The 115343-nt window shown below is 38.9% G+C and carries 97 protein-coding genes, 1 tRNA gene, 1 pseudogene and 2 riboswitches; of the genes and pseudogenes, 45 read left to right on the forward strand and 54 right to left on the reverse strand.

Translation table 11 applies throughout. The features are described from left to right. Positions 1-193, forward strand: a 193-nt coding sequence (locus F580_RS26735; RefSeq protein ID WP_040357723.1) for a hypothetical protein, incomplete at its 5' end; no start/stop codon positions are given. Positions 194-567: 374 nt separating this feature from the next. Further along, a complete protein-coding gene (locus tag F580_RS0119130; protein WP_019029363.1) occupies positions 568-1374 on the forward strand; it encodes a DUF481 domain-containing protein in 807 nt (268 codons plus the stop codon). Between the two features lie 419 nt (positions 1375-1793). Here the strand turns inward: F580_RS0119130 and F580_RS0119135 are convergent, their stop codons facing one another. Continuing rightward, positions 1794-3380, reverse strand: coding sequence for an isocitrate lyase (locus F580_RS0119135; RefSeq protein ID WP_019029364.1), 1587 nt, complete (start codon positions 3378-3380; stop codon positions 1794-1796). 342 nt (positions 3381-3722) lie between these two features. Between F580_RS0119135 and F580_RS0119140 the strand changes: the two genes are divergently transcribed. The 8 genes from F580_RS0119140 (at position 3723) to pheA (ending at position 13632) form a co-directional block, all read left to right on the forward strand. Further along, a complete protein-coding gene (locus F580_RS0119140) occupies positions 3723-4670 on the forward strand; it encodes a LysR family transcriptional regulator (protein ID WP_019029365.1) in 948 nt (315 codons plus the stop codon). A gap of 6 nt (positions 4671-4676) precedes the next feature. Beyond that, a complete protein-coding gene (locus F580_RS0119145; protein ID WP_019029366.1) occupies positions 4677-5057 on the forward strand; it encodes a CidA/LrgA family protein in 381 nt (126 codons plus the stop codon). Continuing rightward, positions 5057-5779: an LrgB family protein gene (locus F580_RS0119150; protein ID WP_019029367.1), complete on the forward strand. Its 723-nt coding sequence runs from the start codon at positions 5057-5059 to the stop codon at positions 5777-5779. Before F580_RS0119145 ends, F580_RS0119150 begins: the two co-directional genes overlap by 1 nt. A 346-nt stretch (positions 5780-6125) precedes the next feature. Next, positions 6126-8294, forward strand: a complete 2169-nt coding sequence (locus F580_RS0119155; RefSeq protein WP_019029368.1) for a malate synthase G — start codon at positions 6126-6128, stop codon at positions 8292-8294. A 459-nt stretch (positions 8295-8753) separates the two neighbouring features. Continuing rightward, positions 8754-9200 carry a hypothetical protein gene (locus tag F580_RS0119160; protein WP_019029369.1) on the forward strand — a complete coding sequence of 149 codons (447 nt, stop codon included), beginning with the start codon at positions 8754-8756 and terminating at the stop codon, positions 9198-9200. Between the two features lie 231 nt (positions 9201-9431). Next, complete coding sequence (locus F580_RS0119165) at positions 9432-11870, forward strand: penicillin acylase family protein (RefSeq protein ID WP_019029370.1); 2439 nt, start codon at positions 9432-9434, stop codon at positions 11868-11870. Positions 11871-11959: 89 nt separating this feature from the next. After that, on the forward strand, positions 11960-12346 hold the full coding sequence (locus F580_RS0119170; protein ID WP_019029371.1) for an MAPEG family protein: 387 nt from the start codon (positions 11960-11962) through the stop codon (positions 12344-12346). A 110-nt stretch (positions 12347-12456) separates the two neighbouring features. Continuing rightward, positions 12457-13632, forward strand: a complete 1176-nt coding sequence (gene pheA / locus F580_RS0119175) for a prephenate dehydratase (protein ID WP_019029372.1) — start codon at positions 12457-12459, stop codon at positions 13630-13632. Positions 13633-13725: 93 nt separating this feature from the next. On the opposite strand, the pseudogene F580_RS26990 reads toward pheA, so the two are convergent. Continuing rightward, positions 13726-14241 (reverse strand): annotated as a pseudogene (locus F580_RS26990) (transposase); the annotation flags it as partial. Between the two features lie 295 nt (positions 14242-14536). Between F580_RS26990 and F580_RS25045 the strand changes: the two are divergent. Both F580_RS25045 and F580_RS25050 read left to right on the forward strand, forming a co-directional pair. Continuing rightward, positions 14537-15157, forward strand: a complete 621-nt coding sequence (locus tag F580_RS25045; RefSeq protein WP_019029373.1) for a GspH/FimT family pseudopilin — start codon at positions 14537-14539, stop codon at positions 15155-15157. A gap of 108 nt (positions 15158-15265) precedes the next feature. Next, positions 15266-15862 (forward strand): GspH/FimT family pseudopilin, encoded by a 597-nt coding sequence (locus F580_RS25050; RefSeq protein WP_019029374.1) that lies wholly within the window; start codon positions 15266-15268, stop codon positions 15860-15862. Positions 15863-15921: 59 nt separating this feature from the next. On the opposite strand, the gene F580_RS0119195 is transcribed toward F580_RS25050, so the two are convergent. The 11 genes from F580_RS0119195 to F580_RS0119245 form a co-directional block, all read right to left on the reverse strand. Next, positions 15922-16245 (reverse strand): TapY2 family type IVa secretion system protein, encoded by a 324-nt coding sequence (locus F580_RS0119195; protein ID WP_019029375.1) that lies wholly within the window; start codon positions 16243-16245, stop codon positions 15922-15924. Position 16246: 1 nt separating this feature from the next. Next, complete coding sequence (locus tag F580_RS27160; protein WP_019029376.1) at positions 16247-16651, reverse strand: type IV pilin protein; 405 nt, start codon at positions 16649-16651, stop codon at positions 16247-16249. Between the two features lie 37 nt (positions 16652-16688). Beyond that, the gene (locus F580_RS25055) at positions 16689-20333 is read right to left on the reverse strand and encodes a pilus assembly protein (protein ID WP_019029377.1); all 3645 of its coding nucleotides are present in this window, start codon (positions 20331-20333) and stop codon (positions 16689-16691) included. 71 nt (positions 20334-20404) lie between these two features. Continuing rightward, positions 20405-20929 carry a PilX N-terminal domain-containing pilus assembly protein gene (locus tag F580_RS0119210; RefSeq protein WP_019029378.1) on the reverse strand — a complete coding sequence of 175 codons (525 nt, stop codon included), beginning with the start codon at positions 20927-20929 and terminating at the stop codon, positions 20405-20407. Next, a complete protein-coding gene (locus tag F580_RS0119215) occupies positions 20923-21942 on the reverse strand; it encodes a PilW family protein (protein ID WP_245560653.1) in 1020 nt (339 codons plus the stop codon). Before F580_RS0119215 ends, F580_RS0119210 begins: the two co-directional genes overlap by 7 nt. A 23-nt stretch (positions 21943-21965) precedes the next feature. Then, positions 21966-22547 carry a type IV pilus modification protein PilV gene (pilV, locus tag F580_RS0119220; RefSeq protein ID WP_019029380.1) on the reverse strand — a complete coding sequence of 194 codons (582 nt, stop codon included), beginning with the start codon at positions 22545-22547 and terminating at the stop codon, positions 21966-21968. 531 nt (positions 22548-23078) lie between these two features. Beyond that, positions 23079-24008: a 4-hydroxy-3-methylbut-2-enyl diphosphate reductase gene (ispH, locus tag F580_RS0119225; RefSeq protein ID WP_019029381.1), complete on the reverse strand. Its 930-nt coding sequence runs from the start codon at positions 24006-24008 to the stop codon at positions 23079-23081. A gap of 202 nt (positions 24009-24210) precedes the next feature. Next, positions 24211-25173, reverse strand: a complete 963-nt coding sequence (locus F580_RS0119230; RefSeq protein ID WP_019029382.1) for a PstS family phosphate ABC transporter substrate-binding protein — start codon at positions 25171-25173, stop codon at positions 24211-24213. Positions 25174-25285: 112 nt separating this feature from the next. After that, entirely contained in the window at positions 25286-26602 is a 1317-nt protein-coding gene (phoR, locus tag F580_RS0119235) for a phosphate regulon sensor histidine kinase PhoR (RefSeq protein ID WP_019029383.1), read from the reverse strand. Between the two features lie 43 nt (positions 26603-26645). Continuing rightward, the gene (gene phoB, locus F580_RS0119240) at positions 26646-27341 is read right to left on the reverse strand and encodes a phosphate regulon transcriptional regulator PhoB (RefSeq protein ID WP_019029384.1); all 696 of its coding nucleotides are present in this window, start codon (positions 27339-27341) and stop codon (positions 26646-26648) included. Between the two features lie 214 nt (positions 27342-27555). Next, positions 27556-28506 (reverse strand): porin, encoded by a 951-nt coding sequence (locus tag F580_RS0119245; protein WP_019029385.1) that lies wholly within the window; start codon positions 28504-28506, stop codon positions 27556-27558. A 286-nt stretch (positions 28507-28792) separates the two neighbouring features. Between F580_RS0119245 and F580_RS0119250 the strand changes: the two genes are divergently transcribed. Beyond that, complete coding sequence (locus F580_RS0119250) at positions 28793-30535, forward strand: sensor histidine kinase (RefSeq protein ID WP_019029386.1); 1743 nt, start codon at positions 28793-28795, stop codon at positions 30533-30535. 74 nt (positions 30536-30609) lie between these two features. Beyond that, on the forward strand, positions 30610-31533 hold the full coding sequence (gene rdgC / locus F580_RS0119255) for a recombination-associated protein RdgC (protein ID WP_019029387.1): 924 nt from the start codon (positions 30610-30612) through the stop codon (positions 31531-31533). 89 nt (positions 31534-31622) lie between these two features. On the opposite strand, the gene F580_RS0119260 is transcribed toward rdgC, so the two are convergent. After that, entirely contained in the window at positions 31623-32465 is an 843-nt protein-coding gene (locus F580_RS0119260) for an HDOD domain-containing protein (RefSeq protein ID WP_019029388.1), read from the reverse strand. A gap of 264 nt (positions 32466-32729) precedes the next feature. Between F580_RS0119260 and trhP the strand changes: the two genes are divergently transcribed. Continuing rightward, positions 32730-34121 (forward strand): prephenate-dependent tRNA uridine(34) hydroxylase TrhP, encoded by a 1392-nt coding sequence (gene trhP, locus F580_RS0119265; RefSeq protein ID WP_026301545.1) that lies wholly within the window; start codon positions 32730-32732, stop codon positions 34119-34121. A gap of 40 nt (positions 34122-34161) precedes the next feature. Further along, entirely contained in the window at positions 34162-34401 is a 240-nt protein-coding gene (locus F580_RS0119270) for a YfhL family 4Fe-4S dicluster ferredoxin (protein ID WP_019029390.1), read from the forward strand. Between the two features lie 378 nt (positions 34402-34779). On the opposite strand, the gene cysB is transcribed toward F580_RS0119270, so the two are convergent. Continuing rightward, positions 34780-35754, reverse strand: a complete 975-nt coding sequence (cysB, locus tag F580_RS0119275; protein ID WP_019029391.1) for an HTH-type transcriptional regulator CysB — start codon at positions 35752-35754, stop codon at positions 34780-34782. Positions 35755-36051: 297 nt separating this feature from the next. On the opposite strand from cysB, the gene F580_RS0119280 reads away from it, so the two are divergent. Both F580_RS0119280 and F580_RS0119285 read left to right on the forward strand, forming a co-directional pair. After that, positions 36052-36822, forward strand: a complete 771-nt coding sequence (locus F580_RS0119280) for a hypothetical protein (protein ID WP_019029392.1) — start codon at positions 36052-36054, stop codon at positions 36820-36822. 60 nt (positions 36823-36882) lie between these two features. After that, on the forward strand, positions 36883-37251 hold the full coding sequence (locus tag F580_RS0119285) for a ribosome recycling factor family protein (RefSeq protein WP_019029393.1): 369 nt from the start codon (positions 36883-36885) through the stop codon (positions 37249-37251). Between the two features lie 88 nt (positions 37252-37339). Here F580_RS0119285 and topA read toward each other — a convergent pair whose 3' ends face one another. After that, positions 37340-40045 (reverse strand): type I DNA topoisomerase, encoded by a 2706-nt coding sequence (topA, locus tag F580_RS0119290; RefSeq protein WP_019029394.1) that lies wholly within the window; start codon positions 40043-40045, stop codon positions 37340-37342. A gap of 416 nt (positions 40046-40461) precedes the next feature. Between topA and F580_RS0119295 the strand changes: the two genes are divergently transcribed. Then, positions 40462-41568 carry an arginase family protein gene (locus tag F580_RS0119295; protein WP_019029395.1) on the forward strand — a complete coding sequence of 369 codons (1107 nt, stop codon included), beginning with the start codon at positions 40462-40464 and terminating at the stop codon, positions 41566-41568. 84 nt (positions 41569-41652) lie between these two features. Here F580_RS0119295 and F580_RS0119300 read toward each other — a convergent pair whose 3' ends face one another. Beyond that, the gene (locus tag F580_RS0119300) at positions 41653-44079 is read right to left on the reverse strand and encodes an Ig-like domain-containing protein (protein ID WP_019029396.1); all 2427 of its coding nucleotides are present in this window, start codon (positions 44077-44079) and stop codon (positions 41653-41655) included. 264 nt (positions 44080-44343) lie between these two features. Here F580_RS0119300 and F580_RS0119305 point away from each other — a divergent pair, with 264 nt between their 5' ends. After that, positions 44344-45708 carry a dicarboxylate/amino acid:cation symporter gene (locus F580_RS0119305; protein WP_019029397.1) on the forward strand — a complete coding sequence of 455 codons (1365 nt, stop codon included), beginning with the start codon at positions 44344-44346 and terminating at the stop codon, positions 45706-45708. A 219-nt stretch (positions 45709-45927) separates the two neighbouring features. Here F580_RS0119305 and sohB read toward each other — a convergent pair whose 3' ends face one another. Together sohB and F580_RS0119315 are read right to left on the reverse strand one after the other, a co-directional pair. Beyond that, a complete protein-coding gene (gene sohB, locus F580_RS0119310) occupies positions 45928-46986 on the reverse strand; it encodes a protease SohB (RefSeq protein ID WP_026301546.1) in 1059 nt (352 codons plus the stop codon). A 164-nt stretch (positions 46987-47150) separates the two neighbouring features. Beyond that, positions 47151-49640 carry a VolA/Pla-1 family phospholipase gene (locus F580_RS0119315; protein WP_019029399.1) on the reverse strand — a complete coding sequence of 830 codons (2490 nt, stop codon included), beginning with the start codon at positions 49638-49640 and terminating at the stop codon, positions 47151-47153. Positions 49641-49933: 293 nt separating this feature from the next. Here F580_RS0119315 and F580_RS0119320 point away from each other — a divergent pair, with 293 nt between their 5' ends. Beyond that, positions 49934-50671 (forward strand): YciK family oxidoreductase, encoded by a 738-nt coding sequence (locus F580_RS0119320; protein WP_019029400.1) that lies wholly within the window; start codon positions 49934-49936, stop codon positions 50669-50671. 101 nt (positions 50672-50772) lie between these two features. On the opposite strand, the gene fadD is transcribed toward F580_RS0119320, so the two are convergent. The 9 genes from fadD to murJ form a co-directional block, all read right to left on the reverse strand. Next, a complete protein-coding gene (gene fadD, locus F580_RS0119325) occupies positions 50773-52428 on the reverse strand; it encodes a long-chain-fatty-acid--CoA ligase FadD (RefSeq protein WP_019029401.1) in 1656 nt (551 codons plus the stop codon). Between the two features lie 129 nt (positions 52429-52557). Then, positions 52558-53490: an alpha/beta fold hydrolase gene (locus F580_RS0119330; RefSeq protein ID WP_019029402.1), complete on the reverse strand. Its 933-nt coding sequence runs from the start codon at positions 53488-53490 to the stop codon at positions 52558-52560. 18 nt (positions 53491-53508) lie between these two features. Beyond that, positions 53509-54213 carry a M50 family metallopeptidase gene (locus F580_RS0119335; RefSeq protein ID WP_019029403.1) on the reverse strand — a complete coding sequence of 235 codons (705 nt, stop codon included), beginning with the start codon at positions 54211-54213 and terminating at the stop codon, positions 53509-53511. A gap of 38 nt (positions 54214-54251) precedes the next feature. Then, positions 54252-54971 carry a tRNA (adenosine(37)-N6)-threonylcarbamoyltransferase complex dimerization subunit type 1 TsaB gene (tsaB, locus tag F580_RS0119340; protein ID WP_019029404.1) on the reverse strand — a complete coding sequence of 240 codons (720 nt, stop codon included), beginning with the start codon at positions 54969-54971 and terminating at the stop codon, positions 54252-54254. 192 nt (positions 54972-55163) lie between these two features. Next, on the reverse strand, positions 55164-55607 hold the full coding sequence (gene fkpB, locus F580_RS0119345) for an FKBP-type peptidyl-prolyl cis-trans isomerase (RefSeq protein ID WP_019029405.1): 444 nt from the start codon (positions 55605-55607) through the stop codon (positions 55164-55166). A 2-nt stretch (positions 55608-55609) separates the two neighbouring features. Further along, a complete protein-coding gene (lspA, locus tag F580_RS0119350) occupies positions 55610-56218 on the reverse strand; it encodes a signal peptidase II (protein WP_019029406.1) in 609 nt (202 codons plus the stop codon). Between the two features lie 123 nt (positions 56219-56341). Continuing rightward, the gene (ileS, locus tag F580_RS0119355) at positions 56342-59203 is read right to left on the reverse strand and encodes an isoleucine--tRNA ligase (protein WP_019029407.1); all 2862 of its coding nucleotides are present in this window, start codon (positions 59201-59203) and stop codon (positions 56342-56344) included. A gap of 134 nt (positions 59204-59337) precedes the next feature. Further along, the gene (gene ribF / locus F580_RS0119360; RefSeq protein WP_019029408.1) at positions 59338-60258 is read right to left on the reverse strand and encodes a bifunctional riboflavin kinase/FAD synthetase; all 921 of its coding nucleotides are present in this window, start codon (positions 60256-60258) and stop codon (positions 59338-59340) included. Between the two features lie 176 nt (positions 60259-60434). Then, the gene (gene murJ / locus F580_RS0119365; RefSeq protein ID WP_019029409.1) at positions 60435-62030 is read right to left on the reverse strand and encodes a murein biosynthesis integral membrane protein MurJ; all 1596 of its coding nucleotides are present in this window, start codon (positions 62028-62030) and stop codon (positions 60435-60437) included. 344 nt (positions 62031-62374) lie between these two features. Here murJ and rpsT point away from each other — a divergent pair, with 344 nt between their 5' ends. Together rpsT and F580_RS0119375 are read left to right on the forward strand one after the other, a co-directional pair. Next, complete coding sequence (rpsT, locus tag F580_RS0119370; protein WP_019029410.1) at positions 62375-62635, forward strand: 30S ribosomal protein S20; 261 nt, start codon at positions 62375-62377, stop codon at positions 62633-62635. Positions 62636-62938: 303 nt separating this feature from the next. Continuing rightward, positions 62939-64630: a dipeptidyl-peptidase 3 family protein gene (locus F580_RS0119375; RefSeq protein ID WP_019029411.1), complete on the forward strand. Its 1692-nt coding sequence runs from the start codon at positions 62939-62941 to the stop codon at positions 64628-64630. 390 nt (positions 64631-65020) lie between these two features. Here the strand turns inward: F580_RS0119375 and F580_RS0119380 are convergent, their stop codons facing one another. After that, positions 65021-66817, reverse strand: coding sequence for an acyl-CoA dehydrogenase C-terminal domain-containing protein (locus F580_RS0119380; RefSeq protein ID WP_019029412.1), 1797 nt, complete (start codon positions 66815-66817; stop codon positions 65021-65023). A gap of 191 nt (positions 66818-67008) precedes the next feature. Then, the gene (locus F580_RS0119385) at positions 67009-67479 is read right to left on the reverse strand and encodes a DUF3010 family protein (protein ID WP_019029413.1); all 471 of its coding nucleotides are present in this window, start codon (positions 67477-67479) and stop codon (positions 67009-67011) included. A 140-nt stretch (positions 67480-67619) separates the two neighbouring features. Between F580_RS0119385 and F580_RS0119390 the strand changes: the two genes are divergently transcribed. Both F580_RS0119390 and F580_RS0119395 read left to right on the forward strand, forming a co-directional pair. Next, the gene (locus tag F580_RS0119390) at positions 67620-68360 is read left to right on the forward strand and encodes an SDR family NAD(P)-dependent oxidoreductase (protein WP_026301547.1); all 741 of its coding nucleotides are present in this window, start codon (positions 67620-67622) and stop codon (positions 68358-68360) included. A 60-nt stretch (positions 68361-68420) separates the two neighbouring features. Beyond that, positions 68421-69401, forward strand: coding sequence for an amidohydrolase family protein (locus F580_RS0119395; RefSeq protein WP_019029415.1), 981 nt, complete (start codon positions 68421-68423; stop codon positions 69399-69401). Between the two features lie 47 nt (positions 69402-69448). Here F580_RS0119395 and F580_RS0119400 read toward each other — a convergent pair whose 3' ends face one another. From F580_RS0119400 to F580_RS26470, 3 genes are all read right to left on the reverse strand, one after another. Beyond that, a complete protein-coding gene (locus F580_RS0119400) occupies positions 69449-70624 on the reverse strand; it encodes a mandelate racemase/muconate lactonizing enzyme family protein (RefSeq protein ID WP_019029416.1) in 1176 nt (391 codons plus the stop codon). A 214-nt stretch (positions 70625-70838) separates the two neighbouring features. Next, on the reverse strand, positions 70839-71609 hold the full coding sequence (locus tag F580_RS0119405; protein WP_019029417.1) for a class II aldolase/adducin family protein: 771 nt from the start codon (positions 71607-71609) through the stop codon (positions 70839-70841). A gap of 99 nt (positions 71610-71708) precedes the next feature. Beyond that, a complete protein-coding gene (locus F580_RS26470; protein ID WP_157443185.1) occupies positions 71709-71882 on the reverse strand; it encodes a hypothetical protein in 174 nt (57 codons plus the stop codon). 100 nt (positions 71883-71982) lie between these two features. Here F580_RS26470 and F580_RS0119415 point away from each other — a divergent pair, with 100 nt between their 5' ends. Both F580_RS0119415 and F580_RS0119425 read left to right on the forward strand, forming a co-directional pair. Next, entirely contained in the window at positions 71983-73209 is a 1227-nt protein-coding gene (locus F580_RS0119415) for a threonine/serine exporter family protein (RefSeq protein WP_026301548.1), read from the forward strand. Positions 73210-73753: 544 nt separating this feature from the next. Beyond that, positions 73754-73948: a (2Fe-2S)-binding protein gene (locus F580_RS0119425; RefSeq protein WP_019029421.1), complete on the forward strand. Its 195-nt coding sequence runs from the start codon at positions 73754-73756 to the stop codon at positions 73946-73948. 59 nt (positions 73949-74007) lie between these two features. Here the strand turns inward: F580_RS0119425 and bfr (F580_RS0119430) are convergent, their stop codons facing one another. Together bfr (F580_RS0119430) and bfr (F580_RS0119435) are read right to left on the reverse strand one after the other, a co-directional pair. Next, entirely contained in the window at positions 74008-74475 is a 468-nt protein-coding gene (gene bfr, locus F580_RS0119430; RefSeq protein WP_019029422.1) for a bacterioferritin, read from the reverse strand. Positions 74476-74486: 11 nt separating this feature from the next. Next, the gene (gene bfr, locus F580_RS0119435) at positions 74487-74972 is read right to left on the reverse strand and encodes a bacterioferritin (RefSeq protein WP_019029423.1); all 486 of its coding nucleotides are present in this window, start codon (positions 74970-74972) and stop codon (positions 74487-74489) included. Between the two features lie 262 nt (positions 74973-75234). Continuing rightward, positions 75235-75383: riboswitch (cobalamin riboswitch) on the forward strand. A 79-nt stretch (positions 75384-75462) separates the two neighbouring features. Here bfr (F580_RS0119435) and F580_RS0119440 point away from each other — a divergent pair. The 5 genes from F580_RS0119440 to F580_RS0119460 all read left to right on the forward strand — a co-directional run bounded on the left by F580_RS0119440 (position 75463) and on the right by F580_RS0119460 (position 81008). Further along, on the forward strand, positions 75463-76293 hold the full coding sequence (locus tag F580_RS0119440; protein ID WP_019029424.1) for an ABC transporter ATP-binding protein: 831 nt from the start codon (positions 75463-75465) through the stop codon (positions 76291-76293). Then, entirely contained in the window at positions 76286-77272 is a 987-nt protein-coding gene (locus F580_RS0119445) for a FecCD family ABC transporter permease (protein WP_019029425.1), read from the forward strand. Before F580_RS0119440 ends, F580_RS0119445 begins: the two co-directional genes overlap by 8 nt. 71 nt (positions 77273-77343) lie before the next feature. Beyond that, a complete protein-coding gene (gene cobO / locus F580_RS0119450) occupies positions 77344-77961 on the forward strand; it encodes a cob(I)yrinic acid a,c-diamide adenosyltransferase (RefSeq protein WP_019029426.1) in 618 nt (205 codons plus the stop codon). A 79-nt stretch (positions 77962-78040) separates the two neighbouring features. Then, on the forward strand, positions 78041-78898 hold the full coding sequence (locus F580_RS0119455) for a cobalamin-binding protein (protein ID WP_019029427.1): 858 nt from the start codon (positions 78041-78043) through the stop codon (positions 78896-78898). A gap of 38 nt (positions 78899-78936) precedes the next feature. Beyond that, positions 78937-79082: riboswitch (cobalamin riboswitch) on the forward strand. 36 nt (positions 79083-79118) lie between these two features. Further along, entirely contained in the window at positions 79119-81008 is a 1890-nt protein-coding gene (locus tag F580_RS0119460; RefSeq protein ID WP_019029428.1) for a TonB-dependent receptor domain-containing protein, read from the forward strand. 110 nt (positions 81009-81118) lie between these two features. Here F580_RS0119460 and F580_RS0119465 read toward each other — a convergent pair whose 3' ends face one another. Continuing rightward, the gene (locus F580_RS0119465; protein ID WP_019029429.1) at positions 81119-82450 is read right to left on the reverse strand and encodes a hypothetical protein; all 1332 of its coding nucleotides are present in this window, start codon (positions 82448-82450) and stop codon (positions 81119-81121) included. Between the two features lie 253 nt (positions 82451-82703). On the opposite strand from F580_RS0119465, the gene F580_RS26475 reads away from it, so the two are divergent. From F580_RS26475 to F580_RS0119480, 3 genes are all read left to right on the forward strand, one after another. Next, positions 82704-82871 carry a hypothetical protein gene (locus F580_RS26475; protein WP_019029430.1) on the forward strand — a complete coding sequence of 56 codons (168 nt, stop codon included), beginning with the start codon at positions 82704-82706 and terminating at the stop codon, positions 82869-82871. Between the two features lie 115 nt (positions 82872-82986). Beyond that, positions 82987-83409 carry a hypothetical protein gene (locus F580_RS0119475; protein ID WP_019029431.1) on the forward strand — a complete coding sequence of 141 codons (423 nt, stop codon included), beginning with the start codon at positions 82987-82989 and terminating at the stop codon, positions 83407-83409. Continuing rightward, complete coding sequence (locus F580_RS0119480; RefSeq protein WP_019029432.1) at positions 83406-83615, forward strand: helix-turn-helix transcriptional regulator; 210 nt, start codon at positions 83406-83408, stop codon at positions 83613-83615. The genes F580_RS0119475 and F580_RS0119480 overlap by 4 nt, the downstream gene beginning before the upstream one ends. 86 nt (positions 83616-83701) lie before the next feature. On the opposite strand, the gene F580_RS0119485 is transcribed toward F580_RS0119480, so the two are convergent. Next, positions 83702-85396, reverse strand: a complete 1695-nt coding sequence (locus F580_RS0119485; RefSeq protein WP_019029433.1) for an RluA family pseudouridine synthase — start codon at positions 85394-85396, stop codon at positions 83702-83704. Positions 85397-85615: 219 nt separating this feature from the next. Here F580_RS0119485 and F580_RS0119490 point away from each other — a divergent pair, with 219 nt between their 5' ends. Beyond that, positions 85616-86161: an NUDIX hydrolase gene (locus F580_RS0119490; RefSeq protein WP_026301549.1), complete on the forward strand. Its 546-nt coding sequence runs from the start codon at positions 85616-85618 to the stop codon at positions 86159-86161. A gap of 24 nt (positions 86162-86185) precedes the next feature. Here F580_RS0119490 and F580_RS0119495 read toward each other — a convergent pair whose 3' ends face one another. After that, entirely contained in the window at positions 86186-86875 is a 690-nt protein-coding gene (locus F580_RS0119495) for a glutathione S-transferase (protein WP_019029435.1), read from the reverse strand. Between the two features lie 146 nt (positions 86876-87021). Between F580_RS0119495 and F580_RS0119500 the strand changes: the two genes are divergently transcribed. After that, positions 87022-89367: a peptidase U32 family protein gene (locus tag F580_RS0119500; RefSeq protein ID WP_019029436.1), complete on the forward strand. Its 2346-nt coding sequence runs from the start codon at positions 87022-87024 to the stop codon at positions 89365-89367. 552 nt (positions 89368-89919) lie between these two features. Here the strand turns inward: F580_RS0119500 and F580_RS0119505 are convergent. The 10 genes from F580_RS0119505 to trmJ form a co-directional block, all read right to left on the reverse strand. Then, the gene (locus F580_RS0119505; RefSeq protein ID WP_019029437.1) at positions 89920-91434 is read right to left on the reverse strand and encodes a serine hydrolase domain-containing protein; all 1515 of its coding nucleotides are present in this window, start codon (positions 91432-91434) and stop codon (positions 89920-89922) included. 311 nt (positions 91435-91745) lie between these two features. After that, complete coding sequence (fdx, locus tag F580_RS0119510; RefSeq protein WP_019029438.1) at positions 91746-92084, reverse strand: ISC system 2Fe-2S type ferredoxin; 339 nt, start codon at positions 92082-92084, stop codon at positions 91746-91748. Positions 92085-92172: 88 nt separating this feature from the next. Next, positions 92173-94035, reverse strand: coding sequence for a Fe-S protein assembly chaperone HscA (gene hscA, locus F580_RS0119515; protein WP_019029439.1), 1863 nt, complete (start codon positions 94033-94035; stop codon positions 92173-92175). A gap of 60 nt (positions 94036-94095) precedes the next feature. After that, complete coding sequence (gene hscB, locus F580_RS0119520; RefSeq protein ID WP_019029440.1) at positions 94096-94623, reverse strand: co-chaperone HscB; 528 nt, start codon at positions 94621-94623, stop codon at positions 94096-94098. Positions 94624-94807: 184 nt separating this feature from the next. Further along, the gene (gene iscA, locus F580_RS0119525; RefSeq protein WP_019029441.1) at positions 94808-95131 is read right to left on the reverse strand and encodes an iron-sulfur cluster assembly protein IscA; all 324 of its coding nucleotides are present in this window, start codon (positions 95129-95131) and stop codon (positions 94808-94810) included. 11 nt (positions 95132-95142) lie between these two features. Continuing rightward, the gene (gene iscU / locus F580_RS0119530; RefSeq protein WP_019029442.1) at positions 95143-95526 is read right to left on the reverse strand and encodes a Fe-S cluster assembly scaffold IscU; all 384 of its coding nucleotides are present in this window, start codon (positions 95524-95526) and stop codon (positions 95143-95145) included. Between the two features lie 137 nt (positions 95527-95663). Further along, entirely contained in the window at positions 95664-96878 is a 1215-nt protein-coding gene (locus F580_RS0119535) for an IscS subfamily cysteine desulfurase (protein WP_019029443.1), read from the reverse strand. Between the two features lie 48 nt (positions 96879-96926). Further along, positions 96927-97433 carry a Fe-S cluster assembly transcriptional regulator IscR gene (iscR, locus tag F580_RS0119540; protein WP_019029444.1) on the reverse strand — a complete coding sequence of 169 codons (507 nt, stop codon included), beginning with the start codon at positions 97431-97433 and terminating at the stop codon, positions 96927-96929. Positions 97434-97691: 258 nt separating this feature from the next. Continuing rightward, positions 97692-98501 (reverse strand): serine O-acetyltransferase, encoded by an 810-nt coding sequence (cysE, locus tag F580_RS0119545; RefSeq protein WP_019029445.1) that lies wholly within the window; start codon positions 98499-98501, stop codon positions 97692-97694. A gap of 58 nt (positions 98502-98559) precedes the next feature. Next, complete coding sequence (gene trmJ / locus F580_RS0119550; protein ID WP_019029446.1) at positions 98560-99369, reverse strand: tRNA (cytosine(32)/uridine(32)-2'-O)-methyltransferase TrmJ; 810 nt, start codon at positions 99367-99369, stop codon at positions 98560-98562. Positions 99370-99692: 323 nt separating this feature from the next. Here trmJ and suhB point away from each other — a divergent pair, with 323 nt between their 5' ends. Next, on the forward strand, positions 99693-100496 hold the full coding sequence (gene suhB, locus F580_RS0119555) for an inositol-1-monophosphatase (RefSeq protein WP_019029447.1): 804 nt from the start codon (positions 99693-99695) through the stop codon (positions 100494-100496). Positions 100497-100658: 162 nt separating this feature from the next. Next, complete coding sequence (cobA, locus tag F580_RS0119560; protein ID WP_019029448.1) at positions 100659-101450, forward strand: uroporphyrinogen-III C-methyltransferase; 792 nt, start codon at positions 100659-100661, stop codon at positions 101448-101450. A gap of 120 nt (positions 101451-101570) precedes the next feature. On the opposite strand, the gene F580_RS0119565 is transcribed toward cobA, so the two are convergent. The 6 genes from F580_RS0119565 to queA form a co-directional block, all read right to left on the reverse strand. Further along, positions 101571-102968 carry a DEAD/DEAH box helicase gene (locus F580_RS0119565; RefSeq protein WP_019029449.1) on the reverse strand — a complete coding sequence of 466 codons (1398 nt, stop codon included), beginning with the start codon at positions 102966-102968 and terminating at the stop codon, positions 101571-101573. 274 nt (positions 102969-103242) lie between these two features. Beyond that, positions 103243-104190 (reverse strand): protein translocase subunit SecF, encoded by a 948-nt coding sequence (secF, locus tag F580_RS0119570; protein WP_019029450.1) that lies wholly within the window; start codon positions 104188-104190, stop codon positions 103243-103245. An 18-nt stretch (positions 104191-104208) separates the two neighbouring features. Further along, positions 104209-106056: a protein translocase subunit SecD gene (secD, locus tag F580_RS0119575; RefSeq protein ID WP_026301551.1), complete on the reverse strand. Its 1848-nt coding sequence runs from the start codon at positions 106054-106056 to the stop codon at positions 104209-104211. A 182-nt stretch (positions 106057-106238) separates the two neighbouring features. Beyond that, positions 106239-106574: a preprotein translocase subunit YajC gene (yajC, locus tag F580_RS0119580; RefSeq protein WP_019029452.1), complete on the reverse strand. Its 336-nt coding sequence runs from the start codon at positions 106572-106574 to the stop codon at positions 106239-106241. 212 nt (positions 106575-106786) lie between these two features. Further along, positions 106787-107920: a tRNA guanosine(34) transglycosylase Tgt gene (gene tgt, locus F580_RS0119585; protein WP_026301552.1), complete on the reverse strand. Its 1134-nt coding sequence runs from the start codon at positions 107918-107920 to the stop codon at positions 106787-106789. A gap of 156 nt (positions 107921-108076) precedes the next feature. Then, entirely contained in the window at positions 108077-109159 is a 1083-nt protein-coding gene (queA, locus tag F580_RS0119590) for a tRNA preQ1(34) S-adenosylmethionine ribosyltransferase-isomerase QueA (RefSeq protein ID WP_019029454.1), read from the reverse strand. A gap of 273 nt (positions 109160-109432) precedes the next feature. Here queA and aceK point away from each other — a divergent pair, with 273 nt between their 5' ends. From aceK to prfC, 6 genes are all read left to right on the forward strand, one after another. Continuing rightward, a complete protein-coding gene (gene aceK / locus F580_RS0119595; RefSeq protein WP_019029455.1) occupies positions 109433-111196 on the forward strand; it encodes a bifunctional isocitrate dehydrogenase kinase/phosphatase in 1764 nt (587 codons plus the stop codon). Between the two features lie 174 nt (positions 111197-111370). Further along, positions 111371-111447 (forward strand) — tRNA-Trp (locus F580_RS0119600). A 205-nt stretch (positions 111448-111652) separates the two neighbouring features. Continuing rightward, entirely contained in the window at positions 111653-112033 is a 381-nt protein-coding gene (locus tag F580_RS0119605) for a DNA polymerase III subunit psi (protein ID WP_019029456.1), read from the forward strand. Then, positions 112023-112514, forward strand: a complete 492-nt coding sequence (gene rimI, locus F580_RS0119610; protein ID WP_019029457.1) for a ribosomal protein S18-alanine N-acetyltransferase — start codon at positions 112023-112025, stop codon at positions 112512-112514. Before F580_RS0119605 ends, rimI begins: the two co-directional genes overlap by 11 nt. A gap of 154 nt (positions 112515-112668) precedes the next feature. Continuing rightward, positions 112669-112929, forward strand: a complete 261-nt coding sequence (locus F580_RS0119615; protein ID WP_019029458.1) for a hypothetical protein — start codon at positions 112669-112671, stop codon at positions 112927-112929. A gap of 565 nt (positions 112930-113494) precedes the next feature. Next, positions 113495-115075 carry a peptide chain release factor 3 gene (prfC, locus tag F580_RS0119625; RefSeq protein ID WP_019029460.1) on the forward strand — a complete coding sequence of 527 codons (1581 nt, stop codon included), beginning with the start codon at positions 113495-113497 and terminating at the stop codon, positions 115073-115075. The last annotated feature ends 268 nt before the right edge of the window (positions 115076-115343 follow it).

Genomic DNA, 115343 nt, shown 5'->3' on the forward strand with positions numbered 1-115343 from the left:
CCACTCAGCGAGAATTAAAAGGCTTAGAGGCAAGGCATTGATTGAAGAGAATGGTTATTCAGGAGAATATGCTCCTGCATTCTCTAATAAGCTGCATCCATGCAGCGTCCTTGTCAAAATCAATAACGCAGCATGTAAGCCTTTGCCTTTTATTAGGTACTCGCCCTCTGGGAGCTTGCTCGATGCCCACTAACATCGTTAAATTTATTTGATTTAGAATGACTAAACCGAAACAAATCCCCCTTGTTATTGAACATTGAGCATAGCTCTGAGTTGGGAAGAAATTTAATCAAATTGGTATTAGCCTGCACTGTTATCTAGACGGAACGAGTGCGCATAATTAGCACTAAGGACTTAGCTGCATTATTTACGGGGGAACCTACTACCCTATCTATTGTGCTAATTAGTGCACTATTCACCTCACTAAAACGATGGGCTAAACCGTATTAAATTAATTTGGTTAACAGAGTGTTTACAAGTTGGCGGCATGGCTAAAGTTTGATAAAATTCGGAAAAATTCCCCCCCCTAAATTTCAATTGATTAATAATCATTTATTAAGGATGAACATGAAATCTAAAATAGCGATTGCCGCACTGCTTTTATCACCTTTGTCTGGCCAATATGCCTTAGCTGAAGACGAAGCTGAAGTTGAAGAAAAATCAGCATTAACTGTTTCTGCTGAGCTAGGCTTTTTATACAAAACAGGTAACACCAAAAGTGGTGATATTAAAGTCGGTATAAACTTAAAGCATGAAAAAGACCAATGGTTAAACATGTTAGCTTTTAACGCACTTGCTAAAAAGCTTGAAACAGAAGATGAAAATGGCAAAGACGTATATGAAAGCACTGACAATAAGTGGGACATTTTAGGTCAGTCTAACTACTCACTTGAAGAAGGTGGCAAAAATTATCTTTACGGTAGTGCATTTTATCAACAAAATAAATTCAACAGCTTTGCCTATCAAACATCTGCATCACTTGGTTGGGGTCGTCATTGGATAGACAATGAAACCAGTTCATTTTTTGCTGATATCGGTCCGGGTGTAAAATACGACGTTATTCGTGCAGAGCCAGCAACAGCAACAACAATAGCAACTGAAGAGTACAGTGAAACCGCCGCTATATTGCAAGTACAAGCACTATACACCAATAAGATAAACGACTTTGTTGAGTTCAAGCAATACTTTGTTGCCAAACAAGCCGTTGAGTCTGATAAGAATAGTTATTATCGTTCAGAGACGTCACTTACTACTAAGTTAATTGACTCTTTACAGTTTAAATTCTCTTTCCTTGTAGAGCATGATACTGAAGTAGAAACAGGTTTTGAAAATACTAACACCGAAACCTCAGTGACTTTAGTTTATAGCTTCTAGAAAATAAACAACGTAAAACTTAGTTGCTTCATCTCCAACTTAATAATAAGGCTGTCATTTCTTTTAGAAAACAGCCTTTTTTATTGTCTTTTTTTACTTATAAAAAGCTGAACCGCTGCTCATTACACACAAAAAACCAGTCGTTGAGGCTGGTTTTTTCATTAGTTAACTAGTTAACCTGAACTCTGGATAATGAGTGCTTGATGTTTAATTAAAAACAACAACTTACGATTATTAAGAATAAAATTTACAAGGTTAAGTAACGATATACTCTATCAATGTTTCAATTTATTCGATTATCAAGGCAAAACGTTTATGAATAACGGGTTATTTATTGACGTTTTAACGCTGATAATCAGATAAAGGGGAATATTGAGCAAGTGCTGCTTATCCAGAGTTCAGGTTAGTTAGTAAGGAATCTAGCTAAACTGGTTAGACGTATTGTTCGCGCCGCCAGCTTTAAGTGCATTCTCACCAGCAAAGTATTCTTTGTGATCATCACCCATGTCAGAGCCTGACATGTTTTGGTGTTTAACACAGGCGATACCTTGACGAATTTCTTTACGCTGTACACCTTTAACATAACCCAACATTGCCTCATCACCAAAGTACTCTTTCGCCAAGTTATCAACAGACAATGCTGTGGTATGGTAAGTAGGCAAAGTGATCAAGTGATGGAAGATACCGGCTTCACGTGCAGTATCCGCTTGGAAACTACGAATCTTGTCATCTGCACGTTTAGATAATTCAGTTTCATCATAGTCAACACTCATTAAATCAGCACGAACATAGCGAGAAACATCTTCACCTGCAGCAACCATGGCATCAAAGGCTTGTTGACGGAAGTTCAACGTCCAGTTAAATGATGGGCTGTTGTTGTAAACCAGTTTAGCATTGGGAATTTCTTTACGAACCTCGTTCATCATTGCGGTGATATCAGCAACGTTTGGTGTTGCCGTTTCAATCCATAATAGATCAGCGCCGGCTTTAATGGCTTCGATGCTATCAAAAACACAACGCTCTTCACCCGTACCTTGACGGAACTGGTATAGACCAGAAGGTAAACGCTTAGGACGAACTAGCTTACCGTCACGGTTAAAGCATACGTCGCCTTCAGCCATGTCAGCTACGTCAATTTCTTCTACATCTAAGAAAGAATTATAGATATCACCTTGATCGCCCGGCTCTTTAACTACCGCGATTTCTTTAGTAAGACCTGCACCTTCAGAGTCAGTACGGGAAACGATAATACCGTTATCGATACCTAGTTCTAGGAAGGCATGGCGCAAGGCACGGATCTTAGAATGAAAATCTGCGTGAGGAACCGTTACTTTACCGTCTTGATGGCCACACTGTTTTTCATCGGCAACTTGATTTTCGATTTGCAGCGCACAAGCACCGGCCTCAATCATTTGTTTGGCCATAAGGTAAGTTGCTTCAGCATTACCAAAACCGGCATCGATATCAGCAATAATTGGCACAACGTGAGTCACGTGATTATCAATTTTATATTGAATGGCAGCTTTATCGCCTTCGCTTGCTTTATCTAAGTCGCGGAATAAACCGCCTAGCTCACGTGCATCAGCTTGACGTAGGAAAGTGTACAGCTCGGCAACCAATGAAGCTACCGAGGTCTTTTCGTGCATAGACTGATCAGGAAGTGGACCAAATTCACTGCGCAGTGCAGCAACCATCCAACCAGAAAGGTACAAATAACGACGGTCTGTTTTACCATCAAAATGCTTCTTGATCGAAATCATTTTTTGTTGGCCAACAAAACCATGCCAGCAACCTAAAGATTGAGTGTACTGAGAGCTATCAGCATCATAAGCGTCCATATCGCGACGCATAATGTCGGCAGTGTACTGAGCAATCTCTAAACCGGTTTTGAAGCGATTTTGTGTGCGCATACGGGCAACAGACTCAGGATTAATTGCAGCCCAAGAGCTACCCGCTTTTTCTTTAATAGCTTTAACCGCTTCGATTGCACTTTGATAGTTAGACATATCATTCTCCAAAAGTATTGTTGTAGATTAATGAGTAGTTATAGGTGATCATTAGTATTGGTTGTTTAACTTCCTACTCTGGAGATTCAATCAGAGATCAAACCTCAACATGACTACCAAGAAGTAAGCTTTCATACCGGACTACAAAAACAATAACCCAATACCTAGGTATTTTTAAAATATATAATCACTATTGCCACCATTCACACAATGAATACAACTCCGCATTTATTACCTTGTTTAGCGATTATTTATCACTAAAATTATAAAATTTCATTGAATTACCCCATTATTTAGCTTATATCTATCTGACTTATATTTATTGAAAGAACCATCAACGACATGAATATTTCTAAAATTGATTTAAACTTACTTATTTATTTAGACGTATTATTGCGTGAGAAGAATGTTACCCGGGCAGCAAGCCAGCTTAATATTACCCAACCGGCAATGAGCAATGGCTTAAAACGATTAAGAACTTTATTTAACGACCCTATTTTAGTGCGCACTTCTGACGGCATGGTACCAACAGAACGCGCCCGCACTCTAGGGCCAAGCATTCGAAAAATATTACTTGAGTTAGAAGAAGCGTTGCAAGGCGAAGAAGAGTTTAACGAATTTAATAGCCAGCGGGTCTTTAGGATAATGGCCAGTGACTATGCCGCTTCAACGCTGATCCCTACACTTCTAAGGGCTTTAAATGAAGTAGCACCGAATGTCACCTTAGACATTATGACGCCAAGTGATGTCACCTTTCATGATGTAGAGGCCGGTAAAATTGATATGGCGATTAACCGCTTTGATGAGTTACCGCAATCTTTTCATCAAAAAGCGATATGGCGTGACTCTTTCTCATGTTTATTAAATGCTAATAGCCCATTAGTCAGTCAGTTTAATTTAAACGCTTACTTAGGCGCGAAACACGTTTGGGTTTCCAAAACGGGCTTTGGTGTCGGCGTGGGTATGGATCCCAAAGATGTGCAAAAGCTTGGCTGGGTTGATGAAGCACTGGCTCGCTTAGGCAAGAAGCGCGATATTAAGGTCTTTACCCGTAATTATCATGTTGCCATGCAATTAGCTTACGAAGATAACTTAATTGCCACTTTACCGACAAAAGCCGCGATGTTACATAAAAATGACAGTAACTATACTATTGTAAAACCACCATTTGATATTCCAGAAATAGAGCTTAAGATGATCTGGAGTCCCTTATTACATCACGATGCTAGTCATATTTGGTTTAGAAAATTAGTTATTGCTGCTGCTGTAAAATGCCAGGAAACTATATAAGCCACCATGAAAAACCTTTTCTATACCATTTTTGCCATCAGCATTTGTTTACTACTAGGAAAGCTTGCTAATGCGCTATTAGCAGCTTTACCCGCCAGTTTATATGGCATGATTATTTATGCGTTATTTTTACAGTTAAATTGGTTTAGCGTTGCCAGAGTGACTAAAACTAATCAGTGGTTTATTAAACATATGGGAGTATGCCTGGTACCTGCAGGTATGGGTATCATTGATAATTTCCAGTTAATTCAGCAACACGGCATTTCGCTAGTCGCTATTATTTTTAGCTCAACTTTATTATTACTCACTGTCATTGGTTACTTAAGTGAGCGTTTTTTAACAACGTCTAACAATAATACGGCTAAAACAACGACAGGTTCAAGCTAATGCTAAGTACTTTCATTGCGAACAGCCCAATATGGGCGAGTATTGTTATCACCTTAGTCACCATAACAACGTATCAATTAGCAGCAGCTTGCCAACAGAAATGGCAATCTATTTGGTTAAATCCCATGCTGATCTCTATTTGTGTGTTGGTCCCCCTGCTGCTTATTCTTGAACTTAACTATCAGGAATATAGTCAGACAACTCAGATACTTAACCTTATGTTAGAGCCCGCTATTGTCGCGCTAGGTTTCCCTCTTTACCAACAGCTAAAGCAAATTCGTTTACACTGGCGAGAAATGACTGCTATTTTGGTCTTTGGTATCGTTATCGTTATCTCGGTGAGTTTTATTCTGGCCATGTTATTAATCAAAGCTCCTGACATAGCCATCGCTTTGTCCCTTAAATCAGTTACCACACCTATTGGCATTACCTTAACCGAGCAATTATTTGGTGATAGTTCCATCACAGCGTTTGCTATCTTGATTGCCGGTTTGTTTGGTGCCTTGCTTGGCCCTCAATGGCTGAGTTTTATTGGCGTAAACTCCGCCAAAGCCCAAGGGTTAGCCATTGGTAGTGCTAGCCATGTAATTGGCACCGCAGTCCTGGTCCGCAAGAGCGCTGAACATGGTGCATATAGTTCAGTGGCGCTGATTTTCTCAGCCGTATTAACGGCACTTATTAGCCCTTGGCTCATTCCCTTGTTACAGCAGCTATTTAACTGAAGCAGTTTAAGTCAATGTCACCAGCAAGCATCATTCACAATATGAATGATGCTTATCATAAAGTACAATGATATGAATTCGCTAACAGCGTCCTCTTTAATAAATAATATATAAGTCCTATTTAACAACGTCTTACTAAAATAAAATAACATCTTCAGTTTCACAACTATATTTCAAACCCCAAAAGCACTATTGCCAGCAGTGATAATAAGCCCTAGGATTATCATTAATATTTATTTATAGCATTCGTTTTTCATAAAATGACCGAAATATCGCTAAAATAAACACTTTCACACCCACATTCTTAACGCTTTAAGCAAATTTTTAAAATAAGGTGAAGTAAAAAATGGCAGCGACAGTATTAGTAGAGAACTTAACAGTAAGCCAATGTCTTTTTGATTTTATTGAATATGAAGCATTACCTGGCACCGATATTAGTTCGAGTCATTTTTGGCAGGCGTTTTCTAGCATAATTAATGACTTAGGCCCTGAAAATAAAAATCTTTTATTAAAAAGAGATACGCTGCAAGCCAGTATTGATGATTACCATAGAGGCAACAAGCCTCTTGATTTTTCTCACTATAAAAATTTCTTGAGCGAAATTAATTACCTTGTGCCGCAAGTTGAAGATTTTCATATTAATACGACTAATGTCGATAATGAATTAGCTCTTATGGCTGGCCCTCAGCTTGTTGTGCCAATCATGAATGCACGTTTCGCCTTAAATGCCGTAAACGCACGTTGGGGCAGTTTGTATGATGCGCTTTATGGCAGCGACGTGATAAGCGATGAAGATGGCGCACAGCCAAATAAAGCCTATAACCCGGTACGTGGTAAAAAGGTTATCGCCTTTGCTAAAGATTATTTAGATCAAGCGCTGCCATTGGTATCGGGTAGTCATGAACAGGCCGTTGGTTATCACTTAACTGAACAACAATTGATGGTAAGCCTTGCTGATGGCCAGCAAAGTCCCTTAAAGACGCCGTCAGCTTTTATTGGTTTTACTGGCAGTATCAATAATCCAGAAGCCTTGATGTTCTCCAACAATGGTTTACATCTCAACCTACAGTTTAACGATAACAGCGCTATTGGCCAAGAAGATGCTGCGGGCTTAAGTGACATCATGCTTGAGTCTGCTTTAACCACCATTATGGATTGTGAAGATTCTGTCGCCGCTGTTGATGGCGAAGATAAAGTAGTAGCTTATCGAAATTGGCTAGGTTTGATGACAGGTAAGTTATCTGCAACATTAAATAAAAATGGTAAAACCATCACCCGTACCATGAACAGTGACTTTAGTGTACAGACACTAAATGGTGACACCGTTACCCTCAAAGGCCGGAGTTTAATGTTCATTCGTAATGTAGGCCATTTAATGACAAATAATGCCATTATCGATAGTCAAGGCAACGAGATACCCGAAGGCATACTTGATGCGATGATCACCTCACTAGTTGCCATACATGATTTGAAAGGCAATGGTCAATACAGTAACAGTAGTGAAGGTTCAATTTACATTGTTAAACCAAAAATGCACGGTCCTGAAGAAGTCGCCTTTGCCAACACCTTATTTTCTCGTGTGGAAACCGCGTTATCATTACCGCAAAATACCATAAAAATGGGCATAATGGATGAGGAAAGACGCACCAGTGTTAATTTAAAGAATTGTATTTTTGCGGCTAAAGATCGCGTGGCATTTATCAATACCGGCTTTTTAGACCGAACTGGCGATGAAATTCATACCTCGATGATGGCCGGTGCGATGGCAAGAAAAGCAGATATTAAACTAACACCTTGGATTGGTGCGTATGAAGATAACAATGTTGATGTCGGTCTTGCCTGTGGTTTTAGCAAAAAGGCACAAATTGGCAAAGGCATGTGGCCTATTCCCGATCAAATGTCGAATATGCTAGCAACCAAAATAAACCATGTTGAAGCAGGGGCAAATACTGCTTGGGTTCCCTCACCTACTGCAGCAACACTACATGCTATTCATTATCACCGCGTCAATGTTTTTGATTTACAGAAAAAATTAGCCAAACGTTTGCCAGCTAATATTGACGATATTTTAACGATTCCCTTAGCAGAGAACACTAACTGGACTGACGCTGAAATTAGCCAAGAGCTAGATAATAATTGCCAGGGAATTTTAGGCTATGTGGTACGCTGGATAGATCACGGTGTTGGCTGTTCGAAAGTCCCCGATATCAATAACGTTGGCTTAATGGAAGATAGAGCTACTTTGCGAATTTCTAGTCAACACATTGCCAATTGGTTGTGCCATAACATTTGTACCACTGAGCAAGTGCTGACAAGTTTGAAGAAGATGGCCTCTATTGTTGATAAACAAAATGCCAAAGATGCTAGCTATCAAGCGATGAGTGATGATTTTAGTAACAACATTGCCTTTAAAGCCGCGTCAGCACTTATATTTGAAGGTGTTACCCAAGCCAATGGCTACACCGAGCCATTACTACATCAATATCGTTTAGCAAAGAAGCGTCAATTGAGCTAGTTTCTACGAAAATAAGTGATGCAATGCCATTTCATTGCGGGATCACTTAAAATGAATCAACATAGGCGCTATTGACCATTGAACAATAGCGCCATTTTTTTGCCTTATCTAAACGAAAAACCTTGCTCTAGGCCTCCTCAATTTAGCTATATTAATTGTTACTTATTTAAATAATTTGAAATATTTATTCACTTCACCCGCTCTAATAAAGTAGCTTGTTAAAAAAAAACGCTAGGCGCCCATTTTTAGTACGCTACCCTAAAGCGCCTTTACCATCTACCTTATGAAAGAAGCAGCTTATCTCAACTCACTAGCATATTATTTAAACATCCAGTAAAGTAACACTTGTAACAATTTAGTAAACAAAACGAAAAATAGGATCTGTAAAGCTTTAAACACTGAGTGGCACAGACAGTAAAAAATCAATCAAACACTTACATGGCTGAAAGGATATAGGCAATGAAATCAATTAAATTACTGTTAGTGAGTTTTACTATCACATTTGTCGCATTGATGACCATTTCGCCTGCACTGGCTAAGCCATCCGTTAAAATTCAGTATTTAAATGTAAACCATAGCTTTAGCAAAAGTTTTGCTAGCTACGATATTATCAAGGCTGCGGCAGAGGTACCTCACACCTTATCAACTCAAAACAGTAATAGTTTTTCTTCAGGTTTGATCCTTTCTAGTTCCCGTTTATTAATTGAAGATAGTTCGCAGTTAGCAATCAATGTTGTCAGTCAGTCTAACGAATTTTTTAGCAGCGCCCTGATGTTTAATGACAAATTTAACCAATTTATTTCATTTTTCAGCGCGCCGACTAAAGGCGATACTTCCGGACAGTTAGCGCCTTTAGCTGAAAGGAATATGAAGGAAAAATGTAAAAACTCTGTCGACTATAGTTAGCCGGTCGAGTAAATAACGAGAAGCCCCCCCTCCTATTAGAAAGAACAAATGCGACTTTTAGATTTATTGCCATAAAAGTCTGAAATTTGTAAAATTAATTTTACTCCTAGCTATAGCTAAACTGCCCGCAAATTAAAGCACTAATATAGTTAAAAAACGCAACTATCAATATTCTCCACACCAATTTTGCGTTACTCTGCCCTATCAATTTTATTCAGCTTGCTTATAACGATGAAAAATATAAAAAAAATACTTACCGGTTTTATGCTTATTAGTTTATTAGTATTAGCAACTGCATTAACTTGGCTTTATAGCAAAGTTGATGGTGCTCTGCCCTTACTCGACGGTAAAAAAACAGTTTTTGGTTTAACAAAAACTGTCACTATCGAGCGAGATAAGCAAGGAATAGCCACCATAAAGGCCCAAAACCGAGCAGATGTTTCAGTGGCTTTAGGCTTTATTCATGCGCAAGAACGATTTTTTCAAATGGATTTATTAAGGCGCAATTCGGCCGGTGAGTTAGCAAGTTTGTTTGGCTCTATAGCACTTGATTATGACAAATCTATCCGTAGGCACCGCTTTCGCGATAGAGCCAGAGAAATCGTTGCTCAATTACCTCAACAGCAACTTGAATTAGTTAAAGCTTATACTAGAGGAGTAAACCAAGGATTAAAATATTTAAGATCATCACCTTTTGAATACCTACTGCTGCAACAAGAGCCTGTTCAATGGAGTGAAGAAGACTCAATCCTGACTATTTTTAGTATGTATATAGATCTTCAATACCACGATGGTAAAAGAGAACGAACTCTCGGCTTGATGAAAGCCGTTTTGTCGGGAGATGTTTACGCGTTCTTAAACCCTAAAGGTAGTATTTGGGACGCCGCCATTGATGGTAGTCAATTTACCCAAGCGCCAATGCCATCATCACCTTGGCCCTCGGCATCAAGTTTAAATTTCAACGACAAAAATAATAAGACTATAATGCTGGCGAGTAACAAAGAAGGTAGGTATCAAGGCGACCACCTACCGGGCTCTAACAGTTGGGCAATTTCAGGAGAGTTAAGCGCCACAGGCACTGCGGTAATAGCCAATGATATGCATCTGGGTATTCGTGTCCCTAATACTTGGTTCCGCGCTTCTTTTGAGTATCCCAGGTCAACAGAGGATAGTTCATCATTATCATTAATCCCTGAAAAGATTAAAGTGACAGGGGCCACCTTGCCAGGTACCCCTAATATGGTTATTGGTAGTAATGGGCATATTGCTTGGGGATTTACCAATAGTTACGGTGATTTCAGTGATGTTATTGTCTTAACCAGTAGTGCTGATGGCAGCCAATATTTAACACCTAAAGGCTATGTAGACTTTACTCAGAAAAGACAAGTTATTGCTGTTAAAGGACAAAAAGCACATAAAATCACTTTTAAAGAAACTATATGGGGACCCGTTATTGGTGAAAACCACCTAGGCCAGTTACTCGCTTATAGATGGGTTGCTCATGATAAAGAAGCGATAAATTTAACAGCAACGGAACTAGAACAAGCAACCAACGTAGATCAGGCCTTCAATATTGCTGCTCGCTCAGGTATTCCTTCTCAAAACCTATTAGTTGTCGATAAAACTGGCGATATTGGTTGGACAATTATGGGCCCCATTCCAAAGAAAAATGGCGCTACTGGCAATACACCTCAATCATGGAGTTCCGGCCAAAATAGCTGGCAAGGCTATTTATCTCCTGCGCAATACCCTCGTATTAAAAACCCAGAGAATCAACGACTTTGGACGGCTAACTCTCGTGTTGTTGGCGGTGATATGTTTGAAAAAATTGGTAATGGTGGTTATGCCTTAGGCGCCCGTTCAACGCAGATTAGAGATAATCTAATAAACCATAATAAGTTTGATGAACAAAGCTTACTGGCCATTGGTTTAGATGACGAAGCCAAGTTTTTACAACGTTGGAAAAAATTTATCGTTGCAACGGTATTAAGCGAGCAAGTTATGGCTGAGAATAACGATTTTAAACAAGTGAAAATCTTGTTAGAAAACGCAGAGACTCTCAGAGCAAGCCCTGACTCGGTAAGCTATCGCTTAGTGCGTAACTTTCGCATAAACCTCAGGGACAGTGTATTTTTCGAACTAACAGAAAGCTTAAAAGGTATTGATAAGGCTTTTAATTTCAAGAGTATTCGTCACCAAATCGAAACGCCACTTTGGCAGTTAATTAACGAACAACCTGAAAACTTCCTCATGTTAGGTGAAGATAATTGGCAGCAAACATTTACCAAAGCACTGGCGTTAACAGTTAAAGACATGACCCAAAAGCAAACATTAGCGGATGCCACCTGGGGACAACAAAACAGCTCTGCAATAAAGCATCCGCTTAGTAGTGCACTGCCCTTGTTAAACAACTGGCTTGATATGCCTAGCAAAGCGTTAGCTGGCGATAGTTATATGCCAAGAGTACAGGGGAAAGCCTTTGGCGCTTCAGAGCGTATGGTGGTTTCTCCAGGCCATGAGGACAAAGGTATCTTTCATATGCCAACAAGCCAATCAGGACACCCTTGGAGCCCTTATTACGGTAAAGGACATAGTGATTGGGAAGAAGGTATAGCTTCACCATTTTTACCGGGAAAAACCCTCTACGAGCTTACATTACTAAGTTATTAACTCATGGTATTTAACCCAGTCAATGATCAATATTTGAAATAGCTATTTTTGATACCGCTATTTTATAAAAAATTAAAGGAAGTACACCCATGACCATTTTAATTACCTGTTTATTTATGGCCTTACTTTTACCGTTACTGGCAAAAGCACCTGTAGCCTATGCTATGGCCAAGCAAGGCAGATACAATAACAATCAGCCGAGGGAGCAGCAAAGTAAGCTAACAGGCTTTGGCGGACGAGCACTAGCAGCCCATCAAAATGCTTTCGAGTCTGTCATTCTTTTTGCTCCTGCTGTTATTCTTGCTTTAGCCACGGATAATATTCAGCAAACGGTCGTCATCTTGGCCGTTATACATATTATTGCGCGAGTGCTTTATAATATTTTATATTTATTTGATCTCAGTTCATTAAGATCAATTACATGGGCAATTGCCACTCTATGTAGCTTTAGCATTGTCTTTCAATGTATTCCCTAGCCGCCCTTTAAAAACAAAAAACATCTAAAGAAACAGTTGACACTATTTGGCTAAGGTAGCTAGAGTAACTACTCAAAGTAAACTGTCATCTACAATATTAAGGTAAACAAGTGAGCGAAACGTTAGATTTAAATGAAATACGCAAAGAAATTACGCTTTTAGATCAAGATTTATTAGCCCTGTTTGCTAAACGTCGTGCGTTAACGCTCAATGTGGCAAAGAGTAAGGTACAACAAGTTCGCCCTATAAGAGATCAAAAGCGTGAACAAGCGCTTTTAATACGTTTGATAAAACAGGGTAAGACGCTTGGATTAGATGCCCATTATGTTACTAGCGTCTTTCAAACTATTATTGAGGACTCGATTTTAAATCAACAAGCTTTCTTACAAAGCCTAGCGAACCCTGATATTCAAGTACCGACCGTTAGCGTTGCATTTTTGGGTGATAAAGGCTCTTACAGTTATCTTGCCAGCCATCGCTACTTCTCACGTCGCGCAGAGAAAATCATTGAATGTGGCTGTCAAAGTTTTTATGAGATAATGCAGCAAGTAGAATCTGGACAGGTCGATTACGGCATGCTCCCTATCGAGAATACTAGCTCGGGTAGTATTAACGAAGTATACGACTTATTGCAGCACACTAGCTTATCGATAGTAGGTGAAATTACTCAACCAATAGAGCATTGCTTGTTAACCGCAGTTAATACTAATTTAGCTAATATTAAAACCATTTATGCCCACGGACAACCTTTTGCTCAATGCAGCAACTTCTTAGATAAGCAAAACGGAATTCGTATTGAATATTGTGATAGTACGGCCGATGCCATGGCAAAAGTTGCCGAGCTACAAGACGATACCATCGCCGTAATAGGTAGTGAAGAAGGAGGTCAGCTTTACCAACTTCAAGCGATTGAACAATCAATAGCTAATCAAACTGAAAATCATTCACGCTTTATTTTAGTGGCTCGAAAAGCCGTTGAAGTAGCAGAACAAATACCTGCAAAAACCGCTATAACCTTGGCTACCGGTCAAAAGGCTGGCGCTTTAGTAGAGTGCTTAATAGTACTTAAAGAAAAAGGTATTAATATGTGTAAGCTTGAGTCGCGCCCTATTCAAGGACGTCCTTGGGAAGAGATGTTTTACATTGATGTAGAAGCCAACTTAAAAAGCTTTGCCTTACAAGAAGCGATTAATGAGATTACCCCACATACTAATTTTATTAAAATACTTGGCTGTTACCCAATTGAACATATTAGTCCGACCAGTATTCCCAGTAGCGAGCTTTAAGAGAAAATAAACCCCTAGTGCTTGATATGTTCACTGCCCATAGCGACATATCGCACTAGCGAGCTTGCCAGGAAATCTTATAAATTTTCATGCCTAGACACTTGGTTCAGGACGATTTACAGGCGCGTGAACTATTGCCAATTTTAACAATCGATTAGAAATTTGTTTTTCGATAAATCGACGGGTGAAGCGATGATAGAACTCATCTAAGTATTTTTGTAGATATTTTACCTATACTCTATGAAATGTACCTAGCAAAAATAATTTAAATAGCCGATGGCTATATCTACCCACGACAACCATTCAGCAACCAAATAGCTTGGCGTTACCTTGGTCATAGTTTTGCGTTTTATCAGTAATATCGGTTGCGGATAATGTATCAGAGCATTTTTTTTCACCTGTTTCCAAATGTTTTTTGATAAACGCATTAACGCTAAAGTGACAAATACTATCGACCATTTCTATTGCGATAAAATTTGCTTTTTTCTCTTTGCTTTCACAGGCGATTAACACATTATTTTTCCTGCTGCGCCACGATCTCGTTTACCTTTTTGTCTACCACCAACCAGAGCATAATTTATTCGCTATTGTGCTACTTAGTTGATATAAATATGCTTTGCTTGATAATTATATACAGCACACCATTTATACCCCTTCAAAAGCATAGACTCACTTTTTTAATGTGTCGAAAGTCAGTCTCTACAGCCAATTTGTTAACACCCATTATAAAACTACGGGGGCTTTCGCAAATAGAGTTTTTAACATCCATAAAAAATCAACATAAAAGATAAGCAATACCAACTACTTATGATAAATAGCTAGTCAGCTAAATTAATTTTATCGCATTCTCCATTTTTATTAACTATAACTGTTTATCAGGACAATAAATAAAAATGGATTTTTTATGCTAAATGTCACTAGTAGAAAACTCGAGAGTATACAACACCCTTTCACTAACAACTTCCTCAAACGACAAAAAGGTATCACACTGCTTGAGTTGATGGCTAGCGTAGCCATCACGTCAATATTGACTGTTATGGCTTTACCTAACATGAATGACTTTGTCGTGCAGATGCGTGTTAATAGTGAAATATCTATGTTACAACGTTTACTGCTCGTTGCTCGAAATTCAGCAATTAATAGTGGTGAGCGAGTCATAATATGCCCATTAACATTAAGCGGAAGATGTACCACAGATTGGCATAAAGAACTTAGTGTTTTTATTGATAATAACAATAATAAAACCTTTGATGCAGCTAACAATGAAAGGTTACTGGTAACGAAATCAGCAATTAAAATTGGAGACCAACTGATTTATGGCAAAGGGCGAGTCATGGTTGCCTACCAACCCTCTGGACATTTAACTGGCTTAAGCAATGGTACCTTTCGTTATTGCCCACTAGGTCATGAAGAGAAATCAAGAGGCATTGTTATTGCTCGCTCAGGTCGTTTTTATGCAAGCAGCGATATAGATAATGATTCCAGAGATGAGACTCGCATGAATAAAGAGATAACATGTAATTGATAAATCTTAGCCTAGCTCTGTAAGATCTTTGTATACAACGGTGACTAGCGTGATACTAAGGAAAGTGCTATAAATAGTACTAGAGTAGCATCAATTAGGTCACTCATCATGGAACAAATTAGTAGTCATTCTATAAATGTAAAACTCCCCACAAAAAAACCTAAAGGTTTTACATTAGTAGAACTAATGGTCACTATTGCGATAGCAGGAATTTTAACCATGATTGCCCTGCCCAGCTTCAATGAGTTTTTAGTAAGAATGCGTGTTGATAATGAAATAAGTGAAATGCAAAGGCTATTATTAACCGCTAGAAATATGGCGATAAATACAGGAAAAAACACTACCGTTTGCCCTCTTTCCAGTGGCGCTTGTACAACCAATTGGCAAGGTGAAATAAGTGTCTTTACCAACGACGTTAATACCTTAGTTAATAGTAATAAATTTTCCGGAAATGATGAATTGGTTAAAATAAAAGAAGCAATAAAATCAGGCGATAAACTGCAGTATTCTCAAAAAAGTGTTATTTATACACCCGCTGGGCGGCTACTAACCACCGCTGCTAGTTTTAGCTATTGCCCCAAAAACGAAGCTGATAGAGCTCGAGGTATTATTGTTTCTGTTTCAGGCCGAAGCTATACTAGTTCAGATACTGATAACGACGATAAAGATGAAGACAGAAACGGCAATCAAATAGTTTGCAGCTAAAAGCTTAATTGAATAACTTGAGCTAAAGTTAAATTTTAAGATTAAATCCAGGCTACAAGTTACCGTGCGGTTTCACCATCAACAATTTTGGCTCTGCTGCCAGTAAAGTCAGCTTTTGATAAAATACATTCATAAACTTTGTAAATTTTAACTTTTTGTTTTGAACCAGGCAACATAACTTTGTGACCGGTAATTGAATTTGACAAGTTTGATGCTTTATTTTGAGATACATTCCAAAAACTAACCATTTCTCTACCGCCAACCAACTCAACAAAACATTTAACATCAACTTTTTCATCTTGCTTGGTAGATGTTTTAGCCTCAAGGTCATTGCTAATGATAAACAATATAATTGGCAATAATATTTTAATAAAAGTAGTCATCCTATTTCTCCCAACAAGCTGATGGTGTCTTCACACCTAATTCATTAATTTCTAATTTTTTGCAACCAGTATCATTGACTTGATTATTTTTAGCCACTGCTTTTAAAGTAAAACTAGTTGTGGTTTGGGCATCTACCATAATTCGATAATTCGTTGATGCTGTATATATTTTTACAGAACTACTTCCTAACCCCTTCATATCTGTAGCATAAGAACGACTATCAACGAATACTTGCTCTTGTAAATTAGCAAACCTTATCAATTCCCGTTGTGCTTCAGAGCGATTGGAGCGAAGAACAAAATCTGTATATGAAGGGTAAGCCACTCCCGCTAAAATACCGATAATAGCCACGGTGATAAGTAACTCTACTAAAGTAAAACCATAGCTTTTTTTCTGTTTATTCATGATATATGTTCCATAACATTAAATTTATACCTTTAACTTATTGCTCTTCGGTAACATAAAGGTAAGTACGCATTGTTTTCAAATCAAAGTCTACACCGATAATTTTTCGACCAACAATAAGGTTACCTGTAACTTCGGATTTAGGATTATCAGGATCATCAGGTAATACAATTAAGGTCGGCGAGCCTAAGAACTGCTCACTAATTAGTGCTATTCTATCAGTTCTATTATCAGTGTCCTCCGAAAGCCAATTATACCTTTTAGTCCCTAATGCTAAATCAACTGCATATAACCAGCCTTTACCTATTGGCGGTTTACAATCAACCAAATCAGCTGAAAATTCTGGCGGTGTGAATGAGGTGTAATAAGCAATACCATTAATAACTATAGCCGCTGATGTACTCTTTTCCCCTGTTTGAGTTAAATCAATAAACCAACCAGATTGTGCACTTACCTCTAGCGCTAAGATTTCTCTTGCTTCGCTAGTCATTGTCGCTGCAAAGCGATCAGTGGTAAAATTAAATAAATTTGATTCAGTAATTACCGTTGGCGTTGAAGGTGTACTATCGGCAGAAAATGTTTGTGTTTTTATATGTTCATCTTTAATCATAAAGAAACTATCAGCGGTATCAATACCTAAGGGGTTGGATCTATCACCACTACCAATTAATACCGCATCATATGGTTTTTCTTGGTGTACGGTAATAGTAGTTGTTACACCATCTTTGTCTGTTACTTCAGTTTCAATGGTTTCAGCAATAAAGGTTCTAACAATAGAAGGCTCGTAAAAGAAACGTCTGTCAGTGGGATCCGTATCTCCACCTAAACTCGCTAATTTAAACACTGAGAAATCGGCTATTATGCTATCATCTGGCATATCAACACGCCAAACATTGCCGCCAGTATCTCCAGTATATAACCTATCAACTAGGCCGTTACCATTACTGTCTAATAAACCGATACTTGAAGGAATACTATCCGTACCTGCAAAAGTAGTGTCTGCACCGCTAGGTGCCATACTCCATTTTAATGCACCTGTTTTAGCATCAACCATGTATACAGACCGGCCTTTGTTATCGCTAGTACCTGCACCAACACTATCTTTATTGGTATCATAACCACCACCAAAGAAAAGTACTGGACTAGCAACTTTACCGCTAAAATTGAGTTTCGAAAAACCAATTTTAGGCTGCGACCAGGTTTGACCTAACTCCTCAAAGCCAGTACTGCCACCTTTTATATGCCACATTATACTTGGCGAATCTGGGGTGCTGATATCTAGCGCATAATATGAATCGCCTCCACGGCGTAAACCAAAGAATATCCATACACTATCTCCGGTATCGATAATACCATCGCCATTCTTGTCATTTACATAGGAAGTGATTTGACCATCAACACCATAAATTTTGCTGGCTGAAGAATAGTTATCTCGTAAACCAGCGATGTTTGGAAACAGCTCTTTTGGCATAAAGGCCCATTTTTCTGAGACAGTATCTCCTGCATCCTCAAACATATGCAATGCACCCGCATTAGTACCTATAACAATGCGAATATCATCCTTACCCGTATAAGTACCAGTGTCTTCGTCATATACTCTTCCACCGTAATTAACAACTAACGGTTTTGAATGCAGAGGGTCACCAAAAACATCCGTCCGCATATCAGTTATGCTACCATCCTTATCTTCATCATCGACATCCATGCCTAAATTCCAATTAAAGTAATCTGTAACGTCAGCTAAAGCTATACCTAAGTCATCCGCAAAGGCTTGTTCCTTACCAGTTAAAGCCGCTGTATTTAACCGAGCAAGTGTTCCCCCATCACCAATATCACTATAAACAACACGATCCGCAACGTTTTGTGTTGCAAACCAACTAGCAACACCACCTTTTTCAACTAAATTACCATCAACAGTTGGTGACCAGTAACTTTGTACTGTTGTAGAAAAATGACCCGTATCTTCATCAAGCGCAGGCACATCATTAACACCGACTTGAACACTATCAATGACCTTATATTTCTTTAAATTCCCTTGCCAACGAGGACCATTTTGCGGATCAAACATAGCATAATAAACAGAATTTAACGTTTCAGTTCTATCAAAGTTATTCGCAGCAACTGAGGCGGAAGTTAGACTGTCATTAGCTGGCGCTAAATTTCGTAAAGTACTTAGTAACGCATTTGTTAATTGTAGCCCATCACTGGCTGCAAAGTAATCGCCACCGCCGCGTTTAGCCGTTTCAATTAATAAAGGTGCGGCGTCTGCTGCACCTTCACTAAAACCAATGGTATGGGTTGATACAGTCTGCACACCATCAAGGTTTAAGTTGACATCGTAGGTGTTCATCCAGCCCGCTAATGCAGGTAAATAGCTAGATCCAGTATTATACGATTTTTTGTCATACGCAAAAGGAGCATTATTAAAGTTTTCGTGAGTTCCCGTAAAAGTCACATCTTTTAATTCTGGATTGCCATCAGCATCAACCCCGTTTTCTTTAGACGTTAATCCTTCAATTGCACTATCTGCCCCTGAATCGTATGAAGGTACTCCATCGGTAATTAAAATAATATAGGCTTTATCTGTACACTCATCAAAAGGGTTTTTGTATTCATTAGAGCTATTGGTAATTCTACGGTCAGCTATAGGTCTAGAAGAGCTCTTGGCATCATCACCATATTCAACCGTTTTACCTGCAAAATATTGCTGTGCCTCATAGGTCGATTCACATAAAGGGGTCCAAGTAAATGCCGTGAGATCATTGTCAATTAAACTGATAAGGCTAGTTTCATTAGTCGCTGTCATCTCATTAATACCAAAGACTACACGGCCACCATTATTGCTTGAAGAACCATCGCCATAATTATAATTAAATATTTCTAAACCAAATTCGATACCATCTGTTGTTTCAATAACATTAGTGATACTTCTTATAGCTGTGTCTAAACGAGTTTCCGTAATTTCATCTTTAAGGAGACTATGGTACCAACGAAGATAATTTGCTGTATATAAGGTAACTAAAGGGCCAGACCAATCAACATCTGATTTACTTGCATCCGTTGTATAGTAAACAGGAACTTTCTTTGTACTCAAATCATCGGCAGGGTAGCCATCAATATGACCCTCTGCATTGACTGTACTACCGGCATTTATTACAATTCCGTCTTCTACTATTCTGACATCTTCTTGACAATCAATAACTGAAATAGTCTCAAAACCATTATTATTTCGTATTTCATCCCAAGAGCCGCTATTGCCTTTAAGGTTATACTCTCGAATATGTCCAGTATAATAACCTTTCATTCTTAACGATTCTTTAGAGCTTTCACAACCGTTTACAAGTAAATTAAAACGCCGCCCATCACTCGGGCTATCAGGTATAGCGGAAAAACCATCAGTACTTCCTTTATTAAAATAGGTCGCATCATCATTGTAGGCATGAGATGGGCCATCAGGGGGGTAATCTTCAGGCGGAGTTGTTTCATCTAGATTATAAGGTTTATCAACGGTATGCTGATCTCCCATACTGCCAGAGTTATCAAAAATAATCAGTACTTTAGACTTCTTTGCCGATTGTTTCACGGCATCACTAACGTAGAGTTCTATATCTTCAGCAAGCGACAAAGATGTCGTCACCAGTACTGATATTGTCAGTAAACTTAACGTAATAAACTTCTTCATAATAAAACCCCAAATATAAACATGACTAGCCAATTCAGCACTTATTTAAAATACTTTTATTTTATTTTATTTTATTTTAATAAATGCTGTGCTATGCCTGAATTCACTTCCACCGTACTCGTTTTATTACGGCCATATTTTCTGCTTATTTGTATACGTAATATGTTACAAGTAAACACCTGCGCTGATGAAGCAGATCTAGAATGGGGACAATCTGTTTCAAGCTGAAACTCATTGCTAGCAATATCGAGCGATGCAGCATAAATATCACCATGTTTGGTGGCATTAGTTAGCTCGGCTATGACATCTTTAGCACCATCTTGAAAGGTTGCTATCGGCTTAGCAAAACCATTATTACCTGTACCTCCGGTCACTTGTTTGAAGATAAATTCTTCTACGGCACTGACTACTTCTTGATCTGCAATCATTTTTTCTTCGCTAGCACCTGACATTTTCATATCTGTTGTACTATTTTGCATTAATGCTGCAGCAACAGCAGTTAAGGCAATTAAAAAAACTAAAGAAACGACTAGCACTACACCTCGCTGTTTACCTTGTTTCACGGCTTTATTAATTTTATAAATACGACTTACCATAAATCGACCCTCGCATTATACAATGTCACTGTTGAACTAAATAATAGGCGACGGTAATTATCATTAAAAGTCACCGTCAAATCACCTAATTGGTAGATGTTATTATTAGTATATTTGTTATCTGCAGCTATATTCCGCGCCAAAACAAAGATTTTAACCGCTATGATTTTAGTGCCTCCAGCATCATCCCATAACGCTGCGGTCATATCACTTGAAGAAATATAAGCATCCACTACGCCATAACCAGCGGCATCGGGATCAGTATCAGCATCATAACCGTACATAAAATGAATCATTTCAATACCATCTATAATGGGTGCAAAAGACATTTGATTTGTCAATCGCCCTTGCATTAACACGGGTACCGTATTGCTACCTTGAGTTTCTTCTCGAACATAATAGACATGATGCTGATATTGCCAAACTCGACTATTCTCAACTGCTGGCACGGCCCCGCTGCTAAATAAAATGCCATCATTAATGTTAGTAACCAAATGGTAATTTCCTGCAGGTGCGCTTGTTATGGGGACTAGATCACCGTCTTCTAACTTAACTAGTTCAGAAGCTAACACTCTTTTCACTTGGATTACATCTGAACCAATTTTAGCGTCATTAAAGCAGCCCATAGGATTTGAACTGTCAACTATATCGCCCCAAATAGTGCGAAAATGTCCTACCGCTACAGGAAATGATGCATTGTTAACTCCGGCTCCAGTACAATCATTTCCAGGTGCGACAAGCGTATGGCTTATAGTGGAAAGATCAAAAGTCCCGGTATAGTCCCCCCAAAGATCTTGATTTAAAATATCATCAGTTAGTACGCTGATGGCAAAGCGACCATTTTCTTGCAACTCACCATAACTAGAGGTTTCGGCGGTAGTAGTGCGCATGCCAACAAAAACACTCATAACTCCAGCAAAAATAACTAAACCAATAGATAACGAAACCATTAGTTCAACTAAGGTAAACCCTTTATTTGTATGACCTGCATGCCCAACCATTAGAACTTTCATATTTAGTTTACTTCCATAACCTTTCATATAATAAAAGCTTCAACAACGACTTGCCGTCTTTTCTTACCAGCCGTACCACAAGTATCGATTTTCTTACTATCCTTTATTTTTGTCCTTCCTTGCCAACTAACAACAACAGTATAAGAATTTTTAATGGTATTACCTGCTATATCCTTACCTAGTATTATACAACCCCTACCACCAACTAAACCACCTACACTAACAGTGCCATCACTTGTAGTAACATCTCCTCCCATAAGTGCTAATTCCCATTCATACCGGTCATTTTCAATCATATCTACAATGCTAGCATCACCTTTATATACTCCGTCACCCTCACCATAATCGTTTTTCACATATTCACTTAGTGTTAAATCTGGGTCTGTCGATGGTGTTTGTGCACGCATTCTGGCAATAATATCCTGTGCTAAACTTGAAGCTAGGGAGCGCTGCATAGCATCAAAACTAGCTTGTTTAGCGGTAGCTTGCATCGCAACAGCACCTAAAACACCCGTTACCATGATCACTAAAGCAACTAAAACTTCAATAAATGTCATACCTTGGGGAGGACTTTTATATTTAGGCGTTATAAAGTATTTATTCATTGGGAACCTGCTTAATAGAAATAATATTAACAGGCAATAAAAAGGTCGTTGAAAAATTACTGCGAGCTAAATAAGGCAGGGGGAGCTTGGTGATAAGCATAATATCATTAATGAGCAAACGGAGGAGCTTGCAAGAGGATTTTCCGAGATATAGGCTAAGGTTTTTAGATGCTAGCGACATAATTTACTACCCTACCATTTCATGGCCATAGTTTAGTTATGCCGAGGCAAGGAATGAAACGATTAACATCCCTTTAATGCACAAAATGGCACAACTCAATCAGAGTAGCGTTCTAACACTTTATTATTTTATTATTTTATTATTTTATTATTTTTTATGTGTACAGCGACTACCCACGGTTTAAGCCGTATCTCAAAGTATTTATAAATCACTAAAAAGTATATTTTTTAGTATAAGATACAGGACTTTTTTATAAAAAAATCAATAACTGGCCGTTAACACTATGAAAACATACTTTCAACAAAGTGCTAACACTATCAGTTACCCTACATTTAACTAGTAAATTAAGACTAGCGCAATTCAACAGGGACTGCAAATACGATACTTTCTTCTTTACCTGGGTGCTCTATAACGTGGTGACCACCATAACCTTTTAAGACTTCAACAACTTGTTTAATGAGTACTGCTGGCGCTGAGGCCCCAGCGGTTACCCCTACTTTGTTGACGCCAGTTAACCAGTCAACATCAATATCTTCAGCGGTATCAATTAAATATGAGGTAACACCAATTTTAGTTGCGAGCTCTTTTAATCTATTGGAATTAGAACTATTTTTCGCACCAACAACCAACATTAGGTCAACTTTATCGGCTATTTCACGAACCGCGTCTTGACGGTTTTGTGTTGCATAACAAATATCATCTTTACGTGGTCCTTCAATATTAGGGAATTTAGCACGAAGCGCTTGAATTACGTCCATGGTGTCATCTACGGATAAAGTCGTTTGACTACAAAAATACAACTTGTCTGGGTTTTTAATGTCGAGATTAGCGACATCTTCAGGGGATTCAACTAAATATATCCCTGCAGTTTCACTACTGTACTGGCCCATAGTCCCTTCTACTTCAGGATGACCGGCATGACCGATAAGGATGCATTCAATATTTTTACGACTAACACGTGCCACTTCCATATGAACTTTGGTGACCAAAGGGCAAGTTGCATCAAAAACCTTTAACTCTCTAGTCTTAGCTTCTTGCCTAACCGCTTTAGAAACGCCATGGGCACTAAAAATAACCGTATTATCGTCAGGTACTTCATCGAGTTCATCAACAAAAATAGCACCACGCTTTTTTAAGCCATCAACAACAAATTTATTGTGCACGACTTCATGACGAACGTAGATAGGGGCACCAAATAAATCTAAGGCACGTTCAACAATACTAATGGCTCTATCAACACCCGCACAAAAACCACGAGGGTTAGCTAAAATAATTTCCATACCTTTTCCTTAACAATAAGCAATAACAAAAGCTGAGTTATATTATATCAATGAACGAGAGTAATTATCTATATTTTAACAGAGGTCTGACGACGAGATCTTAGAATTAAGATTAAAGGGAGGGTATTAATAAAAGCAGGGTAAAACAAAAGCGGACTTTAATAAAAGTCCGCTTTAAAAACATTATAAAAACAAAAGTTACTTAATTTAGGCCAAGCTTTTCAAGCTCTTTAATAACTACCTTGCTAGGTAAAGGAATATAGCCATCTTTTTCAACAATTTTCTGCCCTGACTTTGATAAAATCATTTTCAAAAACTCTGCTTCCATTGGCGGAAGAGCTTTACTTGGGTGCTTATTTACATAGACATATAAGTAGCGAGATAACGGATATTTACCTGAAATAGCATTTTCCATATTAGCGTCAATAAATTCCGAGCCTTTTTTAGATAATGGTAAAGCACGTACACCTGAAGTACGGTAGCCTATTCCCGAGTAACCTATACCATTAAGTGATGCAGAAACTGACTGAACAACTGATGCTGAGCCGGGTTGTTCATTGACACTGTTTTTAAAATCACCTTTACACAATGCTTTCTTTTTAAAGTAACCGTAAGTACCTGAAACTGAGTTTCTTCCGTATAACTGAACATCCTTTCCTGTCCATGCTCCCGTTAAACCTAAGTCGCCCCAACGGTCTACGTCCTTATTAGCACCACATTTACGGTTATTTGAAAATATCGCATCAACTTGCTTAATTGTTAAGCCTTTTAATGGGTTATCTTTATGCACAAAAACAGCGAGTGCATCAATAGCAACTCTTACTCGCGTTGGTTTATAACCATAGCGTTTTTGAAAAGCTTCAATTTCTCGCATTTTCATTTTACGACTCATTGGCCCAAGATTTGACGTTGCCTCTGTTAAAGCTGGAGGCGCAGTAGATGAGCCCGCGGCTTGAATTTGTACATTTACATTAGGGTAAGTACGTTTAAAGTTTTCTGCCCAAAAAGTCATCATATTCGCTAATGTATCTGAGCCAACTGAAGAGACATTGCCAGAGACGCCACTGACTTTTTTATATTCGGGTAAGTTATCATCTAGTGCAAGTGATGAAAAACTGATTAAACTTGATAAACTAATAATACTTATAACTTTCTTTAAACTCATGATTTTCTCCAATAAGAGCTTTAACTTTTTAATTGGCAACACTATACAAAGTGAATATGACAATTATATAGACGTTATATGACAGTATTGTGACGACACCATTCAATAGCGCTTACTTGCAAGTTTTTTCGGCCAGGTTTGATAGGCTACTCGGCTCAAAACAAATAGAAAAATCACTGCCTTGTTGCCATTGACTGTTTATCACTAGCTCAGCTTGGTGATGGTATAAAACATGTTTCACTATCGCTAAGCCTAAACCAGAGCCGCCGGTATCACGCGACCTTGATCTATCAATACGATAAAAGCGTTCGGTCAGACGGTTAACATGCTCGGGCTTAATACCGTCACCATTATCTTTTACTGAAAAAATAGCTTTACCGCCAACTAACCGCCAACTGACTTCAATACGGCCCTCTGGTGGTGTATAGGCAATCGCATTAGACAATAGATTGGCGCACGCACTCTTTAGCTCAGTTTCAAAGCCTAAAACATTAACATCTGTAGTGATATCAAGTGTGATTTTGTGTTTTTTCTGTTGATTGAGCCAAGTGGCCTCGTCAACTAAGGTACGAATTAAATGCACCATATTGATACATTGTTTTTCATCATTAAGATTATTTTCTACTTTTGCCAAGTTAAGTAATTGTTCAACCAGGCGATCCATCCGAGAAACTTGCCCCGCTATAGTTTGAAAAGCTTTTTGCCAATGGGGATCAAAAGTTTCATTTGAGGATTGGATCATTTCTACATAACCACGCACGACGGTTAGAGGCGTTTTTAACTCATGAGATACATTGGCAACAAAATCACGACGCATATCCTCTAAACGTTGAATATTTGAAATATCTCGTGCTAAGAGTAAAACATGTTCATTCCCATACGCCATAATGCGTATTTCTAATTGAACTTCTGGATGTACAGGGGAAATTAATAAGCAGGGCTGCTCAAAACTCTCCTTTGCCAAATAATCAGAGAATTCAGGAGCGCGTAGTAAGTTATCTATCCGTAGGCCTGAGTCTCCCGGCCAACGAACCCCTAGAAGTCGTTGGGCTTTTTTATTGCCCCACTCAACAGTAAGCTCTTCTGATAGCATTAACGCGGCATCAGGCAGGGCTTCAGCGCCATCTCGAAAACGACGCACTTTTTCATTTAATTGTTTTTGTTTATTACGCTGCTGTTTGATTTGTTGATATAAACCATCGTACAAGTGTCCCCAAACCCCATGTGCCTGGGGAGGTGATAACGACTTTGATTGCCATAACCAATCAATCAATTTTAATAAATGGTGATAATGCCAAATTATTAGAAACATAGAAGTAACAAACATAACGGGCAACAACGCATCGAATAGCCAGCCGATGAAGGCACTGACTAAAAATAACGTTAGCAGACGAGATATTATATTCTTAAAAGATAAACGAAAATACATACTTTCTTAACTACTTGGAAAAATAGACATAATTAAAGGGAATTTATTTTTTTAATTTACTAGAAAACCGGTAACCTGAGCCACGTACCGTTTGTACAAACTCATCATGACCCTCACCAGAGATAGCTTTACGTAATCGCCTTATATGTACATCGACAGTGCGATCTTCAACGTATACATTAGTACCCCACACATTATCCAGTAACTGCTCTCGAGAAAATACTCTTTCTGTATGGGTCATGAAAAAGTGTAGTAAGCGAAACTCCGTTGGCCCCAAGTTTAAGCTATTATTATTAATGGCCACACGGTGTGAAACCGGATCAAGTTTTAAGCCATGAAACTCAACCTCTTCTTCAAGTGAGGTCGGCGATACTCGACGAATAACCGCCTTGATACGGGCGATAAGCTCTTTGGGTGAGAAAGGCTTAGTCACATAATCGTCTACGCCAGCTTCAAAGCCCCTGACCTTATCATCTTCATCACCGCGAGCTGTTAACATGATGATGGGAATATTGCGGCTATATTCATTTTTCTTTAACTTCTTCGCCAAAGATACCCCACTGCCGCCTGGTAACATCCAGTCGAGCAAAATTAAATCAGGGTAAGGTTCATTGATACTAGCTAAGGCCTGCTCAGTATCACACGCCTCTATCGACTTAAAACCATTTTGCTCTAATACAAACGTGATCATCTCTCTGATCGGGGTTTCATCTTCAACAACTAAGATTGTTCGACTCATACAAATATCCTGAAAAACTATTGATATGCTGAGTTATGATGATACTGAAATATCTCATTAGCTCAAGCAAAGAGAACTGTATTGTGCAAAAGTTTGATGACAGTTTTATGACAATAGGAAAAGTTTATTGATATCATTAACTAGACTTTAAAAATAGGCAAGAAAAAAGTCGCTAATGCGACTTTTAACTAACACTTAATAACAGTATTTACCTTTAGAATTTATACTGAATACCCGCAGCTAAATAATCTTCATCATTGCCAGTATCTAAATCAAAACTAGTATAAAAAACATAAAGCTTAGTACTTTTCGCAAGTTTGTAATCTACACCTGCCGTGATGCCATTACGACTGTCACCATCTTTATGATCTGCACCTTGAAATTGTCCTTTAAAGGTAATCTTATCCAAGGTGTACTTGGCTGAAACCATGACACCGTTCATTTCAATGCCGGTTTCGATTTCTTCTTGGTTTTGTACCATTAAACCTAAGGTGATACCGGCAACTTTACCAGAAAAGGTAGCGCGCATTGTATCAAAATGTCCTGACACCGCGCCGTCTTTCGACTTACCTTTTACATCAGAATCATAAGCTACGGAGGCATAAATGCTAGATTTCTTCAACTTTTTATCACCGTAAAAAACAGCCATCGAGTAAGCATCTTCTGCGTCTAACTCATCTTCAGCCATATAGGTCAAGCCAAACTGTAAACCTTTAAATTTAGGTGATTTATAACTAAGGGTATCACTTAAACGGTTTTCACCGACCCAAAGATATTTGATATCGCCATTGTAATCACTAAAGATATCTACTTTACCTTGAGACTGCTTTAACATAGTGTCATTTTTACCGAGCAAAACTTCGCCAAAAAAACCACTTAAGCCTATATATTGGTTACGCGCTTTCCAGAAGTCGTCACTATCACCATCCATATCTACTTCAAATTCAACTTTATAAACAACATTAAGGCCCTCACTTAATTCATGGGTGCCTTTAAAGCCAATTCGTGAAGCATTGCTTTTAATTTCAGTAAACTTACCTTCACCTTCATCTGAGGACTGAACTGAAAGATCGGCTCGACCATAAATATCTACCGATGCTGCCATAGCAGGAACAGCTGTAGTACAAAACATTGCAGCTAATAGTATTTTTTTAGTGAATTTCATTTTGATAAACCTTGGGTTATAAGTTATTAAAGACTAATTGCGCATTATCATATGGTGGTTTTATGACATAAAGATGACACCCACGAAATTAAAAAAATCCATTACTTTAAATAACTTATTATTTTTTATGGCATAGCTAATTCTAGACCATAGCTTTTCAGTTTGCTTTTTGGTTATTTATTGGTGAAAATGGTTTTTATAAAAAAATTTAATTGCTTAGTAAAACTAGCTAAACTCAAAGTTGGGCAGTATAAATTTTTATCCATGACAATATAAGATGTAATAAATGAAGATTACTAGCATATCGAGAAAGTTACTGACAAGAGTACTCTCTGTTTATTTTATTTTAACCATCAGTGTTACTGGCATTCAAATAATTGCTGAATATATTAATACCAAAAGTGATATCAATAGTGAGTTACTGACTTTAGAAAAAACAATTAGTGGCAGTTTAACTCGTGCCGTTTGGGAGTTAAATACTAAGCAAGCCATTGATATTTCAGAAGGCTTGATCGCTATCCCTTTAATCAAAGGTATCACAGTTACTGACGAAGCAAATCAGGTTATTACTCAGCTTGGTGAAGTACTAGCTGCGCCCTCTAAAACGTCTCAAGATAGCTATAATGAACATCAAAGCATAAGCTCACTAAGTGAAGGTATATTTGGTTATTCATTCCCCTTGATTTTTGAGTTTTCAGGGCGATCGACCACTGTTGGCTCCGTTACTTTATTATCAAGTAACGATGTTATCTTTAGTCGTATTGAGGTTGGAATATACTTCTTAATAGGTAATGCCATTGTAAAAACGGCTTTCTTGGTTTTCTTATTTTCATTAGCTTTTAGTAAACTGCTAACGGAACCCCTGCAAGAGCTTACCGATCAAATGAAGCAACTTGATATACATGATCCTGAAGCATCTAAGTTTCATACTATGGATAATGAAAGAAATGAACTAAGTATCCTTGAGGGTGCTTACAACAATCTTATTGATGAAGTTATTGCCTTTAAAGACAGACTCGCTATATCACAACGAGAAACAAATTTAGCTAATGAAAAGTTAGATGAACAAAACTTACTTCTCGAACAAGAAGTTGCTAGAAAAACGTCAACGTTAAGTAGCACGCTATTACGTATGGAAGTACAACAAAGAGAACTGCTAACACAACAACAGCAATTAGAAGCTGAAAATAATCGCCGACGTAAAACAGAAAGTACACTAATGACCACCAATAAAGAGCTGAAAACCTCTCTTATGGAGTTGAATAAAGCAAAGGATAGATTATTAGAAGCAGAAAAAATGTCTTCCCTAGGGCAACTTAGCGCAGAAGTATCTCATGAAATAAATACCCCTATTGGTATCAGTATCACCTCAACAAGTTACCTCGCTGATATTTTAAATAAATTACAGCAAGATATTAATGCCCAAACAATATCAAAACGCACGATTAACAATTTCTTAGGTAATGCTCAACACAGTGTCGAATTATTATTAAATAATTTGCAAAGAGCGGCAGAATTGATCGGCAGCTTTAAACAAGTAGCCGTGGATCAAACTAATGATAAAGTGCGCTTGATTAATATTTCTAAATACCTTGATGAAATAATTCAATCAATTCACCCTAAAATGAAGAAAACTAATCACAGTATTAAAATTGACTGTGACCCACATATTGAAATCTATACTCACCCAGGAGCCATCGCCCAAATAATGATTAATTTAATCATTAACTCTCTGACGCATGCCTTTATAGATGTAAGCAGTGGGAAAATTCAGGTAAGCGTGACGGTCGAAGAACAACGGTTAGTTATGTTATATTCCGATAATGGCATCGGTGTTAACCAAACACAATTAGATCAATTATTTGAGCCTTTTTATACCACCCAAGCAGACCAAGGAGGTACAGGTTTAGGGACCCATATAATTAAAAATCTAGTGGTGGATACCCTTAATGGCTCTATTAATGCGTATTGTCAACCTGGCGATGGCTTAAGCTATCACATTAGCCTTCCTGATATGAGGTATAGTTAAAAGCTGCTGCCTAAAGAACAGAATTCAGGTATGATAATCGACAAAATACTCCCTTATCAGCCTAGGATTTACTTATGTGGTTTAAAAACCTATATTTTTTCGCTTTTACTCGCCCGTTTGAATGGACAGAGCAAGACTTAGAGAAACACTTATCAGAACACCTTTTCACTCCATTAGGCTCCACAGAAATAGCACATTTCGGCTGGATTAACGCACTTGGAAAACATGGTGATTCAAGTGTCCATACAGCCAACGATAATTTTTTAATTTGCGCTCGCAAGGAAGAAAAAATGCTTCCTGCTTCCGTTATTAAAGATATGGTCGAGAAGAAAGTTAATCTACTTGAGCAAGAGCAAGGCCGTGGCGCAACTAAAAAAGAGCGCGAACAATTCAAAGAAGATATAACTTTTGAATTACTACCACGTGCATTTTCTCGTATAACCGACACCCATGCCTATATTAGCCCAGTAAATAATATTATCGTTATCAATTCAAGTTCACGTGGCAAAGCCGAAGACCTATTAGCATTATTGCGTAAGGTGCTTGGTACCCTACCTGTTACTAGCTTTGACCCCGATATTTGTGTCGATGAAACCATGACCGATTGGTTAAATAAAAAAAGCCTAGGTGGTAAGTTCACTCTAGGAATGGAAGCAGAATTCAACGCCTTAGGTGATGATGGCGCTGTTATTAGAGTTAAGAATCAAGACTTAATTAGCGAAGAGATTCAAACCCATTTAGATGCAGATAAATATGTTGTTAAGATAGCTCTTGAATGGGATGAGTCGCTATCATTTATTTTATGTGAGGACTTAGCGATTAAGCGCCTTAAGTTCTTTGATGTTATCCAAGAACAAAATGACGATATGGATAGCGATGATGTCGTTGCTAAACTTGATGCAGATTTCGCCTTAATGTCAGGTGAGTTAAACCGCTTTATTGTCGATTTATTGGCTGAGTTTTCCATGAAAACGACAGATCCTTTAGAAAAAGATTAACTCGTTTTTTGACAAAATAAGAGGGCGATAATATATCGCCCTCTTTCTTATACACAAAGATATTACTTTTTATAATGAAGCCACGTTAACTAAATAAACATTGCCCTTACTGCATCACATTTCTCTGTAAATTCATCACAGTCCATATAATCTACCTCAGGTAAGATTCCTTTCTTGGTATAACTAGTTAAAAGCGCCTCTTTAGTTGACTCATTTTTAAAGACATTATGATAAATTGCTCCGGCACGAATAAAGTCTAAATAGTGAACTTCTGTTGGTAAAATAGTTAAATCACTCCAGCTTTCGGCTAGTAGGGTAAACTCCTCAGAAAAACCCCAACTTCGCGTAATCGCTCCACCGATACGTCCCGAGAGCTTAATAATAGCTTGCTGTAAAAACGTCGGGTTGGCAAAGATATCAGGATGATTTTCAGCTTCAGTTAAAATTGGCAGAACGCCAATATTATGAATGAGTGCCGCAAGGGTTATGGTATCTAATGAAAGTGAGGTATGTTTATGTTTTTTTAGGTATAAATCCATCAAACTAACGGCCACTGAAGCAATATCAATGGTTTTTAACCAAGATTTTTTCATATACATAGTGACGACTTTATTATTTGAAACAAACACCTGCTCAATAGCCATGGCTGTGGCAATGCTTTTTATTTGTCTTAAACCTATACGAGTAACTGCTTGTGGCACGCTTTCAACTTTTACTTTTCGCCCCCAAAGAGCATTATTAGCGACCTTAAGTACACCTAAAGAGAGCCCTGGATCTTGGGCGATAATATTACTGATCTGATTTAAGTTTATATCGGGATCATCGGCTGCACTTCGCACTTTTAATGCTATCTCAGGTAATGTCGGCAGTATTAGGATGTCTTGCTTAATCTTTTCGATCAAAATCGTATACAGGGCATTTTCAGTTGCCATAAATCCACCTTTATTTTTATTGTGCTTACCATTAAAAGTAGCACAACTTTTTCAAAGCACTGTTATTTACTCTTATTTTTTCAAGCTAATAAGGCAAGTTGTTTTTATTTTAATTAAACTCATCTGCACTTATTCCAAGGGCCGGTAAACATTGATCTAGATCCTATTTACCTTAAATCGATATGGTAAGGGATTTTTCATAGCGTATAATTTGCCGCAAATTTTATCTGCACGTTCACTGTTTACAACCTATTTGAGTACCCCATGATAAAACCTGAACTTCTTTCCCCTGCTGGTAGCTTAAAAAATATGCGCTATGCATTTGCATACGGCGCTGATGCTGTTTATGCTGGACAACCCCGTTACTCATTACGTGTCAGAAATAATGAGTTCAGTTTAGAGAATATTCAAATAGGTATTAATGAAGCGCATCAATTAGGTAAAAAATTCTACTTAGTTAATAACATCGCGCCGCATAACGGTAAACTAAAAACCTTTCTTAAAGATATTGCACCGATAATTTTAATGAAGCCCGATGCGTTAATTATGTCTGACCCAGGGCTTATTATGTTAGTCAGAGAAAACTTTCCAGATATGCCTATTCACTTGTCCGTGCAAGCAAATGCGGTTAATTGGGCCACGGTTAAGTTTTGGCAGCAACAAGGCGTTGAACGGGTAATACTTTCTAGGGAACTATCTCTTGATGAAATCGAAGATATCCGCTTTCATTGCCCTGAAATGGAATTAGAAGTTTTCGTTCACGGCGCATTATGCATGGCCTATTCAGGGCGCTGCTTACTCTCTGGTTATATCAATAAGCGCGATCCAAACCAAGGCACCTGCACTAACTCTTGTCGCTGGAAGTATGACATTCATCAAGCAAAAGAAACTGAAACTGGAGATGTCATTGCCGTTAAACCTGAACCTGTCGATATTTATACGCCGGAAAAAGACATAGTAGTCCCTTCTCAGCAACCTATTGATGAGGTCATCTTACTTCAAGAGCAAGGTCGCCCGGGTGAATACCTGCCTGCATTTGAAGACGAGCATGGTACCTACATCATGAATTCTAAAGATTTACGTGCCGTTGAACATGTTGAAAGATTAATAAAAATAGGGGTGCATTCTTTGAAAATTGAAGGCCGGACCAAATCATTTTATTACTGCGCCAGAACTGCGCAGGTATATGGCCAAGCGATTAATGATGCTATAGCCGATAAAGCATTTAATCCGCAACTCAATACTGATCTAGAACATTTAGCACACCGTGGTTATACCGAAGGTTTCTTACAACGCCATCGCCATGGGGACACGCAAAACTATGAATATGGTTATTCAAAAAGTGATACTCAGCAATTTGTCGGTGAAGTACTAGGAAGAAATGAAGACTCTGGCCTGATTGAAATTGAGGTTAAAAATAAATTCCTCACTGGTGACCTTCTTGAACTAATGACGCCTTCAGGTAATCAAACATTTACCTTAAACAACATGCTTAATAGTAAAACCGGTCAAAGTATTAATGATGCCAAAGGCTCAGGTTATAAAGTCTCTATTGAGTTAGATACCGAGCTAGACTTATCTTTTGCTATTATCATGCGTTACCTCGATGACACAAGTACTACGCGTAATCCTTTTGCTCAAGACTACCCATTTTAATGATTTGGGTTTCCAGTGGCAGTAACGGAGGGTAAGTGACATGGCATTAAAAATTTTAGACAGCTGCATCAACTGTGATATGTGTGATCCCGAATGTCCAAATGGTGCTATCACGCTTGGTGATGAGGTTTATGAAATTGACGTAGATAAATGCACTGAATGTGTTGGTCACTACGAAAAACCCACTTGTGTCAGTGTGTGCCCTATAGACTGCGTAAAACCAGATCCTGAACATATTGAAAATGAAGATGATTTATTGACAAAGTTCATTCGCTTATAAATACCCAAACAACCTCAAGATGCAGGATTCAGCTGGAATTAGAAACGTCTTTAGGCAAGGCATTTATTGAAGAGAATGGTTATTCAGGAGAATAAGCTCCTGCATTCTCTAAGAGGCTACATCCGTGTAGCGTCCTTGTCGAAATCAATAACGATGGATAAAACGTTTCTAAACCAGCACTAAGGGGACGCATGAGCAAATCATACTCATCGTTGCGTATGTGATTAAGGGAATAACCATTAATAAAATACGCGCCTTGATTATGAATCGCTCAACCGTCCTGAAACGAGCATATTGAAGTAGCTTGGGTATAGCTAGGGCGTAGCCCAATAAACCAATAATAGGAGCAATAATTATTACTCCCATTATTGGGGGTATTTAGCGGCTAGGTAGCTCAATATCCTTTAAAAACTCATCCACTTCATGGTTGTTTTTCAATAACATTGCGCGAGTGACAATATCTTTGGTCAAATGCGGTGCAAAACGTTCAATAAAATCGTACATGTAAGCACGTAAAAAAGTACCGCGTCGAAAGCCAATTTTAGTGGTACTCGCTTTGAATAAATGGCTAGCATCAATCACGACCAGATCACCGTCAATTCGTTTATCAATTGCCATTGACGCAATCACGCCAACACCTACTCCTAAGCGAACATAAGTCTTAATCACATCGGCATCGGTCGCAGTAAAGGCTATTTGAGGCTTAGCACCCGCGGCATCAAAAGCAGCATCAAGTTCAGAGCGACCAGTAAAACCAAATACATAGGTAACCAAGGAATAGCCGGCAATATCATTTATGGTGATATTTTTCTTATTAGCCAATGGATGATCGGGTCGAACAATAATACTCCGATTCCAGTGGTAACAAGGTAACATTACCAAATCGTTATACAAGTGTAATGATTCAGTAGCAATAGCGAAATCTGCATCGCCCTTAGCAGCAGCATCACTTATTTGTGCCGGTGTGCCTTGAGACATTTGCAAAGACACTTTACTATATCTTTTAATAAAACCTTTAATAACATCAGGTAAGGCATAACGTGCTTGCGTATGCGTGGTCGCAATACGTAACTTACCTTCATCTGGCTGAGTATGCTCTCTGGCGACGGCTTTAATGCCCTCAACTTTAGAAAGGATTTGCGTAGCAATATCAATAACATCTTGCCCTGCTTCAGTGACGTGAGTTAAATGCTTGCCGCTACGTCCAAAAATTTGAATGCCCAATTCATCTTCAAGCATTCTCACTTGTTTAGATATACCTGGCTGAGAAGTAAATAAACTATCTGCTGTCGCAGACACATTCAAGTTGTTATTTAATACTTCAACGATGTAACGCAGTTGCTGTAATTTCATATAAATACTCAAGTAGCATTATTAAATGCGATTTTTGTAATGTGCTTATGCAAAAATAATATACTTAATCGAACATTTATTCCATAATATTTTTTAACTTTTAACTTTTAACTTTTAACTTTTAATAATTAAAGACCTTAGCCTCTAAATCTTACCAAGATATTTTTATACTTGGTTAGAATGTCTAAACAATCGTTTTTATTCAGCAATTTTAAGCTAATTGTACAACTAGCACTATGCTAAACAATACATTTTTTGTAGACTGCCTAGTAGTTTATTTATTCAAGAGAATCTTAGATGATCGCTATTATTGTTGGTTTAATTATTGCTTTAATCATTATTGTTGTTGTGGTTAGCTCTATTCAACAACATAAAGAAAAATTAGAAGCAGAAAAGCGGGTAAAAGTATCCAAGCAAAAAGCTATTATTGATGAAAGTGAAGAGTTAATTCTTAACTTAGCTAACTTACCTAGCAATCCAAATGTTATAAAAATATTGAATCGTCGCAGTTTAAACGCTGCCAAAATCATGCAAGAGCTCATGCCAGAAGTTAAAGGTATTAAAAAAAGAGTTCAAGAGTTGACGTCTCGACTAAAAGCTTCACAAGACCTCGCTGACAATCAAGCTAGCACGGAAGATCACTTTATTTTACCCGACAATGAACAACAACTTGTCGCTATTTTACAATGTATAAAGAAGTTACGGGTAGTACTGAAGTCAGAGCAAAGCAAAGGTGCCCTAGATGCACAAATCTTTACGGCTGAAGATAAAAATTTAGCAGCAATGCAGTTAAAAATCAATATTGAAAGCCTGGTTAAGCGTGGCTCCCTAGCTTTTCATAAGGATATGCTTGGCTCTGCCAGACAATACTTTGAAAAGGCCTTGCAAAGCTTAGTGAATAGTTCGGTAAAGAATGATTATGTAACAACAATGCATGCTGATGTTACTGAAAAACTAGAAGAAATTACCGACGCATTGAAGCACACTAATGCGAAAGATGCCGCGAAAAAAGCAAAAAGCGAAGAAAACGAGTTGGACATATTATTCCAGCCGAAGAAAAAATGGTAGGCCTCTCTCTAAGCCAGTTTATTCCTGGCTATATTTTAACAGTTTAAGACGCTAATCCCCGTGGATGTAATCAACACCATTAACTTGCCCGCATTTATTCGACGAACGATGAAAGCATATGCATTAAAAGCTCATATAAGACAATTAGGCTGCGAGTTAAGCCGCATTGGCCGTTCTAGGAATTGGCAACTAAAAGCCAACTTTAGCCAATTACAGGCCATCGTAGAATTTATCGAGCACGAGCATGAAGACAGTTGGTTATGGCTTGCCAAGCTACTTAGAAAAGAATATAAGTTTTTAAGCTATGAAAATATTTTAGCTGTTGCAACCCGTATGGACCAGGTTACTGTCACCGCCTTAATGGCAAAAACTGATTGTACTTTGGCACAAGCAAGAAAGGTATTAGATGCCTTAGAAGGACTAGATTAGCCCTCTAGACAATATAATGCAGGGCAAAGAGCAGATAAAAAAATAGATACCCTTGGGTATCTATTTTTTTGTTCAGCTCGAATTATCTTTATTCAGCTGATGTTTTAGCCTTTTTCTTTACGGCTGTTTTTTTTACTGTCGCCTTTTTAGCGACTTTCTTTTTCGGCTTAGGAATATCTTCCACCCACTTACCGTCAATGTACTTAGCTGTCCAGCCAGTCGCTTTCGGTTTGCCTTCGTCAGTGGCAATCTCGGTCATTACGTACTGCTCTTTCGTTTTCCGACTGTAGCGTACTACCGATAAATTCCCTTTATTATCTTCTGCAGGAGCATCAGCTAAGTAATAGAACTTTTCTGAGATCCTGTCTCTAAACCTTTGTAGTTCAGCCACTTTCGGTGCTCTCGTTTCCCGTGAACGAGGGAAAGTATGCGCGGCCAAGAAAATTCCGGCAGCGCCATCACGAAGCACAAAGTGAGCATCAGATTTTTCACACTCAAGTTCTGGTAATTGCACAGGATCTTCTTTAGGTGGCGCGGCTTCACCACTGGCTAACAACTTACGGGTGTTTTTGCATTCGTCATTAGTACAATCGAAATACTTACCAAAACGGCCAGATTTTAACTCCATCGGTGCTTCACAACGATCACAATCTAAAATAGGACCATCATAGCCCTTGATTTTAAACGTACCTTGCTCAACTTCAATGCCATCACATACTGGGTTATTACCACAAACATGTAATTTACGTGTTTCGTCAATCAGGTAACTGTCCATCGCAGTACCACATTTATCACAACGACGCATTGCCATAAGCGCTTCGGTTTCAGCATCTTCAGCTAAAACATTTTCAGCTTCTTCACCAGCCGTTAAGTTCATGGTTTTGGTACAGCGTTCTTTTGGCGGTAAAGCATAACCTGAGCAGCCTAAAAACACGCCGGTTTGAGCGGTTCGAATGCCCATTTTACGATTACAGGTTGGGCAATCAATATCGGTTAATACTGGCTCATTGTTTTGCATACCACCATCTTCAGATGGTTGATCAGCTTTTGATAATTGTTTGGTAAAGTTTTTATAAAACTCGTCTAAAACAGCTTTCCAATCAGCAGTACCAGCCGCTATTTCATCAAGCTCTTGTTCCATGTTGGCAGTAAAGTCATAACTCATTAACTTTTCAAAGCTGCCAGATAAACTATTAGTAACTATTTCACCCATTTTTTCAGCGTAGAAACGTTTTTTGTCTAGTCGAACATAACCACGATCTTGAATCGTTGAAATAATTGACGCATAGGTTGACGGTCTGCCAATTGAACGTTTTTCTAACTCTTTTACTAATGATGCTTCACCAAAACGAGCTGGTGGCTTAGTAAAATGCTGGCTTGGTTCAATATTATCTAAGGTTAATTTTTCACCGACCTTTAAATCAGGTAAGTGGGTATCATCACCTTTGCTTAGCTGTGGATGAACTTTAGTCCAACCATCAAACTGCATCACTCGGCCTTTAGCTTTTAAATCAAAGTTAGCGGCGCTAATTGTTAATGTACTTACGGTATAGCGAGCAGCGGTCATTTGACAGGCAACAAACTGGCGCCAAATCAGCTCATAAAGCTTCTTCGCATCAGGCTCAATACCTTCAAGAAATGCAGCTTCAAGCTTAACATTAGATGGGCGGATTGCTTCATGTGCCTCTTGTGCACCTGCTTTAGAGCCATATGTTTTCGGCTTTTCAGGTAAGTAATTTTCACCGAAGCTATCAGTAATGTACTTACGGCACGTTTCTACCGCATCTTTACTTAAATTGGTTGAATCGGTACGCATATAAGTTATATGACCCGCTTCATACAAACGTTGGGCTAAGCCCATAGTTCGTTTTACGCCATAACCTAATTTAGTACTGGCTGCTTGCTGTAATGTCGAGGTAATGAAAGGTGCCGACGGTGTACTTTTAGAAGGTTTATCTTCTCGTTTGCTGACAGCATAATCAGCCGGATTTAGTATGGCTAAAGCGGCATTAGTCTCTTTTTCAGTCGTTGGCTTAAAAGCTTTGCCATTTTCATGGGTAACATCAAGGGTTAGTACTTCACCTGTGCTTGCATGAGTATCAACAGCGATGTCCCAAAACTCTTTTGGATCAAACGCTTTAATTTCACGTTCTTTTTCGACCACTAATTTTACTGCAACAGATTGAACTCGTCCTGCAGATAGGCCACGTGCTACTTTTTTCCATAACAGTGGGCTAACCATGAAGCCAACCACGCGATCAAGAAAACGCCTCGCTTGCTGAGCATTAACACCTGGCATACTCAGTTCACCTGGCGTAGCAAATGCTTGTTGAATAGAGCTTTCAGTTATTTCATTAAAAACAACCCGGCGGAATTTTTTATCATCGCCACCAATAATCTCTTTTAAATGCCAAGCAATCGCCTCTCCCTCGCGATCCAAATCGGTTGCGAGATAGATAATGTCAGCTTTTTCTGCCAGCTTTTGCAGTTCACTAACAACTTTTTCTTTACCTGGCAGTATTTGATAATTGGCTGCCCAGTTTTTATCTGGGTCAATACCCATACGATTAACTAGCGCTTGTTTATCACGCTTAGCTTTGTATTTAGCTTTTGCTTCAGGTGCCATTTTACGCACCTCAGCCGGAGACTTAGCAGCAACTTTTTTACCCGTACTGCTGTGCGGAAGATCACGTATATGACCAACACTCGACTTTACAATAAAGTCTTTGCCTAAATATTTATTAATTGTTTTCGCTTTGGCTGGCGACTCGACAATAACCAGTGATTTTGCCATAAAAATTTATAATCCTTCGATAAAGACAAATTATTTTTTGCCTTTTTATTCAAACGCTAATCTAATCAATAAAGTGCGAGCGTACTTGTTATGACCTTGCTAGCGATAAAAAAAACATGTTATTTAAAATTATTCTCTGCATAACTATCTATAGGTATATCTATAAATATGCAAACTGACAAGTAATTATTTTACTTCTCAGGGAATGCTATTCACCCAGATACGGGTTTTAGCTATAATAGGCATTTATTGATAACGCTGTGCGTTAAGTTACACTTTGCCTATTTTTAGCGGCAATCATAATAGACTTTGCGATAAAACATAAGAGCATATTGTTAAAAAATTTAAATTTTGAACCTATAAGGGTCACCTACATCAACAGATGACCCAAGTAAATAATCAAACAGAGACTTCAAATGAAAACTATTACATCAGCATTTTATAACAAACTCAGCAGTTGTTTGTGTCCTCCTGGCAACGGTGTATTTACCGTTAATACCGCTAAAGAGCGTAAAGAGCAATTACATCAAACTATTTTTGGACAAGCAGTTGGTGTTGATGATTTATGGAAAGCATCCCTAAATAAGCTTCCTGGGGCGTCTAAAGCTGTTATCTTAGGTATAGCCTCTGATTGTGGTGGCGGCATTTTACGGGGTGCGAACTGGGGACCGTTATTTTTACGCGCCAATTTGCTAGAAAATTACCCCGAGCTGACCGCTTTTGATATGGGCGATATCCGTGTTATTCCTCATTTACTTGCCGACAAATATTTAAATGAAGCGACAATAGCCAATTGCAGAAAGGCGCTTTATCAAGATGAGCATAGTAATTATGCTATTAGCCCCTTAACGATCACTGAAGATGTTTTGCATGATTTTTATGCTGAATTCCCTGAAAAAGGTATTTTTGGTATTGGCGGTGATCACAGTGTTAGTTACCCATTAACCAAAGCTTACTTACAAGCTAAGAAGAAACAAGGTAAGCGCGCCGCAATAATCCACTTTGATGCTCATACCGATTTGTTGGTAGAACGTTTAGGCATTGATTTATGTTTCGGCTCTTGGTGTACTCATATCTTAGATGACTTGCATGAAAAGCATCATTTAATTCAAATAGGTATTCGCTCAAGTGGCAGACCACAAAGTCACTGGGAAGATACCTTTGGTGTTAGACAACATTGGGCAAAAGATATGAAAGCCCATGGTATCCAACAAACCATAGATAATATTCTTAACCAACTGAAAGATGAAAATATTGACGAGCTTTATGTAAGCTTTGATATAGATGCCATTGATGAAAGCTTTGCTAGTGCTACTGGCACGCCAGAGCCTGATGGATTAATGCCAAATGATGCTATGGATATCTTACGTGCCTTAGCAGCTAAATACCCAATTACCGGCGCCGATATGATGGAAATAGCTCCTTTTACTGATAGCTCAGGTCAAGGCGAAGTGGGTCGAGATAAAACGCTTAAAGTAGGCGCTGAAATTTCAGCATTTTTGCTTAAGGAAATGGCGAAGTAATATAATCTGCCTCAACATCTATTTTTTAGATTAAAATGCCGTTCAAATGAACGGCATTCTCAATTAAAGATACGAGACTAAAGTTTATTTAATCACTATAGAAATCCCTGAGTACAGAGTTGATAATCCACCTGGAGTCTCAACTTCAATAAGTAAACTACCTGATTTAGGCTCTGATTCTCCTTTAATAGAAACCCCCCAAGCTAAACCACCATTGTGGTTATCATTCGGCCAGACAAAACTACTTGGACCAACTACCGAACCAACAGTAGCAGTAAAAGTAACCGTTGTGCCGGCCGGCATAGGCTGATTATGTAGATCGGCAATAATAACTGTTGCTGAACCAACGTTTTCACCGGCAATGTTAATAATACTATCAGTATCATTTCTTAGGCCAGCATCAACATCAGCTACCGCATCGATAGTTGAATCTATAGAAAAATTAGCAGAACTACCTGACATGACCAAAACTAACGAGCGTCTCACATTTAGAGAGGTTTGCGTTAATGAACAACCATCATGTGTGGGTATTGAACACAACACACCATTATATTTTCCATCGTTTTGGTCAAAAGTGCCACTATTATCAAAATCTACGAACTCTTCTAATGAACCACTGCTATTAACATCTCCGCCTTCAGTAGGGTTGTACAATCCATCTTCATTGTGATCAACAAAAGCTTCCTTTAAGTCATATTTATCGCCACTGATATCAGTGCCCAAAAACGCTGTCATTTCACTGGCATCAAAACGTGCGTTACCATTTAAGTCAGGAAAAGATTCTTCCCCTATAGCGGTAGCGGTAATAGTAGCGCGACCACCATACTTTTGTCCCATAGAGTTATCAACTTCAGGTTCATGCAATAAATTATCAGTGTCTCCTAATACATGTCCTTCCGGTCGAGGTTGTTGGCTACGCCAGATAACCGTACATGAACCGTTTGCCGTTATACAAGAGGGGTCTACAGAGCCACCTTCGGTGGTAAAACTTACCGCTGTACCGTTAGGTACTGGGTTGTTAAAGGCATCAGCTAAACGTGCAGTAATTTCTACTTCAGTTCCATCTGTATTCCAACCTTCTGGATTTAAAATACTTGCAGATAAACTAAAACTATCTTGGTCCGGAATACCGGTAGAGACAACCAACAAACTCGATTGTGAAGATATTGATGGCGAGCTATCTTCAATGGTCGCCTGTACGCGAACACTGGTAGCAACGGTACCTGAATTAACAACCGTTTGTACTATGCCTTCACTATTTGTAGTTGCACTAGCAGGTATTAATTGCACCCCACCAACATCGGTATTCAGGACAAAGTTAACAACTTGATTATTCACTGGGTTCGAGTTTGTATCTAATACTCTAAATAAAACAACAGCGCTTTCTGAACCACCAACACTACCGGTACCTAAGATTGAAATATTCTCTGGTGTTGAAGAGATAAATTCAATACTGCCAACATCAGCTGGTAATACATTCACAGTAGTGGTTGCTGATAAATTGATACCACCGGCATTGGCAGTAACGTTAATAGGATCATCACCTACACAACCTTTTGCTAGATAAGTACTAGTGGCAATACCATTAGAAGTTGTAATAGGAGAGCTTAAAATGGCTGTAGGTGTTCCTATACTGGAACAACTAGATGAGAAGTTCACATCTACAGGTTCAGTAAATAAGTTTCCTTGATCATCAATTATATTTACTGTTACCACAGTAGTACCACCGGCTGAAATTTGCTCAAGACTAATATCAGCCACATTTTCAGTAAAAGGGGTGCCACTCCCCATAGTCACTGATGAAGAGCCGACAACTAAGAGTACTTGCCCTGTTTCTCCGCTAACGATGCTAGCAGTAATAGTACCCGCACCTAAGCTACCGTTAGCTAAAATATCAACACTTGCTTGATGACTATCATTAGTGATAGCTGTTGGAATAGGAATATCACCTACGGTAGTAGTAAAAGCCACTATAACTGGAGAGCTAATCCCGTTAATTTGAGCTATGACTTTACCTGATTTAGAAGATGTGATTGTTTCTGTTGGATTACCATCACTATCCACTAAGGTAAGTAAAATATTGATGTCCCCAACCACACCTATATCATCGCCTTGAGTAGTAAAACCTATGCTTACATCTTCACCCGCTGACAAACTCGCTGTTATTTCACCTGCGCCACGAACACTACCAGCGGTTAAGGTAATTTGAGCGAGCCCATTAGCGTCTGTCAATGCAGTCCCCACCGTTGGAGAAAGTGCGCCGAGTGTTGAAGAAAACGTAACAAGCTGCCCTGAAACTGTAGAACTTCCTGATAATGTAGCACTAACAGTTATAGGTTCTTTCCCTGTAACGTTTTGGTTTGATAGAGCTAGTACAATTGTTAGAGCATCAGGCGTACTTCCGCCGCCATCATCGCCACCGGTTAGATCACCATCTCCATCTCCACATGCTACAAGCGTCATCAATGACATCAGTAACATAGTAAAACTTAAGCGTCGAAGTAACTGCATAAAAGCATCCTCAGTTTCTTTTTATTAATAATCCTAATAAACCATATTAACTTATAAATAACAAAAAGGTACCTATTGAGGTAAAAAAATCACACAAGCACCCAAAACAAGTGATTGTGTAACGAATTACAGCAAGAAACATTATGAATAAATTAGTACTTAATCTAGATAATTATTGTTAACCTTAGTATTGATACTTGTATATGCAAGCTGCGTATATAAAAGCAACATAACTTACCACTTAGCTGAAAGTAACCTAATACTATGACGATCGAACAAACGAGCTCCCCTTCCCCTAAAAAGACAAGTTTAACCAGCCGCATTGTAATAGGCATGGTCGCAGGTATCTTATTAGGTACATTTTTACAATGGCTGATGCCTAACGGCTCTGACAAAGTACTTAACCTTTATTTATTTGATTTATCACTTAAAGGTATACTTGTTGATGGTGTGTTAGAGGTAGTAGGCCAGATATTTATGGCTAGCTTACGTATGTTAGTCGTGCCTTTGGTTTTTGTTTCACTTGTTTGTGGGGTGTGCTCATTAAAAGACACCAGTAAACTGGGTCGCATTGGCGGCAAAGCCATAGGCTTATACCTTGGCACAACAGCGATAGCTATTAGCTTAGCGATATTTATTGCCATAATTGTTGCTCCTGGGGAAGGAGTTAACATGATCTCAAATAGTAGTTTTACTAGTAGAGAAGCACCATCGTTGGCACAAGTAATTATCCAAATGTTCCCAACAAACCCATTTGCTTCATTTGCCCAAGGCAATATGCTGCAAATAATTGTTTTTGCTTTACTCTTTGGTATTGCGATTGCTTTATCAGGGAAGTCTGGCGAGCGTGTTGCTTCATTATTTGAAGATTTAAGTGTCGTCATTATGCGCTTAGTGACTATCTTAATGAATATTGCCCCTTACGGTGTTTTTGCACTGCTAGCGACACTATTTACTACCGTATCACTCGATACCTTTGGTAATTTGATCAAGTACTTCTTGGTAGTTTTCTTTGTCTTAATGCTGCACGGCTTAGTGACCTACTCAATTATTTTAAAGCTATTAACTGGATTGAACCCGATAATATTTTTAAAGAAAATGCGCGATGCCGCTATTTTTGCCTTTTCTACCGCTAGCTCTAACGCCACAATCCCGGTGACTTTAGAAACCGCAACCAAAAAAATGGGTGTTAAAAATTCAATTGCTTCGTTTACCGTGCCACTAGGCGCGACAATTAACATGGATGGCACAGCGATAATGCAGGGTGTCGCCACGGTGTTTATCGCTCAGGTCTTTACTCAAGATTTAACGCTCGCTGATTACCTCACGGTTGTTCTTACTGCAACTCTAGCTTCTATAGGCACAGCCGGAGTTCCAGGCGTTGGGTTAATCATGTTAGCTATGGTATTAGATCAAGTTGGCCTACCTGTTGAAGGTATAGCATTAATTATTGGTGTCGACCGCTTGCTTGATATGACACGAACAGCAGTCAATGTCACTGGTGATTGCATGGTAAGTGTTATTGTTGCGAAAAGTGAAGATCAATTTGATGCTGAGATGTATGCCGATCCAAAGGCCGGTCATAACATTGAAGAAATAGACTTCAAAAACCTAAAGAGTGATTCGTAGTTTTACATTAGCTTAAAGGCAATGGGCTAACGAGTCATCAATCACTAAGCAGTAATAATGGAGCTTCAATAGCTACATTGAGTTAAATAAATAATAAAAAAGCCTTGCCGAGTTAAACCGGCAAGGCTTTTTATTTGATCTTTTTCTAGTAGTTAAACTCAATGATTAAGGTAAATAATTCACATTGAAATAGCCCTACTTATACCCAATGGATTAATACTAGCCAGGAAAAATATTATTACGTTGTAATAGTTTACCTAAAAAGCTTTCCGCCGATAAAGAAGCCGCCTTAGAGAACTTTTCTGCTAAACCTTTTTTCACTTCATATTTAATGGCGACAACTTTATGGCTTTTACTTTTGCCTTGCAAATAATCATCACTGGTTTGGATGCTATCGACTAAACCAAGCTCTAGCGCTGTAGTGCCAAACCAATGCTCACCCGTTGCAACTTTCGCAATATCTAAACTAGGTCTACGTTCACTAACAAAGTTTTTAAATAATACGTGAGTTTCTTCTAACTCTTCAATAAACTTTGCTTTGCCCTTTTCGGTATTCTCACCAAACATAGTGACAGTACGTTTAAACTCACCGGCAGTAAATTGTTCAAATTCAATATCATGCTTTTTCAGTAATTTATTAAAGTTTGGCACTTGGGCAATAACACCAATAGAGCCTAAAATCGCAAAGGGTGCAGAAATGATATTATTAGCTACGCAAGCCATCATATAACCGCCGCTAGCAGCCACTTTATCGACAGATACTGTCAGTGGAATATTATGTTGGCGAATACGGTCAAGTTGCGAAGAGGCAAGGCCGTAACCATGCACCATACCACCACCACTTTCTAAACGAATAAATACTTCATCTTCTGGTTTGGCCACAGAAAGTATCGCGGTCACTTCTTCACGTAACGAGCTAACTTCTTTGGCATCGATACTGCCGTTAAAATCTATAACAAATACATGAGCCTTACTTGGCTCTTTTTCTTCACCCGCTTTAACTGATTTAGCTTTTACCTTGTCAGCCTTTGCTTTTTCTTTTGCTTGTTTTTTATCGGCTTTCTCTTTTTCTTTATATTCTTCCTTGGTTAATAAGGCATGAATAATATCTTCTTCGGTCTCGATAAATTGCTCAGACAAGTCAGTGATTTCAAGCTCACCTTTTTTGTGCTGCTGTTTCATCGCGGCCGCTGCTATGGCAATAATGATGGCAATAACAGCCAAAACAAAAGTAACAGTTTTTGCTAAAAACATTCCGTATTCGTATAAAAATTCCAAGAGGACTCCTGAGGATTTAAGTGTAAAAAGGGATAAAACTAATTGCGCTAATTCTACACTATTTTATTCGCTTGCAAACAACAGTTAAAACAGCACAAAATCTAAGCAAAAAAAAGCCCTCAAATGAGGGCTTTAAAAACATATATTAAATAATCTTAAGTAACTTATTTAACTAAGTCAGTATTGGTTACTGTTATTTTTTGACCCATGGTGGCAAAGAAGACAGCAACTTGGCCTTGCATTTCTTGAGTGACAGCTCCCATTACTAACGGATCTTGCACTGAAGTATTATCTGGAGCTGGGTTTAAGATAGAGCCATGATGGCCATAAATAAAGCGTACCGCGCCAGAGCCTTCCGCTGTACTGCTTACACCCGGTAAGCCTAACAAAGCTATTGCACCTTCTGTACCTCCAAACGGTGTAGTAGTGACAACATTGGGGATAACTTGGTCTGAGCAGTTATCCGTTACTAAGATATCTTTACATTGCCCGCCATTACTATCGACACCATTGCCAACCACTTCAATTAAATGTGTTGGTGTTTGAGTCGCTTGAATGATACCGGCATAGTTTGCAGGATCACCGGCATCAGTGACTGTTTGCGCGGCAAAGACAAATTGACTAAATACTGCATTCAAACCTGCTTGCTGCTCAGGTGTTAAAGCCGTATAAAACGCTAAATAAGCCCCAACTAGTTCGGTTTCTGAAGCGCCACCCTCTGCAGGTGGGTAGGCAGCATCAACCATGGTTTTAAAGTCTGGAGATGACTGATAGGTCAATCCTGATTTAATCACATCACCAAATGCACCTGATTCCATTAATAAATTAGCAATCATCACACCCGGCATTGCTTGTGAATTAGAGGTGATTTTAAAAGCCGGATCAATTGCTGGATCAAGTGGCGCATTCGCTAAAGCGACCAAGTTAATACCGGTTATGGCTCCCAGCGAATGACCTAAGAAATGTACATTTTTTCCATCAATCTTGATACCATTTCCAGTATCCATTACCGCATTTAAGCCTAAGCGAAGTCCCAACATATCACTGGCTGATTGACGTAAGTTATCACGAGTAGTTAACAAACTAGCTAAGTTCATATAATGAGTGGCTGAAACGGTCGAAGCATTAATATCATCAATGCCATCTGGAATACCAGCAGGACCCGTTATATCGAAACCGCGGCTACCGTGTAGCGGGTGATCAATTGCTACGGTAGCAAAACCAAAGGCTGATAATATACCGGTTATTGCCAACATATCTTCTTTCTTCGAAGTTATGCCATGCTGTAATATAACAACCGGCCAACCGTTATCTGGCTCTGCGGTCAAAGCAGGTAAACCATAATTTGCACGAACGGCGTCTGTTACAGGTGATATAACCGGCGTAGTCATTTGCACATCAATTGGCATCATAGTGCGTGGTGCAGGTACTGGACTATATTTAGTCAAGTTACGCTCTACATCAACAGGCATTACTGAGCTTAAGTCACGCAACCCTGGAGCTGGCAAGCCAGCTGCAGCTGAAACAGCCATACAAACACCGTCTGATTCAGATAATGGTCCTTCAGGAATAGCGCCTGGGTTAGCTGCTGCTAAACCCGCTAGCATAGCGCCTGAATCACATAATGCTTTCCACCAGTCATTAACAGGTGCCATAGGGTTAGCTTGAGTTGGAATACCTGAATAATAAGGTAAGGTAATTGAACCTTGGTACATTTGAGCAGTTGAATACAAAGCATCTAACTGAGGAGATAACACCATACCTTGTGCTGTAAAAGCTTGTGCAACAGAGTAACCCGCATTCGTCACTGAAATAATTGGTGGCAAACCACCTTGAGCTAACGGCGCAGCGAGTAAGCTTTTCACCGTAAATAGCACATCAGTCGTTGATTGCGTAGTCATGGCAAAAGTATAAATCAAACTGTCTTTATCAGCGCCGGCATCAATAATGGCTTTTTCATAACTATTAATAATACCTTGCAGCTGAAGCTGACTTGGAGTGACTAAGGGGTTAATATCTTTATCTTGACGAACAGCTTCATAAGTAGCAGAACCCGCAATTGAGTTAGCGTTGCTATCTTTAAGGTTATTAGTTAGTGCTACAACGTAGCCGGTTTTACCTTTTAATGGTTTCAATGGCACAATCGCAATGCTATTGCCCTTTGCTTGCGCGATAAAATCAATACCGAATGTTAATTCGCCTACTACCTTACAAGCAAGTCCACGAGTGACTACTGCACATCCTGCATCACTGCTATCACCGCCCATTAAAGTTTCATACACTTTAACTGAGTCGCCACTAAAGACACTAGCAGCATCTAACGAGGTTCCTGCAGGGAAGTCTATTGCAAGTACAAATGGATTAGTTGTTGACCAACCATCAAGTGCACTCATCGCAACTTTTGGGTCACTAAAATCAGTAGCATCTGCTACGGGTAAATTTAAGGTACCGTCTTGACTCCCTGAAAATAACAAGTCATTCGGTACTGATAAACGTGGTTCATCGGCACCGGGATCAAAAACAATACGAGCTAACGACTTAACCGCTGAGCCGTTTTCGGCCACTTCTTTTTGTACATCTTCGATAGTTTCGCTATCACAGGCACTTAAACCAAGTGCGCTAATGATCGCAAGACTGAGAGCTAGCTTTTTCATGTTAAATTCCCCAATGCCGTAATTTTTTATTATGTATGTTTATTATGTATATTTATTAAAGTTATTTTACTTTCAGTATTCAAAAAAAGTTCAAACTAACGTTTGAATAACTAGTAAGACCAGTTCAAGTTACCGCAAGATGTCACAAGGTGCTAGTATTTTTTTACTTTTTTGTATTTTCTTGTGTCACTTTGTATTATTTTTTCATCTTGATTAACTTTTTCTCGTCAACGAAAATGGCAAAGCGTAGAATAGACAAGAAATTTACTCACCCACAGCGATAAAACCTTAAGATGTTTGATTATTCAATAAAAGATGCCTGTTTAAGCAACAAAACTATTCTAGTAACAGGCGCTGGCGCCGGTATTGGCCGCACCGCTGCATTAACTTATGCAACGTTAGGCGCAACGGTTATTTTACTAGGTAAAACGGTGAGTAAACTTGAAGCTGTCTATGATGAAATTGTTGCCCTTGGCCTAGCTAAGCCGGCTATTATTCCTTTAGATTTAAAGGGTGCCAGTAAGCAAAACTATATTGATATGTGTTCGACTATAGTTGACCAATTTGGTCATTTAGATGGCGCATTGCTTAATGCCTCTATTTTAGGTGAGCTTACGCCATTCACTCAAATTCATGAGCAAGTATTTAATGACGTGATGAATGTTAATGTGAAGGCGCAATACTTACTCGCTCAAGCTCTGATACCAACATTAGCCCTAGCACCTAAGGCTTCTTTAGTTTTCACCTCATCAGGTGTCGGCAAGCAAGGTCGTGCTTACTGGGGAGCTTACAGCATGTCTAAATTCGCTATTGAAGGTATGACGCAAGTGATTGCTGATGAATACGAAGGTTCAACGTTACGTACAAACGCAATAAATCCTGGCGCGACCAATACCAACATGCGCTCGTGTGCTTTTCCTGCTGAAGATAAAACTGAGATTGCTAGCCCAGAAGATATTATGCCTTTATATGTTTATTTAATGTCTGATGATAGTGTCGAAGTAAATGGCCAGACTTTAAAAGCCCAGTAAGGTTAATTGACTACATTCACCAATAAAAAAGGCAAGTTCATTGAACTTGCCTTTTTTATCAATTAAGACGCCTTAATTTCTCTCTTTACTAAACAGAGTAATTAACGAAGCTCTCTTCTTAATATTTTTCCTACGTTGGTTTTAGGTAAGTCCTGCCTAAACTCAACTAATTTCGGTACTTTGTAATTAGTTAAATTTTCACGGCAATGCTTAATAAGCGCTTCTTCTGTTAAATCATCCGATTTTTTAACCACGAAGATTTTAACTATTTCACCTGAAATTTCATGGGGAACACCAATAGCGGCAGATTCTAGCACACCATCATGCATGGCAAGCACTTCTTCAATTTCATTGGGGTAAACATTAAAACCAGAGACGATGATCATATCTTTTTTACGATCTACTATGGTGAACATACCTTTATCATTCATCATAGCTATATCACCAGTAGCGAACCAACCATCTTTTAATACGTCATCAGTCGCTTCTTTGCACTTATAGTAACCTAACATGACTTGAGGACCTTTAACCAACATTTCACCTGACTCACCAATATCGGCTTCACTGCCATCTTCACGTATGATTTTAACATCCGTTGAAGCAGCTGGAACACCAATACTACCGTCATAGGAGGCAAGATTATAAGGGCTTATCGTCACCAATGGTGCACACTCAGTTAAACCATAACCTTCTAACAAACGCGTGCCGGTAATTTTCTGCCAACGCTCGGCTACAGGACGTTGTACTGCCATACCGCCACCTAGTGACATTTTTAAGGTACTAAAATTAAGTTCACTAAAGCCAGGCGTATTCAATAGACCGTTAAATAGAGTATTAACACCGGTAATAGCGGTGAATGGATACTTTGATAACTCTTTAACAAAATTAGGCATATCTCTTGGATTGGTGATCAATAAGTTGGTACCACCCAGAGTAAAGAATGTTAGACAATTGGCTGTTAAAGCAAAGATATGATAAAGCGGTAAGGCAGTAACAACTAATTCTTCACCTTCTTCCAGTAATGGACTAATTGCCCCTTTGGCTTGTTGTAAATTTGCTACCATATTGCGATGCGTTAACATGGCACCTTTTGATAAACCTGTGGTACCACCGGTATATTGTAAAAAAGCTAGATCATCACCACACAATTCCACTGGTGTTAACTTCAGCGCCAACCCTTTGGTTAAAGCCTTGTTAAAGCGTACTGCTTGTGGCAAATTGAATGCTGGTACCATCTTTTTAACGTATTTAACCACACAGTTAACTAGTGTGCCTTTAACTAAGCCTAAACGATCACCCAGTGATGTCATGATGACATGTTTAACTGACGTCTTATCAATGACCTTTTCCAGCGTAGCCGCGAAGTTTTCAATGATTAACATAGCCTTAGTATCTGAGTCTTTTAATTGGTGCTCAAGCTCACGGGGTGTATACAAAGGATTGACGTTAACAACGGTAAGACCCGCTAATAACGCACCGAATAGTGCGATAGGATACTGTAAGCAGTTAGGTACCATTATGGCGAACTTATCGCCTTTTACTAAGCCTAAGTCTTGCTGCAAATACGCGGCAAACGCCTGTGCTTGTACTGCGAGTTCGCCATAGGTGATAGAAGCGCCCATATTGATGAAAGCAGTTTTATCACTAAACTGAGTGGAGTATTTAGTAAACATGGCAACAATGGATGGATATTTATCGGCATCTATTTCAAACGGCACATCACTTGGGTAACTTTTTTCTAACCAAATCTTTTCCACAATGACTTTCCTCAGTAGGTAATTAGACATTAAGCTTTCTGACAATTATTGTATTTACAGTAACTCTTATTTTAATATCACTGTTTTATCAAATTTTAGCGCTTTGCGCCACCAATTTAAACGCTTGTTTTAATTTTCCTGATAAAAACTGTTGAGCAATTTTGTCAGTTCTTTGGCTTGTTCCATATGAACATGGTGACCGCCAACTAATTTTACCGCTCGAAATATTGTCAAAGATGATGAAAATAGTGATAAATTTTGAGTGAGCCTCTGCATGCCTTTATCACCATAAACCAACAGGACTGGACACTGGATATCACTGAACAATTGCTGTGCTTGAGCTAAGGTTAGTCGATAAGGTGATATCGTGCGTAACCGTGAATCTGATCGCCAACGATATAACCTAGCCATTTCGCTAGCATTTTGTGATCCAGCTAGTGGGTCTGTAACGGCTAACAGTGACCTTTTTACAATTAACTTAGCATGGTCGTCTTTTAAATCAGAGACATGCAAGCGGGCTTTAATAGCCGTTACTTCGCTAAAGGTTCGACTCGGCTTAACTGATTTTTTTCGGCTTAACAAACCTTGTCGTAACTGCTTAGTCGCATGTTCTGCAGGTTGACTAATAAAGCCGATTGAGTCGATGAGCGTTAAGGATTTTACCTTTTCGGGAAAAGCTGCAGCAAAGGCACTCGCTACCATAGCCCCCATTGAATGAGCAACAATATCGATTGCTGGCCAATTATTTAGTGAAAATAAAGCCACTAAATCACTGACGTAATCAAAAAAGTGATAATGGGCACCTTTACAGCGATGGTCTGAATGTCCATGTCCCGGCCACTCTACTGCGATAATGTATTTATCTTGCAGTAAGTCATGTTCGTTCATCAAAGGTAAAAAACTGGCGGCGTTATCCAAATAACCATGTAAACATAGTATGGGTGGATCATTCTTGTCTCCACAAGTGACAGCAGCCAAGGTTAAATCATCTAGCTGATAATTGATCTCAGTAATTTCAGAGTCGTCTGCTAAGTATTCATCAATGATATGCGTATCAACCATAAGCATTAAACCTTTGTTTTATAAGTAAGACTTTTTATTGGTTTTAATTAAGGAGTAAAGCGCTGCAATTGCAAGAACACACCATAATAGTACCCAAACTACTTCAGGGATCATGGTCATTGAAGATAACGCAGCACCATCACCTAAATCACGACCATCAAACAAATAGGTCGGGCTAAACAGACTGTTCAATAAAATACTTAAACCAAAGAATTTTAATAATATCTGCAAATAATACAAACGCTGCATTTTAATGGTCATCACAAACATAACCGCTAAACTGGCAATAATCACCATAGTAAGGACATCTCGCGCCCAGAAAACAATGGAAGCGAGTAATAAAACAATCATTAAGCCCGAAAATATCTGCGCGGTACGTTGGTGGCTATTGGCTAACTTAAATATCAGCCAGCCCCAAAGTGTTGCTCCCGCATAACCAAAAAAAGTAATAAAGAAGCTTAAGCCACCTTGGGTAGTACACAAACCTGCGCCCGTAGCATACAGTTGAATATTGATGATTTCGCCACCCGTAAGCAATGCAGCAATACCATGACTTATTTCATGAAAGTATGTTTCCAACCAATTAAGTGGGATAGACACTATCGGAATTTGTCTGATGATAATGGCAGCAATGAGCAGGAAATATAGCTGATATTTTTGCCAAAAACTGGCTGACTTACCTTGTGAAGAGCCGTGTGAAGTGTTTTGTGAGCTATTGGTCATTTTTTACTTCCATAGATTGGTGCCATCACTATCTTGTGTTATTTACCTGGGAGCTTTTTCCAAGAAACAGTATCTCTAACATATACCGGCTGTGCATTTTCTGCCGATACGCCTTGGCCTTGTGCTAACTTTATTTTTCCTATCGCTAACATTGCTTGCGCACTTGGGAATAAAATTTCAGGGCTGCCTTCATTCTTTTTCAGTGCTGACAATCCTCCACTTGATTTTTCACTTAACTTTTCAGAGTACTCATCCCAACCAGTACCAACAGCATAAAATGGCGCAGTAAGCACTGATGATAGATGTTCTTTTAACTGCTCTGGTGGTGTAACCGCTTCAGCTTGCTGAGCTTGCATAACTTCATCTTGGTCAAGCACAAAATAACCATTATAAACTTCGGACATACGGGCATCTATCGCGGCTAATACTTGCTTTTCACCGTGTTCAATATAGGCCTGTTGCGCCATAGCTTGTAAGCTAGAAACGCCGACAACCGGTAAATCCGCAGAAAAAGCTAAGCCTTGCGCTACGCCAACGCCAATACGAACGCCAGTAAAGCTACCTGGGCCTTGGCCAAATATAAGGCCATCAAGCTCTGCTAGCTTTATATTCGCCTCACCAAGTACTGCATCGATCATCGGCAGTAAATGTAAACTGTGCGACTGTGGGCAAAGCTCATAACGAGAAAATTTTTTACCGTTTACTTGCAGCGCTACTGAACATGCTTCCGTTGAGGCATCAAGGGCCAAATAATTCACTATAGTTACCTATATAAAGTTGGATAGAGTAGGTTTATATTTTACGATTATCTTTTAAAATTTTAAATAATATTTATTCGAATTACATACTTTTTTTCGCGGCGCTAGAAATGATACATAGTTTATCTATGTGACATTCCTAGAAATAAAACACGCAACAAAGAAAAATTGAATTTAAGCGGATAAATTAGTTTAAAGAATTTCGACTAAATCAATAACAAACGTAACCGTTTGGCCAGCAAGCGGGTGATTGAAATCAATAGTCACTGAGCTACCATTCACTTCTTTAATCATGCCTGGTAACTCACCACCGGGTTGAGAAAAAGTAATAATATTACCTATTTTTGCAGGTGCCTCAGCAGTAAACTTATCAATGTCCATATAATGGATGTTATCTGGGTTTGACTCACCAAAAGCGTCTTTTGCTTCCAGGGTAAATTCTCTTGAATCACCTTTTAACATGCCAATAAGCTCTGCTTCAAAGGCCGGTGAAATACTGTTATCACCCATAATGATTTTTGCTGGTTTATTGTTTACCTTAGTACTATCAGCAGCCGAGCCATCACTAAGTTTCATGGTAATATGAACAAGGATGTTTGAGTCACTTTGAATCTGTGCTTGCGTTGAATCGGTCATTATTAGCTTTCTGCCTTAGTTGTTTTATTCTTTTTTTCTTCGTTATCTTTATGATTTATACTGTTACTTTCTGCGTTACTTTTCTGCTCAGCTTCTTTACTCGCTTCTTTATTACTTTCCTGACTAGTGAAGGACTCAAAAATCATTAATGCGGCACCAATAAAAATAACCGAATCGGCAACATTAAAAGCGGCAAAGTGATAACCCGCCCAATGGAAATCAAGAAAGTCGATAACATAGCCCAACAAAGCTCTATCGATTAAATTACCTACCGCGCCACTTAAAATCAAAGCAAAAGCAATACTTAATAAACGCTGTTGTTTAGGTGTTTTCGCCATCCACACGAGAAAAACAATACTGGCGATAGCTGCAATAGCGGTAAAAAACCAACGCTGCCAACCACCTTGGTCGGCTAAGAAGCTAAAAGCCGCCCCGGTATTATGGACGTAAGTAAGGTTGAAAAACGGCAAAACCGACAAGGTTTCACGGTAATCAAACGTGCCCGCAACCCAGTGTTTACTTACTTGATCAATAATCAAACAGAGTATGGTTAGCCATAACCAACGTAAACCGGTGTCTTTAAATAATTTTTTCAATTGAGTTAATCTCATAGTGATAATTAAATAGGCTACTCCCCTCTTCCTAATAAAGAGGAAAAGAGGAGTAGCCTATAGTTTAACTTTACTTAGCCTAAGTGAACTTAAGTTAATGTTAATTCAAGCTGACAATTCGAATTAAGCGAACTGTCTTGTTTCACCTGCACCGTCAATATTGGTGATACAACGACCACATATTGTCGGGTGTGTTTCACTTTCGCCAATATCGGTAGTGACATGCCAACAACGTTCACATTTAGTACCTTCTGCTGGTGCTACTGATAACCACAAACCTTCCATTTCAGTCTCTAGCGCATTTGTCGGTGCTTGCGTTACTATTTCAATCGTTGCTTTTGAAGCAATTAACACAAAGCGTAATTCATCACCCAATTTAGCTAACTTAGCGGCTAATGTTTCAGTGGCAAATAATGTCACCTGTGCTTCTAATGTCTTACCTACTGATTTGTCTTTTCTTGCTTGCTCTAATGCACGGTTTACTTCTGTACGTACTGCCAGTAACTCTGTCCAGTATTCATTACCTAGCTCGCCTGCAGATTTAGTGTCTTCATCTTGCTTACTTTCCTGTTTAGTAAGGCCATCAAACCAAACGCCAGTAAAGACAAATTCGTCACGTTCACCGCTTGCTGGTAACGGTAGCGCTTGCCAAATTTCCTGTGCAGTAAATGACAAGATAGGTGCCATCCATGCGGTCATAGCTTCAGCAATTAAGTACATTGCGGTTTGACAAGAGCGACGGGCTTTACCATCACTTTTAGCGGTATATTGTCTGTCTTTGATAATATCAAGATAGAAACCACCCAACTCGTTGGTACAGAAATTCATTAGCTTGTGTACTACTACATGAAATTCATATTCATCATAAGCAGTAATAATTTCTTCTTGCAAACGTGCTGCTTTATCAACTACCCAGCGATCAAGCGCCACCATATCTTCAACAGCTACCATGTGCTGTGCCGGCTCGAAACCATTTAAGTTAGACAGTAAGAAACGTGAGGTATTACGAATACGACGATAAGCATCGGCTTGACGTTTGAATATTTCATCACCCGCAGTTATTTCTTGGGTGTAATTTACTGATGCTGACCATAAGCGTAAAATATCAGCACCTAAGTTATTAGTAATACTTGATGGCGTAATAACATTACCTAACGACTTAGACATTTTGTGGCCTTTAGCGTCAACCACAAAACCGTGAGTTAGCACTTGCTTATATGGCGCTTTACCATTCATCGCTACTGATGAAATCATTGATGACATAAACCAACCACGATGTTGATCAGAGCCTTCAAGATATAAATCAGCAATGCCATCAAATTCTTCACGCGCCTTGATAACAGATTCATGCGTAGTACCTGAATCAAACCAAACATCCAAAGTATCAGGCACTTTAATGTATTCTTTAGCGTCATCACCAATCAACTCGCTCGCTTCAAGATCAAACCATGCTTGAATACCTGATTTCTCAACGCGAAGAGCAACTTCTTCGATAAGCTCAATGCTACGAGGGTGCAAAGCACCAGTATCTTGATGAATAAATAAGGCCATAGGAACGCCCCACGTACGTTGACGCGAAATACACCAATCTGGACGACCTTCAACCATAGACTCAATACGACGTTGACCCCAATCAGGGATCCACTGTGTTTTTTCGATTTCGTTTAATGAATCTTGACGTAAACCTTTTTTGTCCATGCTGATAAACCATTGCGGCGTAGCACGAAAAATTAATGGCGTTTTATGGCGCCAGCAATGTGGATAAGAATGTTCTATCGCGTGATGATGCACTAAAGCACCCTTTTCTTTTAATATCTCAATCACACTAGCGTTGGCTTTAAATACATGCTGACCAGCAAGTAACGGTGTATCTTCAAGGTATACCCCGTTAGCGCCCACGGGGTTAGCAACTTCTAAGTCATATTTTTTGCCAACAACAAAATCTTCTACACCATGTCCTGGGGCTGTATGTACACAACCAGTACCTGAATCAGTGGTAACGTGGTCACCTAAAACAATAGGCACAGTAAAATCATAAAAAGGATGCTGACATTGTACTAATTCTAAATCCTGACCTTTACAGAAACCTAAGGCATGATATTTAGCTAAACCAAAGCGGTCCATACATGAGGTAACAAGATCTGAAGCAATAATTAATCGTTGCTGTTTACCTTCAACATCACATTGCACTAAGGTATATTCTACTTCAGGGTGCACGGATATCGCACGGTTAGCAGGCAGTGTCCAAGGTGTTGTTGTCCAGATAACAATACCAATTTCACCTGCGCCTTTATGGCCTTCAGGGTGAGAAAACTTATCTGCGACGGTTTCATCAGCAATGACAAACTTGACATCAATAGCGGGTGATTGTTTATCTTTATATTCCACTTCAGCTTCAGCTAAAGACGAACCACAATCTGTACACCAATGCACAGGTTTAAAACCTTGATGCAAGTGACCATTTTCAGCAATTTTACCTAATGAACGGATAATATTCGCTTCAGTACCAAAATCCATGGTTAAGTAAGGGTTATCCCAATCAGCAAAAATGCCTAAACGTTTGAAATCTTCGCGTTGACCATTGACTTGTTTAGCAGCATATTCACGACATTTCTCACGAAAGACACTTGCTGATACTTTATGACCTGGCTTGCCTATTTTTTTCTCAACCATCAATTCAATCGGTAAACCATGGCAATCCCAGCCAGGTACAAACGGTGAGTTAAAATCAGATAATGTTTTTGATTTAACAATAATATCTTTTAAGATTTTATTAACCGCGTGGCCTAAATGAATATTGCCATTCGCATAAGGAGGGCCATCATGCAGGATGAATGATTTTTTACCTTGCTTGGCTGCACGGATCTTGCCATAAAGATCTTTAGCCGCCCACTCTTTGAGCATATTAGGTTCACGGTTAGCCATATTACCTTTCATAGCGAAGGATGTGGCTGGTAAATTCAGGGTCTGTTTGTAATCACTCATGTAAATCATTATCCGTTTATGTTGGCTGATAAATTTAACGATACGCTATAAATATCAACCTGATTTATAACTGTTTATTGAATATTTTGTTTTTAATTATCGTAGTTAAAGCGCTAATAGAGCACCCGAAATCGCTACGCTAATACTTGTTTTGCTTGTTCACAATCTTGATGGATTTGTGCGGTCAGCGCCTCAAGACTGTCGAATTTTATTACTGGGCGCAGTTTTTTCTTTACTATCACTTCAATGCATTGTCCGTACAAATTTTCATCAAAGTCAAAAATATGCACTTCTAATTGCTGCCTAACACCATTAATGGTCGGTCTGGCACCAATATTAGCAACACCTTTAAATAGGCCGCTATTTGTTTCGACCATTACCGCGAAAACACCACTGAGTGGTGATACTCGTCGTTTGAGTAGAACGTTAGCCGTTGGGAAGCCTAATTCTCTACCACGTTTATCACCGTGGAAAACGCGACCAATAATCGAATATTCTCTACCTAGCATCTGTTTTACTGTCACTAAGTCGTCTTGCTCTAATGCTTGACGAATAGCGGTAGAACTAATACGGCAATCAGCCATTTTATAACTTCTGGTATCTGAAACATCAAAACCGTACTCTTTTCCTGCTTGGCATAACATGGAGAAGTTACCGGTACGATTTTTACCAAAATGAAAATCATCACCGACAATAAGGTGTTTTATACCCAATTTTTTAACTAATAAATGTTCGATAAAGTGTTCAGCACTTTGACTAGCAAACTTAGTATTAAAATTTACACAAATAAGCCGTTGTACGCCAAGCTTTGCTAATAAATTATATTTATCACGCAAGCGACATAACCTAGCGGGCGCAGTTTCTGGCGAGAAAAGCTCTTGTGGCTGCGGCTCAAAAACTAATACTGCCGCGACACAATTTAATGCTTTAGCTTTACTAACTAGCGCTTTAATTACTTGTTGATGACCTAAATGCACACCATCAAAATTACCAATAGTTAATACACAACCATGATCTTGTAATCGAATATTATGTATACCGCGAACTAACTGCATTAGCTATTATTCTGCCTTTTACTATCTCGCTAAATGACCTAACTAAACCATTAACTAAGCCATCGATTAAGTCACTGACGAACATCAATTCTGACATTCGTATAAAATAAATCGACAAATTATATACCAGTGGGCGTTAATAATCAGCAGTTCAAACACTTTATTTATGCTTATTTTTATTCTTTTATGACCTTGAAGTCACTCAAACGTACACCTAACAAAATAATCATTCCCAGGTAGCTACCCGCGCCAACACTAATACACAAAATTAATTGTTGTACTTGTTCAAAGAAACTCATCGTTAACCACACATCAAAGTCACTCGACAATTGATAAACAACAAGCGCCATAATGCTAGCACTCAGCACTAATTTCCCAATAAAAGTCAGTGTTTTAGCTGATAATTGATAAACACCTTGCGCTTTTAATCCTCGATATAACAGCCAAGCATTAAGCGTAGCTGAGAGGGTAGTCGCCAAGGCAAGGCCGACATAACCGAAAAAAGGCGCCAGCATTAAGTTAAAAATCATATTAGCAACCATGGCTTTAATACCAATTTTCACCGGCGTTTTAGTATCTTGTCGTGCGTAATAACCTGGGGCGAGTATTTTGATAAACATAAAACTTAGCAAACCTGACAAATAAGCAAATAATGCCATAGAGACTTGCATAACATCATCTTGGCTAAACTCGCCACGCATAAATAACACCATAATGATTGGCTGTGCTAAAACCATCAAGCCCGCAAGTGCTGGCCAACCAAAGAGGCTGATAACGCGAATACCCCAATCAATAGTAGCGCTGAATTCTGCTGGGTTATTTTTACTATGCAACTTTGCCAAACTTGGCAATACCACAGTGGCAATACCAATACCAAACAAGCCCAGAGGAAACTCTAACAACCGGTCGGCATAATAGAGCCAACTGATAGAGCCGGTAATCAAGAAGCTAGCAATTAAAGTATCAAGCAATAAGTTAATTTGGGTCACTGAAACACCAAACAAGGCAGGTAAAATCAATTTTCTTATTTTAGTCACCCCTTCACTACGCCATGCCCATTTTGGCTTAACTAACATACCCGCTTTATACAAAAAAGGGATTTGAAAAAGAAACTGGATTAACCCGCCTAAAAACACTCCCCATGCTAATGCGTGGGCGGGACTTTGGGTATAGGGAGCCCCATAAATAGCCATACTGATAATGGCTACGTTAAGTAATACCGGAGTAAAAGCTGCCACAGCAAAGCGACCCATGGTATTGAGTACGGCACCTGAAAGCGCAGCAAAGCTGATAAACCATAAGTAAGGGAAAGTGATACTCAGGAGGTTACTTGCCAGGGTAAACTTCTCACCACCAGGTGCGTCATTAAGCCAATCAACAAACCAACCAAAACCAAATAGCATCACAAACAAGGGTGAGGCTAACATGCCAAACAAAGTGACCCCGGTAATAATCACCCCTAATGTCCCTGAGGCTTGCGCGATTAACAGCCGTGTTTGTTCTTGCTTGTTACCCTCCCCTTTATCCTTACCTTGCTGCTCATCCTTGACCTGATATTCACTTAATACCGGCACAAAAGCTTGTGCAAAAGCCCCTTCAGCGAAGAGTCGTCGGAAAAAGTTAGGGATTTTGTTAGCAAATAGAAATACATCTGCCATCAAACCCGTTCCCATCACATTGGCTATAACTACATCACGTATCAAACCCAACACTCGGGACACCAATGTCATCACACTAACAATAAGCCCTGATTTAATTAACTTTTTACTCAAAAAACGTCCCCTACCAAAGTGATTTTTAGTAATTTAATAGCGCTACACTCACGCTAAAGTGGTACAAAAACACCTAAAAAAAATGGCAAAAATAAATAATGTGTATTATGTGATGATTTTAGCTATTTAAACAATGTATACTTAGCGCTGTTCACAACATGTTTTGTTCTATCGGCATACAATTTAGTCGTAGACATCAACCATATTATTTTTAATTGCTTTTTTTGTTAATTTTTATCGTTTACATTAAATTAATCAATTAAAACATTTGACAAACAACTAAAAAAAAGGCATATTTCGTCGCCTTAAATTTAAGCTTACAATCACTCTTTTAGGAGAATACCTTGGCTAACTCAAAGCAAGCTAAGAAGCGCGCAGGAACATCTGAAAAGCGCCGTCAACATAATGCAAGCCGTCGCTCAATGATGCGTACTTTAGTAAAAAAAGTACTAGCAGCAATTGAAGCCGGTGACAAAGAAGTAGCAACAAAAGAATTAGCTGCTGCTACACCAATTTTAGATCGTTACGCAAGTAAAGGTCTTATTCATAAAAACAAAGCAGCTCGTAGTAAGAGCCGTTTAAATAAAGCAATCAAAGCAATTTAATTATTGCTTTTAACTTTATTTTTATGAAATAAAAAATGTAGTGCACTATATTTTTCATTTAAAAACCGACTTAAGTCGGTTTTTTTATGCCTGGAATTCCCCTTTTGTTGTTATGTTGGCCTTGCTTGCTCCTTTTTTCTGTCTTGCCTTTAGCTCGATTTAACGCAACTGTCACGCAACTTTAGCTCAACTTTAAACCAAAGCGTGATTTTTACAGCTAGCCTCATGTTTAATTTTTATTTTCTATTGCACTCCCGTCAGTTTTTTTTTAGTCTCTAAGCAACTTATTGATAGAGACCTCCTATGAAAGCACTAAAACTAACAAAAATAGCCGCGGTAGTATTACTGGCGAGCGCAACGTTAACGGCTTGTAATAATACCGATGAAAAAAACACCGGTAAAAACCTACAAAGTAATAGTGAAGCGAACCAGCCTCAGCTACTTGCCGGCTTTGAAAGTCGTTTAAATATATATAAAGAAGTCACCCTCAGTGCCGATTTAAGCCATTTATCAGCAAACCAAAAGCAAATGATATCTTTACTTATTGATGCCTCTAAAATAATGGATGACTTATTTTGGCTGCAAGCCTATTCACAAGATAAGAAAACTTTTTTAGCAAGCATTAGTGATGAAAAGACCCGCCGCTTTGCTGAAGTTAACTACGGTCCATGGGATCGCCTCAATGGCGACAAAGTGTTCTTATCTCAAGCAACGACAAAAGCACACGGCGCAGAATTCTATCCAAGCGATATGACTAAGTCCGAATTTGAGCAAAGTGACTTTAGCGATAAAAAAGGTCTTTATTCCGTTGTCCAACGTGACAGTGAAGGTAAATTGATAAGCGTTGCTTACTCTGAAGTTTACCATGACAAAATGAACCGTGCTGCCGCAATACTGGATGAGGCGGCAAAGTTTGCCGATGATAAAGAGTTTGCTAATTATCTCACCATGCGTGCTCAAGCATTACGCACTGATGAATATCAAGCATCCGATTACGCTTGGATGGACATGAAAAACAACCCCATTGATGTGGTTATCGGCCCCATTGAAAGCTATGAAGACCAACTTTACGGCTATCGTGCAGCCTTTGAATCTTACGTATTAATTAAAGACCTAGCATGGAGTGAGAAACTGGCTAAATACGCACAGTATTTACCTGAATTACAAAAGGGCTTACCAGTAGCAAAAAGATATAAAGCTGAAGTACCCGGCTCTGATGCTGACCTAAATGCTTATGATGTTATTTATTATGCCGGTCATTCTAATGCTGGCAGTAAAACTATCGCCATTAACTTACCTAATGATGAAGAAGTACAACTAAAAAAGGGCACCAGACGTTTACAGTTGAAAAATGCTATGCGTGCTAAGTTTGATGCCATCATGTTGCCTATCGCTGATACGCTCATTGTGCCTGAACAGCGTAAAAACGTAACGTTTACCGGTTTCTTTGCCAATACCATGTTTCATGAAGTTGCGCATGGTTTAGGTATTAAGAACACCCTTAATGGTCAAGGGCCGGTTCGCCAAGCATTAAAAGAACACGCTTCAGCATTAGAAGAAGGCAAAGCCGACATTCTTGGTTTATACATGATTCGTCAGTTACTTAATAAAGGCGCAATCACTGAAGGTACCTTAGAAGATTATTACACTACATTTTTGGCTGGAATTTTCCGTTCCATTCGCTTTGGCGCAAGCTCTGCCCATGGTAAAGCCAACATGGTGCGCTTTAACTACTTCCAAGAAAAAGGTGCTTTTAGCCGTAATGAACAAGGTTTATATAGCATCAATGTTGATAAGATGACCGCAGCAATAGACTCATTGTCTGAACTGATATTAACGCTGCAAGGTAATGGTGATTATCAAGGTGTGGATAAATTAGTGAAAGAAAGCGGCGTTATTGGTGAAACCCTTGCTGCCGATTTAGCCCGTTTAGAAGCAGCTCAAATCCCAGTAGATATTGTCTTCAAGCAAGGTAAGCAAGTATTGGGACTTTAATCCTTTATATGTAAGGAATAACAAGCTACAAAAAAGCGCTTATCGAGTTTAGTCGATAGGCGCTTTTTTATTAGTGTTATACCAAGTTGATTAAGTTCTTTCCCACTCAGCGAGAATTAAAAGGCTTAGAGGCAAGGCATTGATTGAAGAGAATGGTTATTCCCTTGTCAAAATCAATAACGCAGCATATAAGCCTTTTAAACTCGCCCTCTGGGAGCTTGCTCTATGCCCACTAACATCGTTAAATTTATTTGATTTAGAATGACTAAACCGAAACAAATCCCCCTTGTTATTGAACATTGAGCAGAGCTCTGAGTTGGGAAGAAGTTTAATCAAATTGGTATTAATAAAGGACTTTAACGCTTAACAAACATTGCCCTTAAAAATAATTTAAAAAGAAAAATCATCTGCATCTAACGCCATCATCGATTCACCGCCATTTTCAACACAAGCAGCATGACCTTTGGCGCGTGGTAATATACGTTGAAAGTAAAAACGGGCAGTTTTAATTTTTGCTTGATAAAAGGCCTCTTCATCACTACCCTCTTCGAGCTTATCTTGCGCCACTTTTGCCATTTTCGCCCAAAAATAAGCCAGGGTTAAATAACCTGAATACATCAAATAATCAACCGAAGCAGCGCCAATCTCGTCTGGATTTTTCATTGCTCTTTCACCGACTTTCTCGGTCATTTTTTGCCAATCGCCACCAAAACTCATAATGGGTTGAATAAACTCTTGCATAGCATCGTTTTCAGCATTCTCTAAACAGAATTTAGTGACTTCACTACCAAAAGCTTTAAGGATTTTTCCTTTAGAGCCTAATATCTTTCTAGCCAACAAATCTAAGGCTTGAATACCGGTAGTACCTTCATATAAACAACTAATTTTTGTATCTCGCATTAGTTGCTCCATGCCCCACTCTTTAATAAAACCGTGGCCACCAAAAACTTGCACACCATGACTAGTACACTCTAAACCAAGCTCCGTAAGGAAAGCTTTAGCAATAGGTGTTAATAGCGCCAGTTTAGTTTCTGCCGCTGCTTTTTCCTCTTCACATGTACTCGCATGTCCGATATCGACTAATTGGGCTAAATAAGCAATCAGTGCTCGACCACCTTCTGCAATAGATTTCTGTGTTAACAACATACGACGAACATCAGGGTGAACTATTATTGCATCGGCTGGACCATCAGGATTTTTAACGCCCGATAAAGAACGCATCTGTAATCGATCTTTGGCATAAGCTAATGCGCCTTGAAATGATGCCTCTGCTGCTGCAACTCCTTCAGTAGCCACGCCCAAACGGGCAACGTTCATAAAGGTAAACATGCAATTTAAGCCACGATTGACTTCGCCAATTAAATAACCTTTAGCGCCATCAAAGTTAATCACACAAGTTGCATTCGCGTTAATACCCATTTTGTGTTCAATTGAGCCACAAGAAACTGCATTACGATCGCTAATAGCACCATCATCGGTAACATTAAACTTAGGCACAATAAATAACGAAATACCTTTACTGCCTTCTGGCGATCCTGGAATTCTGGCAATAACAATATGGACAATATTGTCAGATAGATCGTGTTCACCGGCAGAAATAAATATTTTTGAACCGGTTAAAGAATAACTACCATCATCATTTAACTCGGCTTTGGTACGTAACATGCCTAAATCAGTACCACAATGTGATTCAGTTAAGCACATTGTTCCCGTCCAAGACCCTTCTACTAATTTAGGGATGAATTGATTTTTTAGTTGTTCATTACCATGAGCTTCAATAGTTGCTAATGCGCCATGACTTAAACCTGGGTACATGGCAAAACTATGATTAGCGCTAGAGAAAAGCTCAGTGATTGCGGTATTTAATGAATGCGGTAAACCTTGTCCACCAAATTCAACACTTTGTGCTAATGTTGGCCAACCGCCGGCAACATACTGCTGATAAGCGTCTTTAAAACCGTCAGGGGTCGTCACCTCACCATTAGTCCAGGTACAGCCCTGTTCATCGCCAATTTGATTGATAGGGGCGACAACTTGCTCAGTAAACTTTGCTGCCTCGCTAATAATGGCATCGACCATATCTAAACTAGCATCTTCATAACCCAATTTTTGATAATGATTATCGCAATTAAGTAACTCTTGCATTACAAACTTAATGTCTCTGATCGGTGCTTTATACTCTGGCATGATTTTCTCCAATGGTTAATTTTTTGGTTTGATAAACATACTGGTCTAAGGTCAGACCTGTTCAAACAGTTGTTTGATTAAATCATGTTATTGGCACTTTTTAAATAGCATAAATAAAAAAAGCTTAGTGACGTTAATCACTAAGCTTATATAATTTTACAAATAATGCACAAATCACAGCACAATAAAGTTTAATCTGCTTGATTATTACTTTCAGGCTGTACGTTATAAGCATTATGTTGAGACTCTAAGTAAGCGAATACGGTGGTGAACGCTTGCTCTTGATATTGCTTTAAACCAGTGTCACGAAAATCGATATTAATTTGGCTTCTCGATAGTTCTTTTTTAATAAAACTACCCGATAAAATTTCCACGTTTAAATCACTAATTAACTGAATAGCCGCTTCAATCTTAAAGCCAATAGGTCCACCTGAGAATTTACCTTTTAAAGCACGGCCTTTAATTTGTACGTGAGTAACTTGGTAATCTTCCATCAACTTGGCAAAAGCAAATTGAAATTTTTGCACTTGTTCTGCATCACCGGCATTATCAAGGCTAATTTTTTGTACGCGCGTATGAGGGATATCATACAAGTTATTTTCTTTTGACACGATGCAAATAATTGCATCATTACTTTTAATTTCTACACCACAAGCTCTCATGGAAAAACCTCATTAAACGAATTGCCAATATTATACACGCAAACCACCATCATAAGTAAATGGAAGTTAACTGAACTTTGTGGAACTTGGCTAAGCTTACAGGTATCATTTATTATAATTGCGTTAACTGAGTAAATTTAATGAAGAAAGTATGTGTGATCACCGGTGGTAGCTCGGGTATTGGTTTAAGTATTGTAAAGCTCTTCGTTGAGAATAATTATCTAGTGTTTAATTTAGATTTATCACCCTCTCCTACTGGCGCTGACTGCAAAAGTGAGTACCGCCAATGTGATGTCACTAACATCCAACAAGTTTCCGAAATTATTACTGATATTGCTACACACCATACTATTGATGTTTTAATTTCTAATGCCGGCATTCATTTTTCCGCCAATATTGAAAATACCAGTGAAGATGATTTAGATAAAGTATTTAACATTAATGTTAAAGGTGCTTATGCGGCAATCAAGGCAGTATTACCATCAATGAAGGCTAATAGGAATGGTGCTATCCTGTTGATGGCGTCAGATCAAGCACTAGTGGCCAAACATAACTCTTTTGCTTATAACTTGAGTAAAAGTGCCCTCGCCTCTATCGCTAAAACCACAGCCCTTGATTACGCCAGCTATAACATTCGTGCCAATGCTGTTTGTCCTGGTACCATTGAAACGCCGCTGTACCATCAAGCGATAGATAATTATTGTCAGAAGTCCGGTGCAGATAAAGCCGCAGTACACCTTGAAGAAGAGCAATTACAACCCTTGCAACGTTTAGGGCAGCCAGAAGAAGTCGCTGAGTTAGTACTATTTTTAGCTTCAGATAAGGCTAAATTCATCACCGGCAGCCTGCAAGTCATTGATGGCGGTTATACCGCGCAATAATAAATACAAGTTCCCGTAACAGACAAGACTTACATATATAAAGGTCTCTACAATAACGTTATGACAGTTCACATCATTGATCCGCATCTGCATTTATTTGACCGTTCGAGTGGAGATTACCATTGGCTTAAATCTCAAAACCCTCCTTTTTGGCCTGATAAATCCATCATACAAAAAAACTTTTCAATTGATGATTTAACCAATAGTCTAGCCATCGCGGGTAACATAAACCTTAGTGGTTTTGTTCATATCGAAGCGGGTTTTGATAATGCTAAACCTTGGCGTGAACTTGAATACCTCGAAAACTCATCCCTTGATAATCTAGCCATTGAAAGCGTGCCTTATCCAAAGAGTAGAACGGTAGCTAGCATTGACCTATTAGCATCGCCTTTAGACTTTAACAATACACTAGATAAATTACAGCAACACGCAAGTATGATTGGCGCTCGCCATATTCTTGATGAGCAAGCTTATAGTATTTTAAGCAATCAAAACGCCCAACAAAACTTTGCTAGCCTGAATAAAATAACTGACTTTATATTTGAGCTGCAATTGTCCTTGGCTGATGACAGTGCCAATAAAGTGATGCCACTATTAATCCAAACTATCGCAAATAATAGCCAGCTTCGTTTTATCATCAATCATGCAGGCTTGCCACCTAAAAAAACGCCAACTACTCTCTATAGTAATGACTGGCGCTTATGGAAAAAGCATATAAGCGAACTCGCTAAGTACCCAAATGTATTTATTAAGTGTTCTGGCTGGGAGATGGCAGACCGACAATATCAAATGTCTTGGTTTTCAGCGGTAACAAACTTTTGTATAGAGACGTTTTCAATTGAACGAGTAATGTTAGCCAGTAATTTCCCGCTGTGCTTACTCGGTAAGCGGCTAGGCGAGGCGTTAGGTTATAAGCTAGGTAATAAGAGTTATGCCGATTATTGGCAAGACATCCTTGAATCATCGGTAATAAAGCAGTGTAGTGAAAATGAAAAAAGCGCATTGCTCTATGACAATGCGCTTGGTATTTATAAAATATAGCCGTTTACCTATAGAGTAAAGCTAAGATAAACAGGCTATTAAACTGCCTATTTTATAGTCACGTTTGGCGATCTTTTCACTATTGCATCGTTAAGTTCAATACCAATACCTGGTACTTCTGTTACTTGGAAAAAACCATCTACCGGTTGTGGGTCTTGTAAACACAATTCCCTGTTCCAGTCTTTAATCGCATAGGTATGATGCTCATGTATTAAGAAGTTGGGAATAGCCGTTTCTAAGTGCAAAGATGCTGCTGTTGCTACCGGCCCACCACAAACATGTGCCTGAATGCGAATATCGTAAACATCAGCATAGTCGCAGACTTTTTTCGTTTCGGTGAAACCACCACATAAACCAACATCAGGCTGTAATACATCAATGCTTTGATCTTCAAAATAAGGTCTAACATCCCATCTATGGTACAAACGCTCACCACCGGCAATTGGCACATTAACATTATCCGAAACCTTTTTATGTACGGCTGGGTTTAAGTAGTTGACTGGCTCTTCATACATCATACAGCCAACTTCTTCGACAATTCTGCCCATTTGAATAGCCGAGGCAGCGCCCATTAAGGAATGCGATTCAAAAATAATATCAACATCTTCACCAACAGCATCACGAATAGCGCGTAGTCTATTACCAAACAAGCGCATTTGAGGTTTAGTAAATAATTTAGTGCGATCAAAAGATGAACTGCCATCACCGTTATAAACAATAGGGTCAACTTTTACCGCATCATAACCTTGTGCCACCGCTTTTAATGCCGCTTCTGCATATTGCTCCGGCTCAATGAGCTTCTTGATTTCGACATCCCAATCAAACTGCAGTTGGCTGGCATAAGTACGTAATTTATCATTTACCTTGCCGCCCAATAATTGGTAAACCGGCACACCCAACGCTTTGCCTTTAATATCCCAAAGTGCGGTATCAATAGCGCTCATCGCGGAATACAACACCGGACCGCCGCCTAAACCCCAAAAACTTTCGCGTAACATACGTGACCATAATAGCTCGGTATTAAAAGGATTAAAACCGATAAGTATCGCTTCACTGATCTCCTTAATCATGGCTGCAGCAGCACTATGACCCCAGTCATAAGCTAAACCCGCTTCACCAACACCACTAATACCTTCATCAGTGTGAATACGGATAAAAACAGGGTTCCAGCCAATGCGCTTAGGGCAATGGATATCAAAAACTTCAACGTGGGTAACTTTCATATTTTTCTCGATTAAGTTAATTCTTTATTTAGTTAACTTCTATCTAGTTAACTCTTATTTTTAAATTTTTAATAAATTTTATACTTATGTTCAAAAGAAGTAGTCATCTTTCTTGACGATGTATCGTTCAAGTTAAAGGAAAATGCACGGAGTTGACGCTAGTCAATGAGTACTTATGACGCCTAAATTGGGTTAGACAGCAAAAAGATTAGCACTACTCTGCGAAAGTTGGATCAGCACGATAGACCCGACGTAACATAGCTGGCCATGCTTTTTGACCGCCAGTTTCACCATCATGAACAATATTTGCTTGCGCTTTAATACCATCAATAATACTTTGTGGCGCATAAATGGGCTTCATACCTGATGCCATTACTTTTAACTGGATTTCACAGGCACGGGTTAAATCATACATATGCATAAACGCATCACCTATGGTTTTGCCCATAGTTAAGGCGCCATGGTTACGCAATAACATAAAGTTTTTATCTCCTAAGTCATTTTGCAATCTAAGCTTTTCTTCATCGTTAACCGCCAAGCCTTCATAATCGTGATAACTCATCGAGGCTAAAGCAAACATTGAATACTGGCTTATTGGTAATAAACCTTTTTCGACACTGGCTACGGCAATAGTCTCATTGGTGTGTATATGCAAGGCACAAATATCATCATGGCGTACTTGATGGACTGCACTATGAATAGTGAAACCAGCGGGATTTATCTCAAACGGGCAATCTTTATCAATAATATTGCCATCGATATCAATTTTCACTAAATTGGAGGCGGTTATCTCTTCAAAAGCTAAACCAAAAGCATTGATCAAAATATGCTCGGTGCCGGGAATACGTGCTGAAATATGGGTATGAATCAGATCATCCCAACCATGCATTTGTAATAAACGATAACAAGCCGCTAAGTCGACACGTATTTGCCATTCTTGTGCGGATACTTTGTTCTTTAAATTAAGTTGAGGCAGTTGCTGCATTTCAAGCACTCTCTTCATTGTAGTAAATAGTTTAGAAAAGTAGATAATATAGCTGATTTTACCTGATGAAGATCAAGCTATAAAGTCGTTTAAAGCTATTTACAGCATCATTTTGATAATGGCCGCGACTATTAAGACAAATACCAGTATAGGTATTATTTTACTGTATTTATGTTGTTGTTCATCAGTCATGGGTTTGCCAAACTTCTCTCCCAAAGTGACCATCAAAAAAACTGCAAAAAAAACAGCCGCTAATATAATTATTAAAGTCATTTATTTCTCTTTTATTTATTTTTTAAGTAACTTTTTTATACCCAGTTTTAACAAAATCGATTACCATAGCAGGCAGTGCAACTTACCATTGAATATCGCAATGCAGCAACCCGATAATTTTTACCAAAAACGTCGCTTTATCATCAAATTAGGCAAAGCTTTACATAAGCTAGGCTCTACCGCTTATCGCCTAGAAGACAACCTATTATCTATTGCTAAATTTCTTGATATTCGCGCTTCATTTATCATAACACCTACTGCACTTACCTTTATATTATCTGATGATGAAGATGATCAACAATATAATCATTTAGTACGTGTTAGCCCTGGTGATATCGATCTTGGCTCATTAGCGCGCATTGATGAACTGGTTGATGAATTAATAAATGGTCAGCGTACGCTTGCAGAAGCGATTGAGCGTTTAGCTGAAGTAAAAAATAAACCTGCCCCCTATGGCACCTTTTTATCCTTTTTAGCTTTTGGCGCTTCAAGTGGTGCTTTTGCTATGTTAATGCATACCAGTTGGCACGATGTCTTCTGGTCGGCCATCTTAGGTTGGGTTATTTTTGGCTTTGTGCTTTGGGCTGAAAAATCTCGCCGTATGACAGATTTACTTGAGCCCTTGGCCGCGCTATCAGCATCGCTGTTAGCCTCTGCCATATCGATATTTGACCCGAGTATTAATATACCGATGGTTATCCTCTCAAGTATCATAGTCTTTATACCGGGGTTATCACTAACCGTTGGTTTATCTGAGCTTGCTGCGCGACATTTAATGTCAGGTACAGCGCGTATCATGGACAGTATCATGATGTTATTTAAGCTTTATTTTGGTGCCGTCTTGGGTATGGCATTAGGTAACTTGATGTGGGGTAGCGCGGTCTTTGTTCCTCCTGAAACTATGCCAGTGTGGACCTCATGGGTTGCAGTAACAACCTTATCAGCAAGTTTAGTTGTGCTATTTAAAGTCAGGTTAAAAGACGCCCCTTGGGGCATGATTGCCGGCTATATCGCCTTTGGTGTTAGCATCTGGGCAAGTACCTATTTAGGTGTCGCCTTAGGTGCTTTTGTTGGCGCTTTCGCCCTCGGATTATACAGTAATATGTTTTCTCGAATTATGAACTTACCTTCGAGTATTGTAAGAATACTTGGTTTGGTTGTACTGGTGCCGGGATCTAAAGTCTATATTGGTTTAAATAGTGCTATTTCTGGGCAGAATATGCTAAATGTCCCTGATTTAGGCTCGCAAACATTTTTGATATTTATGTCACTCGTTGCAGGTATTATCTTTTCCAATGCAGTATTACCACACGGTAAAACGTTATAATTACCGGAAGATCACTCGCTCCGTTGCTCTAATGTTCAAGCGAGCTAGTAAATTTATCTTCGCGTATATACCCGTCACCAATCAAAGTGCAGGATTTCAGTGGGAATTAAAATGACTTTAGACAAGTAAAATAAGCTAAGCTAAGTCATTCTATGTTTTGTTTATTTAACGCGGTGTTAAGTCATTTTAAACCCATCGAAGAAGCGCTTGAGCAACATTACTTCATCGTTGCTGTGACTTACAATGGAATAACCATTCTTTCATCACAGCGCCTTGAATTAAAATTGCTCAAACACTCTGAAACCTGCATCTTGAATGGTAACGCGTATATTGCTTTTATAGTGTTCAGTTTACGATAGTGAATGCTAAGTAAACCACCTTATCACTATGGTTTTTGTTCATAAACTGCTGAAAAAATAGTTCATCGTTTTGCATAAAACACTAAACCGTTAATTTCCCTACAAAAGAACCTTATTGATAATTATTATCATTAAGGTTATCATATGCGATATTAACGAAACGTTTTTCCTAAGTTGAGAGTTGTATGTACGTTTGTATTTGCCATGGTGTTACCGACACACAAATTGAGTCCGCAATAGATAACGGCGCAGAAACTATGAAGCAGTTAACTAAAGAACTTAATGTTGGCTCGCAATGTGGTAAATGCTGTCAGTGTGCCAAACGCGTACTCAATAAAAAGCTAATGCAAATTGCAGAAGCACAGCCCCAAGTTGCCTAAACTGACCAAAAACTCATTAGATGTAATGTTTTATTAGCACACCGATCGCCTGATTACCGCTAATCCATCATCGACTGTAAATAATTCTCGATACCTGCATGGCCAATAATATATTGCTGCGATTCTATCCAATCAATTTGTTCTTCAACATTTTCCAATAAGTCTTCCGCTAAATCTCGACTGATATAATCTTGCAGATTTTCACTCTCGACAATAAGTGCTTGTAAAGTTTTACGAGAAACATACTCTAAATCCATATTCGATTGCAGCATCTCGGTTGCATGTTCACCTATATGTAAACGTCCTAAGTCTTGTAAATTAGGTAAGCCTTCTAAGAATAATATCCGCTCTATGAGTTTATCCGCTTGCTTCATTTTCTCAATTGATAATTTATAGTCAGCTTTATTCAATTTATCCAAGCCCCAGTTCTTATACATACGGGCATGTAAAAAATATTGATTAATTGCGATTAACTCAATGGCCAAGGCACTATTGAGTAGCGTAAGAATTTGTTTGTTACCTTTCATTATGACTCCCCTTATCCTGGCAGATGTTGACCCATATGAGACTGGATATAGTTTTGTAGCCCTACTTTACCGATAAGACCGAGTTGTTTTTCAAGCCAATAAACATGATCTTCCTCGGTATCTTCAAGTAACTTCTCTAAAATTTCTCGACTTTGAAAATCCCCTACGCTTTCACATAAGGTAATGGTCGCTTTTAGCGCTGCCACCACTTCCATTTCAAGGGTTAAATCATTTTGAAGCATGCTAGGCACATCATTACCAATCAGCAGATCTCGACGATCCGTTAAATTAGGCGTGCCTTCTAGGAATAGAATGCGCTTTATTAATGCATCTGCATGGGTAATTTCTTCTTGCATTTCATGATCGAGTTGTTCAAATAACTTATCTAAGCCCCAATCTTGATACATGCGTGAATGAGTAAAGTATTGATCAATTGCGGCTAATTCATTGTGTAACAAGCCATTTAGGCTCGCTATAACTTTAGTATTACCTTTCATCTGACGCCTCTTTAATAGGTGTGGAAACACACTGAAATACAGTTGCCTAAAGCGTAGTAGAAAGATAAAAATTTATCGAGTTAATCTCTTGTTTTGGAGTTACTAAGTGTTTATTTTTTAAGTGAAAACCATTAGCATTTGCATTACTAGAATTTAATAAAAACGCTATGTTCATTACGTTAAAACACACCAACAAATAGTCTAAAAAAAGCAAAGCCAGATAACTAATAGCCATCTAAACATCTAAATCTTGCTAATAGCCGTCAATAGCGTTAGAATCCGCGCCTAAAAAGTTTTTGTGTTAACGAAGATGGTGTAAATCCGTCACTGTGCCCGCAACTGTAAAAGAGTAAATTGGTGTTTTTACAAAAAGCCCCCTCTAAGTCAGATAGCTAATACAGAAAACTATACTCATACACCCCTATATAAATGATTACTGTTTTATATGGGCTAGTATTATTTTCACCGTGCGGGAAAACACGATTTTACTATGTCGACACTCCTTAATATCTCTCAGCTAAGCTGGCAAGTTCAGCATAAATCCATATTACAAAACATTAATTTTAATGTTCGTAAAGGTGAAGTGATCGGTATTATTGGCCCCAATGGTGCGGGTAAAACTAGCCTACTGCGCTGCCTAACTAATCAAGGCAATATTCTCGCTAGCCGTAATATTAGCGGTAGCGTTCATCTAAAAAATCGAGCTATCACTCAGTTCAGTGCTAAAGAAATTGCCCAACACTTTGCGGTTGTCATGCAAAAAAATGACTCGATTTTTGCCTTGTCGGTGCAAGATGTGATGAAAATGGGCTTATTGCCACATAAAACCCTTTTTTCACTCGATAGCGATCATGATAAAGCTCAAATCAATTTAGCACTTACCAAAGTGGGCTTAGATCATGCACTACACAACGATTTCAGTTTACTTTCTGGTGGCGAACAGCAGCGAGTATTAATTGCAAGGGCGTTGGTGCAAGCAAGCCAAGTATTGATCCTTGATGAGCCAACTAACCACCTAGATGTTTATTACCAACATCAGGTATTGCAGTTGGTAAACAAGCTCAATATCACCGTAATTATGACCGTACATGATCTCAATTTAGCCAGTTTATATTGCCAACGATTATTACTTTTAGACCAAGGAAAACTCATTTGTGACGGTAGCCCTGAAGAAGTCCTCACCCCTGATAAATTAAGTAAAGTCTTTGGCTTACCTTGCCAACAAAGCATTGATTCGATAACAGGCGCTACCCAAGTTTCTTTCTACCTAAACGAAATTAACCAAAAAAAAACTCGTGCTTCGGAGCCTCTTGATGAATAAGGTTTCCTCTATTTTACTGGCATTAACTGCTTTAATGATTCTATCGGCAATTGTAGCGCTAACATTTGGCCCTGCTGATATCGACTCCTCAGAGTTAATTACCTGCTTGTTGGGCAGTTGTCAAAATCCGATAGCCAATGTCGTTATTTGGCAAGTCCGTATTCCAAGAGTACTCGTGGCTATGGTGGCGGGAATGGGCTTAGCTATTGCAGGCGCTATTTTGCAAAACACCACACGTAACCCCTTGGCAGACCCTTACTTATTTGGCATTGTTTCTGGTGCTGGTTTAGGAGCAACCATTGCCAATATCACCCTAGCTGATAATTTGACCATAGCCCTGCCCTTAGCGGCATTTCTAGGCGCATTATTTTCGGTAATGATTGTCGTATTCATTGCTAAAGTACTGCGCAGTATGGAGCAATTGTTACTCGCCGGGGTTGCCGTTTCATTTATGCTGGCATCCATTACGCAATTCATTTTATATTTTGGCGAGCCCTTTGCGACTAACCGCGTTATATTCTGGCTTATGGGCAGCTTAGCTCGGGTTGAAATGAGTAATTTTTACGTCATTGCCTCGATATTAGTTATCGCCATAATCACCGTCATTGCCCTACATAGACAAATTGATGCGCTACTATTAGGCGATGAAAGTGCAGCTAGCTTAGGCGTTGACGTCGATAAATTACGTCTACTTATGTTAGGTATTTGCGCAGCACTAACGGCCACTATCGTCGCTTATTGTGGTGGCATAGGGTTTGTTGGCTTGATGATCCCCCATATTGTTAGGCAACTCATTGGCGTAACCACACTCAAGCTCATTCTTGGCAGCGCGTTAATTGGCGCAATATTCCTTATTTGGGTGGATGTTATTGCCCGCTCATCACTGCCGCACGCCGAAATCCCCATTGGTATTATTACCTCGGCCCTGGGCAGTATATTTTTCTTATTTATCATGTATCGCTCACGCGCGATAAGCTAATAAATGACTACTTAAAGAATCAAAACTTAAGAACTCAACGTTTAATCAATTAGAACAGTAGAGATAACCCTATGACCGATGAAAAAACAACTGCCAGCAGCACCTCTGATAAGCATAAACAAAGAATGCAAAAGCTGAAAGATAAAGTTGATGCTCGCATTGATAATGCCACCGAAGAACGCGGTTTACTGATTGTTATTACTGGCAATGGTAAGGGTAAGAGCACCTCGGGTTTTGGCACCGTTGCTCGTGCGGTTGGTCACGGCCTTAATGCTGCTGTCGCGCAATTTATTAAAGGTACCTGGGCTTGTGGTGAGCGAAAATTACTTGAAAATGCAGGGGTTAAATTTAGTGTCATGGGCACAGGTTTTACTTGGAATACTCAAGATAAAGAAAAAGACATCACCGCAGCAAAACAAGTGTGGCTCAAGTGTAAAGAATTACTCAGCGACCCGACACTTGATTTAGTACTACTTGATGAGATGACCTATATGTTGTCGTATAAATATCTCGATTTAGATGAGGTTATCGACACATTAAACAACCGTCCTAAGCATCAGCACGTCATTATTACTGGCCGAGCTTGTCATCGCGCTATTATTGACCTTGCTGATACGGTTAGCGAAATACAATCAATCAAACATGCTTTTGATAGTGGCATTAAGGCGCAAAAAGGCATTGATTGGTAAAGGGCTAAATCACTTTAGTAATCACCGGCGCTGAATAACTTGGGCGCTGCTCTTTCGATATAACAAAAAAAGCAACACCATGAAATTAATCTCACTACTTTTGACTTTACTGCTTATTTCAAGCTCAGCTTATGCTCAGTTAACTAATCAGCAGAAGCCAACTATCATCGCCCTTGCCCCGCATATTGTTGAGATGCTTTATGATGTTGGCGCTGGTGAGCAAATTATTGGTACCACTGCCTTTGCCGATTATCCAGAGCAAGCGAAAGCAATTCCGAGAATAGGTAATTATGTTCGTTTACAGCTTGAGCGAGTTATTGAATTGCAACCAGACTTAATTATTGCTTGGAAAAGTGGTAACCCAAGTGATGACTTAGCCCGATTAGAACAATTAGGCTTCAATATTGTTTACTCTCAGCCACACACCTTTGAAGATATAGCCAATGAGCTTCGCCACTTTGCTCAACTTACCGGCCATACTGTTCAAGGTGAACAAGTAGCACAAAAATTTGAACAAGAGCTCGCTGAAATAACCAAAAACTATCAAGGTAAAAGTGAAATAACTGGTTTTTACGAACTTTGGTCTAGGCCTTTAACAACTATCGCCAAAGGCAGTTGGCCACAGCAATTCCTAAATATTTGCCAAGTTAAAAATCCCTTTGAACAAGTCATAACGCCCTATCCGCAGATTAGTATTGAACAAGTATTGCCGGCCTTTGTACAAGTTATTATTCAGCCATTGTCGATAAACCAAAAAGAACGTGAAGGTTTTAACTGGCAAGACTGGTCGATAATCCCTGCGGTAGCCAACAAACAAATAATTCAGCCCGATGCCGATGCCATGCACCGCATGTCGATTCGCAGCTTAACGGCATTAAAAGATTTGTGTGCAAAAATCGATACAACAAGAACGATCTTGCGCCAAAAGCATAACTAGCCTAACCGCTAGTCAATAAGAAGTATTTTAGGTGCCTAATAACGTTACTGGTGAATGGTAATTTACCTCACTAAAAAGTTAAGGGTGAAACGGGAAATTGGTTAAAGCAATACTGCCCCCGCAACGGTATGAGTTACAGGTTTGTAACTCAAGTCCGGAGACCGGCCTAGAATTAAATTAATCATTGTAAACACGGTGGGTGTTTATAACTGAGGACAACATGAAAAAAACATTAATAGCACTAAGTATTAGCAGCTTACTTTACACATCAGTTTCTTCTGCCGAGCAAAATAACACCGCGCTAATTAGTAAAGCAGCTAAAGCGGATGAAACCATTGTCGTTACCGCCAATCGTAGTATTCAAGATAAATTTGACACTTTAGCCGCTGTCGATGTATTCACCCGTGAAAACATTGAACAAATTCAACCGCTATCAATTAGCGATTTACTTAGCCGTGTTGCTGGTATATCTATAACCACGCAAGGCACTTCAGCACACAAAGCATCTGTATTCATTCGTGGTACTAACTCAGATCATATCCTAGTACTTGTAAACGGTGTTCGCGTCGGCTCAGCTACCCTGGGCGTTAAAAGTATTGCAGATATCCCTGTGCAATTAATTGAGCGTGTTGAAGTCATCAGAGGACCAAGAGCTGCCTTATGGGGCTCGGATGCTGTTGGCGGCGTAATACAAATATTTACTAGAGATTTAAGTGCCGGTGAAGGCCAAGCGGGAATCAAGCTTGGTAGTAATAACTTACACCAAGGTTATGGCGCGCTAGGCTTTGGTAACGAGAACCATAGTTATACATTAAGTGCTAGCATTGAAAAATCAGATGGTTTTGATGTGATTGTTCCTAATGGTACCAACATGTTTACCGTAGACCAAAGTGATAACGATGGTTATGACCGTCAATCAGTGGGTCTTTCCGGTACTAGCCAATTTACCAAAGCATACGCGCTTGAGTTAAATACCCAATATGATCAAGGCACCACCGAAATAGATGCCGATACTATGTGGAGTGGTGATGAAACTAGTTACGAGAATTACCATTTCTTACTAAGAAATCACCTGCAACTTGAGCAAGTGTATCTACAATTAGGTTTAAGCACCTCTCAAGATAGCAGTGAAGATAACTATAGCGATTACAATGATGACAATGGTTTTATTAATCCAAACAGTTTATTCACCACAACCCGTGATCAAGTAACGGCATTAGCACAACTGCCATTTGCTGACTCATCAGAAGTAACCGTTGGGGTGGAGTGGTATACCGAAAGTATTGATAGTAATAATACCTATGACGAAACAAGCCGTGATGCTAGCGCCTTTTTTGTTACTGGTCGTCATGATATTGAGCAGGTAAAACTTGAAGCCTCAGTGCGTTACGATAAAGTTGGTGACATTACTGGTGAAACTACCTACCAATTAGCGGCAGGTTATCAGGTCAGTGAGCAGTTATTGTTTTCATTAAGCCATGGCACGGCTTTTAAAGCCCCTAGCTTTAATGACTTGTATTATCCTTACTCAGGCAATCCTGACCTAGTGTCAGAAACAGCTGATAGCACAGAGTTTTTAACCCGTTACCAACATGATAGTTTCTCTGCAGAGTTTTCAATCTATCAAACCAATATTGATAACTTAATTGAATGGGCACCTTTAGATAGCTCTGATCCATTCAGCCCTTGGCTACCTGATAATATTGCAAAAGCTGAAATACTTGGCGCAGAAGCAACATTTACCGCCGATATAGCGGATACCAGCAACAGGTTAACATTAAGCCACGTTGACGCCGAAGATAAAAACACCGGCAAGCAATTAGCTAGACGGCCAAACTTTTCAGCTAACTATAACTTTATCTATAACCTTGAACAGTTAGACTTTACTTTTGATGTAAATTATCAAGGTAGTAGCTACGATAGTGCCGGTGCGCAAGAAAAAACGCTTAAAGCTTATACCCTATTGAATGTTGGGGTAAATTACCGACTAAGTAGTCAAATAAGTTTATTTGCTAAAATCACTAACTTTACTGATAAAAAATACCAAACAGCCAGTGAATACCCAGGCGCAGAACGTGGTTACAGCATAACCCTGGATTATAAATTCTAATCTTATATTAGATTTATAAAACCGATTAAAACTAAAAAAGCCTGCAATTGCAGGCTTTTTTATTACTTAGAATAGGCTGACTAAAACTACGTTAATAAAAAACAAGTTCATTAAAGTTTAAGAGCGAGCTCTGCTGCTGTCATCTCTTTGACAAAATCATTAGTCAAATCCAAAGCACTGTCAGCTTGGTAATGTTTAATGTAATCTGAGTAACTATTGGCCAACTTACTTTTAATTAACCGCACATCGATAGTCTTTGGTTCGGAATCAGTATTAATAATATCGTCATAGCCTTTTAATGGCGCACTTATCGCTAACAATCCTTTTTCAGGGCCATAAAAAGTCCACTTTACCGGCATGGCTAAATCAGTAAAAACAAAATGAATAATGGCCATCGGATAACCGGCAACAGCACTATAGTCATAGCTATAGTCAGACTTAATCTCTGAAAAATCAGGGTAGTCAAATGCGGGTTGATGCTGACCTGCCAATAAAATTAAAGAGTCACTGGCACTGGTTGAAATTACTTGGTGGATGTTTTTACTAATTGCACTTTTGTAAAGGCCGTCATTAAGCTTAAAGGTGACACTGGCTTGAGACTGATAATATGCTTCACCAACATTAGCATAGTCGTGGGTATCAAAAATAAGTAAGCTCTGTTGCTCTTTAGTGGCTTGGGTAAGGAAATGTTTAACGTCTTTAATTAACTGGCTATTGCTCGTATCTTGATAAGGATGACTTAATGATAGTTCATTTGCCTGGTCAAAAGCTGGTAACCGCCAAACATCATCGTTAACATGAAAGTAATCAATAAAACCCGCTACACCAAACTCTTCACCTTTAATATTTGTACCTAAAACTGAAAATGAACTTAAAGGCCAAACACCTTCTGAAGTGCCACAGACCTTAACGCCTTCAAATAAAGTAGTGCCTTTATCGGTTGTAGCACGAACAAACTCTAATGAGCTAGTTACTGAGGTTTGAGTCTCAAAGGTAAGGTGCGTTAATTCAAGGTTTTTAGTAACACACTCACAAGTCATATCATTAAGACCATCTAGCATCTCATCAAACTGCCCTTGGTAGTGCGCTGGTGTCGCGCTACTGGCTTGATAAAAGCTAACAACATTTAACCCCTCAACGTCAGTGCCCTGCTGGTTTTTAGCCACTAAGGTATAGTTAATAAACTCATTGGTCGTAACAAAGCTAATAACACCATTTTCATCGGGTTTATAGCTTGCAAGTGTTTGCCAAGTGTCATCTTGCAGTAACAATTCAACCTTAGTAAAAGCACTACTGATACCACAATCATTGGTTAATTTTGAGGTTAAAGAGAAGTTGTATTCAACAGGTTCTACTGGTATCTCTGGGGCACTAGATGAGCTGCCACCACAACCTTGAATAAACATGGTTAACAATAAAGGTGAGATTAAAAATTTATTCAAGGGAAAATCCTTAAGGAGCTATTTCAAAAATTAGGTAATATGCTTTCGATGCCATTGCCTCGGCAGTCTAATCTGAAAATCATCATGACGCAGACAAAAAATGTTCATCATAATTATACCCAGCTTTGAACTAGATTAGCTATTTTTGTTATGACAATTCACTCAAAAAAATAACCGCGAGTAATGTTAAAAATACAATCACAATAGTTAGTTTTGACAATAACTTATCTTATAATTAGCAATCATTATTGATATGCAGAAAAAACTAAAGATTAGCTTTATCATTCTCACTATTTTCGGATTACTCGCCTTGCTTGATAGTGGAAAAAACATCCTGTTGGCAATTGACCTTGGCATGGTTATTACTGCAGGTTATGCCTGTTTTTTTTACCAAAACAAATTTTCACTTTTAGCCCCTTAGTAAACAGAATAAGACAACAAAACCACTCTTTTTGTAAAGCAGGCTTGACTTTATAATTATAGACGTCATAATAAAAGTCAAATGAACTTTACATTTAATCAAAGAGAGTTTACTTATGTCAAAACAAGAATGTGATAATAGTAGTTACCAAACCAAAAATAATGCCAATACCATCACGTTAAGGAATTGGACTATTTCTTGGGTAGTTTCCATGGCTATAGCCGCTTTTGCGCCAAAATTCATTTGGGACTTCAACACGGTTTTAACAATGATAGCGGTGTTGATAAACCTTGCTGTCGGTTTTAAAATGTTAGTTGCCAATAGAGATTATTTACGGGGTCTAGATGAAATGCAGCGAATAATATTGCTAGAAGCCATGGCATTAGCCTTAGGCGTAGGCTTAGTTGTTGGCTTAAGTTATGAATTATTAGAAGATATAAAGCTAATTACTTATCAACCAGAAATACCTCATATAGTGTTCTTAATGGTAATAACCTATGGCTTGGCCGTGATCTCAGGCCATAGGAAGTACCAATGAAAAATCGCTTAAAAGTGTTACGTGCCGAACGTGACTGGACACAAGCTCAACTGGCGAGTGCCTTAAATGTATCAAGGCAAACGATTAATGCCATTGAAAAGGGTAAGTTTGACCCGAGTTTACCTTTAGCATTTAAAGCGGCCAGGCTGTTCGACTTAGCCATAGAAGAGATTTTTCAAGATCAAGTCGAAACCGTAGAAAACTAAAGAAGGTGTGATTAAACTAAAACCATAGAGCGTTAATAAGATTTGTAGCACACTTTATTAACGTCTTTAGTTATATTGTTCAGGATTTAAAACTTCGCAGCGGCAGAGAACGCCATAACTTCATCTGTTGATGGATGTTTAAGTGTTAATTTTTCAGCATGTAAGTGTAATCGTTTCGCTCTAGTGCCATATAAATCATCACCAACAATTGGTGTATTAAACCCTAAGTGATGTGCACAATGCACTCGCAGTTGATGAGTTCTCCCTGTTTTAGGATATAAATGTACTCTCGTTAGCGTTTTGCCATCTTGCTCTTCAAAACCAACTCGCTGCCATTTTGTTTCTGCCGCTTTACCGGTTTCGAAACAAACCATTTGTCTAGGTCTATCGTCGAAATCCCCCGCTAGGGGTAAATTAATCAAACCTTCTACTTGATCTAATAGCTGTTTAGGGCGGCCAGATAACAAAGCAACGTACCTCTTTTCTACAGTGCGTTTGATAAACTGCTGCTGTAAATTCTTATGAGCTTGCTTAGTTAACGCAATGACCATCAAACCAGAAGTCGACATGTCAAGACGATGCACGATGAGTGGCCCGGTTGCTTTGGGGAAGAGTAACTTCATTCTGCTATAAACACAGTCACTAATACTTTTACCGGGTACCGACAAAAGTTCGCTCGGTTTATCGATCACGGCCATCACCTCATCTTGATAGATAATTTCTACGCTTTTATCTTTTGATAAACCTTGCAACAGTGGGTTGTCATCGATAAGCATACCACTGAGCATATGCGTTAAAATAGGTTGGCATTTGCCAATACAGGCAGTATAGAAATTTTTATGCTGCCTTACTGCAGATTTTGGTGACTTGCCCCACCAAAACTCGGCTAAGGCGATAGGTTTCAAACCCACTTTAAAGGCGTATTGCAATAATTTAGGGGCAGCACAATCACCCGCGCCTGCTGGCGGTACGCCATATTTTTGATGAAAAGCGGTATCAATAAACAAATCGGTTAAATTCTTAACCTCCTGATTAATATTTAAAAAACGATATTGCTCAAACAACTTCTGTTGCAGTGCTTTAGACATTGACGCTCTTTTATTTTTTATCGAGGTAATTACATCAAGTAAATTGTCTACGGCTTGTTGCGCTTTAATTGTTTTTTCTTGCCAAGTGAGTTTTAAGTACTTTAGTTCGTTTTTATCCGCAACACTTTCTTTCCCTAGCTGCTCTTTCAACTGAGTAAAGTCATGCGCTGACAACGATTTTTCAGCTAAGGCACGTCGAGATTTTCTTGCCTGTCTTTGCACTAAGTTTTTACTGTGTTGTTGAGTAATAGCTTGTTCGGCAGAAGTTGAAAGCTCGGCTAAAAACTGCTGTTTTTTGATAACATCTGGATTAGCTGCTAATAAAGTAACTTGTGCATTAAGGGCGTTAATTACTTTTTGTTCTTTTTTAAAGAACTCGGCATTGGTTGAGTCATCTACCGGTGGTACAAAGTGACGCAGCTCTTCACTTTGTGTCATCATGCCTGAAAAACCAGCAAGGTAACCTAGTTCGCCCTGATTATTTTTAACTAACAGCACACCAAACATTTTGCCACTTTGACTATAATCAAACAGCGATGCAGGCAGTTGCACTAAACTATCTTGTAACTCTTTTGCGGCTAATAAACACAAAGGATCAGGCTGATAATAAAAAGGGAAAGTAAAACGCTCAGGTAAACTATAAGAATCAATAGCGGATTTAAAACGGGTAAAACAGGGCTCAATCATTTGCATAGGTAACACTCAAAACTGGTACATCAAAGAGGAGTATATCGAAGCTAAAAACAGACATCGAACATAAAAGTGCGGCTGAATAAGCTAAGCCTCATCGCTATTTTAGTCTTTTGTCAGAATGAGGACAATGGAAAAATATCACTGCCTTTAGCTATTTTTTATTGATTAATAGCCAATGCCCCCCATCTACAGCAGTAGAAATTCATTATGTCCTTTATTATGCGCCTACTTAAATCAACGATTCATCCCGATATTAACTGCTTTGAGATAAAATCCCTTGCTGATAACTCCGCCAATACTAATTTTTTTATTCGTAAAGCGACCAGAGCGATAGTACTTAAAGGAGAGAGTATTTTATTACTTTATACCAAACGCTATCACGACTATAGCTTACCTGGTGGTGGCATAGATGAAGGTGAAAGTAATATTGACGGTCTTATTCGCGAGCTAAAAGAAGAAACGGGTGCGCATAGTGTGAAAGATGTTGCCGAATTTGGTCTTTATGAAGAGTTTAGGCCCTGGCATAAAGCCGGCTTTGAAATCGTTCATATGCAATCTTATTGTTATACCTGCACTATCGATGATGAATTACTTGAGCCTGAATTAGAAGCCCATGAATTGAGTAATGGGATGTTTCCTATATGGATGAATATTCATCAGGCCATCGCTCACAACGAAGAAACCATCGTCAAAAGTGACAAAAAAGGTCTATCGATAGAACGAGAGACCTTTTTATTAAAACTTATTGTCAGTGAGTTACTATAAGCGACTGCCGCTGGACGTTCGGGGTTAGTTATCACCAAATAAAACATCTTGCCGGCTATCTACCCATAACGGATGTTTTGCCATAACTTTAGTAAAGATGGGACTTTGCAAGTAACTATTGAGCCATTGCCTTACTTTTGGGTAGGGTGATTGCAAATACCATTGCCGCTCTATTCGCGCAAATTGTCGAATAAAAGGTAATAGCGCAATGTCAGCTAGACTTTCTTTATCTGATATTAAAAATTTGTGCTTAGTTAAACGCTGCTCTAATTGATTAATGTATAACTGACAAGCTTCGCGGCACTGAGTAATATTGTCTTCTTGATAACGTTTCGCGCATTTGTACGCTTCTAAACATCTTTTAAAGTCGTTATCAAATTCATTAATGAGTAAAAGCATTGCCGGTAATGCGTCTTCTTGCTGACTATGCAGTAGGTCAGCGGGATCCGTTTCGCGTAAAGCCCATAACATGACCGCTAAACTTTCGTCAATAACGGTACTGTCATTTAGCACTAAAACCGGCACAGTAGCTTTCGATGAAACAGCAATCATCTCTTTGGGTTTATTACTTAATACTAAATCTCGTAGTAACACTGATTGTTTAGCTTTAAAAATGGCTAATCTAGCTCGCATGGCATACGGGCAGTTTCTTAACGAGTAAAGGATAGGTAAGGTACTCGTGTCATTAGGCTTTTTATTAAAACGTTCATTCATTGGTAGCTATACTCCAGCACTGCAATTATTAACCTTGATAAAGTTCAGCATAAATAAGCGACTTAAACAGTATTCATTGGCCCATTATACGAGTAAAATCCCCCCTTTGAAATTTAACTGCCGTTTACTTGGCTAAAGTTGTATAAATGAGTCCTAAAATAGAATTATTAGCCCCCGGTGGTGATATCGATGCGATCAAGGCGGCAATCATTGCTGGCGCAGATGCGGTGTACTGTGGTTTAGACACCTTTAACGCCCGAAATCGTGCTGCTAATATTTCTTTTGATGAACTCGTAGGTATTATTAGACTCGCACACGAATATGACTGCCAAATATTCTTAACGCTCAATATCATTATTCTCGAACGTGAATTCAAAACCCTGGCTAAGTTATTAAGTAAATTGGCGAACACCACCTTAGATGGTGTTATTGTTCAAGATTTGGGTATGCTATATATCCTTAAAAAGCACTTCCCTACACTTGATATTCACGCATCAACCCAGTTAACTACCCATAACATTGGTCAAATACCCTTTTTGAAAAAGTTGGGTGCCTCGCGTGTTAATTTATCGCGTGAATTAAACTTAAAAGAAATCAGCGCAATAACTAAAGTATCTCAGGAAGAGAACGTACTTACTGAAGTATTTGTGCATGGCTCATTATGTATCGCTTTTTCCGGTTTATGTTATTCAACCTCTGCCAGTGTTGGTAATTCAGGCAATAGAGGCCGTTGTAGCCAAGCGTGTCGTGAAGAATATAAACCGACCGAAACAGGTAATAAATTCCCATTAAATATTAAAGACAACTCAGCATTTTTTGATTTACCGGCACTAATAGAAGCGGGCGTGCATTCCTTTAAAGTTGAAGGACGTATCAAGGGGGCAAGTTATGTACATACCGTTATTGATAGTTTCCGCAAACAAATCGATGGTTTTGTAGCTACTGGTGAGCTACTTGAAGACGGCGAACGCCTTTACAAAGTATTCAATCGCGATTTTTCTAATGCCTTTTTACGCGGCGATTTAAATCAATCAATGTTTATTGAAAACCCACGTGATAACTCAAAATACCACGCTATAGATAAAAGTAACGCTATCTCTGTAGTACAAATACATGATGTTGAACAAAGCTTAAGTGATGAAAAAGAAAAAATACACGCGGATGTATTTGATAAAATAAAACACCTTAGTATTGATAAACGTGACCTCTCATTAGTCTTTTCAGGTGAAGTTGGCGAACCATTAACCGTTACCATAAAAATTAGCGAAGCAGATGTTCAAAGAAGCAACCAAGGATTTTCCGTTGGTGCGATAAAAAATACCGAGCGAACGCATGTTATGCATTCACAGCGCGTACTTATCGCCAGTGAAAAGAATTGCATTGATCATAGCGCTATAGAAAAGCGCTTTAAAAGCTTTAATAACGCAGAGTTTAATTTAACCGAGTTAACCACTAACAATATCCCACAAAGCGTCACTATTCCCTTTAAAGAGCTTACCGCACTTAAGAATAAGATAGCAGCCTTACTCAATGACGGTAAACCCGTACTACCTGAAGTAGAGCTACCAAAACTAGTACGTCATGCTAAAAAAGACCAAGATGCAAAATTATCACTCTTAATATGTGATGAGAGTGATATCACCCTTGGTGACGCAACAGATGCCGATATTTATTTTAAACTGCCTGATGCTTATAAACGTGGTTGTACTAAATATGTTGCTTTCTTCCAAGAGAACCCTCGCCTAATCCCTTGGTTTCCATCGGTATTAATTGGTAAAGATTTTGATGTTGCAGTAAATATTTTAGAGCAGGTAAAACCTAAATTAATCGTTACCAACAATACCGGTATTGCCAATAGAGCCTTTGAGTTAGGTATTGAGTGGATTGCAGGGCCGTTCTTAAACACCACCAATTCCTATGCCTTATTAGCGATGAAAGAGTCGTTCAATTGTAGTGGAGCCTTCATTTCCAATGAAATCAACCGCCAACAAATGAAGACTATCGCACGTCCTGAAAACTTCAAAATGCTTTACAGCGTTTATCACCCTATTTTATTAATGACCAGTAGACAGTGTTTCTTCCAGCAGAGTGTTGGTTGTGAAAAGCCGCGTATAGATAATGGTTGTATGCTTTCTTGCGACAAATCAACCAGTATCACTAACCTTAAAGGCGTTTCTTTTGCTATTGATAAGCAAAAAGCCGGTTACCCAAGTATTTATAATGATGATCAGTTTTTAAACACTGAAATAATCAAAGATTTAACCCAACTATTTGATGGTTTCATGATTGATCTAACTAATATAGGTGCCGGTGATAAAGAATCTCCTGATAAAAAACTACTGATTGAACAGTTTGAACAGTTACTTAAACACGATAAGAGCGAATCAGTTGGCTACTCGAATGAATTGTCAAACCAGCAATTAAATGCACAAGACAAGCTTAACTCACTGGTACCAACGTCAACCAATGTGCAATACCACAACGGTCTATAGAGTATAACGTTCATCAAACTCTTGGCATTCAACCGAGTTCAAGTTGTTTAGCTTATGCCGCCTAACGCGGTATAACCCAACTAAACCAGCATGACTTTGATAACAAAAAAGGCCATTAACATATTGATGTTAATGGCCTTTTAATATACATATAAAAATAAATTAGTGAGTTTTTGACATCATATTAATGGTATGTAGACTTTAGGACAAAATTTTTGGCTTCATAAAATACCAAAAAGGTCTAAATTTCAGGTCAATAAACTTCATTATTACGCTCACTATTTTCAGATATAAACACTTTATTTGTATCTTGCTAATTTTCTGAGATAGGAAAGTTAAAGTAATGCATTGAAACAATAACAGGTAAGCATTTTTAGAGTCTATCAAGTTGATATAAATGGTTTTAGCAATATATACTTAAACTCTATATAACGACTGAAAGCCGTTAGTGACATCAAGACACCCCGTATTAACTTGAATTGAAAACTTATAATATCAAACATGTAAAGTGGGTACACTATTTATACCCCCCTCAATAAATACAATTAGCCACTAGTTTAAACGTTCAGCGTATTGACCATGTTCCCAGAATCGAATGGCTTTACCGTGCTTATCCAGTTCAAAGTATGCACTATGAAGTTCTTCACCTTTTTTAGAAATCACCCGAAAAACATGACCTTCTTCATGTTTTAATTTAAGTGGTCTTTGATTAGGCTTATCATCAAATAAATCAATCCCTTTCAACCCATCAGAGGTAGCAGCAATAGCCAGACGCCAAGGCCAATCCTTAAGCCCAAATACTCCTTCATAAATACTAAGATCAACAACTTTTTGAGATGTGCCATTACTCAATTTTTTAATACTAGAACCATCAGGTTCTGAATTATTATTATCAGAAACCTCATCAGCTTGTGTTTTAGCTGCTTGTTTAATTGGTTCACTTAACAGTGCATGTAATCCTTTGGTCAATTTACTCGGGCTTACGTCATTAACATTCACCATGGCGATAATAGCCAGTTTATCCTGCACTCGGGTCACAAAAGAAGTCCTATATCCAGGGCAATAACCGCCATGACCAACAAAGGTTTTATTATTATCTTGCCAGAGAGCGAAACCAAATCCCCAAGTAGCACCATCCATATCGGGTGCTGTCCATTGTACTCTTTGCATTTCTCTTAATGTGGTGGCTTTTAAGATATCTTCACCGCCTTTTTCTAGTAGCCTGAACTGCCAGCTAGCGAATTTTGCTAGGTCATTGGCACTTGATGCAAAACCTGCAGCTGGCGCTAGAGCTTTGACTTCATAAGGGCCAACCTCATCACGATGGCCTTTAGCATTACGCAACTTATAACCTGCCGCAAAAGATTTACCATATTCTTCGATGGGCAGTTCACTGGTGGTATTTGTCATTTTTAAAGGGGTGAGAATGTTGTTTTTTATATAACTGTGAAAATCAGTTCCTGAAGCTTGTGCAATCGCTTCACCAGCTAGACTTAAACCTAAATTTGAATATTGAAAACGCTCATAGGGTTTATACAAAGGTTTTTGTTTTCCAGTCCCTTGTTGCAGGGTTTTATGACTAGGAAATTTAATATCAACCCAATAAGGGGTTACAGCTTCACGGGGCAGTCCTGAAACATGGGAAAGAATATTCCTCAAAGTAACTGGCTCTTCTTGATTTTTAAGCTGCGGCATTTTGTACCAGGGCAAAATTGAATCAATGGGTGCATCAATGGACAATTTATTTTTATCACGTAGTTGCATTACCCCTATGCTGGTAAATAATTTGGAGACTGAGCAGATACTATATCTAGTATCTGCTGTGGCTCTGACTTTTTCTCTTAAACTAGAAAATCCAAATCCTTGTGACCAGACAACTTCCTGATCATAGACCACCGCAATTGATGCTCCAGGGACACCATCATATTCCAACTGGTTTTTTATCCATTCACGCGCAAGGTTAATGTTAGCTTGCACATCTTTATCATCTTTCACCTGCGCCTGAGTATTACTAGTGATCATTAACAAAATTGAAAAAATTACATAACTATTATTTTTTACCTTCATAATTGACTTCCTTCGTGTGTTGATTCACCCTTTTTAGAAAACAAGTATAGAAGAGAATATTTTTATATATGTTATTAAGCAACTGAATGGCCTCACTCAGTAATTTGTTTAACTGCTTCAAATTTAAATTATTGGCTATAGCACTTGCCCTTGCTCATAAGTTTATCTAGTTGAAGTTACACTCACTTGGCAAAAGATAGTTAACCAAAATCTATCAAGATAATGATTTTCAACCAGACATAATGTCCGATCAAAAAAGGGTAATAACATCGCTGTTATTACCCTTTTATAAACAATTACTACTCTATATTTTAGTGAACTTCAGACACCATATTAATAGTGTACTTAGGGATATCAACCACTAGGTCTTCATCACCAACAATTGATTGGCAACTAAGACGAGATTCAGGCTCTAGGCCCCATGCTTTATCAAGCATATCTTCTTCCAGTTCATCACCTTCTTCAATTGAGTCAAAACCTTCTCGAATAATTACGTGACAGGTAGTACAGGCACATACTTTTTCACAAGCATGTTCTATTCCAATGTCATTTCTTAACGCTACGTTAAGAATGCTCTCACCTTTTTCGGCTTCAACTACGGCGCCATCTGGGCATAATTCTGCATTGGGTAAAAATATAATTTTTGGCATTTTATTTATTCTCTTTGTAGGCGTGAACTTGTACGCGCTATTCTCTGATTCAATTTAAAGCGAGAATAAATTCTCGCCTACAGTTTATCTAAAGTTTATCAACTGATTGACCAGCAAGGGCTTGGCTAATTGAGCTATCCATACGGCGCTCGGCAAATATTGCCGTACTGTCGTTTAACTTATCAAGGGCATTTTCAATGGCTTTAATTTCATCGCCTTGACTCACCTGAGCAAGTGACTTAATTGCATTTTCGATAACAGTAATCTCATCACTGTTAAGCAATTTACTATCCGCAGTTAAAGCCGCTTGTACTGATTCAATAACCCGTGAGGCGTCAACTTGTTGCTCTTTTAGCATACGAGCTTGCATATCTTCAGCAGCATTGCTCATTGAATCCTTGATCATCTGACTAATTTGATTATCATCAAGACCAAATGAAGGTTTAACTTCAATGCTAGACTCTACACCGGTAGACTTTTCCATCGCCGTTACTGACAGTAGACCGTCGGCATCAACGTTAAAGGTTACTCTTATATGGGCAGCACCTGCAGTCATAGGCGGAATGCCACGTAACTCAAAACGGGCTAATGAACGACAATCATCAACTAACTCACGCTCACCTTGTAATACGTGTATCACCATTGCTGTTTGACCATCTTTAAAGGTGGTAAATTCTTGCGCCTTTGCTACCGGTATAGTGGTGTTTCGTGGGATTACTTTTTCAACTAAGCCGCCCATAGTCTCTAAACCAAGCGATAAAGGGGTAACATCAAGTAATAACATATCACTATCAGGCTTATTACCCACTAAGATATCAGCTTGAATAGCCGCGCCAATAGCAACCACCTTATCAGGGTCAATTGACGTTAACGGTAGTTTATTAAAGTGTTTTTCCACTTCCGCGCGTACCAATGGCACGCGAGTTGAACCACCAACCATAATGATTTCTATCACTTCATCAACAGTAATGCTGGCATCTTTAAGAGTACGACGACAAGCACGTAAGGTTTTCTTAACTAATTCGCCGATAAGCTCATTCAGCTGCGTTTTACTTAAACTTTGTCTCCAATCACTACCGTCATCAAGAGAGAGTGTGATCTGAACTTCTTCGCTATCGGTTAACTGCTCTTTGGCAAAACAAGCTTGTTGCATCAGTTGACGTTCTAATGAAGGAGAAAATGGTCTTTTCAGACCTGATTTCTCGACTAGATAGTCAACGATAACCACATCAAAATCATCTCCACCAAGCGCTGAATCACCACCTGTAGCCAGAACCTCAAAGACACCTTTGTTCAAACGTAAGATAGAGATATCAAAAGTACCCCCACCTAAATCATAAACAGCGATAACACCTTCTTGGCCTGAATCTAATCCGTAAGCAACCGCAGCCGCAGTAGGTTCATTTAATAACCGTAAGACACTAAGCCCGGCTAACTTTGCCGCATCTTTGGTACTTTGTCTTTGCGCATCATCAAAGTGAGCAGGCACGGTAATAACCACACCGGTTAGCTCGCCGCCTAAAGCAGCTTGGGCCCGGAGGTTTAAGCTTTTTAAAATTTCAGCTGAGACTTGCACAGGATTAACCGCGCCTTGACGGGTCATTATTTCTGGGTGATTTTCATCACCACAAAAGTCATAAGGCAAAGCAGGATATTTGCTTTGAATATCAGCGAGAGAACGACCAATTAAGCGTTTTGCCGAGGTAATGGTATTTTGGGCATCTTCAATACTAAGTGCTTGAGCTGCCTGGCCAACTAGAATATTGTCAGCTTGATAGCTAACAATAGATGGCAATATATCACGACCTTGATCATCAATTAAGGTACTTGCGTTGCCACTTTGTACGCTTGCTATTAAGGAATTTGTTGTACCAAGATCGATACCTGCAGCTAATCTATGTTCGTGAGGAACGGTACTTTGACCGGGTTCTGCAATTTGTAATAAAGCCATGATGTTAATTCAATGATTTAGTTAGGTTAATAATAAATGTTGAAGTGCTTGCTAGCCACGCTAGTCTTCAAATAAGCTATCTTCAAGTCGATCTACTTCAATATTTAGTTTTTGATAAAACTTTAATTTGCGCAAATTATCGCATGCTGCACTATTAGATGCTGAGTTATTTTCACTTATCTGTACTCTCATCAGTTGAGTCAACTGTAGATATTCACTCGATAAGACTCGTTGAACTTCAAGCAATGCGGCATCAACATCACTGGCTGACTTAACGTCTTCAAGCATTTCCCGTAATTCCATCTGGTGCATTAAAAAACCAGTGTCACTAAAAGAGTGCTGCTCATTTGGCATATCAACACCACGTTGAACTAATATATAGTCAGCACGGAGTAATGGTTGTTTTATGGTTTGATAGGCGTCATTAATGTGAGCAGACTTTTGTACGGCAATGCGTTGTTCTTGCTCTGATGCGTGAGCAAACTTGTCAGGATGGACGGCCTTTTGCAAGGTTTGATAATTTGATGATAGATTTTGTAAATCGACATCGAAAGAGGCTTCAATACCGAATAATTGAAAGTAATTCAAAATGTTTTCTCAGATTTTACATGAACGAGGCACCTACAAAGTGATCTCGCCATAATGAATTCAGCTCAACGATAGCTTGCTCTGATGCAAGGCGAAAGCACGGAGTTGACGTTAGTCAATGAGTACTTTCAACGTAGCAGCAGAGCAAAATAGCTAAGAGATGAAGACGTTATTACACATTAGCTTATACGTTAAATGATTCACCACAGCCGCACTCACCTTTGGCGTTTGGATTGGTGAATTTAAAGCCTTCGTTCAAGCCTTCTTTAACGAAGTCAAGCTCGATGCCGTCAAGGTAAACCAGGCTTTTTTCGTCAATGATTATATTGACATCATCAATTTTGAACAATTGATCATCGTCATTTAAATCATCAACAAATTCGAGCACATAGGCTAAACCTGAACAGCCGGTAGTTTTAATACCTAAGCGAAGCCCAAGTCCTTTGCCACGATTTTGCATGAAAGATTGTACTCGTTCAGCTGCAGCAGGTGTCATGGTAACAGACATTGTTTTCTCCGTTATTTACCTTGTTTACTTTTATAATCTTCAATCGCTGCTTTGATGGCATCTTCAGCCAAGATAGAGCAATGAATTTTTACCGGTGGTAAAGCTAATTCTTCAGCAATATCGGTGTTTTTAATCTTACCTGCTTCTTCAATTGATTTGCCTTTTACCCATTCAGTAACCAATGAGCTTGACGCAATCGCGGAACCACAACCATAAGTTTTAAACTTGGCATCTTCAATGATGCCATCAGCAGAAATTTTAAGTTGTAATTTCATCACGTCGCCACACGCCGGTGCACCAACCATACCAGTAGCTACTGATGGATCGTTTTTATCCATTGAACCAACATTACGTGGGTTCTCATAGTGGTCTAATACTTTTTCGCTGTAAGCCATGTTACTCTCCTAACTTGTGCCAAATTGCTATTAAGTAATTTCCAGAAAATTACTTTCTACACCTTATTGGACACTAAATATTATCTAAAGTGCTGTACTATTTTACTAAACATTATTTTATGTAAATATGTTTATATTTAGTGAGCAGCCCATTCAATTGAATCTAAATCAATGCCGTCTTTGAACATTTCCCAAAGCGGTGACATGTCACGTAAGTGACCAATTGAGTTTTTAATTAACGTAATCGCGTAATCAATTTCTTCTGCCGTAGTAAAGCGACCAAAACTAAAACGAATTGAGCTATGTGCCATTTCATCATTTAGTCCTAAAGCTCTAAGTACATAAGAAGGCTCTAAGCTCGCCGATGTACAAGCGCTGCCAGAAGATACTGCTAAATCTTTCAATGCCATAATAAGTGACTCACCTTCAACAAAGTTGAAGCTGATATTTAAGTTACCAGGGTAACGTTTATCAAAATCACCGTTAACAAATACTTGCTCCATGCTGTTTACACCCGCCCATAAACGGTCACGCATTTCGGTAACATGAATAAGATCTTGCGCCATTTCGGCTTTAGCTAAACGACATGCTTCACCCAGACCAACAATTTGATGCGTTGCTAACGTACCTGAACGCATACCTCGTTCATGTCCGCCACCGTGAGTTTGTGCTTCAAGACGAATACGAGGTTTGCGAGATACATATAAAGCACCAATACCTTTAGGGCCGTACATCTTATGTGCTGAAATCGACAACAAATCAACTTTCAAAACTTGCATGTCAATGTTAATTTTACCCGCACTTTGCGCGGCATCAACATGAAAAACGACTTTACGAGCTCGACACATTTCACCAATTTCATTGATGTCTTGGATAACACCGATTTCATTGTTTACATGCATGATGCTCACTAATACGGTGTCATCACGTATGGCGTCGCTTAATTTATTTAAATCTATTAAACCGTTTTCTTCCGGGTCAAGGTAAGTCACTTCAAAACCTTGACGCTCTAGTTCGCGACACGTATCTAATACCGCTTTATGTTCAGTTTTACTGGTAATAATGTGCTTACCACGTTTGTGATAAAAATTAGCAGCACCTTTAATGGCTAAGTTATTTGATTCAGTTGCACCTGAAGTGAAAACAATTTCACGTGGGTCGGCATTAATTAATTCAGCAACTTGATTCCGAGCGATATCAACCGCTTCTTCGGCTTGCCAACCAAATTTATGTGAACGTGACGCAGGGTTACCAAAATGACCATCTGTGGTCATATATTGCATCATTTTTTCTGCGACACGCTTGTCTACTGGTGTAGTAGCTGAGTAATCAAAATATATAGGAAGCTTCATTCGCTAACTCTCTCCGATGGTAAATCTTTAATACGACACGACAAGTTATTACCAGTCGTGCATTACATTTTTTGTGGTTATTAATGTTTCTAACGCGATACTTTTATGTGCATTTATATGCAATTTATCTTGGCGTTTAGAAACTTGTTGCACATCACGCTTAGCGACTAATTCTGATAAGCTGATATTTTGCAAAAATTCTTCAATTCGTTGGCTTAACCCTTCCCAAAGGGAATGAGTTAAACACTGTTCGCCATCCTGGCAATTGCCCTTACCCGCGCATCTCGTTGCATCAACACTTTCATTTACCGCACAGATTACATCTGCGACAGTAATCTGCGCTGAGGATCTGCCCAATCGATATCCGCCACCAGGACCACGAACACTAGTTACTAGGCCTTGTTTGCGTAAACGAGAAAAAAGTTGCTCTAAGTATGACAAGGATATACCTTGGCGCTCAGAAATATCGGCCAAAGATACAGGTCCAGATACAGCATGAATAGTAACATCTAACATGGCAGTAACTGCGTAACGACCTTTAGAAGTAAGTTTCATAATCTACTCTCAAACACTCTGTTGGTGTATTCAATATATCAATTTAGTAGGACGACTAAGTCAAAGCTATTTGGTAGCAAAAACATAGAATACATGCCTTGCTTTGCAAATTCTGCGCAATTTTACATAACCCTACAGATTAGTCAAATGAATACCCGAGTAATTTACTCAAGTATTGTACACCAAGAAGCGTTGAGCGAAAAGTAATAGTTGACTGTTTTAGTCAACTATTACGGTAAAGGACTATAAACTCGATAGTTATATTTCGGGGTCAAACTCTGTGACTTTACTTTCACGACGCTCAGCCGCTGCTTTTTCATCTTCGACGAATTCACCTACTCTTAATTCAGGCAGGTTTTTATCACAGATATTACCACCTAGGGTATTAATTTCTTTGCAAAGTGCACTCACACGATCATCCATTAAATGCACATGATCAAGTAATCGGCCAATGGCTTTCGCAACAGGATCAGGGTTATCATGTGAAACTGCATAGGCATCAAAGCCATACTTCTTCGCGGAGGCTTCGCGTTGTTGACCTTCACCTTTGCTCGGTTTATCCGGAACGATTCTTCCTGGGATACCTACTGCAGTAGCGTTAGCAGGCAAGTCTTTAACAACAACAGAATTAGAGCCAACTTTACCGCCTTTGCCGATAGTGATAGGGCCAAGCACTTGTGCGCCGGCGCCAATAACAACATTATCTTCTAGGGTTGGGTGGCGTTTCCCCCCTTTCCAACTGGTACCACCTAAGGTAACACCGTGATAAAGGGTAACGTCATTGCCTATTTCCGCGGTTTCACCAATGACAATTCCCATACCGTGGTCAATAAAAACTCGCCGCCCTAATTTAGCGCCAGGGTGAATTTCAATACCCGTTAACCAACGAGAGAAAGTTGATATAACACGCGCTAACAGTTTCCAATTAACGCACCATAACTTATGACTTAATCGGTGAATCCATATTGCATGTAAACCAGGATAATTGAGGATAACTTCCAAACTGGTACGAGCGGCGGGATCTCTATCAAAGACACTATTGATATCTTCTTTGATACGACTAAACATAAATTATTCCTTTTATTTCTCTTAAGTGATAAGTCGTTTTGCTTATCACAGTTCACTGTTACGACTTATCTTTACTGGTTCTTTCCATCGAGGAAAAAATACCACGCATCATCTTAACTTCTTTAACATCAGGTCTGGCGCGATTAAATAAACGTCTTAGTTTAGTCATCACAAGTCCAGGGTGATTTTCTACAATAAAACCAGTGCTTTTAAGCGCTTTTTCAAAATGCTCGTAGAAACGTTCAGTTTCTTCACTCACCGGGTAAAGCTCATGATCTTCGCCCTTTGCTTTACCAATTAAGTTACCATTACCTGTACTGCGCTCTTGATAGTTTTGGTCATGAGCCAATAAGTAGCTAGTACGTATTTCATAACTTAAGGTTTGTACGGCCATAGCTAAATTCAATGAGCTGTAATCAGGGTTCGCTGGTATCTGCACATGAAAATGACAAAGCTGTAATTCTTCATTAGTTAAACCGCTGCTTTCTCGGCCAAAAACTAATGCGACCGGATATTCCTCAGCCTCTGAGATCATCTTCTCACCACAGCCTCGTGGCTCTAACATAGGCCAAGGTAATGTGCGTGAACGAGCACTGGTACCGACAACTAAGCCGCAATCTTCTATGGCTTCGGCTAGTGTACTAACGACTTTAGCATTGGCTAACACATCAGTAGCTCCTGCCGCCAAGGCTTGTGCTTGGCCATTAGGCATTTCTACTGGGTCAACTAAAACTAGCTGACTTAAACCCATTGTTTTCATTGCGCGTGCTGCACTACCAATATTTCGACAATCGGAAGTATTCACTAGCACAATTTTAACGCGGTCTAATAAAGAACCTGTAGTATTACTTTGTTGAGAATCTGACATCTTTTACTCGACTTGTTTTGCTTAACTGGACTTAGTAGTCCATCTAGATGGCCAGTATTCTACCATAGAAGATTACTGCTGTAGCTAACAAAAAGCACGCGTATTAAGCATATTTATCTATGGCAATTTGATATTTAATAGTCCATTTTTCTCTATAAAATATTTAAGACCTTTAACTGTTCACTTATTAAACAGTAATTTTTGCGAGGCTATCGCTTAATCACTTTTTATTTGCTATACTTTGCGCGCTCGATTTTCAAGACAATGTTTGCTTGAAAATGTATTGTTCTTTTAAAATTTATTTACAAATAGGTACTCTATATATGCATCCCATGCTAAATATTGCCGTGCGCGCAGCACGTACAGCAGGTAAAGTTATCGTTCGCTCTATGGAGCAACTTGATAAAGTTGAAATTGAATTAAAAGGCACTAACGATTTCGTCACCAGTGTTGATATTAGCTCTGAAGAAGCCATTATTGAGACTATTCGTAAATCATACCCAGATCACACTATTATTGGTGAAGAGTCTGGTGTTTTAAAAGGCAGTGATGACGATTTTCAATGGATTATCGATCCGCTAGATGGAACAGCCAACTTCATCAAAGGTATTCCACACTTTGCCGTTTCTATTGCTTTAAAAGTAAAAGGTAAGTTAGACCAAGCGGTTATATTTGATCCCATCCGTGGAGAATTATTCACAGCGAGTCGTGGTAAAGGTGCCCAACTCAACGGTTTCAGAATCCGTGTAAATAAAAATAAAGAAATTTCAGGCACAATACTAGCGACTGGTTTCCCTGTTAAGCACAAACAACACAGCCTTGCTTATATGGCAATGTTCTCAGCCTTATTCCAAAAATCAGCAGATATGCGCCGTGCAGGTTCAACTTCTCTTGATCTTGCTTATGTTGCCGCAGGCCGTATTGATGGTTTCTTCGAAATCGGTACTAAGCCATTTAGTACTGCTGCTGGTGAACTATTAATTATTGAAGCGGGTGGTTTAGTCACTGACTTTACTGGCGGTCATAACCATTCACAATCAGGTAATATCGTTGCCGCAAATACTCGTATATTAAAAGATGTATTAAAAGAAATTCGTCCTCACTTAGGTGATGCACTTAGCAAGTAATTCTTTTTTGAATTTACTTAGTTAATATATCTAAGTTATATATCTAAGTAATAGCAGAATAATATGAAGCGCCACAGCAACCTTACTCAAATAAGGTCACTGTGGCGCTTTTTTTGCTTTAGACTAACCATATAGTTTTTAGTACATTTGTTAAGAGAGCTCATGGAAAAAATTAATACCGCAAAACAAGCCTTTATCGCAGGGGAAGTCGCCCTCGTTGGCGCAGGTCCTGGCGACCCTGATTTACTCACAATTCAAGCTTATCGTTTTATCAAACAAGCAGAAGTTGTAATTTATGACCGACTAGTAAGTGAAGAAATAATGGCGTTACTGCCTAGTGACTGTCTGCAGATATATGTAGGTAAAAAGCAAGCAGATCATAGAGTTCCGCAAGAAGGCATCAATCAACTTTTGGTTGATAATGCTCTATTGGGTAAAAAAGTAGTGCGCTTAAAAGGTGGCGATCCATTTGTTTTTGGTCGAGGATCTGAAGAAGCTCAATTTTTATTAAGTAACGGCGTCGCGTGTCACATTGTCCCAGGAATGACCGCTGCATCAGCGTGTACTAGCTATGCTGGCATACCCTTAACCCACCGAAAAATGGCCCGAAGCTGCACCTTTATAACCGGTAACGTGCAAGATAATGGTGCATTAGACTTACCTTGGCAGGCATTAAACGATAAGGAACAAACCATCGTTTTTTATATGGGTATAAAAAGTTTACCGATAATTATCACTCAATTGACCGCAGCAGGTCGAGATATTAATACGCCAGCAGCATTAATTAGAAAAGGTACTCATCAAGACCAACAAGTAATAAAGGGCACATTAGCTAATTTAACCGAGCTAGTGACCTTACATAAGATTACACCACCTAGCTTAATCGTTATTGGTGATGTCGTGGGAATATTTGCCAGTGAGCGATTGACTAACTTAGGCTATTTAACCCCTTAAATACCCGAATAACACCGAAGGTATGACACAAAGCTAATAACAAAAAAGGCTTATGATAAATAGCACGCTATTCGTCATAAGCCTTTTTCTTTCTCTATTATTAAGAGATTCTAATTAGAACTAGCTGTTATTTGCACGTCTAGGTCTACGAGGCTTAGGCCCAGTACCGTCATATTCAGGCTTTTTACGTCTAGATGAGTCGTTACCTGATTTTGCTTTATTGCCGCTAGCATTGCCACCTGAGCGTTGACCATCTTTATGCTCAACTCGACCTCTACCACGTCCTGAATTTTGACTTGGTTTAGATTTTGGCGGTCTACCTGTTCTTAAAGGTTTGATCTCACGTGATTCACCTAATTCATTGGCAGGTATAAACTTATCAATAACTTTTCGTTCGATGTGCTGCTGAATAACATGTTCAATGCCCCACAATAAGTCTAACTCATCGGCACAAACTAATGACAATGCTTGTCCAGTATTACCTGCACGGGCTGTACGGCCAATACGATGCACATAATCCTCAGGAACATTCGGTAAATCAAAGTTAACCACTTGGGGTAATAAATCAATATCAATACCACGGGCAGCAATATCGGTTGCCACAAGTACTTTTACCGAGCCATCTTTAAAGGCAGCAAGGGCCTTAGTACGCGCGCCTTGGCTTTTATTACCATGGATTGCCGCCGCAGTTAAGCCTTCCGCTTCAAGATGCTTAGTTAGCTTGTTTGCGCCATGTTTGGTTTTAGTGAAAACCAATACTTGTTGCCAGTTATTTTCTTGAATTAAATGCGTTAATACCGCTGGTTTACGTTTTTTATCAACGGCCATCAACCATTGAGTGACTTTTTCAGCGGTGCTATTTTCAGCATCTACCGAAATCTCTAAAGGGTTATTGACTAAACCTTTAGCTAAAGCGCGGATTTCAGGAGAAAATGTTGCCGAGAACAATAAGTTTTGACGGTCTTTTGGTAGCACTGCAATAAGTTTTTTAATATCGCGAATAAAGCCCATATCTAACATACGATCCGCTTCATCAAGAATAAACACTTCTAATTGACTAAATTTTAACGCTCTTTGATTGTATAAATCGAGTAAACGTCCTGGTGTCGCCACGAGTACATCAACGCCTTGGCGAAGTCTCGTTATTTGCGGGTTAATTTTCACGCCACCAAAAACTACCATTGAGTGTAAATTTAAATACTTACCATAAGTCTCTATGCTTTCGTGAATTTGCGCTGCTAGTTCACGCGTAGGGGTAAGTATTAATGCTCTTACGTTGTTTGATGCAACCTTATTGCCTTTGTTAGTAGAAAGGCGCTGTAATAGCGGTAAAGTAAATCCTGCTGTTTTACCAGTACCCGTTTGCGCTGCAGCCATAATATCGCGTCCTGAAAGAACGGCTGGAATAGCTTGCGCTTGAATAGGAGATGGCGTTTCATAACCCTTATCACGCACTGCTTTTAATAATGGCTCAGATAAACCTAAATCAGTAAATTTGGTTGTCGGGGTATCGCTCATAAGAATCTCTTTAATAAATAGCAAATACTGACAGCGGGATGAAACTGTTGGCAGCATGAAGGGGCGGCAGCATACAGTAAGGTTAATACCAAGTCTATTAAGTTATCCCTCACTCAGTGAGATATATTACGAGCTTTAGCTGAATCCCGCAGGTTCACCTAAAGCAGGTATAAAATAATATCAGTAAGTGTAGTGCAAAAAAAATAGGCTAAAAATAAAAAAGCCGAGTAACTTTCGTTACTCGGCTTTTCGCTAAATCAATAACTGATGAAACTTAAGGCATCATCGCCTCTTGATCAGCACCTTCTTTTTCAATCACTTCGGGTATTAAGTCTTCTCTTGAAATACCTAAGCCCAATGCCACTAACGAAGCAACATAAATTGATGAGTAAGTACCAACAAAAACACCAAATAATAATGCTGTAGCAAAACCGTGAATTAACTCGCCACCTCTAAAGAATAAAGCCGCCAATACTATTAACGTAGTAAAGGAAGTAATAATCGTACGACTCAAGGTTTGTGTTAAGGAGATATTAATCACTTCTTCTGAATTACTATTACGTATTTTCCTAAAGTTTTCACGAATTCGATCCGAAACCACAATAGTATCGTTAAGGGAGTAACCAATAACCGCTAAGATTGCCGCCAGTACTGTTAAGTCAAACTCAAGATTTAGTATTGAGAACAAACCTAAGGTCAATAATACATCGTGAAATAATGCCACTACTGAGCCAACTGCAAAGCGCCATTCAAAGCGAAAAGCAACATACATCAGTATACAGATAAGCGCCGTTAACATGGCTAAACCGCCCTGCTCAGCTAACTCGTCACCCACGCTGGCACCAACATATTCGATACGACGCATATCAACTTTCTGCCCTGAGCCAGACTCTAAAAGCGCCAAAATTTCATTGCCTAACATCTCAGCTTTAACGTCTTCACGTATACCAAGGCGGATGACAACATCTCGACTGCTACCGTAAAATTGTACTTTGGCATCAGCAAAACCATTATCAGTCATTACTTGGCGAATTTTCTTTAAATCAGCAGGTTGTTCAAAACCGACTTCAATCAAGGTACCGCCAGTAAAATCTAAACCAAAGTTAAGTTTATTGGTGGCTAAGGATATAACTGAAGCAATCATCAATATGGCACTAAATACCATGGCTATCTTGCGATAGCTCATAAAGTTGACAGTTTCTTTTAAGTGTAAAATTTGCATAATTTATCGTTCCTGTCTTTATATAGGTAATTTATCAAGGCGTTTACCGCCCCAAATAGCATTAACGACTGCGCGAGTACCTATAACAGAGGTAAACATTGAGGTGATAATACCGATAGACAAGGTGATTGCGAACCCCTTAACAGGCCCTGTGCCAATCGCATATAAAATAACTGCGGCGATTAACGTGGTAATATTCGCATCGATGATAGTAGAAAATGCGGCATCATAACCTTGGTGGATAGCTTGCTGAATTGTCTTACCTTCGCGTATTTCTTCTCTAATACGCTCAAATATAAGCACATTGGCATCAACGGCCATACCAACAGTCAAGACGATACCGGCCATACCAGGTAAGGTTAAAGTTGCGCCTGGAATCAATGACATTATACCAATAATTAACACTAAGTTTGCCGCCAGAGCTAAATTAGCAACAACACCAAAAGCACGGTAGTAAATAATCATAAAGATAAAGACTAAAGCAAAACCCAACAGAATAGCTTCAAAACCAAGTCGCACGTTTTCAGCGCCTAATGTTGGACCAACAGTACGCTCTTCAACGATAGTAATTGGCGCAATCAAGGCTCCAGCACGTAATAATAACGCTAAGTTGTGCGCTTCTGCTGGACTGCCAGCACCAGTAATGCGGAAGCTCTTACCTAATCGTGATTGAATAGTAGCAACAGAGATAATCTCTTGCACTTTTTCAAAAATGAGATTACCTTCGGCGTCACGTTTACCAGTAGGTTTATATTCAATAAATACCGTTGCCATTGGTTTACCAATATTACTTTTAGTGCCATTGGACATTTTTGCACCACCAGCACTATCCAGTGAAATATTAACTTGTGGACGTGAGTATTCATCAAAGCCTGATTTTGCATCAGTAATATGATCACCGGTAAGCATGATGCGCTTTTTCAATAAGGTTGGTTTGCCGTCTTTATCTCTTAATAAAATTGAGTTTGCTGGTATGCGACCATTTAGTGCATTAGCCAAATCGCCTTGGGTATCCACTAATCTAAATTCAATCGTTGCGGTAGCATTAAGAATTTCTTTTGCCTTAGCGGTATCTTGTATACCCGGCAATTCGATAACAATGTGTTTTTTACCTTGGCGTTGTACTAAGGGCTCAGCGACACCTAATTCATTAACACGATTACGAATAATGGTAATGTTTTGCTGCAAGGCATAATCACGAATTTCTTTTAGCTTTTGTTCGGTCATTTTTACGGTAAGGGTTAACTTATCGTCATCCGTTTTTATCAGTAAATCACGGTAACGTTTTTTCAGTAGTGACTCTGCCGCGTCTAGATCAGCAACCTTTCGGAAAATAACTACAATGCCGTTATTGGCTTCTTTTACGCTGCGATAACGAATTTTTTCATTACGCAAATCACCGCGAAAATCACTGACCATACCAATTCTAGCTTTATTAATGGCTTCTTTCATGTTTACTTCCATCAAGAAGCTAACACCACCACTTAAATCTAAACCTTTCTTCATTGGCGTGCCGCCAATTGCAGCTAACCAGTCTGGTGTCGCGGGGGTTAAGCTCAGTGCTACGGAGTATTTTTTACTTAAATTATCATCCAATACATCGCGGGCTTTAAGCTGATCTTCGGTATTTTTAAAACGCGTTAATACCTGACCGTTTTCTAAGGCAATGCTGTCAAAGTCAATATTGCTAGCAGCAAGCTGCACTTTGATGGTATCAAGCGTCGCAGCATTAGCTTCAACGCCGCGTAAACCTGATACTTGTACGGATGGATCTTCACCGTATAAGTTAGGTGTGGCATAGAGCGCACCTAAAGCAACGATAAATACCACCATCAGTGTTTTCCATAAAGGGTATTTATTTAACACAATGTGTCCTTTTTATTCGTTTATTTCTTTCACTATTTTTATCAAAAATAATTATTGGGATATGTTCATAATTCCGTTTAACTAAGTTAATTGGCCTTAATTCCAATATAAAGCACGGACTTGACGCAGGTCAATGAGTACTCTAGATGTCGAATTAATGCCAATTAACAACGGTAGAATGATTATAAATTTTTCATTGTGCCTTTTGGTAGCACTGCGTTGATTGCGCCTTTCTGTACTGTTACTTCAGTACCTTCGCTAATGCTAACAACAAGAAAGTCTTTTTCATCAGATACTTTAACGATTTTGCCAACAATTCCGCCTTGTGTTAATACTTCATCGCCTTTAGCAAGTGAAGACATTAAACCTTTATGCTCTTTTACACGTTTGGCTTGTGGACGGTAGATCATGAAAAAGAATACCAAACCAAAAACGGCTAGCATAATGATCATTTCCATTTGGCCACCGGCTGCTGCTGGTGCGTCTGCGGCGTGTGCTGTACTGATAAATAAACTCATAAATTCCCTACTTCTTTTTATAATTGGTGAGTAACTTTTTATTTTATTGCTCTTTCGCTCAATTAATACGTCAAAGGTACTCACTGACTAACGTCAGCTCCGTGCATTTTCCTTTTAATTGAACCAAAAACCGGCAAAATACTAAGCCACAAGATTCATTAAACTTCGATAATTACTTTTACTTAAAACATGTTTTTAGTTAAGGCTTAAAGCTAAACTTGCTTACTACCTGTCGCTAATGGTGGTACAGGTAAACCACGTAAAGCATAAAACTCTTCAACAAAGGCGTCTAATCTACCTTGCTCAATGGCATCACGCAAACCTTGCATTACTTTTTGATAAAAATGTAAGTTATGCAAGGTATTTAATTGTGAACCTAAAATCTCTTTACACTTATCTAAATGATGTAAATAAGCGCGTGAGTAATTCTTACAAGTATAACAATCACAGGTATCATCAAGTGGTGCAGTATCTGTTTTATGAGCAGCATTGCGGATCTTAATAACACCCGTATTAACAAATAAATGACCGTTGCGTGCATTACGTGTTGGCATGACACAGTCGAACATATCAATACCACGACGTACGCCTTCAACTAAGTCTTCTGGCTTACCTACTCCCATCAGATATCGGGGCTTATTTTTAGGTATCAAGGGGGCGGTATGATCTAAAATACGGATCATATCTTCTTTCGGCTCACCTACTGATAAACCGCCAATAGCATAACCATCAAAGTCGATGGCTTGTAAACCAGCAATAGAAACTTCACGTAAGTCTTCAAACATGCCGCCTTGCACTATACCAAACAGTGCATTAGGGCTATCGCCATGAGCATCTTTTGAACGTTGTGCCCAACGAAGCGATAATTCCATAGAGTCTTTTGACTCCTTATGGCTTGCCGGGTATGGCGTACATTCATCAAAAATCATGACGATATCAGAGTTCAAGCTACGCTGCACTTCTATTGAACGCTCTGGAGTAAGCATAATTTTCTCACCATTTACCGGTGAACTAAAGCGAACACCTTCTTCAGTGATTTTGCTCGTTTTACCCAAACTAAAAACTTGGAAACCACCAGAGTCAGTCAAAATTGGCTTATCCCAATTCATAAAACTATGTAAGCCACCATGTTGTTCAATAATGTCAGTACCTGGACGTAACATTAAATGAAAGGTATTACCTAAAATTATATCAGCGCCAGTCGCTGCAACTTCCTCTGGTTTCATACCTTTAACTGTACCGTAGGTACCTACAGGCATAAATGCAGGGGTTTCCACCACTCCACGGTCAAAAGTTAATCGCCCACGACGTGCTTTACCGTCTGTGGTGATTAACTCATATTTCATTTTATTTTTTACTACTTCAGTCATAAATTTTCTCTCTCACCTACTAGCGAAACAGGCTAGCGGTGCTTGGTTTAAAATAATCTTTACAAAATTGTTCTGGCTATAGCCTTTACGGTATATCTTGTTTACCTTACCTTGGGCTTAACGCTTGTTTCGTTAGCTTTTTTTTGTAAGGAACATAGCATCGCCATAACTAAAAAACCGGTACTCTTTATCTATAGCGTGTTGATAAGCCGACATAATATGATCATAACCAGAAAAGGCACTGACCAACATCAATAACGTTGACTCTGATAAGTGAAAGTTAGTCACTAAGGCATCAATAATTTTAAATTGATAACCTGGGGTGATGAATATATCGGTATCACCATAAAAAGGTGCTAGCAGTTGCTTAGTCGCTGGGTCTTTTTCTAGTGCGGCTTTTGCTGCGCTTTCTAGAGAGCGCACGGAGGTAGTACCTACAGCAACAACTCTACCACCGGCGGCTTTGGTTTTGTGTATTTTCGCAACCACTTCAGCTGAAACTTCAACGTATTCCGAGTGCATAATATGATCGGCAATTTCATCAACTTTCACCGGCTGAAAAGTACCTGCGCCAACATGTAAAGTGACAAAAGCCAGCTCAACACCTTTGGCCTTAATTTTTTCCAATAAGGGTTGGTCGAAATGCAAACCGGCCGTAGGCGCAGCAACTGCGCCAGGCTTCTCATTGTATACCGTTTGATAGCGCTCTTTATCGCTGTCTTCATCAGGGCGGTCAATGTAGGGAGGCAGTGGCATATGACCGATGTCATCTAAAATATCTAATACTGATTGTTCACCGTGGAATTTTAATTCAAACAAAGCGCCGTGACGTGCCACCATAGTGGCTTTAACCTTGCCTCTGCCCTCTTTACTACCCTGATCTCTACATAGGAATAGTTCATTGCCAACTTTAGGGGACTTACTGGCACGAATGTGAGCAAGGGCAGTATTTTGATCGATAATACGTTCAACCAAGACCTCAATTTTACCACCACTGGCTTTTTGGCCAAACATTCTGGCCGGGATCACTCGAGTATTGTTAAATACTAATAAATCACCTGCATTTAATTGCGCAACAATATCGGTAAAAACACCATCAGTTATCGCGCCAGAGTTACCATTTAAGGTCAATAAACGACTAGCACTACGCTCAGCTTTTGGATAACGAGCAATAAGGGCTTCTGGTAATTCAAAGGAAAAATCTGACACACGCATGATATTGGTTATTTTATGGCTTTAAAAAAGGCGTAATTTTAGAGCTGCACGTCCTTGATAGCAAGTTAATTCGCCACTTTTACCATTCAAGATTCGAGAATCGAAGGCAAAGCGGTTTAGAAACAACATAATTGTCAGTGATAGCCAGTATTTATAATAATAATCTCGACTAGAGGGCTTTTAGTGTATGTTGAACAATCAATCAATATTGCGCTATCCCTAGGGGTTCTCACTGAATACTTAGTTAGTACAGACTGAAGAGTGAATTACCTCATGAAAAAGAATCTTGCTTTTACAATCGCCAATACCATCATCAATGGCTTTGAACGCCATATTGAGCTGTTTATTGATATTACTCAATCTGCACGAGAGCGCTTTCAACAATGTCAATGGCAAGAGGTTCATCAGTCAGCTAGGGCAAGGACCAACTTTTATGACGAGCGAGTGGAAGAAACCTTTAACGCGATTAAAAACGACTTTAACATTAGCGCTCTTGATGACACTTTATGGCAACACATTAAAACCGTTTATTCTGATTTATTAACCCATCACAATCAGCCTGAGTTAGCCGAGACTTTCTACAACTCGGTGTTTTGCCATTTATTTGAGCGCAAGTACTATCATAATGATTATATTTTTGTCGAAAGTACCGCCCATCGACTTGATCAGAAAGCGATTCCTAAGATATACACTTCGTACCAGCCACAAACCCTGGGCTTAAAGAAAACCATCTGTAACATTATGAATAATCATAGAACGGTGATCCCTTTTGAAGATCTCGATCGTGATGTCGATGTCCTTATCAATGCCTTTCGCCGCAAGGCTCATAAAACCCGGGTAAAATTAGAAGATTTGCAGTTTGATATCCTGAACTTTACTTTTTATCGTAATAAAGGTGCTTATTTAATTGGCCGGGTATTATCGCCCGCAGGCGAAACGCCTTTTATTGTTGCGGTACTTAACAACGAAAAAGGCGGCTTATATATAGATGCCTTACTGACCACGAGCGAAAGCATGGCAGTCGTATTTGGTTTTGCCCGCGCGTACTTTTTTGTTGATTGCCAACATCCCTATGCACTGATTAACTTTTTACAGGCATTGATGCCACATAAAACCAAAGCTGATTTATATTCTGCTATCGGTTTTCATAAACAGGGCAAGACTCAGTTTTATCGAGACTTCCTCAATCACCTTGATAGCAGCGACGACCAATTTGAATTGGCTGCCGGAATTAAAGGCATGGTGATGTCGGTATTTACCCTGCCCTCATATCCTTATGTATTTAAAATCATCAAAGATAAATTTTCCCCCAGTAAAAATATGACTAAAAAGGATGTTAAAGGCAAATATCGTTTAGTAAAATTACACGATAGAGTGGGTCGCATGGCTGATACTATGGAGTATTCAGAAGTAGCCTTTCCCAAAGCGCGCTTTAATGACGAACTGTTAACCGAACTGCAAAAAGTCGCCTCGTCAATTATTCGCTATGAAGGAACAGGCGCAGACGAGCTGATTATCATTGAACACTTATATATTGAGCGCCGTATGATTCCGCTCAACATATACCTGTTAGATGCATTGAAAAATAAAGCCCAAGATAAAATAGACCAAGCGATGTTCGGTTATGGTGAAGCAATCAAACAACTTATCTCTGCTGATATTTTCCCTGGTGATATGTTACTTAAAAACTTTGGAGTCACTCGACATGGTCGAGTTATATTTTATGATTATGATGAAATAACCTATATGAACCAGGTTAACTTTCGAGTAAAACCTAAAGCGGTAACAGAAGAGCAATTATATGCTGCGGAGCCTTGGTATAGTGTCTTGCCTGGAGACATGTTCCCAGAAGAACTTGCCACTTTTGCCTTAGCTAACCCTAGTTACTTAAAAGCGTTTAAAATACACCATCAAAATTTATTAACCGCGTCCTATTGGCAGCAATGCCAACAAGATGTTGCTAACGGCATTTATAAAGATGTTTTTCCTTATCCCATTAAATACCGATTTTGTCATCAACGATTATCGACTAAGTAACAAAACCAAGTCCCTATGATGAGTAAGGTTTACTGAACTAATCAATGACAATCAATAAACTGGCTGTTTTATTGCCAGTTTGTTGATAAATCGTTCGAACAGACGTTGTTGAGTTAAAAAACGTTATTAGTGCTTTACCTTTGAACGTGCATCAGTATAATTCGAATCTGTTGCAGGGGTGTAGTTCCAATTGGTAGAACAGCGGTCTCCAAAACCGATGGTTGGGAGTTCGAGTCTCTCCACCCCTGCCATTTTATTTTCTAGAATATATTGATATTTCTTTATCAATAACCAAAAAAACAATCTAAAACAATCTAAAACAATCTAAAACAATCTAAAACAATCTAAAAAACTTGCACTAATATAATCCCTAGCATGAGTTTATCTGCTGTTCGTTAACAACTAATTCTGTCATTATACTCAGCCTTAAGTCTAAGTCCTAAAGAGCCATCGCTGATGAGCATAAATCAACATCAATTTGAGCAACTAACTGAAATGGGCATTAGCCTGTGGCAGCAGCGAACTAGTGACAGTCAGAGTAATACTTCGCCAATTGAGCCTGACAATAGCCTCAATATTGATTTGACAGTGTTAGCTAAACAACAGCTATTTAATGATATTTTATTAGCTATAGGGTTAAGTATCGGTGAAATTAATCACCAAGATGACCACTTAAACTTAGGGTTATTTAATTGGTATTTCACCAAGACTTCGTCACAAGACCAAATACAATGGCTTGAACAACAGCTAATCACCCCAGCTATCAGCAAAATTTCACAATCTCCTGCCCTTAAAAAGCAATTATGGCAATTACTGAGTAAGCACAATGAGCAATAATTCAAAACCTAACAACAATCAATTTACTGAAATTAAGGCAAACGATGTAGCTAGGTTAATGCCGATAGAGCTTGCTTGTCATTCTCATCCTTGGAGTGAAAAAACCTTTTTAAGTTGTATTGGTGGTCGTTACTTTGGCGAGCACTTAGTCGGTGAGAAGCTTGAAGAGAAAGTTGACGAGCTAAGCATTGGTTTCTACATTGGCGAATATGTTGCTGGTGAAGCTACATTGATGGATGTTTGTGTAGTGCCATCAGAGCAAGGTAAAGGTTACGGAAAAGTTTTACTTAAACAATTTTTAGCGCAAGCGAAAAAGCTTGGCGCGACAAAAATATTCTTAGAAGTACGTGCAAAAAACATCGCGGCACAGATGCTTTATATGAATGCCGGTTTTATTGAAATTAACCGCCGCACTGGTTACTACCCAAGTAGCTCAGGTTTTGGTTATGAAGATGCCATAGTGATGTCACTAAAATGCTAATAAGCAGCTATTAGATAAAAAAGTAACAAACTCACCGACACATTAACAAATAACAACATTTGACTACGTGAACCATCTAGTTAATCCCCCTGCTTTAGTTATTATATTAAACAATATCCTTACCCCGTTCCTAACAGTCATTAGGGAGAGCTATATGTTTAACAAAATAACCCCCACAACAGACAGCCAATTGTCTAATGAAGATGTCGCCAACCTAATCGTTAATGATGCGCTGAATAAAATCAGCCGACTTACCGGCTTGAGCGAGCAACAAGCTTTTCTTTTGTTATCAAACCAAATAAAAATGCACAATAGTGATGATATCCATGAACAAGTGACTAGGTTCAAAAGCCCTTTATTAGAGCAGAGCGAATATCAATTCATTTCAAATTTATTTAATAGCCAACTTACTTAACCTGAACACTGGATAATGAGTACTTGATATTTAAGTAAAAACAACAAATTACGGTTGTTAAGAATAAAATTTACAAGACTAAGTAGCGATATACTCTATCAATGTTTCAATTTATTCGATTATCAAGGCAAAACGTTTATGAATAACGAGTTATTTATCGACATTTTAACGCTGAGAATCGGATAAATGGGAATATTGAGCAAGTGCTGCTTATCCAGCAGTTCAGGTTACTTAACAACCTGTTCAACATGAAATGTAAACAGCACTAATACTACGCTTTAATAACGCCATTTTTTCAAACCAATCTCCTTTTGTTTTTTTCTTATACAATAAGCTAAATTTTTATCTGTACATGCTTAGCTTTTATTTTTCCTTTACTCCTTTGCAGTTGCTCACTTTAATAAAAAAAGTTACGCCTAAAGAAGCTGCTTTTTTACAGGTTTACCCTTTTTTAGTGGTACAATGCGCGCAATTTTTTAATGTTTATGAAAAGCCCAGTACTAAAGATGGTACTAAGCCAAGTGCTAAAGGCGCTTCTCTACTATTTACTTAACAGGTAATTTGCATGTCTGCACAGCAACAGCAAGTCGACTTACGTCGCACCTTTGCTATCATTTCTCATCCCGATGCGGGTAAAACCACCATCACCGAAAAAGTGCTTTTATTTGGCCAAGCCTTACAAAGAGCCGGCACGGTAAAAGGTAAAAAATCAGGTCAACACGCAAAATCTGACTGGATGGAAATGGAAAAAGAGCGTGGTATCTCAATTACTACCTCAGTGATGCAATTTCCTTACAAAGGCTGCTTGATAAACTTACTTGATACTCCAGGTCATGAAGATTTCTCGGAAGATACCTATCGTACACTGACCGCTGTTGATTCTTGTTTGATGGTTATCGATGTTGCTAAAGGTGTTGAAGCACGTACCGTTAAATTAATGGAAGTTACTCGTCTGCGCGATACGCCAATTATTACTTTTATGAACAAGATGGACCGCGATGTGCGCGACCCTATTGAAGTGATGGATGAAGTTGAAGACGTTTTAAAAATAAAATGTGCCCCTATTACTTGGCCAATAGGTATGGGCAAAGAATTCAAAGGTGTATATAACTTATTGACCGATGAAATATTTTTATATCAATCTGGCCTAGGCCACATGATTCAAGAAAAGCGCATCATTAAAGGTCTAGATAATCCAGCCCTTGATGAAGCCATTGGCCCGTTTGCTGAAGATTTCCGAGAAGAAATGGAATTAGTGCTCGGTGCCTCCCATGAGTTTAATTTAGAAGAGTTTCTAAAGGGTGAGTTAACGCCCGTATATTTCGGTACCGCTTTAGGTAACTTTGGTGTTGACCACATGCTTGACGGTTTAACCAAATGGGCACCTAAGCCCTTACCGCGCAAAACAGATTTACGCACAGTAACCCCAGAAGAAGAAAAATTTACTGGTTTCATTTTTAAAATACAAGCCAATATGGATCCTAAACATAGAGACCGTATTGCTTTCATGCGTATCTGCTCAGGCAAATATGAAAAAGGCATGAAAATGAAACAAGTGCGCATTAATAAAGATGTCAAAATTGCCGATGCGGTTACTTTTATGGCAGGTGACAGATCAAACGTTGAGGAAGCATATGCCGGCGATATTATCGGTTTACACAACCATGGCAGCATTCAAATTGGTGATACGTTTACCTCAGGTGAAATGATGAAGTTTGGTGGTATTCCTAACTTTGCCCCGGAAATGTTCCGCCGCATTCGTCTACGCGATCCACTTAAAGCCAAACAGCTACAAAAAGGCTTGATACAGTTATCAGAAGAAGGTGCTGTGCAAGTATTTAGACCCTTTATTAACAATGACATGATTGTTGGCGCGGTTGGTGTACTGCAATTTGAAGTGGTTGTGCACCGATTAAAAACCGAATACAAGGTTGATGCAATATACGAAGCCATTAGTGTTGCAACGGCGCGTTGGTGTACTTGTGATGATGAACGCACTTTAGAGCAATTTAAAAAGAAAGCCGGTGATAACTTGGCCTATGATGGTGGTAATAACTTAACGTATATCGCGCCAACTATGGTTAACTTATCGCTAGCGCAAGAGCGTAATCCAGACATCAAGTTCCATTCGACCCGTGAACACTAATTGGCTTCTTAGTTTGTCATTTTACGGCGTTGCTTAATCATTTTTATGCAGTCACTTAGTGTACTAAGCTCCTTTATAAAAATGATCAAGCGCCTTGTAAAAGTAAGCAAACTACTTTGCCAAATATAAAAGATTAAACAGAATTTAGACAGTTTTGGTGATCGTTAAAGTGAAACATCAAACATCAAGAAATTAAGTTACTAGCTGTGAGTTACTCTATTCTCGCAGTTAGTTGGTTCAAGGAAAAAGAAAACGCGCGGAGTTGACG

Origin of the sequence: Colwellia piezophila ATCC BAA-637 (assembly GCF_000378625.1) — a bacterium.
GTDB classification, from domain to species: domain Bacteria; phylum Pseudomonadota; class Gammaproteobacteria; order Enterobacterales; family Alteromonadaceae; genus Colwellia; species Colwellia piezophila.

Excerpts from the sequence above, each read along its gene's own strand:
- F580_RS0119130 (WP_019029363.1), top strand. The coding sequence starts at position 568 with ATGAAATCTAAAATAGCGATTGCCGCACTGCTTTTATCACCTTTGTCT.
- F580_RS0119135 (WP_019029364.1), bottom strand. The coding sequence starts at position 3,380 with ATGTCTAACTATCAAAGTGCAATCGAAGCGGTTAAAGCTATTAAAGAA.
- F580_RS0119140 (WP_019029365.1), top strand. The coding sequence starts at position 3,723 with ATGAATATTTCTAAAATTGATTTAAACTTACTTATTTATTTAGACGTA.
- F580_RS0119145 (WP_019029366.1), top strand. The coding sequence starts at position 4,677 with ATGAAAAACCTTTTCTATACCATTTTTGCCATCAGCATTTGTTTACTA.
- F580_RS0119150 (WP_019029367.1), top strand. The coding sequence starts at position 5,057 with ATGCTAAGTACTTTCATTGCGAACAGCCCAATATGGGCGAGTATTGTT.
- F580_RS0119155 (WP_019029368.1), top strand. The coding sequence starts at position 6,126 with ATGGCAGCGACAGTATTAGTAGAGAACTTAACAGTAAGCCAATGTCTT.
- F580_RS0119160 (WP_019029369.1), top strand. The coding sequence starts at position 8,754 with ATGAAATCAATTAAATTACTGTTAGTGAGTTTTACTATCACATTTGTC.
- F580_RS0119165 (WP_019029370.1), top strand. The coding sequence starts at position 9,432 with ATGAAAAATATAAAAAAAATACTTACCGGTTTTATGCTTATTAGTTTA.
- F580_RS0119170 (WP_019029371.1), top strand. The coding sequence starts at position 11,960 with ATGACCATTTTAATTACCTGTTTATTTATGGCCTTACTTTTACCGTTA.
- F580_RS25045 (WP_019029373.1), top strand. The coding sequence starts at position 14,537 with ATGCTAAATGTCACTAGTAGAAAACTCGAGAGTATACAACACCCTTTC.
- F580_RS25050 (WP_019029374.1), top strand. The coding sequence starts at position 15,266 with ATGGAACAAATTAGTAGTCATTCTATAAATGTAAAACTCCCCACAAAA.
- F580_RS0119195 (WP_019029375.1), bottom strand. The coding sequence starts at position 16,245 with ATGACTACTTTTATTAAAATATTATTGCCAATTATATTGTTTATCATT.
- F580_RS27160 (WP_019029376.1), bottom strand. The coding sequence starts at position 16,651 with ATGAATAAACAGAAAAAAAGCTATGGTTTTACTTTAGTAGAGTTACTT.
- F580_RS25055 (WP_019029377.1), bottom strand. The coding sequence starts at position 20,333 with ATGAAGAAGTTTATTACGTTAAGTTTACTGACAATATCAGTACTGGTG.
- F580_RS0119210 (WP_019029378.1), bottom strand. The coding sequence starts at position 20,929 with ATGGTAAGTCGTATTTATAAAATTAATAAAGCCGTGAAACAAGGTAAA.
- F580_RS0119215 (WP_245560653.1), bottom strand. The coding sequence starts at position 21,942 with ATGAAAGTTCTAATGGTTGGGCATGCAGGTCATACAAATAAAGGGTTT.
- pilV (WP_019029380.1), bottom strand. The coding sequence starts at position 22,547 with ATGAATAAATACTTTATAACGCCTAAATATAAAAGTCCTCCCCAAGGT.
- ispH (WP_019029381.1), bottom strand. The coding sequence starts at position 24,008 with ATGGAAATTATTTTAGCTAACCCTCGTGGTTTTTGTGCGGGTGTTGAT.
- F580_RS0119230 (WP_019029382.1), bottom strand. The coding sequence starts at position 25,173 with ATGAGTTTAAAGAAAGTTATAAGTATTATTAGTTTATCAAGTTTAATC.
- phoR (WP_019029383.1), bottom strand. The coding sequence starts at position 26,602 with ATGTATTTTCGTTTATCTTTTAAGAATATAATATCTCGTCTGCTAACG.
- phoB (WP_019029384.1), bottom strand. The coding sequence starts at position 27,341 with ATGAGTCGAACAATCTTAGTTGTTGAAGATGAAACCCCGATCAGAGAG.
- F580_RS0119245 (WP_019029385.1), bottom strand. The coding sequence starts at position 28,506 with ATGAAATTCACTAAAAAAATACTATTAGCTGCAATGTTTTGTACTACA.
- F580_RS0119250 (WP_019029386.1), top strand. The coding sequence starts at position 28,793 with ATGAAGATTACTAGCATATCGAGAAAGTTACTGACAAGAGTACTCTCT.
- rdgC (WP_019029387.1), top strand. The coding sequence starts at position 30,610 with ATGTGGTTTAAAAACCTATATTTTTTCGCTTTTACTCGCCCGTTTGAA.
- F580_RS0119260 (WP_019029388.1), bottom strand. The coding sequence starts at position 32,465 with ATGGCAACTGAAAATGCCCTGTATACGATTTTGATCGAAAAGATTAAG.
- trhP (WP_026301545.1), top strand. The coding sequence starts at position 32,730 with ATGATAAAACCTGAACTTCTTTCCCCTGCTGGTAGCTTAAAAAATATG.
- F580_RS0119270 (WP_019029390.1), top strand. The coding sequence starts at position 34,162 with ATGGCATTAAAAATTTTAGACAGCTGCATCAACTGTGATATGTGTGAT.
- cysB (WP_019029391.1), bottom strand. The coding sequence starts at position 35,754 with ATGAAATTACAGCAACTGCGTTACATCGTTGAAGTATTAAATAACAAC.
- F580_RS0119280 (WP_019029392.1), top strand. The coding sequence starts at position 36,052 with ATGATCGCTATTATTGTTGGTTTAATTATTGCTTTAATCATTATTGTT.
- topA (WP_019029394.1), bottom strand. The coding sequence starts at position 40,045 with ATGGCAAAATCACTGGTTATTGTCGAGTCGCCAGCCAAAGCGAAAACA.
- F580_RS0119295 (WP_019029395.1), top strand. The coding sequence starts at position 40,462 with ATGAAAACTATTACATCAGCATTTTATAACAAACTCAGCAGTTGTTTG.
- F580_RS0119300 (WP_019029396.1), bottom strand. The coding sequence starts at position 44,079 with ATGCAGTTACTTCGACGCTTAAGTTTTACTATGTTACTGATGTCATTG.
- F580_RS0119305 (WP_019029397.1), top strand. The coding sequence starts at position 44,344 with ATGACGATCGAACAAACGAGCTCCCCTTCCCCTAAAAAGACAAGTTTA.
- F580_RS0119315 (WP_019029399.1), bottom strand. The coding sequence starts at position 49,640 with ATGAAAAAGCTAGCTCTCAGTCTTGCGATCATTAGCGCACTTGGTTTA.
- F580_RS0119320 (WP_019029400.1), top strand. The coding sequence starts at position 49,934 with ATGTTTGATTATTCAATAAAAGATGCCTGTTTAAGCAACAAAACTATT.
- F580_RS0119330 (WP_019029402.1), bottom strand. The coding sequence starts at position 53,490 with ATGGTTGATACGCATATCATTGATGAATACTTAGCAGACGACTCTGAA.
- F580_RS0119335 (WP_019029403.1), bottom strand. The coding sequence starts at position 54,213 with ATGACCAATAGCTCACAAAACACTTCACACGGCTCTTCACAAGGTAAG.
- fkpB (WP_019029405.1), bottom strand. The coding sequence starts at position 55,607 with ATGACCGATTCAACGCAAGCACAGATTCAAAGTGACTCAAACATCCTT.
- lspA (WP_019029406.1), bottom strand. The coding sequence starts at position 56,218 with ATGAGATTAACTCAATTGAAAAAATTATTTAAAGACACCGGTTTACGT.
- ileS (WP_019029407.1), bottom strand. The coding sequence starts at position 59,203 with ATGAGTGATTACAAACAGACCCTGAATTTACCAGCCACATCCTTCGCT.
- ribF (WP_019029408.1), bottom strand. The coding sequence starts at position 60,258 with ATGCAGTTAGTTCGCGGTATACATAATATTCGATTACAAGATCATGGT.
- F580_RS0119375 (WP_019029411.1), top strand. The coding sequence starts at position 62,939 with ATGAAAGCACTAAAACTAACAAAAATAGCCGCGGTAGTATTACTGGCG.
- F580_RS0119380 (WP_019029412.1), bottom strand. The coding sequence starts at position 66,817 with ATGCCAGAGTATAAAGCACCGATCAGAGACATTAAGTTTGTAATGCAA.
- F580_RS0119385 (WP_019029413.1), bottom strand. The coding sequence starts at position 67,479 with ATGAGAGCTTGTGGTGTAGAAATTAAAAGTAATGATGCAATTATTTGC.
- F580_RS0119390 (WP_026301547.1), top strand. The coding sequence starts at position 67,620 with ATGAAGAAAGTATGTGTGATCACCGGTGGTAGCTCGGGTATTGGTTTA.
- F580_RS0119395 (WP_019029415.1), top strand. The coding sequence starts at position 68,421 with ATGACAGTTCACATCATTGATCCGCATCTGCATTTATTTGACCGTTCG.
- F580_RS0119400 (WP_019029416.1), bottom strand. The coding sequence starts at position 70,624 with ATGAAAGTTACCCACGTTGAAGTTTTTGATATCCATTGCCCTAAGCGC.
- F580_RS0119405 (WP_019029417.1), bottom strand. The coding sequence starts at position 71,609 with ATGCAGCAACTGCCTCAACTTAATTTAAAGAACAAAGTATCCGCACAA.
- F580_RS26470 (WP_157443185.1), bottom strand. The coding sequence starts at position 71,882 with ATGACTTTAATAATTATATTAGCGGCTGTTTTTTTTGCAGTTTTTTTG.
- F580_RS0119415 (WP_026301548.1), top strand. The coding sequence starts at position 71,983 with ATGCAGCAACCCGATAATTTTTACCAAAAACGTCGCTTTATCATCAAA.
- F580_RS0119425 (WP_019029421.1), top strand. The coding sequence starts at position 73,754 with ATGTACGTTTGTATTTGCCATGGTGTTACCGACACACAAATTGAGTCC.
- bfr (WP_019029422.1), bottom strand. The coding sequence starts at position 74,475 with ATGAAAGGTAACAAACAAATTCTTACGCTACTCAATAGTGCCTTGGCC.
- bfr (WP_019029423.1), bottom strand. The coding sequence starts at position 74,972 with ATGAAAGGTAATACTAAAGTTATAGCGAGCCTAAATGGCTTGTTACAC.
- F580_RS0119440 (WP_019029424.1), top strand. The coding sequence starts at position 75,463 with ATGTCGACACTCCTTAATATCTCTCAGCTAAGCTGGCAAGTTCAGCAT.
- F580_RS0119445 (WP_019029425.1), top strand. The coding sequence starts at position 76,286 with ATGAATAAGGTTTCCTCTATTTTACTGGCATTAACTGCTTTAATGATT.
- cobO (WP_019029426.1), top strand. The coding sequence starts at position 77,344 with ATGACCGATGAAAAAACAACTGCCAGCAGCACCTCTGATAAGCATAAA.
- F580_RS0119455 (WP_019029427.1), top strand. The coding sequence starts at position 78,041 with ATGAAATTAATCTCACTACTTTTGACTTTACTGCTTATTTCAAGCTCA.
- F580_RS0119460 (WP_019029428.1), top strand. The coding sequence starts at position 79,119 with ATGAAAAAAACATTAATAGCACTAAGTATTAGCAGCTTACTTTACACA.
- F580_RS26475 (WP_019029430.1), top strand. The coding sequence starts at position 82,704 with ATGCAGAAAAAACTAAAGATTAGCTTTATCATTCTCACTATTTTCGGA.
- F580_RS0119475 (WP_019029431.1), top strand. The coding sequence starts at position 82,987 with ATGTCAAAACAAGAATGTGATAATAGTAGTTACCAAACCAAAAATAAT.
- F580_RS0119480 (WP_019029432.1), top strand. The coding sequence starts at position 83,406 with ATGAAAAATCGCTTAAAAGTGTTACGTGCCGAACGTGACTGGACACAA.
- F580_RS0119485 (WP_019029433.1), bottom strand. The coding sequence starts at position 85,396 with ATGCAAATGATTGAGCCCTGTTTTACCCGTTTTAAATCCGCTATTGAT.
- F580_RS0119490 (WP_026301549.1), top strand. The coding sequence starts at position 85,616 with ATGCGCCTACTTAAATCAACGATTCATCCCGATATTAACTGCTTTGAG.
- F580_RS0119495 (WP_019029435.1), bottom strand. The coding sequence starts at position 86,875 with ATGAATGAACGTTTTAATAAAAAGCCTAATGACACGAGTACCTTACCT.
- F580_RS0119500 (WP_019029436.1), top strand. The coding sequence starts at position 87,022 with ATGAGTCCTAAAATAGAATTATTAGCCCCCGGTGGTGATATCGATGCG.
- F580_RS0119505 (WP_019029437.1), bottom strand. The coding sequence starts at position 91,434 with ATGAAGGTAAAAAATAATAGTTATGTAATTTTTTCAATTTTGTTAATG.
- fdx (WP_019029438.1), bottom strand. The coding sequence starts at position 92,084 with ATGCCAAAAATTATATTTTTACCCAATGCAGAATTATGCCCAGATGGC.
- hscA (WP_019029439.1), bottom strand. The coding sequence starts at position 94,035 with ATGGCTTTATTACAAATTGCAGAACCCGGTCAAAGTACCGTTCCTCAC.
- iscA (WP_019029441.1), bottom strand. The coding sequence starts at position 95,131 with ATGTCTGTTACCATGACACCTGCTGCAGCTGAACGAGTACAATCTTTC.
- iscU (WP_019029442.1), bottom strand. The coding sequence starts at position 95,526 with ATGGCTTACAGCGAAAAAGTATTAGACCACTATGAGAACCCACGTAAT.
- F580_RS0119535 (WP_019029443.1), bottom strand. The coding sequence starts at position 96,878 with ATGAAGCTTCCTATATATTTTGATTACTCAGCTACTACACCAGTAGAC.
- iscR (WP_019029444.1), bottom strand. The coding sequence starts at position 97,433 with ATGAAACTTACTTCTAAAGGTCGTTACGCAGTTACTGCCATGTTAGAT.
- cysE (WP_019029445.1), bottom strand. The coding sequence starts at position 98,501 with ATGTTTAGTCGTATCAAAGAAGATATCAATAGTGTCTTTGATAGAGAT.
- trmJ (WP_019029446.1), bottom strand. The coding sequence starts at position 99,369 with ATGTCAGATTCTCAACAAAGTAATACTACAGGTTCTTTATTAGACCGC.
- suhB (WP_019029447.1), top strand. The coding sequence starts at position 99,693 with ATGCATCCCATGCTAAATATTGCCGTGCGCGCAGCACGTACAGCAGGT.
- cobA (WP_019029448.1), top strand. The coding sequence starts at position 100,659 with ATGGAAAAAATTAATACCGCAAAACAAGCCTTTATCGCAGGGGAAGTC.
- F580_RS0119565 (WP_019029449.1), bottom strand. The coding sequence starts at position 102,968 with ATGAGCGATACCCCGACAACCAAATTTACTGATTTAGGTTTATCTGAG.
- secF (WP_019029450.1), bottom strand. The coding sequence starts at position 104,190 with ATGCAAATTTTACACTTAAAAGAAACTGTCAACTTTATGAGCTATCGC.
- yajC (WP_019029452.1), bottom strand. The coding sequence starts at position 106,574 with ATGAGTTTATTTATCAGTACAGCACACGCCGCAGACGCACCAGCAGCA.
- tgt (WP_026301552.1), bottom strand. The coding sequence starts at position 107,920 with ATGAAATATGAGTTAATCACCACAGACGGTAAAGCACGTCGTGGGCGA.
- queA (WP_019029454.1), bottom strand. The coding sequence starts at position 109,159 with ATGCGTGTGTCAGATTTTTCCTTTGAATTACCAGAAGCCCTTATTGCT.
- aceK (WP_019029455.1), top strand. The coding sequence starts at position 109,433 with ATGAAAAAGAATCTTGCTTTTACAATCGCCAATACCATCATCAATGGC.
- F580_RS0119605 (WP_019029456.1), top strand. The coding sequence starts at position 111,653 with ATGAGCATAAATCAACATCAATTTGAGCAACTAACTGAAATGGGCATT.
- rimI (WP_019029457.1), top strand. The coding sequence starts at position 112,023 with ATGAGCAATAATTCAAAACCTAACAACAATCAATTTACTGAAATTAAG.
- F580_RS0119615 (WP_019029458.1), top strand. The coding sequence starts at position 112,669 with ATGTTTAACAAAATAACCCCCACAACAGACAGCCAATTGTCTAATGAA.
- prfC (WP_019029460.1), top strand. The coding sequence starts at position 113,495 with ATGTCTGCACAGCAACAGCAAGTCGACTTACGTCGCACCTTTGCTATC.